Annotated in this window: 63 protein-coding genes, 3 pseudogenes, 2 riboswitches and 1 other annotated feature (1 of these 69 only partly in view); of the genes and pseudogenes, 6 read left to right on the top strand and 60 right to left on the bottom strand. The window is 55.3% G+C overall.

The genetic code is table 11. The features are described from left to right. The first annotated feature begins 28 nt into the window (after nucleotides 1-28). The gene (locus AC6RNO_RS08675) at nucleotides 29-871 is read left to right on the top strand and encodes a polysaccharide deacetylase family protein (protein ID WP_488437793.1); all 843 of its coding nucleotides are present in this window, start codon (nucleotides 29-31) and stop codon (nucleotides 869-871) included. 72 nt (nucleotides 872-943) lie between these two features. On the opposite strand, the gene AC6RNO_RS08670 is transcribed toward AC6RNO_RS08675, so the two are convergent. The 3 genes from AC6RNO_RS08670 to AC6RNO_RS08660 form a co-directional block, all read right to left on the bottom strand. Beyond that, on the bottom strand, nucleotides 944-2,593 hold the full coding sequence (locus AC6RNO_RS08670; protein WP_497105202.1) for a stalk domain-containing protein: 1,650 nt from the start codon (nucleotides 2,591-2,593) through the stop codon (nucleotides 944-946). 33 nt (nucleotides 2,594-2,626) lie between these two features. Next, nucleotides 2,627-2,773 carry a hypothetical protein gene (locus AC6RNO_RS08665; RefSeq protein WP_474681447.1) on the bottom strand — a complete coding sequence of 49 codons (147 nt, stop codon included), beginning with the start codon at nucleotides 2,771-2,773 and terminating at the stop codon, nucleotides 2,627-2,629. A 109-nt stretch (nucleotides 2,774-2,882) separates the two neighbouring features. Next, complete coding sequence (locus tag AC6RNO_RS08660; protein ID WP_497105201.1) at nucleotides 2,883-3,491, bottom strand: CPBP family glutamic-type intramembrane protease; 609 nt, start codon at nucleotides 3,489-3,491, stop codon at nucleotides 2,883-2,885. Nucleotides 3,492-3,580: 89 nt separating this feature from the next. Between AC6RNO_RS08660 and AC6RNO_RS08655 the strand changes: the two genes are divergently transcribed. Next, entirely contained in the window at nucleotides 3,581-4,498 is a 918-nt protein-coding gene (locus AC6RNO_RS08655; protein ID WP_497105200.1) for a hypothetical protein, read from the top strand. A 34-nt stretch (nucleotides 4,499-4,532) separates the two neighbouring features. Here AC6RNO_RS08655 and AC6RNO_RS08650 read toward each other — a convergent pair whose 3' ends face one another. Continuing rightward, nucleotides 4,533-4,856 carry a rhodanese-like domain-containing protein gene (locus AC6RNO_RS08650; protein ID WP_497105199.1) on the bottom strand — a complete coding sequence of 108 codons (324 nt, stop codon included), beginning with the start codon at nucleotides 4,854-4,856 and terminating at the stop codon, nucleotides 4,533-4,535. A gap of 241 nt (nucleotides 4,857-5,097) precedes the next feature. Further along, nucleotides 5,098-5,331 (top strand) — a binding site (T-box leader). Between the two features lie 74 nt (nucleotides 5,332-5,405). Between AC6RNO_RS08650 and serA the strand changes: the two genes are divergently transcribed. Next, on the top strand, nucleotides 5,406-6,986 hold the full coding sequence (gene serA, locus AC6RNO_RS08645; RefSeq protein ID WP_497105198.1) for a phosphoglycerate dehydrogenase: 1,581 nt from the start codon (nucleotides 5,406-5,408) through the stop codon (nucleotides 6,984-6,986). 431 nt (nucleotides 6,987-7,417) lie between these two features. On the opposite strand, the gene AC6RNO_RS08640 is transcribed toward serA, so the two are convergent. The 52 genes and pseudogenes from AC6RNO_RS08640 to AC6RNO_RS08385 all read right to left on the bottom strand — a co-directional run bounded on the left by AC6RNO_RS08640 (nucleotide 7,418) and on the right by AC6RNO_RS08385 (nucleotide 109,076). After that, nucleotides 7,418-9,262, bottom strand: coding sequence for an ATP-binding protein (locus AC6RNO_RS08640; protein ID WP_497105197.1), 1,845 nt, complete (start codon nucleotides 9,260-9,262; stop codon nucleotides 7,418-7,420). A 37-nt stretch (nucleotides 9,263-9,299) separates the two neighbouring features. Then, on the bottom strand, nucleotides 9,300-10,013 hold the full coding sequence (locus AC6RNO_RS08635; protein WP_474681453.1) for a response regulator transcription factor: 714 nt from the start codon (nucleotides 10,011-10,013) through the stop codon (nucleotides 9,300-9,302). Between the two features lie 33 nt (nucleotides 10,014-10,046). Beyond that, the gene (gene ccsA / locus AC6RNO_RS08630; RefSeq protein ID WP_474681454.1) at nucleotides 10,047-11,306 is read right to left on the bottom strand and encodes a cytochrome c biogenesis protein CcsA; all 1,260 of its coding nucleotides are present in this window, start codon (nucleotides 11,304-11,306) and stop codon (nucleotides 10,047-10,049) included. Continuing rightward, the gene (gene resB / locus AC6RNO_RS08625) at nucleotides 11,303-12,973 is read right to left on the bottom strand and encodes a cytochrome c biogenesis protein ResB (protein WP_474681455.1); all 1,671 of its coding nucleotides are present in this window, start codon (nucleotides 12,971-12,973) and stop codon (nucleotides 11,303-11,305) included. The genes ccsA and resB overlap by 4 nt, the downstream gene beginning before the upstream one ends. Before the next feature lie 66 nt (nucleotides 12,974-13,039). Next, nucleotides 13,040-13,576, bottom strand: coding sequence for a redoxin domain-containing protein (locus tag AC6RNO_RS08620; RefSeq protein ID WP_474681456.1), 537 nt, complete (start codon nucleotides 13,574-13,576; stop codon nucleotides 13,040-13,042). A gap of 81 nt (nucleotides 13,577-13,657) precedes the next feature. After that, nucleotides 13,658-14,404 (bottom strand): pseudouridine synthase, encoded by a 747-nt coding sequence (locus AC6RNO_RS08615; protein WP_474681457.1) that lies wholly within the window; start codon nucleotides 14,402-14,404, stop codon nucleotides 13,658-13,660. 62 nt (nucleotides 14,405-14,466) lie between these two features. Continuing rightward, entirely contained in the window at nucleotides 14,467-15,000 is a 534-nt protein-coding gene (locus tag AC6RNO_RS08610; RefSeq protein ID WP_474681458.1) for a spore maturation protein, read from the bottom strand. A gap of 21 nt (nucleotides 15,001-15,021) precedes the next feature. After that, nucleotides 15,022-15,618, bottom strand: coding sequence for a nucleoside recognition domain-containing protein (locus AC6RNO_RS08605; protein ID WP_474681459.1), 597 nt, complete (start codon nucleotides 15,616-15,618; stop codon nucleotides 15,022-15,024). A 12-nt stretch (nucleotides 15,619-15,630) separates the two neighbouring features. After that, the gene (locus AC6RNO_RS08600) at nucleotides 15,631-16,827 is read right to left on the bottom strand and encodes a serine hydrolase (RefSeq protein ID WP_497105196.1); all 1,197 of its coding nucleotides are present in this window, start codon (nucleotides 16,825-16,827) and stop codon (nucleotides 15,631-15,633) included. Between the two features lie 620 nt (nucleotides 16,828-17,447). Next, nucleotides 17,448-17,696 carry a hypothetical protein gene (locus AC6RNO_RS08595; protein WP_497105195.1) on the bottom strand — a complete coding sequence of 83 codons (249 nt, stop codon included), beginning with the start codon at nucleotides 17,694-17,696 and terminating at the stop codon, nucleotides 17,448-17,450. A gap of 229 nt (nucleotides 17,697-17,925) precedes the next feature. After that, a complete protein-coding gene (gene ytfJ, locus AC6RNO_RS08590; RefSeq protein ID WP_474681462.1) occupies nucleotides 17,926-18,423 on the bottom strand; it encodes a GerW family sporulation protein in 498 nt (165 codons plus the stop codon). Nucleotides 18,424-18,573: 150 nt separating this feature from the next. Next, complete coding sequence (locus AC6RNO_RS08585; protein WP_474681463.1) at nucleotides 18,574-19,275, bottom strand: DUF2953 domain-containing protein; 702 nt, start codon at nucleotides 19,273-19,275, stop codon at nucleotides 18,574-18,576. A gap of 177 nt (nucleotides 19,276-19,452) precedes the next feature. Beyond that, nucleotides 19,453-20,049, bottom strand: coding sequence for an SMC-Scp complex subunit ScpB (gene scpB / locus AC6RNO_RS08580; RefSeq protein WP_474681678.1), 597 nt, complete (start codon nucleotides 20,047-20,049; stop codon nucleotides 19,453-19,455). Continuing rightward, nucleotides 20,033-20,824: a segregation and condensation protein A gene (locus AC6RNO_RS08575; RefSeq protein ID WP_474681464.1), complete on the bottom strand. Its 792-nt coding sequence runs from the start codon at nucleotides 20,822-20,824 to the stop codon at nucleotides 20,033-20,035. Before AC6RNO_RS08575 ends, scpB begins: the two co-directional genes overlap by 17 nt. Nucleotides 20,825-20,842: 18 nt before the next feature. Next, entirely contained in the window at nucleotides 20,843-21,484 is a 642-nt protein-coding gene (locus AC6RNO_RS08570; protein WP_488437802.1) for a site-2 protease family protein, read from the bottom strand. Further along, nucleotides 21,484-21,954, bottom strand: coding sequence for a 6,7-dimethyl-8-ribityllumazine synthase (gene ribH / locus AC6RNO_RS08565; protein WP_474681466.1), 471 nt, complete (start codon nucleotides 21,952-21,954; stop codon nucleotides 21,484-21,486). The genes AC6RNO_RS08570 and ribH overlap by 1 nt, the downstream gene beginning before the upstream one ends. Before the next feature lie 45 nt (nucleotides 21,955-21,999). Continuing rightward, the gene (locus AC6RNO_RS08560) at nucleotides 22,000-23,226 is read right to left on the bottom strand and encodes a bifunctional 3,4-dihydroxy-2-butanone-4-phosphate synthase/GTP cyclohydrolase II (RefSeq protein ID WP_474681467.1); all 1,227 of its coding nucleotides are present in this window, start codon (nucleotides 23,224-23,226) and stop codon (nucleotides 22,000-22,002) included. 91 nt (nucleotides 23,227-23,317) lie between these two features. Next, nucleotides 23,318-23,983 (bottom strand): riboflavin synthase, encoded by a 666-nt coding sequence (gene ribE / locus AC6RNO_RS08555; protein WP_497105194.1) that lies wholly within the window; start codon nucleotides 23,981-23,983, stop codon nucleotides 23,318-23,320. 2 nt (nucleotides 23,984-23,985) lie between these two features. Beyond that, nucleotides 23,986-25,101 (bottom strand): bifunctional diaminohydroxyphosphoribosylaminopyrimidine deaminase/5-amino-6-(5-phosphoribosylamino)uracil reductase RibD, encoded by a 1,116-nt coding sequence (gene ribD, locus AC6RNO_RS08550; RefSeq protein WP_497105193.1) that lies wholly within the window; start codon nucleotides 25,099-25,101, stop codon nucleotides 23,986-23,988. A 226-nt stretch (nucleotides 25,102-25,327) separates the two neighbouring features. Beyond that, nucleotides 25,328-25,506, bottom strand: a riboswitch (FMN riboswitch). A 201-nt stretch (nucleotides 25,507-25,707) separates the two neighbouring features. Next, the gene (locus AC6RNO_RS08545; protein WP_474681470.1) at nucleotides 25,708-26,139 is read right to left on the bottom strand and encodes a peptidylprolyl isomerase; all 432 of its coding nucleotides are present in this window, start codon (nucleotides 26,137-26,139) and stop codon (nucleotides 25,708-25,710) included. A 293-nt stretch (nucleotides 26,140-26,432) separates the two neighbouring features. Further along, a riboswitch (cyclic di-GMP riboswitch) is annotated at nucleotides 26,433-26,517 on the top strand. A gap of 311 nt (nucleotides 26,518-26,828) precedes the next feature. Then, nucleotides 26,829-27,623 (bottom strand): GH12 family glycosyl hydrolase domain-containing protein, encoded by a 795-nt coding sequence (locus AC6RNO_RS08540; RefSeq protein WP_474681471.1) that lies wholly within the window; start codon nucleotides 27,621-27,623, stop codon nucleotides 26,829-26,831. Nucleotides 27,624-28,396: 773 nt separating this feature from the next. Beyond that, nucleotides 28,397-29,731, bottom strand: a complete 1,335-nt coding sequence (gene lysA, locus AC6RNO_RS08535; protein WP_497105192.1) for a diaminopimelate decarboxylase — start codon at nucleotides 29,729-29,731, stop codon at nucleotides 28,397-28,399. A gap of 82 nt (nucleotides 29,732-29,813) precedes the next feature. After that, nucleotides 29,814-31,406: a spore germination protein gene (locus AC6RNO_RS08530; RefSeq protein WP_497105191.1), complete on the bottom strand. Its 1,593-nt coding sequence runs from the start codon at nucleotides 31,404-31,406 to the stop codon at nucleotides 29,814-29,816. Nucleotides 31,407-31,436: 30 nt separating this feature from the next. Next, nucleotides 31,437-31,853: a stage V sporulation protein AB gene (locus AC6RNO_RS08525; RefSeq protein WP_497105257.1), complete on the bottom strand. Its 417-nt coding sequence runs from the start codon at nucleotides 31,851-31,853 to the stop codon at nucleotides 31,437-31,439. 2 nt (nucleotides 31,854-31,855) lie between these two features. Continuing rightward, the gene (locus tag AC6RNO_RS08520; protein WP_497105190.1) at nucleotides 31,856-32,491 is read right to left on the bottom strand and encodes a stage V sporulation protein AA; all 636 of its coding nucleotides are present in this window, start codon (nucleotides 32,489-32,491) and stop codon (nucleotides 31,856-31,858) included. A 166-nt stretch (nucleotides 32,492-32,657) separates the two neighbouring features. Continuing rightward, nucleotides 32,658-32,831: pseudogene (locus AC6RNO_RS08515) on the bottom strand (peptide deformylase); the annotation flags it as partial. Between the two features lie 482 nt (nucleotides 32,832-33,313). Then, on the bottom strand, nucleotides 33,314-44,242 hold the full coding sequence (locus AC6RNO_RS08510; protein WP_497105189.1) for an amino acid adenylation domain-containing protein: 10,929 nt from the start codon (nucleotides 44,240-44,242) through the stop codon (nucleotides 33,314-33,316). Nucleotides 44,243-44,390: 148 nt separating this feature from the next. After that, complete coding sequence (locus tag AC6RNO_RS08505) at nucleotides 44,391-59,147, bottom strand: amino acid adenylation domain-containing protein (protein WP_497105188.1); 14,757 nt, start codon at nucleotides 59,145-59,147, stop codon at nucleotides 44,391-44,393. A gap of 95 nt (nucleotides 59,148-59,242) precedes the next feature. Further along, on the bottom strand, nucleotides 59,243-86,608 hold the full coding sequence (locus AC6RNO_RS08500; protein ID WP_497105187.1) for a non-ribosomal peptide synthase/polyketide synthase: 27,366 nt from the start codon (nucleotides 86,606-86,608) through the stop codon (nucleotides 59,243-59,245). Nucleotides 86,609-86,734: 126 nt separating this feature from the next. Then, nucleotides 86,735-88,531: an ABC transporter transmembrane domain-containing protein gene (locus AC6RNO_RS08495; RefSeq protein ID WP_497105186.1), complete on the bottom strand. Its 1,797-nt coding sequence runs from the start codon at nucleotides 88,529-88,531 to the stop codon at nucleotides 86,735-86,737. Next, entirely contained in the window at nucleotides 88,506-90,299 is a 1,794-nt protein-coding gene (locus AC6RNO_RS08490) for an ABC transporter transmembrane domain-containing protein (protein WP_497105185.1), read from the bottom strand. The genes AC6RNO_RS08495 and AC6RNO_RS08490 overlap by 26 nt, the downstream gene beginning before the upstream one ends. 42 nt (nucleotides 90,300-90,341) lie before the next feature. After that, nucleotides 90,342-91,616 carry a diaminobutyrate--2-oxoglutarate transaminase gene (ectB, locus tag AC6RNO_RS08485; protein WP_474681483.1) on the bottom strand — a complete coding sequence of 425 codons (1,275 nt, stop codon included), beginning with the start codon at nucleotides 91,614-91,616 and terminating at the stop codon, nucleotides 90,342-90,344. A gap of 129 nt (nucleotides 91,617-91,745) precedes the next feature. Continuing rightward, on the bottom strand, nucleotides 91,746-92,549 hold the full coding sequence (locus AC6RNO_RS08480; protein ID WP_474681484.1) for a thioesterase II family protein: 804 nt from the start codon (nucleotides 92,547-92,549) through the stop codon (nucleotides 91,746-91,748). A gap of 741 nt (nucleotides 92,550-93,290) precedes the next feature. Beyond that, nucleotides 93,291-93,785 carry a methyl-accepting chemotaxis protein gene (locus AC6RNO_RS08475; RefSeq protein ID WP_474681680.1) on the bottom strand — a complete coding sequence of 165 codons (495 nt, stop codon included), beginning with the start codon at nucleotides 93,783-93,785 and terminating at the stop codon, nucleotides 93,291-93,293. A 39-nt stretch (nucleotides 93,786-93,824) separates the two neighbouring features. Further along, a pseudogene (locus tag AC6RNO_RS08470) lies at nucleotides 93,825-94,151 on the bottom strand (PAS domain-containing protein); the annotation flags it as partial. A gap of 300 nt (nucleotides 94,152-94,451) precedes the next feature. Next, a complete protein-coding gene (gene sigF, locus AC6RNO_RS08465) occupies nucleotides 94,452-95,207 on the bottom strand; it encodes an RNA polymerase sporulation sigma factor SigF (protein WP_474681485.1) in 756 nt (251 codons plus the stop codon). An 11-nt stretch (nucleotides 95,208-95,218) separates the two neighbouring features. Continuing rightward, entirely contained in the window at nucleotides 95,219-95,665 is a 447-nt protein-coding gene (gene spoIIAB, locus AC6RNO_RS08460; RefSeq protein ID WP_474681486.1) for an anti-sigma F factor, read from the bottom strand. Continuing rightward, a complete protein-coding gene (gene spoIIAA, locus AC6RNO_RS08455; RefSeq protein WP_474681487.1) occupies nucleotides 95,662-96,015 on the bottom strand; it encodes an anti-sigma F factor antagonist in 354 nt (117 codons plus the stop codon). Before spoIIAA ends, spoIIAB begins: the two co-directional genes overlap by 4 nt. Nucleotides 96,016-96,145: 130 nt before the next feature. Then, nucleotides 96,146-97,321, bottom strand: a complete 1,176-nt coding sequence (locus AC6RNO_RS08450) for a serine hydrolase (protein ID WP_497105256.1) — start codon at nucleotides 97,319-97,321, stop codon at nucleotides 96,146-96,148. Between the two features lie 623 nt (nucleotides 97,322-97,944). After that, nucleotides 97,945-99,246: a pyrimidine-nucleoside phosphorylase gene (locus tag AC6RNO_RS08445; RefSeq protein ID WP_497105184.1), complete on the bottom strand. Its 1,302-nt coding sequence runs from the start codon at nucleotides 99,244-99,246 to the stop codon at nucleotides 97,945-97,947. A 65-nt stretch (nucleotides 99,247-99,311) separates the two neighbouring features. After that, a complete protein-coding gene (locus tag AC6RNO_RS08440; RefSeq protein ID WP_474681490.1) occupies nucleotides 99,312-99,701 on the bottom strand; it encodes a cupredoxin domain-containing protein in 390 nt (129 codons plus the stop codon). A 177-nt stretch (nucleotides 99,702-99,878) separates the two neighbouring features. Further along, the gene (locus AC6RNO_RS08435) at nucleotides 99,879-100,310 is read right to left on the bottom strand and encodes a flagellar protein (protein ID WP_474681491.1); all 432 of its coding nucleotides are present in this window, start codon (nucleotides 100,308-100,310) and stop codon (nucleotides 99,879-99,881) included. Nucleotides 100,311-100,512: 202 nt separating this feature from the next. Beyond that, nucleotides 100,513-101,367: a purine-nucleoside phosphorylase gene (locus tag AC6RNO_RS08430; RefSeq protein ID WP_497105183.1), complete on the bottom strand. Its 855-nt coding sequence runs from the start codon at nucleotides 101,365-101,367 to the stop codon at nucleotides 100,513-100,515. Nucleotides 101,368-101,388: 21 nt separating this feature from the next. After that, a complete protein-coding gene (locus AC6RNO_RS08425; RefSeq protein WP_474681682.1) occupies nucleotides 101,389-102,207 on the bottom strand; it encodes a purine-nucleoside phosphorylase in 819 nt (272 codons plus the stop codon). 31 nt (nucleotides 102,208-102,238) lie between these two features. Then, a complete protein-coding gene (gene deoB / locus AC6RNO_RS08420) occupies nucleotides 102,239-103,414 on the bottom strand; it encodes a phosphopentomutase (RefSeq protein WP_497105182.1) in 1,176 nt (391 codons plus the stop codon). A 106-nt stretch (nucleotides 103,415-103,520) separates the two neighbouring features. Further along, nucleotides 103,521-104,414 carry a site-specific tyrosine recombinase XerD gene (gene xerD, locus AC6RNO_RS08415; protein WP_474681683.1) on the bottom strand — a complete coding sequence of 298 codons (894 nt, stop codon included), beginning with the start codon at nucleotides 104,412-104,414 and terminating at the stop codon, nucleotides 103,521-103,523. Nucleotides 104,415-104,499: 85 nt separating this feature from the next. Next, nucleotides 104,500-104,739, bottom strand: coding sequence for a DUF4227 family protein (locus AC6RNO_RS08410; RefSeq protein ID WP_474681494.1), 240 nt, complete (start codon nucleotides 104,737-104,739; stop codon nucleotides 104,500-104,502). Between the two features lie 58 nt (nucleotides 104,740-104,797). Then, a complete protein-coding gene (gene ald / locus AC6RNO_RS08405; RefSeq protein ID WP_497105181.1) occupies nucleotides 104,798-105,928 on the bottom strand; it encodes an alanine dehydrogenase in 1,131 nt (376 codons plus the stop codon). 126 nt (nucleotides 105,929-106,054) lie between these two features. Continuing rightward, nucleotides 106,055-106,525, bottom strand: a complete 471-nt coding sequence (fur, locus tag AC6RNO_RS08400; RefSeq protein ID WP_474681496.1) for a ferric iron uptake transcriptional regulator — start codon at nucleotides 106,523-106,525, stop codon at nucleotides 106,055-106,057. A gap of 106 nt (nucleotides 106,526-106,631) precedes the next feature. Beyond that, nucleotides 106,632-107,270 (bottom strand): stage II sporulation protein M, encoded by a 639-nt coding sequence (gene spoIIM, locus AC6RNO_RS08395; protein ID WP_497105180.1) that lies wholly within the window; start codon nucleotides 107,268-107,270, stop codon nucleotides 106,632-106,634. Nucleotides 107,271-107,334: 64 nt separating this feature from the next. Next, nucleotides 107,335-108,516, bottom strand: coding sequence for a PHP-associated domain-containing protein (locus tag AC6RNO_RS08390; protein WP_497105179.1), 1,182 nt, complete (start codon nucleotides 108,514-108,516; stop codon nucleotides 107,335-107,337). Between the two features lie 2 nt (nucleotides 108,517-108,518). Continuing rightward, a complete protein-coding gene (locus tag AC6RNO_RS08385) occupies nucleotides 108,519-109,076 on the bottom strand; it encodes an NUDIX hydrolase (protein ID WP_474681499.1) in 558 nt (185 codons plus the stop codon). A 114-nt stretch (nucleotides 109,077-109,190) separates the two neighbouring features. Here AC6RNO_RS08385 and mciZ point away from each other — a divergent pair. Continuing rightward, nucleotides 109,191-109,262 (top strand): annotated as a pseudogene (gene mciZ, locus AC6RNO_RS08380) (Z-ring formation inhibitor MciZ); the annotation flags it as partial. Nucleotides 109,263-109,290: 28 nt separating this feature from the next. Here mciZ and AC6RNO_RS08375 read toward each other — a convergent pair. Continuing rightward, a complete protein-coding gene (locus AC6RNO_RS08375; protein ID WP_497105178.1) occupies nucleotides 109,291-110,403 on the bottom strand; it encodes a DUF3866 family protein in 1,113 nt (370 codons plus the stop codon). Between the two features lie 136 nt (nucleotides 110,404-110,539). Between AC6RNO_RS08375 and AC6RNO_RS08370 the strand changes: the two genes are divergently transcribed. Continuing rightward, entirely contained in the window at nucleotides 110,540-112,606 is a 2,067-nt protein-coding gene (locus AC6RNO_RS08370) for a methyl-accepting chemotaxis protein (protein WP_474681501.1), read from the top strand. Here the strand turns inward: AC6RNO_RS08370 and AC6RNO_RS08365 are convergent. Next, nucleotides 112,522-113,127 carry a hypothetical protein gene (locus tag AC6RNO_RS08365; protein WP_497105177.1) on the bottom strand — a complete coding sequence of 202 codons (606 nt, stop codon included), beginning with the start codon at nucleotides 113,125-113,127 and terminating at the stop codon, nucleotides 112,522-112,524. The two genes, AC6RNO_RS08370 and AC6RNO_RS08365, sit on opposite strands and share 85 nt — an antisense overlap. 357 nt (nucleotides 113,128-113,484) lie before the next feature. Further along, the gene (locus AC6RNO_RS08360; protein WP_488436661.1) at nucleotides 113,485-114,615 is read right to left on the bottom strand and encodes a M20/M25/M40 family metallo-hydrolase; all 1,131 of its coding nucleotides are present in this window, start codon (nucleotides 114,613-114,615) and stop codon (nucleotides 113,485-113,487) included. 90 nt (nucleotides 114,616-114,705) lie between these two features. Here AC6RNO_RS08360 and prli42 point away from each other — a divergent pair, with 90 nt between their 5' ends. Further along, complete coding sequence (prli42, locus tag AC6RNO_RS08355; protein WP_474681503.1) at nucleotides 114,706-114,804, top strand: stressosome-associated protein Prli42; 99 nt, start codon at nucleotides 114,706-114,708, stop codon at nucleotides 114,802-114,804. Between the two features lie 29 nt (nucleotides 114,805-114,833). On the opposite strand, the gene AC6RNO_RS08350 is transcribed toward prli42, so the two are convergent. Next, a protein-coding gene (locus tag AC6RNO_RS08350; RefSeq protein WP_474681504.1) for a dihydrolipoamide acetyltransferase family protein crosses the window boundary here: on the bottom strand, nucleotides 114,834-115,343 show its 3' end. It continues 882 nt past the right edge of the window; only the last 510 of its 1,392 coding nucleotides appear in the window; its start codon lies beyond the right edge, outside the window — the gene reads right to left on this strand; its stop codon occupies nucleotides 114,834-114,836.

Raw genomic sequence — 115,343 nt, 5'->3', positions numbered from 1 at the left:
TCAATCAGGATCGAGGGAGATTATAAGCATGAAACCATTAAGTCTAGTTTGCATCAGCGCCTGCCTGCTGCTTGGCGGATGCGGTCCGCAAAATGCCGGGCCGGCCCCTGCCAGCAGCAGCAACGTTGCCGCGGCGACGGCCGCACCGACAGCTTCGCCGAGCGCGACGCCGTCACCGACTCCGAGCCCCACGCCTGCGGCAGCGACAGAGCCTCCCGATCAGCAGGTAAAAAAAGAGTATCATATGAACAAAAACTATGATATCGTCCCCAACGATCCGAACGGCAACAAAAAAGTTGTGCTTTTAACGTTCGACGACGGCCCGAAAGAGAAAGAAATGAACGAAGGTCTCATTAATACGCTAAAGAAGCATAACGCCAAAGCGATCTTCTTCATGAACGGCTACCGCATCAAGCAAAAACCGGAGCTTGTGAAGCTGGTGCATGACAGCGGGCAGATTATCGGCAATCATTCCTGGGATCACATCGAATTGAACAAACAAACGGATGCCAAAATCGATCAGCAGATCGATGACGTTCAAAATATCGTCAAGGAGCTTACCGGCGAGGCCCCGCACTTTTTCAGACCTCCCTTCGGCCTTGGCAACGATTATCTCAAAAACAAAATCAAAAATGCCGGCATCCTCTACATGACTTGGTCCAACGGCTCGCTGGACTGGGAAATGACGACGAAGAAAAACGATCCGGACAAAGTGGTCGACAATGTTTTGAAACAGCTGCATCCCGGCAGCAACATTTTGATGCATGAGCTTCCCTGGACCGTCTCGGTTCTCGATTCGCTCCTGACGAAACTGGAGGAAAAAGGGTATTCTTTCGTAGACCCTCGGGCCATCGAGCTCGAGATGAGATAGACCGCCGTGCGCATAGCGAAGGGGCCGGCCCGCAGTCATGATCGATGACTAGCGGGCCAGCCCCTTCGGCGTTTAATAATTGATAACTACGGTGCGTGTGCTGTCGACGTAGCTGACTTTGGCCCCGAGCGTCTCGGACAGCAGCCTGACGGGAATCATTGTCGTATTCTGAACAAGCTGCGCCGGCGAATCGGTCTCGTGCTCCGTTCCGTTCAGCGAATAGGCGCCGCGCGTCGTATAAAAAACGATCGTCTTATCTTTCTTTTTGTAAATCGCCGCTTTCTGCTGATCGTCCCACGTTACTTCCGCTCCCAGCGCCGCGGCAAGATCCCTGATATACAAGTAAGATGTTCCGTCCTCGATATAAGGCCGCTGCTTCATCGGGAATGAAACCATGTCAAGCTTATAGGCGCTGTCGTTAAGCCCGAAAGTGACCGTATGCGTGCGGTTCAGGCCGAAATTGGCCATTTGCGACGTATAGGCGACGGCATCCTGATGAAGCTTGAGCACTCCCAGGCCGTCAAGCGGCTCGGTTCTAAACGTCCATTCCTTCTCGAACGTCTTGGTCGTGCCGTCATCCAGCTCGGCATTCAGCTTGATCTTGGCCGTGTAGCTCGTATCGAGCTGCAGCGGCTTGGACGGAAGCAAAATAACTCCCGTGTCCAAATGATCGTCATTATCCGGGGTATTCACCAGCAGATTGACGGTTTTGCCGTTCTCATCCTTAAGCTGGGAATCGACCAGGCTTACTTTTTTAACGTTCGATCCGTTGACCGTCGCCATGATCGGATATCCGACCGGATAATCAGTCTGCGGATGACCTCGAAGCGGGTCCGGCACCTCGTGGCCGCCGAACGAAGTCGGGACGTATACGTCGTTACCCGCCGGCGATACGGCCAGTTCGGGCAGTCCGCCGTCGGTGTAGCCGAATTCGATGACCTGGTAGTCCCCCTTCTTGTATATCCCGATCTCTTTGAGGCCGGGAACCATGAACGGCGATCGGTGGTAAGGCGCATCGAATAAGCTGTCGACCGCTTGCACCAACGTCACCCGGTTGTAGGATACATCCTCGCCGCCGGAGGTCGCATATCCGACATACTGCAGCCGGTCCGCCAGCTTTTGCCCGAAATAGCCGGGAAGCGACGGGTCCTCGTCATGCAGTGAAACGGACGTGCGTACGGCATCGACTTTGTTTTGATCCAAATATTCCGCATGCTTTTGGGCGGCCATATTGAGCGCACTGCTGAATTTGACCGCAGTCAGGCCGAGCTTGGCCCGATAATCGTTGATCGCTTTCAAGCCTTGCTGCTGCTCCGCGGTCGTTGTGCTTGAAAGAACCGTCGCATTAGGCATGATCGTAAAACTCCAATCAAGGGTGGCCGGTTGATAGCCGGACAATGAAAATACGAATCTCGCGGAATAATTCCCCGGCGCCAGATCCGCATCCGGATGATACGTATACGTGTCAGCGTCCGGATCGAAGGTAACGCTTTTTTCCTGACCGTTCAAGTAAAAATGATAGCTGTCCGCTTTCTTGCTTTCGCCCAGCTTGACTTCCGCTCCGATATCAGGGCGCGCCAGCCCGACATTTCCCTTGGGAAAAGTCCCATATTCGTAAGACAAGGCGTATGAAGTTTTGGCGGTGGCTAACAGGCCCGAAACTGCCAGACAGATGATCAGACTCATTTTTACGAGCCAGCCGATGCTCCTTGCTTTCCTCATTGGACTGCTCCTTTCTGGTAACAAAAAAAGAAACTATGAATCTATCATAGCTTCTTCCGTATCATCATACAAACTTTGCGGGTTTGGAAGTTTCAGGAATAACGAATTCCCCAGACGGTCAAACCGATAACCAGCATAACGAACAGCCACAACAAAGTGAGATAAAAGATTCGCGTCCATTTCCCCCTCTCCGAGGGGTGGACCGCTTTTCTAGGCGGTAAGTATGTATCATCGTCTTCCTGTGCGCGGTCAGCGTCAGCTGCCGGCATCGGGGTTCGATTGCGGGCGTTCATTCGCTCTCGTCATCCTCCTTGCTGTATCGCAGTATGCAGCCCATCACGAAATCAATGACGAAATGTGCGATAATCGGCGTCCATAAGCTGCCCGTCTGCTCATAAATCCAGCCCAGCCCGTAGCTGATGCTGAACACCATCCCCGTCATCAGCCAGTGCTGCAAGTAACGGATATGGATGGCGGCGAACAAAATGCTTGTCCAATATGGTCCCCAGGCGTATTGAATCGCTCCGCGGAACAATATTTCCTCGCAAATTGCGACAATGATCGAAATGAGTGCGATATGCCAAAGCGGCCGATTGCCGAAAAGCATCTGGTTAATTCCGCCGTCGTCGGTCACTTCCTTGGGAACCCATCTGGATATGAGCAGGTCGCCGCCGAGCACCGCCAGAGCGAACAAAACGCCCCAAAGCGGAATGGCCCAGCCGGATTGTAAATGAAACATGGAAAAGAATTGATGATTGCTCTGAAAAAATATAATGATCAATCCGATAATAATAGTTAGAAGCTGGGTTATGTACAGATTGAGCAGCAGCGTCCGGTCATTTAACTCGTGTAAATCAACTTTGCCGAAGCGGATATTTTTAAAATCGAATTTTTTCATGAAGCTGCCTCTTTCCCTCGCATATTCCCTTTTCCACATATTTCTCCTATACTGAGTTAAAAGAAAAAGAGAGAATAAGGAGCCTGATTATGGATAAGCGCCTGACCCGCACAGATTATTTATTTGCACTGATGTTCATCTTTATGCTCGTATGCATTATGGGCGCTTTTTTTTACGGCCTCAAGGTCGGCCAGCAAAAATCAGACCAAAAGTATGAAAAAATATTGCACGGCAATGAAGCGGTCCAGGAACCCGGAGCGTACGACCAGCAAGTACTGGTTTCCTATTACCATACCATCTTTTTGCCGTTTAGGGAATTTCAGAACAAATGGTTCGAACAGCTCAATCAAATCGAGCTCGGCAGCTCGACGGTCGATTCCTCCGCAGTCATGAAAGAGCTGTCCAAGCTAGCCGACGAAAAATACAACGCCCTGCAAAGCAAAAGCATGCCGGCTTCCTCACCGCTGCTGCAGCAGTCGCACGAGGGATATTTGAAAAGCTTGAAGCTGTTCTCGGATACGCTCAAAAACTATCAATCCAAAGCCAACGGAATGCACGGCGCAGAGCTGATCGACGCCATTAAAAAAGATCCCTACTACCTGGAGGCGATCACACAGGCGCTCACCGCCCAAAAAAATTATTTCGCTTCCATCGTGGCTTGGAACGAGACGATCAATTCGGAGCTGGAGCCTTTCGATTCGAACAAAAATGCCAATCTCGATCAATGGCGGCAAATGAACGTCAACGTGAAAAACCTTTACATCACGGCCAAGCTGCTGAACAACAAATCGTTCACGCCGTTCTATCCGCAGGATTTGACGATTCGCATCGACGATTTCATCGCTTCCGGACAAGCTAAAAAATTGAACGCCGCCGATGTGAACCAGACGATGGATCTGCTGCTCAGCACGAACGCCGTGCGTTCCGGGGATTTCGTAAAAGGAAAGACCAAATGGTACAACAACGAGCCGCTCCCTCAGCTCCCCTTCTTTTTCGACGCGAATTGACCGATTCCGAACCGGGCCAGCAGGCCCGGTTTTTTTAGTCGTATTGAAAGCCGCGAAGCTCGCCGACGGCCGCCATGCCGCCTTCAACGTTGATGACGCGGCCGTATCCGTTTTCGGCCAAAAATCCGCATACATGATAGCTTCGCACGCCATGCGCGCATACGACGTAAACGTCCTGATCGCCGGGCAGCTCGCCCAGACGCCCGGGAATATCCCGCATAGGAATAAGAACCGCGTCATCCAAATGGTAATACTCCCATTCGTGAGGTTCTCTCACATCGACGACCAAGCTTGCCTTCAGCTTGCCGTTGTCAAGCAGCTCAAGAAACTTCGCCGGATGAATGCTTGCAATCTCCACGTGTATCCTTCCTTTCAGCGTGCATATCGGTAATATTTGTTTCTTTATGAAGAATAGCGAAATTTGTACGCAAGATCAAGCAAAATACCTTGCTTTTTGTCCTGTTTTTAATATAGAATGAGATCGAAAGCGATAGTTTTTGAAACAAACGAGCATTATATGGCGTACATGTGAAATTTGAATCGACACCTATTGACACTCCCTTGAGCCGCATGTTACTCTAATGAAAATTTTATATCGCAGTGAAGCGTTGACGGAGCCAAGCAAACAGTAGTAGCTTTCAGAGAGCCGATGGCAGGTGCGAATCGGCAGTGAACATGTTGCGGAGCACTCCAGAGTTGTTGCATTGAAAACCCAGTAGATGCAATCGGAATGGGAACCCGTTACAGTTCCAGGTCGCAAGACCAGTGAGGCTGTCCGTGCAAGCGGCCAGCGAATTAGGGTGGTACCACGAAAGCTAGCTCTCGTCCCTTCTGGATACAGATATATTTGTCTGTACCGAAGGGCTGGGAGTTTTTTTATGCGAAAAATTTGGAGGAGGAAACAATTATGTTCAAAGTGTTAGTATCAGATCCGATCAGCGACATGGGTATTCAGATGCTTTATGATGCAAGCGACGTTGAGGTTGTCAAACAACCGGGACTGTCCGAGGACGAGCTCGTCGCCATTATCGGCGAGTACGATGCACTGCTTGTACGCAGCCAGACGAAAGTTACCGAAAAAATTATGAACGCGGCTCCCAAGCTGAAAGTAATCGGCCGCGCCGGCGTCGGTGTCGACAACATTGACCTGGAAGCCGCCACCAAACGCGGGATCGTCGTCATTAACGCTCCAGACGGCAACACGATTGCTACTTGCGAGCTGACTTTCGCCATGATGATGTCGGTTGCCCGCTCCATTCCGCAAGCGTACAAAAAAACCGTCGGCGGCGAGTGGGACCGCAAATTTATCGGCGTCGAGCTGCGCGGCAAAACGCTCGGTATTCTTGGCATGGGCCGCATCGGCAGTGAGGTAGCCAAACGTGCAAAAGTATTCGGCATGGAAGTCATCGGCTACGATCCGTTCCTGACCGAAGAGCGCGCCGAGAAACTGGGAGTCAAGCTGGGCACTGTCAATGAAATTGCCGCTCAGGCCGATTTCATTACCGTTCATACGCCATTGACGCCCGAGACCCGCCACTTGATCGGCAAACCGCAATTCGAGCTGATGAAAAAAGGCGTTCGCATCATCAACTGCGCGCGCGGCGGTATCATTGACGAATTGGCACTCGTCGAAGCGATCGATCAAGGCATCGTAGCCGGAGCCGCTTTCGACGTATTCGAAGTGGAACCTCCGCAAAAGGATCATCCGTTCCTGAACAATCCTAAAATTATCGTAACGCCGCATCTCGGCGCTTCCACTGTTGAAGCTCAAGAGAATGTAGCGATCGACGTATCCGAAGAAGTGCTGCACATTTTGCGCGACGAGCCGTTTAAAAACGCGGTGAACATGCCTCCCGTTCCTGCCAACGTGCTCAACAAGCTGCAGCCGTACTTTAATCTCGGCGAAAAAATCGGCAGCATTCTCGGACAAGTTACTCATGGCGCGGTAAACGAAATTATCGTGAACTACGCAGGCGATTTGACCGATGTCGATACGAGCCCGCTTACCCGTTATATCGTGAAAGGCTTGTTTGAAAAACAGCTCGAATCGATCAACATCGTCAACGCCATGCATATGGCCAAAACGCGCGGCGTCAACATTATCGTCCAGCAATCGAACGCTACGAGCAGCTTTACGAACCTCGTTACCGTAACCGTAAAAACGAAGCAGGAAGAAAAAACGTTGGCAGGCACGCTGCTGGCGGGCTTCGGGGAACGGATCGTCCGCATCGATCAGTATCCGGTCGACTTTTCCGCGGAAGGCAACCTGCTGCTCATTTCGCACAACGATAAGCCGGGCATTATCGGCCGCGTCGGTACGCTTCTCGGCAGCAACGACGTGAACATTGCGACCATGCAAGTTGGCCGTAAAGTGATCGGCGGCTCCGCGATCATGGTGTTGACCATCGACAAGCCGGCTCCAGCCGAAGTATTGGAGGAGCTCGGCAAGCAAGCCGAAATCGTAAACGTCCGCGCGCTTGCGATCTAGGAGTCTGTCCGATGAACCACGTAGAAGGTATATATATAAAATGACAGTAATTATGGAGCGTGAGCGGCAAGATATGCAGTCATTATTCGGTGGGTATGCACAAAAGTAACTCCGTCGGACAGACTCCTAATTGAAAATAACCGCATTGTTTCACGAACAACAAGATTAATTTTGAATATTCTACAAAAAAAGAGGCGTTTGCTGGAAGAACTTCAGCAAACGCCTTTTTAGTGTCGAATAGTCGCTTAGGTGTGGCACGAAGCATGAGAGCTTTCGTATCCGGTATCGGGACAGGCTCTTAGGAGTCTGTCCGATGAACCACGTTGAAGGTATATGAATGCAAAATGACAGTAATTATGCTGCGTAAGCGGCAATGTATGCAGTCATATTCCCCGGCATGCACAAAAGTAACTCCGTCGGACAGGCTCTCTTTACCTCGGGTTGCACGGCAGCAAAATGGTGAACGTCGTGCCCTGCCCTAACGTGCTTTGCACGGATACGCTGCCGTGGTGCGCGTCGACGATGTTTTTCACGATGGCGAGTCCGAGGCCTGTGCCGCCGGAGGAGCCGCGCGTACGCGCTTTGTCGGCCTTGTAAAAGCGCTCGAAAATGTACGGCAGGTCGTCGGCCGGGATGCCCTTCCCCGCATCGCTGACTTCGATGCGGATCGCCGGCTGGTCCTTATAGACCGCCGGCTCAGCCTTCACGGCAATACGCGCCCCGCCGGCGGTATGCCGGAACGCATTGTCGAGCAGGTTCGTCAGCACCTGCTCGAGCCTGTCCTCATCTGCGCTGGCGAGGATGAGGGGCTGCTCCGGCAGCTCGGCGCTCAGCGCGATGCCGCGCTCTTTGGCCAGCACCGCGAATTTGCGGTGCATGCGGCGCACCAGGGAGTCGACTTCGACCTCCCTGAAGTAAAGCTCGAGATGGCCGGCCTCCATCCTCGCCAGATCGAGCAGGTCGCGCACGAGACGCCCCATGCGGAGCGACTCGTCGTGGATGACCTGCGCCAGCTCTTTGCGCTCCTCGGGCGTGCCCGCGATGTCGTCGAGCAGCGCCTCGCTGTAGCCCTGCAGCATCGACAGCGGCGTGCGCAGCTCGTGCGACACGTTCGCGACGAAGTCTTTGCGCAGCTTGTCGAGGCGCTCCTCCTCCGTGACGTCGCGCAGCACGGCTACCGCGCCGCGCACCTGGTCGCGCGAATACAGCGGCGTCATCGCCACCGACCATACGCCGCTTTGCACGTAAAGCTTGGACGACGCTTCCGACGACTCGGCGACGACGGCTTCAAAGAGCGGAATGAGCGGGACAGGTATCGGCTCTTCGGAAGGAAAGCTGAAGCTGGTCAGCCCCCAATCGCCCAGCGCGGTGTCCTGCTTCGGCGGACGCTTCCTGTCCTCCTCGGACCACTCGATCAAGTTCCATTCCTGAACGATCTTCCCGCCCTTCGGATTCGTCAAAATGACCGAACCGTCCGCATCGAGCGTAATGACGGCATCGGTCATACTTCTCAAGACGCTGGACAAATGTTCTTTTTCCTCGCTGAGCGCCTCGATGCTCTCCCGCAGCTTCGTGCCCATATGGTTGAACGTCTTGGCGAGCTCTCCGATCTCGTCCTTGCTCATAATTGGAACGCGCGTGCCGTATTCGCCCAACGTAATTAAATCGGCCGCTTTTTTCAGCTGCTGCAGGGGACGCGTAATTCGCGAAAACAGGAAAAAGGCGAAAAACGTCGTCATCAGAAACCCTACGATCGACACGTAGATGAACAGCTTCAGCATGTACTGCTGCGTAGCTTCAAACGACTGCAAAGATTGATACAGCACCGTGGCCCCGACGATACTGGACTGCGTGTTGCGCAGCGGGACGGCTACCGCCAAATATTCGGCCCCGGAAAATAATTTCCCGCCGCCGTCCTTGCCGATCTGCTTGTTCAGTACTTGGCCCGCCAGCACTTGTTCGAGCTCGCTCACGGAGAAAAAATCCGCGGCGTGAAAGTCGGCAAGCTTGCTTCCTTCCACTTCCGGCATAGGGGTTTCTTTCAACTCCCTGGAAACGACGAGCATCCTCGCATCCTGAAAACTGAGCAATTCATTGCTCAGCTTATAAAACTGCTCGTCATACAAATGCCGCGAAGCTTCATTGGAAAACTGCTCGGCCAGCTTTTCCATATTGGCTCTCTGGTCGTTCGCCTGCGCAAAATAATTTTGCATATAATTGACAAGAAAAAAGCCCAGTATGAGCAGTACAACCGCAACCAGGCCAATAATCGTCAACCATAATTTTCCTACGACACTTCTGAAAATAAACACGTTATTTAGGCACCTCTAACTTATACCCTACTCCCCATACGGTCGTAATCATCGCCGCCGCATCAGGGGAAACTTTGTTCAGTTTTTCGCGCAGACGTTTGACGTGAGTGTCCACTGTGCGCAAATCGCCAAAAAATTCGTAATTCCAAACGTCCTTGAGCAGCTCTTCGCGCGAAAACACTTTATCCGGCGATACCGCCAAATAATGCAGCAGCTCGTATTCTTTCGGCGTCAGAGCGACTTCCTGCCCGCCTGCCGACACGCGATGCGCATCGTGTTCGATGACCAGATTCGGGAATACGATGTTATTGCTGGAACCGGCATCTTTGGACAAATAAGCGGTCGCCGACGAACGGCGCAAAATCGCTTTGACCCGGTAGATGACCTCGCGCGGACTGAACGGCTTGACCACGTAATCGTCGGCACCCACCTCAAAGCCGCTTACGCGGTTCGTCTCTTCGCCTTTGGCCGTCAGCATAATGACCGGTGTGGATTTCACCTGGCGCAGTCTGGCGCAAACTTCAATGCCGTCGATTCCAGGCAGCATGACATCGAGCAATATCAAGTCGAAATCGGAGTCGACCGCCATGCGCAGCGCCGTCTCGCCGTCTTCGGCTTCTTCGATCAAGTAGCCTTCCTTCTCCAAATACATCCGCAGCAGTCTGCGAATGCGTTCTTCATCGTCAACAACCAATATGCTAGCTTTTATTTCCACCAGTCTCACATCCATTTCCAATTAAGTTGTCTTTTAAACCCCGGCGTACGAGTGGAGACCGGCAATGACCAGATTCACTCCGACCAAAGTAAACATCACGACCAAAAAACCGATGACGCACAGCCACGCCGACCGTTTGCCCTGCCAGCCGCGCGACAGCCGCAGGTGCAAAACAACGGCATAGAACAGCCATGTGATTAAAGCCCATACTTCTTTCGGGTCCCAGCCCCAAAATCGGCCCCATGCTTCCTGCGCCCAGATCATCGCAAAAATAAGCGCTCCGAGCGTGAACACCGGGTACCCGATCGCGATGGCCCTGTAGCTGATTTCATCGAGGTCCTCGGGATCCATGCTGTTAAGAATCGGACTTATTGCCGCTCCGAGCGGCTTCCGCGTCACAAGACGGGCCAGACCGTAAAGCACCAATCCGAGCAAAACCGACCAAATGACCGTGTTCAATTTCCGTCCCGCACTGGCCCCCTCCATCCATGAAGGAGCTTCGAAAAGCGGCTGCTGCATGCCGAGGAACGGCGTCATTTCGGCTACCGCCGTGCCGTGCGGCTTAACGATAGGCGGCAGCACGTACGTTTCGCTCTGGGCGTTCGTCACGGAAGCGCCGGAAACGTCCGTTGCCGTAACTTCTTTGGTGAACACCGCTTTATATCCTGCTGCATTGAAAGAAAATATGGAACCGATAAAAGCAATGAGTATAAGGATAAAAAACAAGGTGAATTCAACGCCGCGCTGCTCCCGCTTTTCACCCGCCGAAGTTCCCTTGTAGTTGACCGTGCGGAGCAAATACATCAAGCCGCCGGCAAAGCCTACCGCGAAGAAAGCTTCGCCTGCCGCCGCAGTCGTCACGTGTATTTTCAGCCAATAGCTTTGCAGCGCCGGAATGAGCGGCTGCACTTCGCTGGGAAATACGGATGCATAAGCGATCATGATAAAGCCGATCGGCAGCGCAAACACGCCAAGCACCGGCGTGCGGTATATCAAATATACGATCAGGAAGGCCAACATGATCATCATGCCCAAAAAAGTCATGAATTCGTACATGTTGGAGGTCGGAATATGGCCTCCCTCATACCATCTCGTAAAGAAGAAAGTCGCCTGACAGACGAATCCGGCAACGGAAACGACGAATGCGGCGAAGCCCCACCGCTTCGTATGCTCTTCCGGGTTCCTGTTGCTCCACGTTTTTCCGGTGATCGAAAGGACAAAAAGCAGAAAAGCCGCTATATATACGAAAAAAGCGATGAATAAAAACGTGCTGCTGACCGAGCTTACATTCACTCTTGCTTCTCTCCCCTTTCCAATGTTTTAGGCAAGACAGGAATGTTGTTTTTGCTGAGTGCGGCAGCCACTTCGTTGCGCAAGCCGAACCAGTTTTTGTTCGTGTGCGCGCCCAGCGTAAGCCGGCCGTTATCGATGCGCAGCCATACCCGCCGATGCTGCCAGTAAAAGCCCATAATGACGCCGATCATAAAAATCGCCGCCCCGACCCAAATGTAGGGCATCGCTTTATCGACCCGGATATTCAAATACGAGGTGTATTCCGCGAATTGCACGCCATCCATGGATTTGACGGACAAATTCAGCTTCTTGCTGATTGCGCCGTTAATCGCATCCTGGCTGAACGCTTCTTTATCAACCTGCCGCGGGAAGTACATGTAGGGCTCTCCCCCTTCGGCAAGGCCGGGCCCCGTGATGCTGAATATGAACGCAGGCGCTTTCGGTTCGTTCGATTTGCTGATCGGCTGGCCTTTTTCATCGATGCCGAATTCCGGGAAATAGCCTTTCAGCTTCAGCTTGTAAGGTCCGGCCTGGTATTCGTCCTTCGGATTGTTCATCGGAAGATCGATCGTCCCGTACACTTCGCCGGTCTGCGGATTACTCAGGTTCGGTTTGACGGAAATCAGCATAAGCGTCTGCTTGTAATCGAACTGGTACGCCTTAAGCCCTTTATAATCCATAGGCTCGTTCACCAAAATGTTCGACCTTTGGACTTCTTCGAGCACAGGCTCTTTCGCCGGATTGCCGCAATCGGCCGTGCAGTGATAAAGCACCGCCTGCGTTTCGTACGTTTTGGGCACGACCTGCCCCTTGTCCTTAATGCTTTTCGGCAGAGCGCTTTCATCATAAAATGCAAGCGTAAACTTTTCATTTTTCAAGTAAAAAGAAGTGTTCGGGATGCGCTTGGTTTCGCCTTCCATAATCCCCATATACTGATCCATATGCCAGCCCGGAATGCTTCTCATCAAGACGCCGAGCAAAAAAATGATCAGGCCGATATGGTTAATATAAGGCCCCCACCGGCTGAACCGGTACTTCTCGGCAAGCAGCGCGGACCCGTCCGCTTCCTTATGTATGCGGTAATTGCGTTTGCGAAGCAGAGCGCCGATTTGGCTTGTCCATTCGGCCGGATCGGTTCCGGGCGGCAGCTCTGCCGTATAGGTCACCTTTTGCCTCGTCAAAAAGCTGATGTGCTTGCGGATTTGCTGCTTTGATAACGCTTTGTAGAGCGGGAGCACGCGATCCAGGCTGCACACGACCAGCGAGGTGCCGATCATAAACAGCAGGGTGATGAACCACCACGAGTTGAATGTGTGCGACAGCCCTAGCTTGTAATAGATCGTGCCTAGCGTCCCGTAATTTTGCGCGTAATATTGCGCCGGATCCATATCGAGAAACGTATTTTCCTGCGGATAGATCGTGCCGACGGCGGAAGCGAGCAAGGTGGCGATAATGATGTACACCGCAATTTTAACCGAGGAAAAAAAGTTCCAAACCCGGTCGAGCGCGGAAGGGTTTGCTTTTTGCGAGCGGCGGGCCATCCCGTCGTAACGCATTTCCAGAACGCCGCTGCCGTCATCGTCTTCCAGAGGCTTGCCGCAGGATTCGCAAAGCGTCGTGCCGATATGGTTCTGATGGCCGCACTCGCATTTGGTGTTGGTAAACATGATGAACCTCCTCGAAGTTTTCTGCGAGGAAAACTTGCTTAGTTAACTCAGCCTGAGCTTCGGCCTCTATTCTTTTTTGCCGGCAATCGAGGCTATCGTCTGGTCAATGTACGATTCGTTCATTTGACCGATTCTTTTCACGGCGACTTTGCCGTCCGCACCTATGAAAAAGGTAGTCGGGTAGTCCATAACCCCGTACATTTTGCGGACTTCTTCCTGCGCGTCGAGCAGGACAGGCAGGCTCAGCTTGTACTGATCCATAAAGCTTTGTACCGTCACCTTGTTTTTGTCCACGTTAACTTCCAGGAATACGACGCCCTGCTGGCTCCATTTTTCATACTGCTTCTGCAGCGCCGGCATCTCCTCTTTACATGGCGGGCAGAAGGTGCCCCAGAAGTTGATCAGCACCGGTTTCCCTTTGTAGTCCGACAATTTGTGCGTGATGCCGTCCAGCCCGACCAGCGAGAAATCGAGCGCTTTGTCTCCTTCCTGCGGGTATTTCTTGTTTTCCGTAGCTGACAAATTCGTAATAATGGTAAACACGCCAATAATAAGCACGACAGCGAATATCGCGATCTGTACCCATTTTTTATTTGCTCCCACGCCATCATCACCTTTTGTTCACATTTTTAGCCATTTTACAGACGTACCTATGTTCAATTATAACGAAAAGAAGACCAAATCCTATTGGCCTTTTTGAATATTATGTGTCTGGTTTGCGGCATCCACGAGTTCCTTGATCTCGTTCGGCGTCAAATGGCGGTACTTGCCGCGGGGCACTCCCGTTAAAAAGAGCGGGCCGAATTTGATGCGTCTCAGCTTGATCACCGGAAACGAAATGGAATCGAACATCCGGCGCACCTGACGGTTTCTGCCTTCGTAAATCGTAATTTCGACGACCGTCTCATTTCTCTCGGGATTGACGTCGGCATATTCGACTTCGGCCGGAGACGTCATGCCGTCTTCAAGCTGCACGCCGTTTCTCAGCTTGTCCAGCAGCGAGCCGTGTGGCACTCCTTTGACCGTTGCCTGGTACGTTCTCGGCACGTGATGCTTCGGGTGCGTCAGCAAATGCGCAAACTCCCCGTCGTTCGTCAGCAGCAGCAGCCCTTCCGTATCGTAATCGAGCCGACCGACCGGGTATACGCGCTCTTTGATGCCGGGCAGGAAGTCCGTAACGACTTTGCGGCCGCCGGGATCGGTAGCGCTTGTGATGACACCCTTCGGTTTATTTAAAAGCAGATACAGTTTTTTCTGTTGGTTAATCGTCCGCCCGTCCACTTTAATCTCGTCCTGCTTGGGGTCCACCTTCACGCCGAGCGTCGTGACCACCTCTCCATTCACTTGCACTCTTCCCGCCGTGATGATGTCCTCACACTTTCTGCGGGAAGCGATACCCGCTTCTGCCAATACTTTTTGCAGTCGTTCCATTGTCCGCTTTCACCTCAAGCTAATGATAACGATTTATGAAGCAAATCACAAGAGCGCAGCGGTCAAGCGAACACAAGATAGCAAATAAAAATGGAGGCGGCGAAGCCGACCAGGTCGGAAATAAGCCCGACTTTGAGCGCGTAGCCGGCTTTGCGGATACCGATCGCGCCGAAGTAGACGGTGATGACGTACAGTGTCGTATCGGTGCTGCCCTGGACCGTCGAGGCGATCCGCCCGATCATCGAATCCGGTCCGAACTGCTCGATCAAGTCCGTTGTAAAAGCAAGCGATCCTGCCCCCGTTATCGGACGCAGGATGGCCAGCGGCAAAACTTCGGTCGGGATGCCGATGCTTTCGAAAAACGGCCGCGTCCAGGAAATAAGCATATCCATCGCGCCGGACGCCCGAAATACGGAGATGGCTACCATCATGCCCACGAGGTGCGGAATAATTTTGATCGCGGTGTCGAAGCCGTCCTTGGCTCCATCGACAAACGATTCGTAGACCGGAACTTTGCGGTACGCCGCGTACAGCGGAATAAATACAATCATGACGGGGATGGCCCATGCGGAAATAACGGATACGATGGCGTACATGGCAAATCATCCTTTCGGCGCTTATTTGGACGGAGGCAGAGGCGTAGCCGATCTGCGGTACCAGCGGTCGACAAGGATAGCGGCCGCCGTGGAAATCGCCGTGGCGATCAACGTCGTTCCGACGATTTCAGCGGGATTCACCGAATTGTAATTCATGCGAATGGCAATTAAAGTCGTCGGAATTAACGTAATGCTCGACGTGTTGAGCGCGAGCAGCGTGCACATGGCCGGGCTCGCCGTATCTTTATGCGGGTTCAGCTTCTGCAGCTCCTGCATCGCCTTGATGCCCATCGGTGTCGCCGCATTGCCGAGCCCCAAAATGTTCGCGCTCATATTGGACATAATATAGCCGATCGCCGGGTGATTTTTCGGTACGCCGGGAAACAGGAAGCGGACGAGCGGACGCAGCAGCACGGCCAGCTTGCCGAGAATGCCGGCGTCTTCGGCGATCCGCATCATGCCGAGCCAGAAGACGAGAATGCTGATCAGCCCGAAGCATACGGTGACCCCGCTTTTGGCCCCGTCGAACGCAGCCTGCGTGACGGCTTCCACATTGCCGTTCACAGCGGCGACCACAAATCCGACAACGATAAAAAACAACCAGATCCAGTTCACCACGGCGCTTTCCCCCTAATCGTCCGAAGCGGATTCGGAAATTGAGAACAGCTTTTGAATCAGCAATTTGCAAATAAATTCATAGCGCGAAATGAGCGTTTCTTTGTAGACGGGCCCCTGCTTGAAGCTGAAGGCCGACTGGTCCTGTTCCTTCAGACGCGGACTTCCCTTGTCGTACAGCGGGATCGCGGTGATCGGCCGCTCGTTCAAATACAGTTTGAGCACGCCTCTATCACCAAGACGGTATGCCGTGCTGGCCGGATCGACCAGCTCCAGTTTTTTGCTGATCGTCCCGCTTTCGCCGTCCGCCAAAGGATAAGACGTCGTCCTGCCGACGACCCAAGGCGTCCCCTCGATGCCTTCGCCTTTCAAAGCCAACTGCTGCAGCGGATAATATTGAAATCCGTACTGCAGCAGCCTTGCATGATCCGCCCAATCGTTCGGATCGTTAAGCGTGACGACGGCAAGCTGCTGGCCGCCGCGGGACGCCGAACTTACGAGACAGCGTTTGGCGAGCTTGGTATAGCCGGTTTTTACGCCGTCGGCGCCTTCGAACATGCTCAGCATTTTGTTTTTGTTGAGCCAGGTGTAATCCCAGCTCTCGCTCGGGTTCGGAACTTTTTTCATCTTGGTGCTTACGATTTCCTGGAAAATCGGATTTTTCAGCGCATAAGCCGTCAGCTTGGCCATATCGTTGGCGGTGGAGCGGTGTCCTTCCCCCTCATCCAGACCGGAAGGATTCGTGAAATTCGAGTGATCCATCCCGAGCATTCTCGCTTTTTCATTCATCATGTAGACGAAGCCTTCGACGCTGCCCCCTATATGCTCGGCGATCGCCGTGGCCGCATCGTTGCCGGACCGCAGCATCAGTCCGTAGAGCATATTGTGCAGGCTCATTTCTTCGCCCAGCTTCAAGTAGATCGACGAACCTTCCTTGCCGAAAGCGTTTTTGCTGACTTTGACCTTATCGGACAGCTTGCCGTTTTCAATGGCTACAATGGCGGTCATAATTTTCGTCAGGCTGGCTATGCGCATCGGAACGTCTCCCTTTTCGCTGTACAAAATCCGTCCGGATTCCACATCGATAAGGGATGCGCCGACCGCATTCGTATCGATTTGGGGCGGCGGAGCGGCCTGAGCGGTGCCCACCGGCAGCAGAAGCATCGCCACAATCGCCGGCCACAGCACGGTTTTTATCCAATTCGTTTTCATCCTTATCCTCCTACCCTGGAAGAGCTTGTAGCTTGTACATACAATCAAAGCGGACGGCTGCAAGTTGTCCGTGCCAAAACTTTGTACAAGTATATGCGGCAGGCGAAAGGATATGCAAAAGCCGGTTTCGCTCTGCCGAAAAGAATGCGAAAACCGGGTCCGCGGCGCATCGATTCGCCTCGCGCAGACGATATGCTCCCGGCCGGGTGCCCCCAATGGGAAGACGGCGATACCGGTTAGATGCGCCTCAATGGGAAGATGGCGATACCGGTTAGATGCGCCCAATGGGAAGATGGCGATACCGGTTAGGTGTGCCTATTAGGAAAGGGCGGTTACCGGTTAAGTGCTCCAATTAGTGATGCGGCATATAGCGGTTAGATGCGTTAAATGGGAAGACGGCGATTACCGACTAGGTGCGACTCAATGGAGAGTGACGAATACTTGCTTGGTGTGCCCGTTGGGGTGATGGTGATCCCGGTTACATGTGCTCGATGGGAGATTGCGAATACCTCTTTGATACACCCAATGGGGAAACAGCGAATACTCGTTTGGTGTGTCAATTGGGAGACGACGAATACCTGCTTTGGTGCGCCTACCGAGAGACATCCTCCCTCACTTGGCTACACAGCCCAAAAACCTGCAAAAGTGCAGGCTTTTTCCTTGAAAGTACCTCGTTTTGGCGAAAAGCCTGCGATTGTGCAGGAATTTTCCCCGAAAATGAGTCTGAGCCCATATTCGCGGCAAAAAGCCTGCACAATTGCAGGAATTTGTCGTGGCCAGCGCATCCATTGAGCAAAAACTGCACTTTTGCAGGTTTTCTTCGCGCAACCAGGCAGATTGTACGGCCGGCGACCAACCGCCGTCGTCATACAGCGCAGCACCGCACGCCGGGAGCTGCGCGCGGTACGAAATTCTGGCGCGTGGTTGCCCCCGGCAGCAGCTCCAGCTCTTGCCTCCCCACCCTGCGCAGCAGATTCAGCGCTTGCCTCACCCTCCCTCCTGCGCAACGACCCCGGCGCCGCCAGCAAAAAAAGAGACCGTCCCAAGCAGCAAATTTGCTTGCCCCGGGCGGTCTCTTCGGCTTTTATATCGCTTGCTCTACACGATAAAATTTTGATGATCTTCGTTCGCAGCGTTTTTTGCTTCCGCCGTTCCGGTCGTGGAATAAGTGCTTCGCGTGCCCATTCCTTTGAGCATCGCCTGGATTTTGTCCACCACTTGCGGGGCGGAATCGATCAGGCGCTCCAAAATATGCGTCTGATTGTCGAGCGGTACGATCTTCACGCCGGTTTTGCCGACGACGAGGAACGCGATCGGAGTGATCGAGACGCCGCCGCCGCTGCCGCCGCCGAAAGGAAGAGCGACTTTAGCGCTCAGCGCCTCAGTTCTGCCCATGCCGCCTTCGATTTCGATTTCGGAATCGGTCATGAACTCGCTGCCGCCCGCGGCAAAGCCGAAGCCTACTTTGGAAATCGGCATGATGACACTACCGTCAGGCGTCTCTACCGGATCGCCGACTATAGTATTGACATCTACCATTTCCTTAATATTTTCCATCGCCACTTTCATCAGACCTTGTATCGGATGCTCAGTCATTACATGTTCCTCCCTGTCTTTAAGCCTTTAGTAATAAGCATTTTTAGCTTAACCAACGTCATGAGGAAATATGTAATCCCAATCCGCCGCTTTCTATATTCCTATTAATTCCATCATAATTAAAAAATAGAAAATCAGCCATTCACGCATTCAAGAGGCTGTTTTGACGCGGGGTTTTCGCAAAACTTCATACCATGTCCGGAAACCGCCTTTTACTTTGGCGATCCGCACCAGCAGGCTAACCCCCGCCCACACTGCATGCCACATGCGAATGCGGCCTTTGCACACCAATTCCGTCGTGAATTGCGGCTCGTTGTATTGGGGAATGACCGAAATTTCCGGTTTCGCAATCAAGTTGACGTATTTAAAACCGAAACCAAGCAAAGAAGATTTAATCCCCCAAATAGCCCCGGTCGTGACAGCCGTTTGGGAAGCATCGCCAATGCCTACCCGCGTTATCCACGTCAACTTGCTGCAAGCCACCCGCGACATCGTTTGCTTGAACCAGTCGTAAAAGTCCCGCGTGCTTTCAAGAGCCAGATTGGCGCGCTTAAAAAAATCGACCACTTTATCCTTTGTAATGTGCGCCTTGTCTTCCCCCTGCATGAAAGCTACAGCTTGATTGAGCGTTTCTCTTTTAATAAAAATCCCTGCGGCGAATCCTTTGAATTGGATGACCGGAATGGCGTATCGAAATTTGACGAGCCCGTACAACGCCCGGATTTCAACGGCAAGCTGATCGTTGTCCCTGACGCGCGAAAAGTAAAACTCCCCTTCGATAAAACTTATGAAAAATGCGATCGCGGCTATAATCAACAGGATGCATATCGTTCCAAACCACCACAAAGCCATCGGCCCTCCTTATCCACACATGCCGTACGAAGTCTCTTCCATCACGGCGCCTCTGGTTAGTATGGCCTTGTGCTGGTAATGAAATGCACACCACAGCCTTCGAATCGTTCATAACGCAAAAAAACCACCATTCCGGCCTGCAAAACGATGCCGAAAATGATGGATTTCCCTGTACTTTTACAAGCCTTCCTTTTTCATATCCTCAAAAGTAATCTGCTCCCCGCCCAGCTTGTCGAACAGCATGCGCGTCTCTTCCTCCAAATCGAAGCTCGCCTGGAACTTGGACGAATCCGGCAGCTCCTGAATGGAGCTCAATCCGAAATATTCAAGAAATTGCTTGGACGTCCCGTACAAAATCGGTCTCCCCACCGCGTCCGCGCGCCCGACCTCTTCGATCAAGTCTTTGGCTGTCAGCGTTTGCAGCGCCCGGTCGCATTTGACTCCGCGAATTTCCTCGATTTCGACTCTCGTAATCGGCTGCTTGTATGCAACGATGGAAAGCGTCTCCAGCGCCGCTTGCGAAAGCGAGGAGCGCGACGGCGTATACGCCAGCTTCTCAAAATAAGGAGCATGCTCGGCAAGCGTCGTCAGCTGAAAAGAACCGGCCACTTCAACGATTTGAATGCCGCGGCCTTTGCGTTTAAAATCAGCCTTCATATCATGAACCATATCTTTAACCAGGTGCAAGTCAAGCTCCATCACTTCGGCGAGCTGCTTGGCGTCCAGACCTTCGTCGCCTGCGGCGAAGAGCAGTCCTTCAATAATTGATTTCATCTGCTGAAAATTGAGCGTCAAATTCAGCCTCCTCCTCTTTCGCATGGATGACAATATCTTCAAACAACCGGTGCTGGAAGCACGTAACCTTTTTCATTTTCATCAGCTCCAGCAGAGCCAAAAAAGTGACGACCACTTCTTCGCGGGTCATATCGTAATCGAACAGCTTTGAAAACAGCAGTTTCCCGCCCTTAAGGCTAAGCAAATCGATGACTTCGCGCATCCGGTCTTTTACAGATATTTCATCTCTGCGAATTTTTGCGACTACATTACGGTTGGTCAATTTGCGCAGCGTTCGTTGAAAGGCGATCAGCAGGTCGGTAACATCGAGACCTTCTACCGGATTCTCCTGCACTTCAGGCAGGAAAGGGGTCAAATCCTCCGGTTCGCGCGTATACACCAAGCTCCGCTCCACTTCCTTATCGCGCAGCATATCGGCAATCGACTTGTATTTCCGGTACTCAATCAGCTTCTGCACCAGTTCCGCCCGCGGATCCAGCTCATCGTCAAATTCGTCGTAATAGTCCTCGATTTCGATTTCCGGCGGTTTGGGCAGCAGCATTTTGCTTTTGATGGCCAGCAGCGTTGCGGCCATGACAAGAAATTCGCTCGTTACTTCAAGTTCAAGCTCCTGCATGGCATTTACGTAATCCAAGTATTGATCGGTTATTTCCTTAATCGGAATATTGTAAATATCCAGCTCGTTCTTATCGATGAGATGCAGCAATAGATCAAGAGGGCCTTCAAAGGCTTCCAGCTTATAAGTCACTTTCATCCGTATCGTCCCCCTTGTCTAAAGTGAAAATATATTCATGACAAGCTGCGCGGCGATGGGATACAAATGAGCGAGCGCCCATTGGCCGATTGGCGTTATCAATAAAAGAAGGACCAGCAGCAGTCCGTAACGTTCGTTAGTCAAAAACCAGCGCTGCCGGCCGGCGGGAAACAGCCCCCGCACAATGTGCCACCCGTCAAGCGGGTACAGCGGCAGCAAATGAATAATAAAAAGCATGACATTCACAATCACACAGTACTGCGCATAAACTCTCCACGTTTCCACCGCTATTGTCTCGGTGTTGCCGTCAAACCAGGCAGGTAAAAAGAAGTACAGCCACCAAAAGAAAAACACAAGCACCAGATTGGCGCACGGTCCGGCTAAATAAACGAGCGTATGGGAAAGCCGCGGCCGCCGTTTCATTCGAGTCATGTCAACCGGCATTTTTTTCGACCAGCCATACGGTCCGAACACAACCATCGCAAGCCCCAAGGCGTCTATATGCACCAAGGGGTTTAGCGACAATCGTTTCTGCTCCCTGGCCGTCCGGTCTCCGAGCAACATCGCCGCGCAAGCGTGAGCGGCATCATGAATGGTCATTGCTATGAGAAAGGCGAACAGCCGGGGCAGCAGCGTTTCCAGGTGAAAATAAGAAAGCATTAGGAGCTGAATTGTTTGGTCAAATTCGCCATTTCGATTGCGGTTACCGCCGCTTCCCAGCCTTTATTGCCCGCTTTTGTGCCGGCCCGCTCAACGGCTTGTTCGATCGAATCCGTCGTCAGAACGCCAAATACGGTCGGCACGCCTGTTTTCAAATTGATGGCGGATACGCCCTTGGCCACTTCATTGCATACGTAGTCAAAATGAGGCGTCGAACCGCGGATTACCGTTCCGAGCGTAATGACTGCATCATATTTGCCGCTTTCCGCCATTTTTTGCGCGATCAGCGGAATTTCAAATGCGCCGGGCACCCATGCGATCTCCACTTCGTCGTCCTGAACGCCGTGGCGCTTCAGAGCGTCCTGTGCGCCGCCAAGCAGCCGGGAAGTAATGAATTCATTGAATCGTCCTACGACGATACCGTATTTTAAATTTTGCGAGACCAAATGTCCTTCGTAAATTTTTGCCATGTCCGTTTCGCCCTTTCTTATTGTAAAATTCCTGCAAGCCGCACGTTAAATGCCGCTGCCGGAGTCGTGAAATTCCAGCAAATGACCGAGTTTTTGCTTTTTGGTGTGCAAATAGTTCACATTGTGCTCCTTGCTTTCCATCTGAATCGGCACGCGCTCCACCACTTCCAGGCCGTAGCCTTCAAGCCCGCGGATTTTGCGCGGATTGTTGGTCAGCAAACGGAGCTTGCGGATGCCCAGGTCCTTCAAAATTTGCGCGCCAATGCCGTAATCGCGAAGATCCGGAGCAAATCCAAGCTTAATATTCGCTTCGACAGTGTCCAATCCCTGCTCCTGCAGCGCATAAGCTTTTAATTTGTTGATCAGTCCGATGCCGCGGCCTTCCTGTCGCATATATAATAATACACCGGAGCCCTCTTCTTCAATCTGTTTTAGCGCCGCTTCGAGCTGAGGGCCACAATCGCACCTGTGGGAGTGAAACACGTCCCCGGTCAGGCACTCCGAATGAACGCGCACAAGCGTAGGCTGCGACGGGTCGATCGTCCCTTTGACAAGGGCCACATGCTCTTTGTTGTCCAACTGATTCGTATAGGCGATCGCTTTGAATGAGCCGAAATCCGTCGGGAGCTTGATCTCCACCTCCCGCTCCACCAGCTTTTCCTCCCGGTTGCGGTAGCGGATCAAATCCTGAATCGTAATGAGGCGGATCTCATGCTTAGCCGCAAATTCCATCAAATCGGGAACCCGCGCCATCGTTCCGTCCTCTTTGATGACCTCGCAAATGACGGCGGCCGGATACGAACCGCACATCCTGGCCAGGTCGACGGCCGCTTCCGTATGCCCCGCTCTGCGCAGGACGCCGCCTTTTTTGGCGATCAGCGGGAAAATGTGACCGGGCCTGCGGAACTCGTGGGCTCTCGTATTCGGATCGATCAGCGCTTCTACCGTTCTGGCGCGCTCGTGCGCGGAAATGCCCGTGCTCGTCTCGACGTGGTCTACCGAAACCGTAAACGCCGTGCCGTGGTAGTCCGTATTTCTGGAAACCATGGGAGGCAAATCCAGCTCCTCGGCCCGCTCCTCGGTAATCGGCACGCAGACAAGACCGCGTCCTTCCTTGATCATAAAATTAATTACGTCAGGCGTCGCCTTATCGGCCAGCGCGATAAAATCCCCTTCATTCTCACGGTCTTCGTCGTCCACCACGATGATGACTTTGCCAAGCTTCAAATCTTCGATCGCATCTTCAATCTTGTCAAACCGTATGTCTGTCATCTTCACCCCTCCTAAGAGCAATCCGCCGCTGCCGGACGGGAAGCTTCTTCTATATCCGAAAGCCGCAGCAAGCTTGCATGTGCGTCCCCTGTCACATAAAACCGTGTTCCGCCAAAAAACTTTCCGTTAAAGCGCCCCGTTTGCCGCCGCTGCCGGATTCCTGCTGTCCGAAACGAAGCAGACGCTCCATATATTTGCCCAAAACGTCGCATTCGATGTTGACCGTATCGCCCGGCTTCTTGTCTTGAAGCACCGTCTGGGCCAGCGTATGCGGGATAATGGAGACGGAGGCGTCGCGTTCCGTCACTTGCACGACAGTCAGGCTGATTCCGTCAACGGTAATCGAACCGCTGGGAATGATGTATTTGAAAATGTCTTTGTTCTCCGGTTCGAACCGGTAAACGACCGCATTTTCTTCAGGCGTGCGAGAAACGATAACCGCCGTCGAATCGACATGCCCCTGCACAATATGTCCGCCAAACCGGCCGTTCGCCGCCATGGCGCGCTCCAGATTGACCGGTGTGCCCGTCTGCAGCTTGCGCAGGTTCGACTTGCGGTACGTTTCCGGCATCACGTCAACCGAGAAGGAGTCTGTGTCAAATGCGATCACCGTCAGACAAACGCCGTTCACCGCGATGCTGTCGCCAAGCCGCACATCTTCCAGCACCTTCGATGCGCCGATCGTCAGCACCATCGCCTGTCCTTGGCTGCGGACGCGGCGCATGCGGCCGATTTCTTCAATAATACCGGTAAACATGCCTAGTTCCCACCTTCATAAACCGGGTACCCGGTCAAGCATACATCTTGACCGAACCGCTCGACCTGCAAGCGGTCGAGCGTAATGCTGTCCGCCATCTTCGCGAAGCCGCCGAAGATGAAGTTCGCTGGTGCCTCGGCCCCGCCGCCGATAATTTTCGGCGCGTAGAACAGCACCAGCTTGTCGATGAGGCGCCGCTCCAGCATGGCGCCGTTGAGTCTGCCTCCACCCTCAAGGAGGATGGAGCCGATCTCGCGCTCGCCGAGCTGCCGCATGGCGAGCGTCAAATCCACCTGCGGGCCGTCGCCGCAGGTCACGATCTCGATGCCGCGCGCTTCCAGCGCGGCACGCCGCTCCGCGGGCGCCTGTGCGCTCGCGAGCAGGATCGTCGGCTGACGATCCTGCTCCTGCAGCACGCGGGCGTCCGGAGGGATGCGCAGCAGCGAGTCGGCGACGATCCGTACCGGCTGGATAGCCGGTACGTCGGCGCGCGCGCTGAGCAGCGGGTCGTCGGCGATGACCGTGCCGACGCCGACCATGATGCCCTGGTGCCGGTGGCGCAGGGCATGGACCAGAGCGCGCGACGCCTCGCCGGTGATCCACTTGCTGTCGCCGGTCTTCGAGGCGATCTTCCCGTCGAGCGTGCTCGCCGTCTTGAGCGTCACGAACGGCATGCGCGTGACGATGTACTTGTTGAAAGCCTCGTTAAGCGCCGAGGCTTCCTCCCCGAGCAGCCCGACGGATACGTCGATCCCGGCTGCTCGCAGCTTGGCGATGCCCGAACCGGCAACCTGCGGGTTCGGGTCGAGACCGGCGACGACGACGCGCGCGACGCCGGCTTCGATCAGCCGGTCGCTGCAGGGCGGCGTCCGTCCGTAGTGGCTGCACGGCTCCAGCGTCACGTAGGCCGTGCTGCCCCGGGCTTCCTCGCCCGCCATTTGCAGCGCGAGGACTTCGGCGTGCCCCTGGCCGCGCTTCAGATGCGCGCCCATCCCGACAATGCGTCCGTCTTTGACCAGGACGCACCCGACGACGGGATTGATCCCCGTCTGGCCTGACGCGCTTTCGGCCATTTGCAGCGCAAGCCTCATGTAGGCCTCGTCATTGATAAGCTGCATGCGCTCACCACCAATCTCTTGAACTTGAATGCAAAAAAGCCCCGATCCGGCACAGGATAGGGGCTCAAGGATTTGAAGTTGACACGAAAATGCTTCATCTATACGCGTTTGTCCATGTTTTCGGGTAATTCAAACAAACCCGGCACGGTGCCTGAAAGAAGACAGACCTGCCGAATTTTTGTTCAATTGAAAAGAGGCCAAACGTGCATAGCGAACCTGTTGTTCGCGTTTCCTTCTCCCATCCAGACTATACTGTCGGTCCCGGATTTGCACCGGGTCAGCCGTAGCGAAGCTGTTGTCAGGTACCGCTTAGCTTCAAAACGGGTCACGGACTTTACGGCCGGAGCAGCAGCTTCCGAACGTATCACCGCCGGTGGGGAATTTCGCCCCGCCCCGAAGGTATGCACACACAATGAAAGAAGAACTAATCTCACTAACGGGAGAATTAGTTTTCTTTGGTTATGAATTTATCACTCGAGCATGGAAAAAGCAACATTTTTTTCTTTTCTCCGCTGAAACATTGTTCACAAATCGGATTAAAAAAAGACCATCCCTAGCCGGTTTTACGGCTTAAGGAAGGTCTTTTTAAGCTTTACAGCTTTATTTTTACACTTCGACAATTTCGACCTTTTCCATTTGGTCTCTGCCTTTGAATGCGTCCACATACTCCATGCCTTTGGTTACTTTGCCGAAAACGGTGTGCTGTCCGTCCAGGTGAGGCTGCGGTTGGTAGCAGATGTAGAATTGGCTGCCGCCTGTGTTTCTGCCGGCATGGGCCATGGCAAGCGTTCCGCGCTCGTGTTTGTTCGGGTTGATTTCGCAGTTGATTTGGTAGCCTGGGCCTCCTGTGCCCGTTCCAGTAGGGCAGCCGCCTTGAGCTACGAACCCGGGGATGACGCGATGGAATACAAGACCGTTATAAAAACCGGAGTTTGCGAGTTTTTCAAAGTTGGCGACGGTGTTCGGAGCGTCTTTTTCGAACAGGTCGATCAGTACTTCTCCGCCGCCGGCGAGTGTGATTTTTGCTTGTTTGGCCATGTTAGGTCCACTCCTTTAGACAATAATACTTTATTTTACTATGAAAGCTTTCAATTCACAAACCCGCTGTGAAAATTTGCTGCCGCTGCGGAATCGTTGCTGTCGCGGATTTATTTTTTGCGGTATTTTTGCATATATCACAGAAAAATTGTCACTTCAATCGTTTACGTTCCGCTGGAACCCCCTTGATTTTGCCCTTTGTGAAATTTCTTTCTTTGACGATGAACTTTTGTGAAATACGACACAGAATGTTTCCACCTGTTCTGTTATTATTATCCAAGTAAACAATTGTAAATATTTGTGGAAAGCGAAGAAAACGTTCCTGTATCTGGGCACTTGGGGGCGTTTGAGCTACTAGTGCAACCGGCCGTCTATTTTTGATGGCCTTTTTCTATTTTCAAGTAAATGGAGGATGTCCGAAATGCAAACTATCCCGTGCGAAAAAGTCTTAGAGCAGCTAGGCATTTCCTCAGATCAGTATGATTCGTGGAAAAAGCAGCCCTCCTGCTTGCCTGGCGAACATTCAAATTATCCTTGCTATTTTGCTTCCAAGTCGCAAGAATCATATCCTTTGGCAACTTCCTCAAGCAAGTGACTCCTCAAAAAAATGTTGGCGCGGCCGCAGGGCGGGAATCCCGTTCTGCGACCGCGCTCTTTTTTCCGCCGCGCCGGCGGAACTCCGCTATTGATTATTGGACATTGCAATACCAGTTGGAAAAGTTGATTTGTCCGCTGCCTTTTGTAATTTCGGTGCCGTATTCCACGCTGCTCACATAGCGGCTGTTCGTGAAGTAATTTTTGGAAATGAGATAATCGGTAAAGTTTTTGACGTTAATGCTGAAGCTGTTTGTCTGGGACTTTTTCAGGAACGAATACACCCACCATTGATGCACGCCCTGGCTGTTCTTATTTTCGCCCCTGTACACGTCGTAAGTTTGCCCGCCGATCGAAACGTTGGAAAATACGAGAGAACCGAGCGGGCCGACGTCGGAGGTCCATTTGTTCCAAATCATAATTTCCTCGGTCGGAGTGCTGCTGGACGTTGCGTTCCCGGTGCTGTGCAGCCAAATATCGTAAGCGTTATTATAGGAGCCGTTCGTCGAGGAAGCGATCGAATACGTGACGCCTGTGTTAATGTTTTTGTTGGCGGACAGCTGTGTAGGGAATCCGCTGCCGCTTGTATATCCGTTCGTCCAGTGCCATCCGCTTACGATGGACGGGTACGCTTTGACCCCGCCGGCCGTAGTCGGCCAATTCCATAAGTATCCCAGATCGGTGCCGCTGTTATAGTACACGGTTTCCGACCAACCGCTAACGCTGCCGCTGCCCCAGGTGTTGTTAAACAGGTAGTATTTGTTATTGTTGAAATAAAGTTTATCGTACGCAGTGGAGGAAGAAGCAGCGGAAGCGCTCAATGGAAGCGCCAACAAAATTGCGGATAAAAAAAGGGAAGCCAGTCTCTTCTTGCCTAACCGAGTTTTCATTATCATGAACCTCCATTCAAAATAAATTGCTGTTTACCGTTCGCTCTCCCCGGGAATGTAAAGCGTTTACAAAAGACCGAATCACCCTCCGATACGATGGATTAAGCGCTTAATGAAATCTTACACATCCCGATGAATTAAAACTACCCCCAAAATCGAAAGGAAAATCATGCCAAAATTCATTCATGAACAATTCATTCACGAACAGCGGGAGGAGATTTTCGGAGGAAACTTTCTAAAAACTTGCCCGTTGTCAGCACGTCAGTACGCGGAAAATCTGCGAAAGTCAGGCAGTTGAGAAACTCGCACGCAGAGTGGGAGCGCCCTGCTGCCTAACTGCTTGGCTTCTTAACTGCTTGGCTCCGCGGAGAAAGCCTGCAAAAGTGCAGTTTTTTGCCCGGTAGATGCGCTGGCCACGAAAATTCCTGCAAATGTGCAGGCTTTTCGCCACGAACAGGGGCTCAGGGTCGTTTTCACCGAAAATTCCTGCACAATCGCAGGCTTTTCGTCCAAATGGGCCTTTTTGCGGAAAAAGCCTGCACTTTCGCAGGTTTTTTCCCTGACCGGCCTGCCAAGCCGCCTCATGTCCACCTGCCGGGCCGCCGATGTTCATCTGAAAAAAGGGCTGTTGAATTCCACCTAAAGAAAGGACTTCACCCTCCACTTGGCAGTGGAATTTGAAGTCCTTTTGCTTGAATCTTGGGCTTTGGGAACAGCCCTTTCTTTTCTGCAGCGCAGCGCGACCGCGGCATATTGCTTGGGCCGGCCCGGTTTTATTGAACCGCTTTGCTCACTTGCTTCAATCTTGCCGGGATCATATCGTTCTCTACGATGTTTTCGAAGGTTTCTCTTTTGACGACGAGATCGCTTTGCTCGTCCTTGACGAAAACGACAGCCGGACGGCGGATCCGGTTGTAGTTGCTTGCCATCGCGTAATTGTAAGCTCCCGTGCAGGCCACGGCCAGAATGTCGCCCGAGTTGACTCGCGGCAGGTTCAGATCCCAGATCAGCATGTCGCCGCTCTCGCAGCATTTGCCGGCGATCGATACGACTTCTTCCGCCTGCTCGGTTGCGCGGTTGGCAAGCATCGCTTCATACTCGGACTCGTATAAAGCCGGACGCGGGTTATCCGTCATTCCGCCGTCTACGGCGACGTACTTGCGGACTCCCGGGATGTCTTTCGTCGATCCCACGGTATACAGCGTTGTACCTGCATCGCCTACGATGCTGCGGCCCGGCTCCGCCCAAATCTCGGGCAGCGGGTAGTTGTTCGCGCCAAAGTTCTCTTTGATCGCGTCTGTGATCGCTTTGACGTAGACGGCTACGGGAAGCGGCGTATCGCCTTCCACATAGCGGATGCCAAAACCGCCGCCAAGGTTGATCACCTTGAACGTTACATCCAGACGGCTGCGCACTTCGACGGCAAATCCAGCGATTTTATCGGCGGCCAGGCGGAAGCCGTCCACTTCGAAAATTTGCGAGCCGATATGGGAATGAACGCCCAAAATTTCCAGATGGCTCAGCTCGGAAGCTTCTTTGACGGCGCGCAGCGCCGAACCGTTGCCAAGATCAAAGCCGAATTTGGAATCGATTTGGCCCGTAGAAATATATTCGTGCGTATGCGCTTCGACGCCAGGCGTAATGCGCAGCAAAATTTTCACCTTTTGGCGCTTCTCGGCGGCGATGGCATTCAGCAGCTGCAGCTCGATGAAATTGTCCACCACGAAGCAGCCGATTTTGGCGTCGATCGCCATTTCGATTTCTTCCGGCGTTTTGTTGTTGCCGTGAAAATGGATGCGCTCAGCCGGGAATCCCGCTTGCAGAGCCGTATACAGCTCGCCGTCGGACACGACGTCCAAGGACATGCCTTCTTCTTCGACAAGGCGGCACATGGCCATAACCATGAAAGCTTTGCTTGCATATGCGACCTGAAATTTCAGGCCGGACGCCTTGTACGCTTCCACGAATTCGCGGCAGCGCTGACGGATCAGCGCTTCGTCAAATACATATAAAGGCGTGCCGTATTCCGCAGCCAGTTTCGTTGCGTCGACTCCGCCGATTTCGAGGTGGCCTTGATCATTTATTTTGCTCGTACCGTGTAAATACATAGCTTTGGTTTCCCTCTTCCTTGTGTACATTACAATTAAAAGTATCACACTGGAAGCGCTTTTGACAATACATGCCGTGCTGTTATTTGGGCTGGCGTGTCCCGTCGACAGGCTTTGTCAGGCTCATCCGGGTTTTGTCCGAAAGCACGGGCTGGCGCACCAATACCGCAAAAAATCCTTTGGCGTTAAACGGAATAAACGGCCACATGTACGGCGAGTTGTACGATCTCCGGGTCGCCAGGAGCAGCAGCCACAGCGTTCCGCCGATGATCAGGCCCGGCACCTTGAAAATCGCCACGGCCACGAGCAGCGCCAGCCGCGTTATCCGGTTTGCCAGCCCCAATTCATAGCTCGGCGTTGCGAACATGCCTATGGACGCCACCGCCAAGTATAAAATCACTTCATTAATAAACAGCCCGGTTTTGACCGCGATATCGCCGATGAGAATGGCGGCTACCAGCCCCATTGCGGTCGCAAGCGGTGTCGGCGTGTGCACGGCGGCCATCCGCATCAGGTCAATGCCGATGTCAGCCAGCAAAAACTGCAAAAACACCGGCAAATGGCTCGCTTTTTGCGGTCCGATAAATTCAAGGCCGGCCGGCTTGAGCGACGAATCCTGGACGATCAGGACCCACAGCGGGAGCAGAAACAAAGAAGCCACAATGCCGGCAAAGCGCACCCACCTAAGATAGGTCCCGATAAACGGGGTTTGCCTGTATTCCTCCGCGTGCTGGACATGGTGGAAAAACGTCGTAGGCAAAATCATCGCGCTCGGCGAAGTATCGACCAAAATCGTTACATGGCCTTCGAGCAGATGGGCAGACACTACGTCCGGCCGCTCCGAATAGCGGGCCATCGGATACGGGTTCCAGCCTTTGTTCAGCACGGCTTCCTCCAGCTGCTTTTCGGCAAGCGGAAGTCCGTCGATTTCGACGTTTTTAATTTTATCTTTGATGGATTCCACAAGGTTGGGATCGGCGATATCGTTGATGTAACAAACGCATATGTCGGTCTTGGTCCGTTTGCCGACCTGGACAATTTCCAGCTTCAATCTTTCGTCGCGCAGCCTGCGTCTGATCAGCGTCACGTTGGTCAGCAGCGTTTCGACGAACCCGTCCCGCGAGCCGCGGACGACCCGTTCCAAATCCGGCTCTTCGACCGAGCGGACGGGAAACGTTTTGACATCGATCGTGATGGCCGCCGTCTGTCCTTCCATGAACAGCGCCGTTCCGCCCATCAGCACTTGTCCGATAACCTCGGACATTTTTTCATACGTTTTGACCTGGATGTGCGGGACGAGATAGTCCGCAAACGACTCGACCGTATGAGGCGTGACGCTTTCCCGGGACGCGTAGGACAAACGGGTAATAATATCGGTCAGCACGGAATCTTTGGCAAACCCGTTGCAAAAAAAGAGGCCGGCTCTGACGGACCCGAACACCATCTCCCTGAACACTAGATCGAAGCTTTTGTTGAACCCGACGCGTTCTTCAAGGACCCTCTTGACTATTTCAAGACGGTCCGGAATGCTTTCCTGCGTTTTTAACTCTTTTTCCTCTGCCGTCATATCGATTTCCGGCTCATACGGATGCAAGTTGCCTTCCTCGTCTATCGCCAGCTTGGAATTGTCCGAACCATCGCCGTTCTTTCCGCCTTTTTTCAGGATCACTTTCATGCCTCATACCTCCCCGCGTATTTTCCTGCTTCAATAAAACAGCCATTCGAAAAGCGAGCCGACCACTTTGCCGAAAATCATCGCCATCAAAAATAAAATCATATAAGAGCCCATGCCCACCCGTTTCGCCAAAATCGGCAGCACATTGACAATTTCCGTCAGGGCTCCGGCCAGCATGCCTACGAAGCACCCGGCAAAAAGACCGACAAACGAGGCGCCGAGCGGAAATAACTGAAGCCGCAGCTCGCAGAAATCGACCCAGGTGAACACCAGCGATCCCGCTACGATCGCCGCTTCATAGGCATGTATCTGTTTGAACGACCGGGTGATCTGCACAAGCCGCGGAATGATGTCCAGCACGATCAGAAAAGCGACCATCCCGCTGCCGACGATAATTCCCCCGGACAGCCCGACAAAAGCCGCCGCTGCCGCTTCAACGACCGCCATGATCACTTGGCGTCATTCCTTTCGTGTATTTTGCAGTACTCCTCCGTGATGACGTAATGGTTCACATTTTCCTGATACATAAACATTTCGACCTCAAGCGGGCTCGGCTCTTCATTGAATTTTTTCTTGAACAAATGGTTGAAAAAAATAACCATCCCCACGCCGATGCCGAGCGAATAAGGAATTTGCAAAATAAGCGGATGCTCCACCGTTTTCCCGGTCATCAATTGGTAAATTCTCCGGTGCACTTCGAGCATGCTGACGTCGGCATGAAAGTTCATAATCGCGAGGCCCGAGCCGATAAACAGCAGCAGCCAGACGATGCCGATCAGCAGCGGATTGGGCCGCTTGTCGCAGGCAGAAACCTCCAATAGAACGTGCGGCTCTCCGAAATGCTCGATCTGCAGCTCCGGGAAGCGCCCCTTGATCGCGCGGACGATCTGCATCATGTCGATCAGAACACGGTTGCCGTCTTCGTGCCGCGATTTATAAATGACGATTCGGCTGAGCCGGTCTTCATATTCGGGTTCGACGATCATTTGAGCGATATCGCCTAATTGTACGCTGTTTCCTTTGCGGACCCGTGCTCTCCGGCGCAGCCGGATGTAAAGGTACGGTGAGACTGCAGGCCGTTCCATATGCTCACTCCTTTTACCATCCATGTATAGGAGTAGTATGCAAATTGTTGATTGGCAATAATCGCTTCAAAAGATGGTAAATGCTCCTACTGCGGTGTTCGTGCATAATATGAAAAACCGCTGAATCACCGCAGAGCAATCCGGCGGGTCAACGGTTTTTTGTTTGCTATTGCGGCCGCGACAGGCGAATGACGTCAAGCAGCCGGACTTTATGCTGTGTATGCTCATGAACGAGAAACGGGTCGCGGACGTGGTCGACGAAAAGCACGCCGTTCAGGTGATCGATTTCATGCTGCATGCACCGGGCGAGAAATCCTTCCCCTTCCAGCATGATAGTTTCCCATCTTTCGGAAAAAATCCACTTTTTCGGGATAAGTTCGATGTCGATTGCGAAAAAGAACCCTAATTGGGAGGGGAGACGCTTTTCCAATGCGCACCTCTCCCGGCATAGGTCGCGGAACTGCGAAACTGGGAATGAGGCAGTTTGGCAGGGAGAAAAACTGCGAAAGTGCAGGTTTTCTCCCTAGAAATGGTCCATATTGGTGAAAAACCTGCAATTGTGCAGGAATTTTCACTTACATCGGGTCTGAGCGCATGTTCGCGGCGAAAAGCCTGCACAATTGCAGGAATTCATCGTAGCCAGCATACCAGGGACGCAAATTTATGTACTTTTGCAGTTTTTTCGCGCAGCCGGGCAGTTGTGCGACCAGCCCTGGCGTGTGGGGGTTCCGGCCGGCCCGCCGAAACAAGAAACAGGGGCAGCCTCACGGCTGCCCCAAAGCTTTGAAGAGGGCATCCCTGTACGGATGCCCTCTCTCATTTTTAACGAACGCCGCCAGGTATTTGGGCGATTTCGCTTAAGATCTGCCGAATTTTGACGGCGTTGTCCTCCACGTTGCCCGCTTCAAGAAGTTCATCGTGCAAGCCGGTGAGCCGCCCTTCGGTGTAACCGCCGTTCGTCGATTGCCGCCACGATCTTGCCGGGTCGGCGGCTTCTTTCATCGACGCTGTTTGCGGCGACAAAAGCGTATGAATATTCGCCTGCACAACGCCCGTGTTGACGATTGTGCTGCCGTAGATCGCGTAGGCATACACTTTTTGTCTGTATGTGCCCTTCAGCGCTTCCTTGTACGCAGCCGGCGCTTGTTCCAGCGCGCGGTCGACCTGCTCGATCATTTTCTCGCGGCTTAATGAACCTGATTCCATACTTCGCAAAGAGTCGACCATAATGATGTCGGAAACCGTGAACCCTTTGGCTTCCATCGCCTTCGCCAGTTCGAACGCCAGATTGCCGCCCATGGAATAGCCAAGCAGCACATAAGGGGATTCGTTTTGAATGCTTCCGATCAGCTGCATGTATGGTTCAAGCAAATCATGCTGCGCCCGGTCGTCATCGATGAAATCGAGCCCGTACACGACAGCGTGCCCGTTCAGCTGTTTGGCCAGCTCGGCGAAGCCCATTCCGTATCCAAGCATAGGCGGGAAGCAGAACAAGTTGATATGCCCCTTGTCGTTCAGCTTGGTTGCATACTGCTGCAAAGACTGCCCGGCATTAGGCGCCGCCAGCTTCAGCGCCAAACCTTCAATCGTCGGCGAATCAAACACGGCGCGCGGAGGGAGCTCCTGGCCGAGCTGCTTGTCGATTTTGCCGACGAGCTCAAGCACTTTGAGCGAATGTCCGCCGAGGTCAAAGAAATTGTCCTGGACGCCGATTCCCGTCAGACCGAGCACATCCTCCCAAATCCGGGCAAGCTGCTGCTCCGTGTCATTGCGCGGAGCTGCGAAGCTTTCTCCGGCAATGCCGCTTCCGTCCGGCTCGGGCAGCGCCTTGCGGTCCAGCGTACCATCCGGCGTCAGCGGCAGCCGCTCGAGATGCATGATCCGTGCCGGCACCATATGCGCAGGCAGCGTTTGCCGCAGGCGCGCCAGCAGCGCTTCCGGATCGACAGACTCTTCTCCAGCCGTATACCCGCACAAATACGTCTGCCCCCGCTCGTCTTTTCGATCGGTAACGATCGCTTGACGAACGCCTTCAAACTGCAGCATCGCCGACACAATCTCGCCGAGCTCGACCCGTAAGCCGCGAATTTTTACCTGGCCGTCGATCCGGCCGATAAAATCAACGTTGCCGTTCTCCGTCCAGCGTACCCAATCTCCGGTGCGGTAAAGCCGCTCTCCGGGAACGAACGGATTGGGGATGAATTTCTCGGCGCTGAGCTCGGGCCGGTTCAGATAGCCCCGCGCCACGCCCGCTCCGCCTATGCATAGCTCGCCGGCCACTCCCACCGGAACAAGCTTCAACTGGGCGTCGAGAATATAGAAGCTGGCGTTCATACGCGGTTTGCCGATCGGCGCATGGCCGGCCGGAGGCAGCAGCGGCAGCGGCTCGTCGTAAAAGCTCGAATCGATCGCCGCTTCGGTGACCCCGTAGCTGTTAACGATCCGCATGTGCGAGCCGAAGCGTTCCAACAATCGCCGATAGTCGGTTACACTAATGCTGTCGGAGCCGGAAATAAGCAGCCGGAGCGAGCTGATATCCAGATTTTCAGCGTACAGGTAGTCCATCAGCGGAAGAATGAGCGCCGGCGTCGATTCGAGCACCGTAATCTCATAATCCCGGATCCACCGGTACAATTGAGCGGGATCGATCCGGTCTTCGGCCGGGCAGACGACCATCGTTCCGCCGTTCATAAACGTCCGGACGATGTCGAGAACGAACACGTCGAACGAAAAGTTGGCGAGCTGCAGCAATCGGACATCGAACTCGTTCAACCGATATTCCCTGCGATTGGCCAGTGCCGTGTTCATCAGGCTGACATGCTCCACCATAACGCCTTTGGGAAAGTCTGTCATCCCCGAGGTGTAGATCACGCAGGCCAAATCGTGCGGCTCGTTGACATACGGCTCGGATGCCGGGAACCCTTCGTAAAGCGAATCGTCATCGAGATGGAACGCCGCCTCGAGCTCGCTTTCCGCATGAAAAGCGTCGGCGGCAAGCTGCTTCAGGCCGCTTTGCGTCAAGAGCACCTTGGCGCCGCTGTCCTTCAGCATATATTGGATGCGTTCGGCGGGATAATCCGGATCGATCGGCACATAAGCGCCCCCCGCTTTCCACACGGCAAGCACGCCGATGACCAATTCCACGCCGCGGTCCGCAAGGATGCAAACGATAGATTCGCGGCCGACGCCTTGCTCCCGCAGCAGGCTCGCCAGGCGGCCCGCTTTTTCGTTCAGCTCGCGGTAAGTGACGGTGTGCTGTTTGAATACAACCGCCGACTTTTCCGGCGTTCGCAGAACCTGCTCCTCGAATATCGAATGGAAGGCATACTCCGGCGCTGGCTCCCGATTCAAGCTTCCAAAAGATTCCAGAAGGAGCCGTTTCTCGTCTTGGGCAACCACGTCCAGATCGCCTACACGTACATGCGGGTTAGCGACAATCTGCTCAAGCATGTGTATAAAATGTCCGCGAATTTTCTCCATGTCCGCTTCTTTGAACGAGCCCGTATCGTACTCGAAGCTGAACAACATCGTATCGCCCGGAAATACGCACAAACTGAATTCATAATTCGTCTGTTCCAACATCTCCACATTGGAAATGCGGAAATGTTCCCGGCGTTCGGCGTCGACCTTGCCAACCTGCTGATCGACGGGGTAATTTTCGAAGATGACAAGATGGTTGACCACATCATGCCGCGTGTCTGCCAGCGCTTGCGCTTCAAACAGCGGGAACGTATCGTGAGGCCGCGAGGCAACCGATTGAGCCTGCGTTCTACGCATAACCTGGGCAAAGGTTTCGGCCTCCGAGCAGCGGATGCGCACCGGAATCGCATTAATGAAAAGCCCGACCATCGTTTCGATCCCCGGAATGTGCGACGGCCTGCCCGATACGATGCTTCCGAACACGGCGTCCCCGGAATTGTTGTACCTGTGCAGCAGGATACCCCATGCGGTCTGGATCAACGTGTTGATCGTAACTTGATTTTCCTTCGCGGTCCGGTTCAGCAGCTCTGTCAGCTCCGCGCTTATTTCTCTGTTCATCCTCTTGGTGATTCCGGTGGAACCGGCCTGTTTTTGTGAAGGCAGGCGGGTTTCCTGCTCATAGCCGTCCAGATACTGTTTCCAATACCAGGCCGATTCCTCCCGGTTCTGGTCCTCCAGCCATTCGATATAAGCACTGTACGGAGGTGGCGGCGCAAGTTCGATTTCCTTATTTTCAAGCAACCCGAAATAATGCTCGAACACTTCTTCGTTCAGCAGCGACAGGCACCAGCCGTCTATGAGGATGTGATGGAAGCTCCAAATGAAGCGGTACACATCGTCGCCAAGCTGCAGGACGGATACCCGGAAAAGAGGGTCGCGGCTCAGATCGAAGCCTCTAACCCGATCTTCATTTTTGAACGCATCCGCAGCGCCCGCCAGTTCCGGCTCGGGCAATCCGCGCAGGTCTTCATAGTAAAACCCCGGACTCCGCTCTTTAAACACCACCTGCACCGGCTTATCGTTCATATCATAGTAAAAATTGGTGCGCAATATGGCGTGCCGCTGCACAAGCCGGTGCAAGGCTTCCCGGAAAGCCGATACCGCCAGACTGCCCTCAAGGTCGTAACTGACCTGCTCAAAATAGGCCGGAGACTGCGGAACGAGCCGGCTGTGAAACAACATGCCCTGCTGCATCGGCGTAAGCGCATAGGCATTTTCCAGCTCGCCGATCGGCGCTGTTTGCTCAAGCAGCCGCTGCAGACCCTCAATCGTCATTCCTTTGAGCGAGAGGTCGCTTGGCGTCAGCTCAGGCCGCTCTTTTTGCGAGCAGTGGTCGATAATCGAGCGCAGACTTGACGTCAGCAGCTCGGCCAGGCGTTCCATCGTTTCCCGCCGGTACTCTTTGCCGCTGTAGTTGATAGTAAGTCCCAACTGGCCTGCGGATATCATGCCGTTAATATCCAGCGAATAGGCGCGCTTCGTCTTCTCGCTGATCGGCATGCCGGAGGAGTAAGCGGACGGCTGAATCGCGTTCCTTTGCAAATCCTGATCGAACTGGCCGAGATAGTTGAAGCTGATTTGCGGCGATAACTCGTACACGGCCCGATCGGTGTCCGGGGTCAAATATTTGACAATGCCGTAGCCGATCCCTTTGTTCGGTATTTTGCGCAGGCTCTCCTTGACGGATTTGATCAGATAGGAAATGTCCGTATCCGCATGCGCGTCCAGAACAGCCGGGTACTGGCTCGTAAACCAACCGACGGTGCGGGTGACATCGAGATTCGGTACAATCGGTTCTCTGCCATGCCCTTCCAGGTTTACCAGGATGCGATCGATGCCGCTCCAGGAATGGATGGCCGACGCCAATGCCACCAGCAGCAGATCGTTGACTTCTGTATGATAGGCGCGGTGCGCCACTTTAAGCAGCAGCTCCGTTTCCTGCTCCGTCCAATGAGCCGTTACCGAGTCGCTGTCCATAATCCGCGAATCGCCGGACTCGCCGTCCTTCGGCAGAGCCGGGAAATCCAGCGCGGCAATCTGCGCCCAATAAGCCCGCTCCTTCTCCAGCGCAGGACTTGCGGCATATTGCGTCAGCGCCTCCGACCACATTTGGAACGAGTCGGTTTTGAGCGGCAGCTGAATCGCCATCCCTTTCAGCGCCTGCTCATAGCCGGAGAAAATGTCTTCAAACAGGATGCGCCAGGACACTCCGTCGACGACTGCATGGTGAATCGCAATTAGCAGATGTTCCCCGTCCGGACAGCGGAACAGCCCCAGCTTCATCAACGGGCCGGCCCCAAGATCGATGCTCTTTTGCAGCTCGCCGGCTTTGGCCTCGACAGCTTCGCCGCAATCGGCCTCCGCGCGGAAATCGAAAACGTCGAGGCTGTACAGCTCGCCCTCGCCTTCCGCGGCGCGGTTCCAGGCCGCAAATCCGTCCGCTTCATGCCGGATTACCATCCGCAAGGCGTCATGATGCCCGGCGATTGCGCGCAAAGCCAGATGCAGCGCATCCGTATCGAAGCCCTCTTCTTTAAACAGCATGACCGACTGGTTAAAGTAATGGGGCTCATCCTGCCCTTGTTCGAAGAACCAGCGCAGCACCGGCGTAAGCCCAACCTCTCCGGTTACCTCTCCCTGATCGGCTATCCTTGAAGCGGGCTGCAAGCAAGATCCCAATCCGGCTATGTTCGGATGCTCGAACAAATCCTTCATGTCAAGCTTGTAGCCGGCCTGCAGCAATCTGGAGGACACCTGAATGGATTTGATGGAATCGCCGCCAAGATCGAAGAAATTGTCATAAATGCCGACCTGCCTAACCCCGAGAACGGCTTGCCATACGGCTGCCAGGGCATGCTCTTCCTTGGTGCGGGGCGCAGCGTACTCGGAACCTGTTTGCAGTTGATCCGTCGGCGCAGGCAGCGCTCTGCGGTCGACTTTGCCGTTAACCGTAAGCGGCAGTTCCTCCAATTGGACAAAATAGGCAGGAATCATGTAAGCGGGAAGCTCCTGCGACAGCTTGCCGCGGAGCTCGCTTCCCGCATACTCCCTTTCGGCGGTGTAGTATGCGACAAGGTGCTTCTGGCCATTGTCGTCCTCTCTGACGATAATGACGGCTTCCTTGACCCCGTCCGCCTTCAGCAGCTGCGCTTCCACCTCACCCAGCTCGATCCGGTAGCCGCGGATTTTCACCTGATCGTCCATGCGGCCCAAATATTCGATGTTGCCGTCCGGCAGCCATCTGGCTAGGTCACCGGAACGGTAAACCCGCTCTCCCGCTGCGAAGGGGCTGTCCATGAATTTCGCCGCCGTCACATCCGGCCGGTTCAAATAGCCTTGAGCTACGCCGTCCCCGGCGATTAGCAGTTCTCCGGCTACGCCGATCGGCTGCAGCCTGTCTCCCGCATCGACGATATACATCTTCGTATTGCTGAGCGGACGGCCGATCGGCAGGTTTGTGGCAAGCTCGTCGATCGAATCGACCTGATAATACGTCGCAAATACCGTTGTTTCCGTCGGTCCGTAGCCGTTGATCAGCCTGCCGGGTCCCAGGGCGCGAAACGCTTTTCTTACATGCGATACGGAAGCCCGTTCCCCGCCGAACATAATTTTGCGCAGCGAGACGAGAGCGCCGATATTTTCATCGACCAGCACATTAAATAAAGAGGTTGTGATGAACATGACCGAAATGCGTTCTTTTTCGATCAGCCGGGAAAGCTTCTCCATCTCCAAAAAGCTGTTCTTGGAAACGAGCACAAGCTTCGAACCGTTCAGCAGCGCTCCGTAAATATCGAAGGTCGAACCGTCGAACGAGTAGCTGGAAAGCTGCAGCACAATATCTTGCTCGTTAAATTCGATATAGTTCGTGTTAACCACCGTTCTGACGATATTGCGGTGCGTCGTCAAATTGCCCTTGGGCTTGCCCGTCGTGCCGGACGTATAGATGACATAGGCCAGATCGTCGGCGCCCGCCCCGCCGTCCAGGTTCGAACCGTCCGCATCGAGGGATGACGGGTCATCCAACATGACGAGCTTGCCGTCAAACGCCGCGCGCTCCGCCAACCGCTGCTGAGTCACCAGCAGCTTGGCCCCAGAATCTTCCATCAGGAACCGGATGCGTTCCTCCGGATACTCGGGATCGATCGGAATGTACACCGCGCCGGCTTTGAGAATCCCGAAAATGCCCGCGATCATATCGAAGGAGCGGTCGGCCATCAGACCGACAAAATGCCCCGTTTCCACGCCTGCCGCCCGCAGCGTCCGCGCCAGACGGTTTGCCCGCTCGTTCAGCTCGCGATACGTGAGGCTTTCCCCCTCGTAGACAAGAGCGACGCTGTCCGGCCTGCGCGCAGCCTGCTCCTCGAACAGCGCGTGAAGCGTCTTGTCTCTCGGGTATTCGGTTGCCGTATCGTTGAATTGACGGTAAATTAGCGTTTTTTCCGCTTCCGTGGCAATGTCCAGTTCCGCCAGCTTCACTTGCGGGTTGTCCGCGATACCTTGAACAAGCTGCGTAAAATGCGCCGCCATTCGTTCCACGGTCTCCCGCCGGAACAAAGCGGTCGCGAATTCAAAGCTGCAAGCCAGCGACTCGCCCCGCTCGGAGACGAACAGCGTCAGGTCGAACTTGGACACGGTATGTTCCTTCGGATAGGCGCTGACCCGGAGCCCTTCGACTTCCGCTTCCACCGCTTCCTCATGCTGCAAAACAAAAGCCGTATCGAACAGCGGATTGCGGCTTATATCCCGCTTCAATTCGAGCCTCGCGATCAAGTCATCCAGCGGATATGCCTGATTGTCGAAAGCTTGCAGAGCGTGTTCCTTGACTTCCCGCACATAACCGGCAAACGTTTTGCCGGCTGCCGGATAATTGCGGATCGGCAGCGTATTGACGAACATGCCGATCAACGGCTCCAGGTCGGGATGCTGCCTGCCGGCGACAGGAGTTCCGACGATGATGTCTTCTTGTCCGGTATATTTGTGCAGCAAAGCCGTGTAAGCGGCGAGAAGAACCATAAATAGCGTAGAGCCCGTCTGGGCGGCGATTTGCTTTAACGCATCGCTCGAAGTTTTGTCCAAAGCAAATTCATAGGTGTTTCCAAGGAAGCTTTTTACCGCAGGTCTGGGGAAATCCGATGGCAAATCAAGCACAGGCAATTCGCCGGAAAAAGCTTGCAGCCACTGCGTCTCTTGCGCTTTATACGGCTCGGTTTGGATCTGGTGGAGCTGCCATGCGGCGTAATCTTTGTACTGAATACGCAGCGGAGCCGGCTCCGCCTCTTGGTATAACGCGATAAACTCGCGAATGAGCACGTTCATGGACGCCCCGTCCGACACGATATGGTGCATGTCGAACAGCAGAATGTGGCGCTGCTCGCTCACGGCAATGAGTCCGACGCGCATAAGCGGAGCTTGCCGAAGATCGAACGGCCGCACGAATGCCTGCACCAGCGCCGGAGATTCCGCTTCGCCCGCTTGCATATATTCGACGGCAAAAGAAACTTCCGGATGAATGCGCTGCACCGGTTCGCCGTCCAAAGATTCGAAGCTCGTACGCAGCGTTTCGTGACGCGCGATCAGCTTGCGGAAAGCTTCCTCCAGCCGTTCCCGCTGCAGCTTCCCGTCCAGGATGATCGCGCCGGGCATGTTGTAGCTGAGATCGGCACCGGACAATTGGCTGACCGCGTACATCCGCTTTTGGGCGGATGAGACGGGATACGTATCGCTTGCGTCTGCGACAGGAATCGCTTCGTGCCGGACATATTCCCGTTCCTCAATCAAAAGAGCCAATTGCTCGATAGTCGGACGCTGAAAAACGTCGCGCAGTTGGATGCTGCGGTTCATCTCTTTATGAACGGCGGATACGAGCGTAGTCGCCCGCAAGGAATGCCCGCCGATTTCAAAAAAATTGTCCGTGACCCCGACCTTCGGCAATCCGAGAATGTTTTTCCAGATCGTTTCCAGCTGCATTTCCGCCGGTGTCCGGGGAGCCACGTAGTTCTGCCCTGCCGACAGGGCGGATTCCGGTTCGGGCAGCGCCCGCCGGTCGACTTTGCCGTTCGGGTTCAATGGAATGGCATCGACTTGAACGAAATAGGTCGGCACCATGTAGCCCGGCAGCTCCTGCAGCAGAACGTTTCTCAACTCCTGAGCGGACAGTGCCGCATGAGCCGTAAAATAGGCGCACAAATATTTTTGAGCCTGCTCGTCCTCGCGGACGATAACTACGGCATCCTGAACTTTTTCCGCCTTTAACAGCTCGGCTTCGATTTCGGCAAGCTCGATCCGGTAGCCCCTGATTTTCACCTGCTCGTCCATTCTGCCTTTATACTCCAGCGTGCCGTCGGCGCGCCAGCGAGCCAAATCTCCGGTTCTGTAGCAGCGCTGTCCGGGTTTAAAAGGATGCTCGATAAACTTCTCCGCCGTAAGTTCCGGGCGGTTCAAATAGCCCCTGGCTACGCCGTCTCCGCCGACGAGCAGCTCGCCCCAAGCTCCGATAGGAACGAGCTTCTGATATCGGTCCACGACATAAGCGGTGGAATGCGCGATCGGCTGCCCGATCGGTACGGCTTCCGACTGTTCGCTTTCGATCGAGTATGTGGTCGAGAACGTCGTATTTTCTGTCGGTCCATACCCGTTCACGATGCGGAGCGACGGATGCTCGAGCATCACCCGGTTAATATGAGGCACGGACAGCACGTCCCCTCCGACGATCAGCGTGCTTACGCCTGCGAACATTCCGCTTTCCTGCTGCGAGATTTGGTTAAATAGCGGGGACGTCAGCCACATCGTTGTGATGCCGTATGTTTGAATCGCCTGCTTCAGCTTCGTACCGTTCAATATGGTGTCCGACGGCGCCAAATACAGCCGCCCGCCGTTCAGCAGCGCACCCCAGATTTCAAACGTCGTAGCGTCGAAAACGACCGCGCCCGTTTGCAAAATCCGCGTGTGCTCGTCAAGCTGCGCATAGTTCGTATTTTTGACCAACCGAACGACGTTGCGGTGCTCGACCATGACGCCTTTCGGTTTACCTGTCGATCCCGAAGTATAGATGACGTAAGCGAGGCTTTGCGGATCGCCGGCTGCCCCAAGGCCGGAATCATCACCGGAACCCCCTTCCAAATCATGGGAATCATGAAGAGAAATCGTCGTGCCGGCGAATATCGACGCTTGCCCGCGGTGCCTTTCCTGTACGAGCAAATGAGCGGCGCCCGAATCCTCAAGCAAATAGCGGATCCGCTCTTCCGGGTATTCCGGATCAATCGGCACATAAGCGCCGCCGGTTTTTAACACGGCGATTATGCCGACGATCATGTCGATCGAACGTTCCGCCATAATGCCGACAAACGCTTCCTGCCGCACGCCTGCCGCCGCCAAGCGGGCTGCCAGCCGGTTCGCCCGCTCGTTCAGCTCGCGATAAGTCAACTGCTCCTCGTCGAAAATAACCGCCGGATAATCCGGGGTGCGCGCCGCCTGCTCTTCGAACAAGCCGTGAATCGTGTGATCTCGGGGATAATCCAGCCATGCGGGATTAAACCCCGTCAGAAGCTGTTCTTTTTCCGCATCCGTCAGGAATTCGGCTTGCGCCAGCGGAAGCTCCGGCTGAAACAAGACGACGGATAAAAGCTGCTGCAAATGCGCGCTCAACCGCGCGATGCTGTCTTCGTCGTAACGGCCCGCATCGTACTCAATAGCCAGCGTGACGGAGCCCCCGGCCATATCGAAGTGAAAAGCAAGTTCATGCGCGATTTGCTCCGCATATCTGACGGAGTGCAGCTGGCGCATCGTCACAAGTGTATGTATCAAGGGAATGCCGTCCGCAAGACGGGGAATGTCCATTTGCTCCGTATAATTCCAAAAGGGGAGCTGCTGATGCTCGAAAGCTTCAGTGGCTGCCGTTTTGACGCTTTGCAGCAGCGAGCGGTAGCTCATGTTCGGTTCGACCCGGTTTTTGATCAGCAGCAGCGGATTGATTCCCGAGCCCGATGATTCGATAGTCGGGACCCCTATGATCAGTTGGTCTTCGTTCGTATAGGTATACAACAAAGCTTCAACGCCGGCCAGCAGCAGCATGAAAGCCGTCAGCGGGGCTCCGCCGGAAATCCCGGCGATTCGTTCGGATAAATTCGCGGGGAATTGGGCGGCTTTCGTCTGCAGCCTGCGATCGCCGTTTTTCGTCCGGGCCGCGCTCGTATAGGAAAGGCAAACAATCCGATCGTCGCTGTCAAACTTGTTCTGCCAATAGGTTTGATCGTTCTCAAAAACCGATTGCACTTGCTTCACTCCCATTCATGTTCAAGTTCATGGATTGCCGCATTGCTTTTGAAGACGGAAAACGGTAGACCGCCCTTTGCTGGGTGCGCCGCCGGGCCGGTAAGCCTGCGGCGGCAGCGCACCCGCCAGAGGCGGACACGGGCTCTCATCAGAATGCAAAATCGATGGAATTTTGTAAAAGCGCACGGTTGTCCGGGCTGGCACCATGCCCCAAATCTCGGATAATCCGCGACGGATCTCCGGCGATTTCGGCAAGCAGCGCAAGGAAATCGTCCCGTAAATTTTCAACTGCATATTTGCCGAAAAGCTTTGTGCAATATTCAAGCGAACCTCGAAGCTCTTCCTCATCCCAGCTCATCGACAAGGTCAAATCGAATTTGGCGACGCTATGCTCCTGTTCGTAAGCGCGGAAAGCAAGGGATTCGATCGAAGCGTCCGCCCGTTCGGTATTTTCCATGACGAACACGGTATCGAACAACGGATTCCGGCTCGGATCGCGCTCGATCGGCAGCCTGTCCAGCAGCTCTTCAAGCGGATAGCTCTGGTTATCGAAAGCTTGCAGCGTCCGTTCCTTCACTTCCAGCAGGAAATCGATAAACCGCTTATCTCCGCCCGGGAAATTGCGCAGCGCCAGCGTATTGACGAACATGCCGACGATCGGATCGAGATCCGCATGCGAACGCCCTGCGACCGGAGTTCCGACGATGACATCCGCCTGTCCCCCGTATTTGGCGAGCAGAACGTTGAAGGCCGAAAGAAACAGCATGAAAGGCGTGCTTCCCGAATCGGCGGCCAACTTCCGCAGCTGCTCAGCCAGTTCCGGTTCGACCGTAAACTGCAGCAGCGCGCCTTCGAAGCTGCGGATTTGCGGTCTCGCATAGGCGATCGGCAAGTTCAGAACCGGCAGTTGTCCGGTAAATTGGTTCAGCCAATAAGCTTCCTGCTTCAAATAGCTTTCGGACGCAGCGGCTTTCTGCTGCCAAACGGCGAAATCTTTATATTGAATGTCCAGTTCCGGCAGCTCAAGCCCTGCATACGACTGCGCAATCTCGCGGACGATAATTTCGGATGAAGCGCCGTCGGAAATAATATGATGCATGTCGACCATCAAAATGTGGCGCTCTGGCCCAAGCTCGATAAGGCCGGCGCGGAACAGCGGCGCTTCCCGCAAGTCAAAGGGACGCACGAATGACTGAATGTATATTTCCGCAGCGTCCGGAGCCGCTTGAATAAACTCCAGCGTGAAATCGGCTTCCGGTTGAATCCGCTGCGAAATTTCTCCGTTCACGGTTTCAAAGCTTGTCCGCAGCGATTCATGACGCCCGATCAGACTGCGGAACGAGTTTTCCAGCCGTTCGCGGTCCAGCGGTCCCTCCACGCTTAGGACGGTCGGCATATTATAGCTGACCTCTCCGCCTTCGACATGACTCAGTATATACAGCCGCTTCTGGGCGGAGGATACCGGGTAATAAGGCATCTTCTCGGCCTGAGGTATGCGGAAATACTCACTTTTTTCCACATTCCCCAAATGGCGGGCCAACTTCTCGATCGTCGGCGCCTGGAAAATGTCCTTGAGCGGAACTTGAATGTTCATTTCTTTATACATTCGGGTCGCCAAAGCCGTAGCCCGCAGGGAATGGCCGCCGATCTCGAAAAAGTTGTCGGTGATGCCGACTTTCGGCAGACGGAGCACTTCCTGCCACAAGCGCGTCAAGTGGATCTCCGTCAGCGTTCGCGGAGCCACATAGACGGCTTCCGCCTGTACGCTCGCTTCCGGTGCGGGCAGCGCCTTGCGGTCGATTTTGCCATTCGGGCTGAGCGGCATCCGCTCCAGCTGGATCAAATAAGTCGGCACCATGTAGGCCGGCAGCGTCTCCGCCAGCCTGCTGCGCAGCTCGCTGGCAGGCAGCTCCGTCTCCGCTACGTAGTACGCGCACAGCAGCTTTTGGCCGCTCTCGTCCGCGCGGGCGACGACGACCGCTTCATCCACGTGCTCCACGTTCAGCAGCTGCGACTCCACTTCGCCCAACTCGATCCGGTAGCCGCGGATTTTCACCTGGTGGTCGATTCGGCCCAGGTATTCGATGTTGCCGTCCGGCAGCCAGCGCGCCAAGTCCCCGGTCCGGTACATCCGGCCCCCGTCCGCGAACGGATCGGACACGAACTTCTCCGCCGTCAGCTCCGCACGGTTCAGGTAGCCCCGCGCCACGCCGACGCCGCCGATGCACAGCTCCCCGGCCACGCCCACAGGCTGCAATTGCAGCTTGCCTTCCTTCATGATGTACAGCCGCGTATTGTGGATCGGCTTCCCGATCGGGATGACCGGATAATGTACATCCGGCTCGCAGTCGAAGTACGACACGTCCACCGTCGCTTCCGTCGGTCCGTACAGGTTGATCAGCCGCGCGCGGTTCACCCATGCTACCGCCTGCTGGAACCGGGCCACGTGCTGCGGCGGCAAAGCTTCGCCGCTGGCGAATACTTGGCGCAGCGTCCCCAGTTGCCCGGCCAGCTTCGCTCCCGGCTGCTGCTCCGCGTAATCGAGGAACGCGTGCAGCATCGCAGGCACGAAGTGCATCGTCGTCACGCCGCTGCGCTCGATCGTTTCCAAAATCCGCTCGGGGCTCTTCTCGCCCCCGACGGATAGCAAGCACATGCTGGAGCCGACCATCGCCCACCAGAACAGCTCCCACATCGACACGTCGAACGTGAACGCCGTTTTTTGCAAAATGACGTCGCTTTCGCCGATCGGATACCGCTCGTGCATCCACAAAATCCGGTTGATGACCGAGTGGTGCTCGATCATAACGCCCTTCGGCTTGCCCGTCGAACCCGACGTGTAGATTACATAAGCAACGTCGCGAGGCCCGGCGAGCGGCTCCAGAGGCGAGCCGTCGTGCGTGTACGCGCCGCTGTCGTTCAGATCGATCAGCCCGGCCGCTTCCGCAGCGATGGCCGGCAGACGATCGAGCACATGCCGCTGGCTGAGCAGCACCTGTGCGCCGGAATCCTCGAGGATGTAGCGAATCCGCTCCTCGGGATACTCGGGGTCGATCGGCACGTAGGCGCCTCCGGCTTTCAGAATCGCGTAGATGCCGACGATCATCTCCATCGAGCGCTCGGCCAGGATACCGACCTTGCCGTCCGGCCCAACGCCTGCGGCGCGCAGCGTGCGGGCCAACCGGTTCGCCCGCTCGTCCAGCTCGCCGTAAGTCATCACGGCGTCTTCGAAACGCACCGCCGGCTTATCCGGCGTGCGCGCAGCGTGCTCTTCGAACAGCGCGTGAATCGTCGTATCGCTCGGATACGCCGCCGCCGTGTCGTTGAACTGCTGCAAAATTTGCTCCCGCTCCCGGGCCGTCATCACTTCAAGCTCGCCGAGCTTCAAGCAAGGATCGCTCAGAACGCCGTCGATCAACTGCCGGAAATGCAGCGCCATCCGCTCTATAGTCTCCCTGTCGAACAAGGCGTCCGTATATTGCAAGCTGCAAGCTACGATATCAGCGTCCTCGACAGCTTCGAACGTCAAATCGAACTGTACGGCTTTGTGGCCGTTCGGATAAGGCTCGACCTGCAAATCTTTGAAGCTCTTCTCTTCCCGCTGTCTGCTCTGCATGACGAACATCGTGTCAAACAGCGGATTGCGGCTGAAATCCCGCGGAATATCCAAACGCTCAATCAGCTCTTCAAAAGGGTATTCCTGATGCTCGAACGCTTGCAGCACCCGGTTTTTGACCTCTTTTACATAATCCGCAAACGTTTGGTCTCCCGACGGATTCATGCGGAGCGCCAGCGTGTTGACGAACATCCCGATCAGCGGCTCCAGGTCCGGATGCGGCCTGCCGACGATCGGCGTGCCGACCACGAGGTCGTCCTGCCCCGTGTAAGCGTGCAGCAGCGCGGTATATGCGGCAAACAGCACCATGTACATGGTCGAACCGGTTTGCGCCGCCAATCGCTTGAGCGCATCGGTGCGCTGCTCGTCAAGGATGAACGGAACCGTATCGCCCCGGAAGCTGCGGGCGGCCGGCCGCGGATAATCCGTCGGCAGGTTGAGCGCGGGAATTTCCCCGCGGAAGGCATCGAGCCAGTACGCTTCCTGCGCTTCGATCCGCTGCTGCTGATCCGCCCCCGCTCTCCACACCGCGTAATCCTTATACTGAATCCGCAGCGGAGGCAGCTCTTCGCCTTCATACAAGCGAATCCATTCGTCGACGAATATTTCCATCGAAACGCCGTCCGTAATGATGTGATGCATATCAAAAAGCAGCAGATGCCGCTGCGGCTCAAGCGCGACAAGCTGGACTCTCCACAGCGGAGATTCCGATAGACGGAAGGGCCGTATAAAGCTGCGAATGACCGCCTCCGGATCGTCTTCGCCGATATGTCTTTCCTGCAGGCTGAACGCCGCTGCCGGATGGATGCGCTGCAGAGGCTCCCCGCCGCTCAGCTCGAACCCGGTGCGAAGCGTACCGTGACGGGCGATCAATTGCCCGAAAGCTTGCTCCAGGCGCTTCGCGTCAACATTGCCGATGAGCGTCACGACGCCCGGCATATTGTAAGCAAGCGCCCCCTCTTCAAGCTGGTGCAAAATATACAACCGCTTTTGCGAGGAAGTTAACGGATAATATTCGCTTGCCGGCGCAAGAGGTATGGACGTATAGTCGGCCTGCTCCATACCGGATATCGCAGCCGCCAACTGCTCGACGGTCGGATGCTGGAATACGTCTTTCAGCGGAACGATCCGGCCCAATTCTTTTTGCAGTTGGGCGACTAACGCAGCCGCCCGCAGCGAGTGCCCGCCGAGCTCGAAGAAATTGTCCGTTATGCCGATTTCGGAAATGCCGAGCACGTGCTGCCAAATATGAACCAGCTTCGTTTCCATCTGCGTGCGCGGAGCTATGCGGGAGTCGCCTGTCTGATTCCCGCTCTCGGCCGGCAGCGCTTTGCGGTCGATTTTGCCGTTCGGCGTCAGCGGCATTTCGCCAAGCTGGATGAAGTACGAAGGCACCATGTAGCCGGGAAGCTCGGCGCCCAGCGCAGTGCGCAGCTCCTGGGCCGATACGTCCCTGTCCGCAACGTAGTACGCGTACAGTTGGTTTTGTCCGGCGGCGTCTTCCCGCGCGATAACGATCGTCTCCCGCACAGCCTCGGCCTGCAAAATTTTGGCTTCCACTTCGCCAAGCTCGATGCGGTAGCCGCGTATTTTCACCTGATGGTCGATCCGGCCCAAATATTCGATCCTGCCGTCGGAGAGCCATCTTGCAAGGTCCCCCGTCCGGTACATGCGTTCCCCGCTGAACCGGCTGACGACGAACTTGTCCGCCGTCAATTCCGGCCGGTCGTGGTAGCCTCTGGCCAGTCCTGCGCCTGCCACGCACAGCTCGCCCGGCACGCCCGCCGGCAGCAGATGACCCTCCGGGTCTACCATATAAACGTGGTGGTTCGGCATCGGACGCCCGATTGAAATCAAACGGTCCGCGTCCGGATCGGACGAAACCGGCCAAATCGAGGTTGCCACGGAATTTTCGGTCGGCCCGTACCCGTTATAGTAAGCGAGCTTGTCTTTCCACTTCTGCACCAGCTCTGCGGACGAAGCCGAACCGGCGGTAAACAAAATGCGCAAGCTCGGCATCGCATCCGGCTCCAGATACACCGCATAAGTTGGCGGCAGCGATGCGACGGTAATGGCATGTTCGCGCATATAGCTCTCGAACAGCTGGTAATTCAAAATCGTTTCGGACGTCGGCACGTACAACGTCGCGCCGCAGAACAGCGCCTGGAACATATCCCAGCAAGCGGCATCGAAGGACAGGCTGGCGAACAGCAGCGTACGGTCCGACGGGTTGATACGAAGCGTTTCATCGTAATAAGCTTTCAGATTCGTCAGCCCGTGATGCTCGACCATAACCCCTTTGGGCTTGCCGGTCGTGCCCGACGTGTAGATCACATAAGCAAGGTCGCCTGGGCCCGCTCCATATTCCGGATTCGTTCCGCCCTCGCTATAAACGCCCGGGTCGTCCAGCAGGAGCACGGAGCTCGCCGTATCGCCGATCCGCGCCGCAAGCCGCTCTTGCGTGAGCAGCAGCTCCGCGCCCGAATCTTCCAGCATGTAGCGGATGCGGTCTTCCGGATATTCCGGGTCAATCGGCACATAGGCGCCTCCCGCCTTCATAATGCCGAATACGCCGACGATCATGTCAAGCGACCGCTCCGCCATCAGCCCGACCAGACGATCCGCCCCGACGCCTCTCTCCCGCAGCGCACGGGCAAGCCTGTTCGCCCGCTCGTTCAGCTCCCGGTACGTAAGCTGCTCGCCTTCGAAGTAAACGGCAATTTGCTCCGGCGTCCTTGCCGCTTGCTCTTCCAGCAGCCCGTGAATCGTCTTGTGTTGCGGCGACGGCATCGCCGTATCGTTGAAAATCTCAAAAATTTGCGCCCGCTCGTCAGCCGTAACGATTTCCAGCTCGCTGACCGCAGCGCCCGGATTGCCGACGGCCTGCTCCGTCATATAAAGCAAATGCTGGCCGATCCGCTCCACCGCTGCCGGGTCATAGATGCGTTCGTTGTACTCGAAACGAATCTGCAAATTATCGCCCGGCGTGACGATCAGATTGAAGTCGTAATTCGTCTGCTCCATCATTTCCACATGGGAAATCTCGAAGCCGTTTTCCCCGCCGTCGCTGAGCTGCTCCATTTGCGCTTCCATCGGGAAGTTTTCGAACACCATAATATGGTTGACGAGATCCTGCTTCTGCTCGGTCAAAGCTTGAATTTCATAAAGCGGATGCGAATCATGCACATGCGATGCCAACGCCTGCTTTTGAATGCGTATGGCCAATTCGTCGAACGTATCCCCTGCCTCGCGCAAAATCCGTACAGGAATCGTATTGATAAACAATCCGATCATGTTCTCGATGCCCGGAATTTCCGCCGGACGCCCGGACACGACGCTGCCGAAAACGACGTCTTTGCTGCTGTTGTATTTTTGCAGCAGAAGCCCCCAGACGGTTTGCAGCAGCGTGTGGATCGTCACCTGATGCCCTTTCGCAAAACGGTTCATCCTGGCTGTCAAATCCGTGCCGAAATCGCAGTAATGGCTTGCGAAGCTTTGCCCTTCGGCCTTGCCTTGCAGCCTGCCTGTCGGCAGCACGGTCTGATTCTCGTAACCCGCCAAATACTCGTTCCAGTACGCGGTGGCTTCGTCTTTATCGCGCGCTTCCAACCATTCGATATAACGGCTGTACGGCGTCACCGGCGCAAGCTGCGGCGTCCGCTGCCCGATCATGGCATGATACAGCTCGAACACCTCTTCCGAAACGAGCGACAAACACCAGCCGTCCATCAAAATATGATGGGAGCTCCAGATGAAGCGGTAGTCGTTCTCCCCGGTGCGCAGCAGGGCGACCCTCATCAAAGCGTCCTGCGTCAAGTCAAAGCCTTGCCGCTTGTCTTCGCTCATCCGGCGCTCGACATAAGCTTTCCGCTCCGCTTCGGGCATCGCCCGCAAATCTTCGTAATGAAAACCGCCGCGCTTGCTGCGGAATACAAGCTGCAAAGGACGGTCTCTCCAGCCGACGTATACGTTCGTGCGGAAAATCTCGTGCCGGTTCATCAGTTCGGCGAAGCTTTTTTCGAACGTCTCCGCATCGAAGCGGCCGTGCAGGTCAAACGTCGTCTGCTCAAAATAGGCTGACGAGCCGGCGTCCAGCATGCTGTGGAACAGCATGCCCTGCTGCATAGGCGTGAGCGCGTATATATTTTCGATTTCGCCTATATGCCGCGTCGCCGCCACGATCCGCTCCAGTTCTTCGGACGTCATCCCTTTGATCGAGAGGTCGCTAGGCGTCGCTTCCGATGTTTCCCGCGCCGAGCAGTGAAGCACGACCTCTTGCAGGCTGTCATGCAGAAGCGCAGCCAAACGCTCCATCGTTTCCTTGCGGTATTGTTTGCGGCTGTAGCTGATCGTCAGCGACAGCTCGCCGCCCGAAATCATCCCGTTGATGTCCAGCGAATACGTTCTGGCCGCTTTCGCGCTGATGGGGTCCCCGCCGGAATAAGGCGATATGTCCAACGTGCCGCCGGCAAGGTCCTGATCGAACTGGCCCAGATAGTTAAAGCTGATTTCCGGCTCAGCGCCAAAAGCTGCCGAGTTGGCGGCTTCGGACAAGTACCGCCAAATGCCATACCCGACGCCTTTGCCGGGCACGGCGCGCAAGTTTTCTTTCACCGTCTTGATGCGCCCGGATACATCCGTGTTTGCGCCCATGTCGAGCACGACCGGGTATTGGCTCGTAAACCAGCCGACCGTACGGGAAATATCGATATCCGGCATGATCGCTTCGCGGCCGTGTCCTTCCAGAGTGACGGCTACGCGTTCGATGCCTGACCAGGCGTGAACCGCCATGCCCAGCGAGGTCAGCAGAAGATCGTTCATTTCGGTGCGATAGGCGCGGTGCGCCTGCTTCAGCAGCAGCTCCGTCGTTTCCTCCGTCCATGTGACGGTCACGACTTCGCTGTCGCCGATCAGGGAGTTCGGACCTTCGCTATCTTTCGGCAGAGCCGAATAGCCGGCCCGTTCGATCCGCTCCCAATACGCGTGCTCGCCGGCGAGTTCCGGACGATTCGCATATTTGTGAAGCCGGCTTGCCCACAACTGGAAGGAATCCGTCTTTTGCGGCAGCCGGATCGCCTGCTTGCCTAGCGCCTGCTCATACGCGGTTGCCAGATCCTCGAACAAAATCCGCCAGGAGACGCCGTCCACGACCAAATGGTGAATGGCGACGAGCAGATGGTCTCCGTCTTTGCAGCGGAACAGCCCCAGGCGCAGCAGCGGCCCTTCGCTCAAGCTGATGCCGCCTTGAATGAGGCTTGCTTTCGCCTCGATCGCCGCTGCAGGCTCAGCCTCGTCTTGCAGATCGACGATTTCCAAACTGAATGGCTCGCCCTCGTCAAGCCCCCGGTACCAGACCCCCTCGCCGCGAATGACAAGGCGCAGCGCGTCATGATGCTCGGCCAGCTTGCTGACCGCTTTGCGAAGCGCTTCTTCGTCAAAGCCCGATTTGCGGTAAAGCAGGACGGCCTGATTGTGGTGATGCTCCTCTTCATAGGCTTGCTCAAAAAACCAGCGCTGCACGGGCGTCAACAACGCCGCGCCGGTTGCGGCGCCCTGATCGGCGATGCGGCTGACCCGCTGCACATACGGACTCAAGGCTGCGACGGTCGGATTTTGAAACAGATCCTTCATTTCCATCCGGTAACCGGCTTGATACAGTCTGGAGGAAACCTGCAGCGACCGAATCGAATCGCCGCCAAGCTCAAAGAAATTGTCGCGGATGCCGACAGTCCTGACGCCGAGTACCGCCTGCCACACTTCGCAGAGCGTCTGCTCCACGGCCGTGCGGGGCGCCGCATATTCGGCTCCTCCCGCGAAGCCGTCATTTTCCGGCACCGGCAGCGCTTTGCGGTCGATTTTGCCGTTTGGCGTAAGCGGAAGCCGCTGCAATGTCATCAGCCGCGCAGGCACCATGTGGGCAGGCAGCGATTGCTGCAAGTGCGCTTGCAGCGCCGCCAGATCAAGCGTCTCTCCTCCGGAGGCCGCATACCCGCATAAATATTTGCCGCCGCCGTCGTCGGTGCGATCGATAACGACCGCCTGCTTGACGCCCGGAAAACCGAGCATAGCCGATTCGATCTCGCCCAGCTCGATGCGGTAACCGCGAATTTTCACCTGATGGTCCATGCGTCCGATAAAATCCACGTTGCCGTCGTCCATCCACCGGGCCAGGTCGCCGGTCCGATACAGCCGTTCTCCCGGCACAAACGGGTTCGCGACGAACTTTTCAGCGGACAGCTCGGGACGGTTCAAGTAGCCTCGGGCGACGCCGGGACCGCCGATGCACAGCTCCCCGGATACGCCGACAGGCACAGGGTTCAAACCTGAATCAAGAATATAAAATCTGGCATTGAGCGACGCTTTGCCGATCGGCACGCTGCCCGCCGAAGGAAGCTTGCTCAAAGGCTCGTCATAGAGGCTGGAATCGATCGCCGCTTCCGTGACGCCATAGCTGTTGATGATGCGGATTTGCGAGCCGTAGCGCTCCTGCAGCCTGCGGTAGTCTGCAACGCTGCAGCTGTCCGAGCTGGTGATGAGCAGGCGCAGGGAGCCGATATCCAGCTGCTCGGCTGCGACGTGCTCCATGAACGGAACGATCAGCGCAGGCGTCGATTCAAACGCCGTGATTTGGTATTCGTGCAAATAACCGTACAGCTTTACAGGATCGATCCGGTCTTCTTTCCGGCAAATGAACATGGAGCCGCCGTTCAACAGCGTCCTTGCGATATCACCGGTGAATACGTCGAACGAGAAGCTGGCAAGCTGCAGCAGCCGAAGCGGGAACTCCAGCAAGCGGTACTCCCGGCGGTAGGCAAACGCCGTGTTGACCAGACTCCGGTGTTCGATCATGACGCCCTTCGGGCGCCCCGTCGTTCCCGACGTATAGATCACATATGCCAAATCGTCCGGCGCATTGACATTCGGACAATCGGCGGCCGAGCCCGCATAGACGGACTCGTCGTCGAGGCACAGTACGGCCCGCCGCTGCTGAGCCGGTTCAGTCTCGGCCTGCTCCGCAAGATGCAGCAGATGAGACTGCGTCAGCAGCACGGCAGCGCCGCTGTCTTCCAGCATGAACCGGATGCGTTCAGGCGGATAATCGGGGTCAAGCGGCACGTAGGCGCCGCCCGCTTTCCATACGGCGAGCACCGCCACGATCAGCAGAGTGCTGCGCTCGGCGAGAATGCCGATCCTGTTTTCCCGGCCGATGCCTGCTTCGCGCAGCGTTTGCGCCAGCCTGTTGGCCCGCTCGTTCAGCTCGCGGTACGTCAACCGGTTTTCCGTATCGCTGACAGCCAGACGTTCGGGGGTCCAAAGCACTTGCTCTTCGACGTAGACATGAAACGGCTTTTCAAGCAGCGGCTCCAAACCTTCGGCGCCTTTGCCGCTAAATGCATGCAGAAGCTGCGCTTTTTCTTCAGCCGCAATGAAATCGAGCGCGGACAAAGGAAGCTGCGGATTGCGTGCAATGGACGCCAAAATTTGGATGTAATGATTGGCGAGCCGCTCTGCCGTCGCTCTTTTGTAAATCGCTGTCGCATACTCCAGATGGAACGCGATGCCGTCTTCCTCTACAGCGCCTTCCAGAGAAAGATCGAATTTCGCGACGGAGTCTTCACGCGGATAAGCGGAAAAGCGAACATCCTCAAAGCTCGCGTCTGTCAGCTCCGCATTTTTCAGCTCGAACATCGTATCGAATAAAGGGTTGCGGCTCATATCCCGTTTGAGCTGCAGCCTGCTGACCAGCTCTTCGAACGGATACGCCTGATGCTCGAACGCGCTCAGCGTTTTTTCCTTTATGTCCTGCAAAAAGCCGTAAAACGTTTTGTCCCCAGCCGGGTAGCTGCGAATCGCAAGCGTATTGACAAACATGCCGATAAGCGGCTCCAGGTCGGCATGGATGCGTCCGGCAACAGGCGTGCCGACGACGATATCTTCTTGCCCCGTATATTTATGCAAAAGGGCTGCATAAGCGGCGAGCAAAACCATATAAAGCGTGCTGCCGCTCCGCGCCGCCAATTGACGCAATGCGTCGCTCGTTGTCCGGTCAACGGCAAACCGAACGCTGTCCCCTTCAAAGCTCTGCACGGCGGGACGCGCAAAATCGGCTTTGAGATCGAGCGTCGGCAGCTCGCCCTGAAACGTGTCCAGCCAGTACGCCTGCTGCTTTTGCCATTCTTCGTTTTGCATGTTCGCCTGCTGCCACACCGCATAATCCTTGTATTGATTGCGCAGCGGCGGAAGCTGCCCGCCGTTGTAAAGCAGCGCAAGCTCATGGATGAAAATGTTTAGCGAACCGCCGTCCGACACGGTATGGTGCATATCGATCAGCAGCAAGTAACGCTCTGCCCCCTGCTCGATCAGTCCCGCCCGCAGCAAAGGAGCCCGGGTAAGGTCAAACGGTCGCACAAAGTTTTGAACCGCCGCCTCCGTCTGGTCTTCGTGCGCGCGGATATCCTCTATAGCGAATTCGGCATGCTCATGAATGCGCTGCACGGGCTCTCCGCTTACAAGCTCAAAGCTCGTTCTCAGCGTTTCATGCCTTGCAATCAGCTTGCGGAACGCCTCCTCCAGACGATTGCGGTCCAGCGGCCCTTCCGCCAGGACGACCCCCGGCATGTTATACCCCAGCGCTCCGCCTTCCAGATTGCTTAAAATGTACAGCCGTTTCTGCGCCGAGGAAACAGGATAATACGCGCTCTCCGGCGCATTCGGAATCGCGGCGAGCATGCGGGTTTCCTTGCTTTCGATCCTTTGCGCCATCTGTTCGACCGTCAGTGTCTGGAACACGTCGCGAATTTCCAGCTGCTTGTTCATTTCTTTATGAATGCGGGCGACAAGCGTTGCGGCCCGCAAGGAATGGCCGCCGATCTCAAAGAAGTTATCTTTTACGCCGACGCGTTCAAGGCCCAGAACATCCCGCCAAATGTGCGCGAGCTTCATCTCCGTCTGCGTGCGCGGAGCCGTATACTCCGCTTCCGAGCGAACGCTCGTTTCCGGTGCAGGCAGCGCCTTTCGGTCGATTTTGCCGTTCGGGCTGAGCGGCATCCGCTCCAGTTGGATCAAATACGTCGGCACCATGTAGGCCGGCAGCGTCTCCGCCAGCCTGCTGCGCAGCTCGCTGGCCGGCAGCTCCGTCTCCGCCACGTAGTACGCGCACAGCAGCTTCTGGCCGCTCTCGTCCGCGCGGGCGACGACGACCGCTTCATCCACGCGCTCCACGTCCAGCAGCTGCGACTCCACTTCGCCCAGCTCGATCCGGTAGCCGCGGATTTTCACCTGGTGGTCGATCCGGCCCAGGTATTCGATGTTGCCGTCAGGCAGCCAGCGCGCCAGGTCCCCGGTGCGGTACATCCGCCCGCCGTCCGCGAACGGATCGGCTACGAACTTCTCCGCCGTCAGTTCCGCGCGGTTCAGGTACCCCCGCGCCACGCCGACGCCGCCGATGCACAGCTCCCCGGCCACGCCTACAGGCTGCAATTGCAGTGTGCCTTCCTTCACGATGTACAGCCGCGTATTGTGGATCGGCTTGCCGATCGGGATGACCGGATAATGCACATCCGGCTCGCAATCGAAGTACGACACGTCCACCGTCGCTTCCGTCGGTCCGTACAGGTTGATCAGCCGCGCGCGGTTTACCCACGCGACTGTCTGCTGGAACCGGGCCACGTGCTGCGGCGGCAATGCTTCGCCGCTGGCGAACACCTGGCGCAGCGTTCCCAGCTGCCCGGCCAGCTGCGCTCCCGGCTGCTGTTCTGCGTAATCGAGGAACGCGTGCAGCATCGCAGGCACGAAGTGCATCGTCGTCACGCCGCTGCGCTCGATCGTCTCCAAAATCCGCTCGGGGCTCTTCTCGCCCCCGACGGACAATAGGCACATGCTGGAGCCGACCATCGCCCACCAGAACAGCTCCCACACCGACACGTCGAACGTGAACGCCGTTTTTTGCAAAATGACGTCGCTCTCGCCGATTGGATACCGCTCGTGCATCCACAAAATCCGGTTGATGACCGAGTGGTGCTCGATCATGACGCCTTTCGGCTTGCCCGTCGAACCCGACGTGTAGATCACATAAGCGACGTCGCGAGGCCCGGCGAGCGGCTCCAGAGGCGAGCCGTCGGAATCGTACGCGCCGCTGTCGTTCAGATCCATCACCCCGGCCGCTTCCGCAGCGATGGCCGGCAGTCGATCGAGCACATGCCGCTGGCTCAGCAGCGCCTGTGCGCCGGAATCCTCGAGGATGTAGCGAATCCGCTCCTCGGGATACTCGGGGTCGATCGGCACGTAGGCGCCTCCGGCTTTCAGAATCGCGTAGATGCCGACGATCATCTCCATTGAGCGCTCGGCCAGGATGCCGACCTTGCCGTCCGGCCCCACGCCTGCGGCGCGCAGCTTGCGGGCCAGCCGGTTCGCCCGCTCGTCCAGCTCGCCGTACGTCATCACGGCGTCTTCGAAACGCACCGCGATCTTATCCGGCGTGCGCACAGCGTGCTCCTCGAACAGCGCGTGGATCGTCGTATCGCTCGGATACGCAGCCTCCGTGTCGTTGAAATCCTGCAAAATTTGCTCCCGCTCCCGGGCCGTCATAATTTCGATTTCATCGATAGGAGCACCCGGATTCGCCAGCGCTCCGGCGAGCAATTGCTGAATATGAACGGCCAACTGCTCGACAGCTTCCCGCCCGTAAAGACCTTCGTTGTAGATCAGGTTCAACTGCACGCCGGCTTCGTCCATGCCAAACGCAAACTCAAGATCGGAAACGACCGATCCCGGTTCGTAAAACGTATGTAAATGGCGGAAAGAAAACATCGTATGAATAATCGGAGCTCCGCCGGGCTCGTATTGCATATTCAAATCGCCGGCCATTTTTTGCAGCGTCATACTTTGATGGGCGATCGATTCGCTGACCGTCGCGCTCAGTTGGGACAATAGCGATTTATATGACTCCTGCCCGTTCACTTCAGCTTTCAGCAAAATGAAATCGTTCAAAAGCGGCGCATCGGACGTTTTGACCGGAGGCATAGCAAGAATGACATTCGCTTCATTCGTATATTTGTAAAGCAGACAACTTACGCCCGCAAGCAGCAGGTTGGATAATGCGATCGTAGAACCGCCGGCAATCGCGCTCAGCCTTTCGGTCATTCGGGCAGGCAGCGCGCAAGGCACAATGCCGGTTGATTGGGCTTGGCGCTTCAAGTCTCTGCTGCTGGTCGCCGCGCTGTAAGGAACCATGGAGATCGTATCTTCGGCGGCAAATCTATTCGTCCAAAATGCCCGTTGCTTTTTCATCAAAAGAATCCCCCCGGTTCATTTCAAAAAGGATGTTGCAGAGTGCATGCCTCCACGCACGCACTCTGCAATGGGCTGCTCATAACCGGCAGCTGTTAAAAAGAGTACTCAACCGGCTCCATGCTCGGGCCGTCTGTCAGCTCAATGTCGCCTAAACGGATATGCGGCGTTTGCGTGACGATGTTCAGCATCGCGGTAAAGTCGCCGGCAAATTTCCCGATCGTCGACGCCTTAAACAGCTTCGTGCAAAATTCCAGGCTGCAGACGATGTTGTCCGCTTCCTCCATCACGTATAGCGTCAAGTCGAACTTCGCAATGTTGTAATCCATTTGCTGCGAAGCAAAGCGGAGCGATGCGACGTCCAATTCCTGCTGCTCGTTGTTCTGCATGACCAGCATCGTGTCGAACAGCGGATTGCGGCCGGCATTCCTGCTCGCGCCCAGCTGCTCTACGAGCTCTTCAAACGGATACTGCTGGTGCTCGTACGCGTTTAGCGCCTGGTCCTTGACTTCCTGCAAGAAGTCTGCAAACGTTTTGTGTTCCGCCGGATAGTTCCTGATCGCCAGTGTATTAACGAACATCCCGATCACCGGCTCCAGCTCGGGCAGCGGTCTTCCTGCGACCGGCGTGCCGACGATCACGTCCTCCTGACCGCTGTAGTAAGCCAGCAGAACGTTGTAAGCCGCAAGCAGAACCATGAACAAGGTGGCGCCGCTCGCTTCGGCCAACTGATTCAACGCTTTGGACAGCTCCGCATCCAGTTCAAAGTCGACGCGGTCGCCTTCGAAGCTGCGTACCGCCGGACGCGGATAATCGGTCGGAAGATCCAGCTCGGGCAGCTCGCCGGACAGCGCTTCTAGCCAGTAGGAAGCGAGCTGTTCGTGCTGCTGTCCTTCCGTTTTGTGCTGCCAGACCGCATAGTCCTTATATTGGATGCGCAGCTCGGGCAGTTCCTCGCCGCCGTACAATTTCACGAATTCTTGCGTCAAAATGCCCATCGACGCTCCGTCCGAAACGATGTGATGCATATCGAACTGCAGGATGTGACGGTTCGCTTCCAGTTCAATCAGCTCTACGCGCATAAGCGGCGGCTTGCTCAGATCGAAGGCGCGGACGAAGTGATGCATGATGGATTCGGCTTCCGCCTCGCTAGCCCGGACAACCTCCACCGCAAAATTCACCTCATCGTGAATGCGCTGCATCGGTTCCCCGTTCACCATTTCAAATCCGGTGCGCAGCGACTCATGACGGCGGATTAACCGGCGGAACGCCTCTTCCACCCGCTGCTTGTCAAGCGGGCCTTCAACCGTAAGGACATTCGGCATATTGTAGCTGATGTCGGCGCCATCCAGTTGGCTTAAAATGTACAGGCGCTTCTGGGCCGACGTCAGCGGATAATACTCGCTGATGTCCGCAGGGACGATAGCCGCTTGAACAGCCGGTGCCGCTTCTTCAAACAGAACGGCCAGTTGCTCAATCGTCGGGCGTTCGAATACGCCACGCAAAGGCACATGCGCCCCGAGTTCTTTTTGCGCGCGGGCCATCATCGTCGTCGCCCGCAAGGAATGGCCGCCGATCTCAAAGAAGTTGTCTTTCACGCCGACGCGTTCAAGGCCCAAAACTTCCCGCCAAATGTGCGCGAGCTTTATTTCCGTCTGCGTGCGCGGTGCCGCGTAATCCGACTCCGACCGTACGCTCGCTTCCGGAGCAGGCAGCGCCTTGCGGTCGATTTTGCCGTTCGGGCTGAGCGGCATCCGCTCCAACTGGATCAAATAAGTCGGCACCATGTAGGCCGGCAGCGTCTCCGCCAGCCTGCTGCGCAGCTCGCTGGCAGGCAGCTCCGTCTCCGCCACGTAGTACGCGCACAGCAGCTTTTGGCCGCTCTCGTCCGCGCGGGCGACGACGACCGCTTCATTCACGCGCTCCACGTTCAGCAGCTGCGATTCCACTTCGCCCAGCTCGATCCGGTAGCCGCGGATTTTTACCTGGTGGTCGATCCGTCCCAGGTATTCAATGTTGCCGTCCGGCAGCCAGCGCGCCAAGTCCCCGGTCCGGTACATCCGCCCCCCGTCCGCGAACGGATCGGCCACGAACTTCTCCGCCGTCAGCTCCACACGGTTCAGGTACCCCCGCGCCACGCCGACGCCGCCGATGCACAGCTCCCCGGCCACGCCGACAGGCTGCAATTGCAGCGTGCCTTCCTTCATGATGTACAGCCGCGTATTGTGGATCGGCTTCCCGATCGGAATGACCGGATAATGTACATCCGGCTCGCAGTCGAAGTACGACACGTCCACCGTCGCTTCCGTCGGACCGTACAGGTTGATCAGCCGCGCGCGGTTCACCCACGCTACCGCCTGCTGGAACCGGGCCACGTGCTGCGGCGGCAAAGCTTCGCCGCTGGCGAACACCTGGCGCAGCGTCCCCAGTTGCCCGGCCAGCTTCGCTCCCGGCTGCTGCTCCGCGTAATCGAGGAACGCGTGCAGCATCGCAGGCACGAAGTGCATCGTCGTCACGCCGCTGCGCTCGATCGTTTCCAAAATCCGCTCGGGGCTCTTCTCGCCCCCGACGGACAGCAAGCACATGCTGGAGCCGACCATCGCCCACCAGAACAGCTCCCACACCGACACGTCGAACGTGAACGCCGTTTTTTGCAAAATGACGTCGCTCTCGCCGATCGGATACCGCTCGTGCATCCACAAAATCCGGTTGATGACCGAATGGTGCTCGATCATAACGCCCTTCGGCTTGCCCGTCGAACCCGACGTGTAGATCACATAAGCGACATCGCGTGGTCCGGCGAGCGGCTCCAGAGGCGATCCGTCATGCGCGTACGCGCCGCTGTCGTTCAGATCGATCAGCCCGGCCGCTTCCGCAGCGATGGCCGGCAGACGATCGAGCACATGCCGCTGGCTGAGCAGCACCTGTGCGCCGGAATCTTCGAGGATGTAGCGAATCCGCTCCTCGGGATACTCGGGGTCGATCGGCACGTAGGCGCCTCCGGCTTTCAGAATCGCGTAGATGCCGACGATCATCTCCATCGAGCGCTCGGCCAGGATGCCGACCTTGCCGTCCGGCCCCACGCCTGCGGCGCGCAGCTTGCGGGCCAGCCGGTTCGCCCGCTCGTCCAGCTCGCCGTAAGTCATCACGGCGTCTTCGAAACGCACCGCCGTTTTATCCGGCGTACGCGCAGCGTGCTCCTCGAACAGCGCGTGGATCGTCGCAAAGCTCGGATACGCCGCCGCCGTGTCGTTGAACTGCTGCATGATCAGCGTTTTTTCCGCCGGAGTGATCAGCTCCAGTTCGTTCACTTTTGCGTACGGATTATCTGCAATTTGTTCCATGAGCTGGAGCAAGTGATGCTGGATCTGCTCCACCCCGTCGCGATCGTAGACAAGCGCATTGAAACCGAAGTCGATGATCGTTTCGTCGCCCGGCATAACCGTCAGCGTAAAGTCGTAGTTCGTCTGCTCGGACATTTCCGCGTTCAAGATTTCGAACGAATTGCCGTCTTTCTCGCCAAGCTGCTCGATTTGCCGCTCAAGCGGATAATTTTCAAAGATCAGAATGTGGCTGATCAAATCTTGCTTTTGCACGGTTTGCGCCTGAATCTCATAAAGCGGATGCGTATCGAAAGCTTGGGAAGCGATCGCCTGCTCCTGATTCCGTTCCAGCAGCTGCGCGAACCGCTCTTCTCCGGTACATGCGATACGCACCGGAATCGTATTGATGAACAGCCCGATCATGCTTTCGATGCCCGGTATTTCCGCAGGTCTTCCCGAGACGACGCTTCCGTAAACGACATCCGTGCAGTTGTTGTACCTTTGCAGTGCGATGCCCCAAATCGTTTGCATCAGCGTGCTGAACGTAACATGATGCTGCTTCGCGATACGATTCAGCTTGCCGCTCAATTGTTTGCCGAGCACGCTGGTAAGCTTCTCGCCCGCATAGCCCGCCGGTTTCCCGGCGCCAAGACGGTAAGGAATTTCCGTTTGCTGCTCGAACCCGGATAAATACTGCTTCCAGTAATCCGCCGCAAGAACGCTGTCCTGTTTGTCCAGCCATTCGATATAACGGCTGTACGGCGTAACCGCGGCAAGCTCCGGCTGACGGTTTTCAAGGATTGCAAGGTACGTGCCGAACACCTCGTTGTTGATCAGGGACAAGCACCAGCCGTCCATAATGATGTGATGGAAACTCCAGATGAACGAGTATCCTTTCTCGCCCGTCTGCACAACCGCTACGCGCATGAGCGAATCCGCCGCGAGGTCAAACCCGCGAAGCTTATCCTTCGCCGTAAATTCCGCGATATAAGCGTTCTGCTCCGACTCGCTCAGACCGCGCAAATCTTCATAGCGGTACTCGCCGCGTTTATTCCGGTACACCATTTGCATCGGCTCTTCATCCCACGCCTGGCTAATGCCCGTGCGCAGAACGGCGTGCCGCTGCGTCAGCAGCTCCAGGCTTTGGCCGAAGGCTGCGATGTCAAAGCTTCCCGCCAGATCGAACGTCGCTTGCTCGAAATAGGCGCCGGACTGCGGGTCCATCACGCTGTGGAAGTACATCCCTTTCTGCATCGGGGTGAGCGGGTACACATTTTCCAGCTCGCCGATGTGCGAAGTCCGCTCGCGCAGCCGGTCCAGTTCGCCAATGCTCAGCCCTTTCAGCATAATGTCGCTTGGCGTCAATTCCGGCGACTGCTTGGCGGCGCAGTGTTCAATAATTTCCTGCAAGCTTGCGCGCAGCAGCCCGGCCAGTCGTTCTATCGTCGCCCGCAAAAATGTTTTGCCGCTGTACAGAAGCGTAAGCGTCAGCCTGCCGTCCGCGACGATGCCGTTGATGCTCAGCGCGTGGTTCATCACGTTGCTGCCGCTGACGGAAAGTCCTGTCGCAAGCGCAGAAGGCGTAATCCCGCCATCCTGCAGCTCTTGGTCGAATTGGCCCAAATAGTTGAAGCTGATTTCCGGCTCGGCGCGGAGCTGTTCGCTTTCGGACAATCCGGACAAATACCTCAGCATCCCGTATCCGATCCCTTTGCGCGGAATGCTGCGGAAGTCTTCTTTGACCCGCTTGATCCGCTGCGCCAAATCGCCGCCGGGCTCCGTACGGAGAAGCACCGGGTACTGCGTCGTAAACCAGCCCACCGTACGGCTGATATCGATATCCGGACGGACGGCTTCGCGGCCGTGACCTTCCAGACTGACCAGCGCCTGCCCGCAGCCTGTCCATGCATGCAAAGCCATGCCGAGCGCGGTCAGAAGCAGATCGTTCATTTCCGTGTTATAGGCCCGATGAGCCTGTTTCAAAAGAAGTTCGGTTTCCGCATCCGTCCATTCCACGCTGACCGTATCGCTATCGTCGATCGCCACCCTGCTTGTTTGCGCCAAATCTTTGGGCAGCGGCTTGACTTCCGCCCGATCGACCTGCTGCCAGAACGCCAGCTCGCTCTCCGCCGCGGTACTGCCGGCTTCCTGCTTGAGCGTTTGCGCCCAGGTGCGGAACGAATCCGTTTTGCGCGGCAGACGAATGGACTCGCCTCTCGCCGCCTGCTCGTATGCGGCCTCAAGATCTTCGAACAGGATGCGCCAGGACACGCCGTCTACGGCCAGGTGATGAATCGCGATCAAAAGATGATCGCCGTCCGCGCACCGGAACAAGCCCAGCTTCATCAGCGGTCCTGCTCCAAGATCAATCGAGCTTTGCAGTCTGTTCGCAATCGCTTCGACAGCTTCCGCCGCCTGCGGCTGATCTCTGAGATCGTGCGTTTCCAGATGGTACAAGTCGCCATCGTGGGCAGCCCGGCTCCATGCTTCGCTTCCCTGATCGTCCAAGCGGTAGATCATCCGCAGCGCGTCATGATGCTCTGCGATTTTGGAAACCGCGCGGCGCAGCGCCGGTTCGTCGAATCCTTGCGGCCTATGGAGCATCACGGCCTGATTAAAGTGGTGCGGAGCCGCAAATTGCTGCTCCATGAACCACATCTGGATCGGCGTCAACCCCACCGCTCCGGTCACTTCGCCCTGATCCGCCGCATAGCCGGCCGCTTGCAGATAAGGGCCGACTTCCGCAATCGTCGGGTAGGCGAACAGATCTTTCATGTCCAGCTTGTAGCCTTCCTGCAGCAGCCTGGAGGCGACTTGAATGGACTTGATGGAATCGCCGCCGAGCTCGAAGAAGTTATCGTGAATGCCGACGCTTCTCGCGCCCAGAACGCTCTGCCAAATGGCTGCGAGCACCTGCTCGGCCGCTGTACGCGGCGCCGCATAAGCCGACTCCGCCTGATTGCCGCCGTCCGGCGCAGGCAGCGCTTTGCGGTCGATTTTATCGTTCGGCGTCAGCGGCATCTGCTCCAGCTGCGTGAAATAGGACGGCACCATGTAGCCCGGAAGCGCCGCGCCGAGCACGCTGCGCAGCTCGCTGACGGCGAGCTTGCGGCTCGCTACGTAATAGGCGCACAGCTGATTGACTCCGGCAGCGTCTTCCCGCGCAATGACGATGACTTCCTGCACATCGTCAATCCGCAAAATTTGCGCTTCGATTTCGCCGAGTTCGATGCGGTAGCCGCGGATCTTCACTTGATGGTCGATCCGGCCCATGTATTCGATGCGGCCGTCCGGCATCCAGCGGGCAAGATCGCCTGTGCGGTACATCCGCTCGCCGCTGAACCGGCTGATCACGAATTTTTCGTCCGTCAGCTCAGGACGGCCCAGATAGCCGCGGGCAAGGCCCGGTCCGGCTGCGCACAGCTCGCCCGGCACGCCGACCGGCAGCAGCTGCCCGTACGGATCGACGATGTAGACATGATGGTTCGGCATCGGACGGCCGATCGAAATCAGGCTTCCCGCATCGGGGTCGGACGAAACCGGCCAGATGGAGGTCGCCACCGAGTTTTCGGTAGGTCCGTAGCCGTTATAATAATCCAGCTTGTCTTTCCATTTCTGGATCAGCTCACCTGACGTCGCCGAACCCGCCGTGAACAGGATGCGGAGATCCGGCATGCTGTCCGGCTCCAGATAAACCGCGTAAGTCGGCGGCAATGCGGCTATCGTGATGGCATTTTCGACCATATAACGCTCGAACAGTTGATAGTTCAAAATCGTCTCGGACGTCGGCACATACAAGACCGCTCCGCATAAGAGCGCCTGGAACATATCCCAGCATGCGGCGTCAAAGGAAAGACTCGCAAACAGCAGGGCGCGGTCGTTCGTGCCGATACGCAGCGTTCGGTCATAGTAAGCTTTCAGGTTAGCCAGTCCGCGATGCTCGACCAGAACCCCCTTCGGCTTGCCCGTCGTGCCTGACGTGTAAATGACATAAGCGAGATCGTCCGCAGTGACGACCGGAGCCAGATTCGTTGCGTCGTCGCTGTACGCCAGACGGTCGTCCAGCTCGACAACGGCGGCTTGGCTAACGGCAGCCTGCCCGCTCAGACGGCCCTGTGTCAGCAGCAATTGGGCCCCTGAATCTTCCAGCATGTAGCGGATGCGGTCTTTCGGATACTCCGGATCGATCGGAACGTACGCGCCGCCTGCCTTCAGGATAGCGAACACGCCGACGATCATCTCCAGCGAACGCTCGGCCATCAGCCCGACCAGCACATTCGGTCCGACCCCCATGCTGCGCAGCGTCCGCGCCAGCCGGTTGGCCCGCTCGTTTAATTGCATGTAGGTCAGCTTGCTGCCCTCGAAGAACACCGCGGTTTGATCCGGCGTCCGTTCCGCCTGCTCTTCCAGCAGTTGATGGATCGTCTTGTCGAGCGGCGAAGGGACGGCTGTAGCGTTGAAATCGCCGAAAATTTGCGCCTTCTCTTCGGCGGTGACGACTTCCAGCTCTTGGACGCAGATATCGGGATTCGCCGCCACCTGTTTGAGCAGGTTGATCAAATGGCCCTGAATCCGCGCAACGGCTTCCTTATCGAACACCAACGTGTTATATCCGACGTATATTTTCATCGAATCTCCGGGCAGCACGACAAGGTTGAACGGATAGTTCGTTTGCTCGACCGTCTGCACGCCTTTCATGGCGATTTCGCTGCGGCCGCCGCCGTCAAGCTGTTCGATTTGCTCTTCCACCGGGTAGTTTTCAAAGATCAGAATATGCTGGATAAGCTCCTGCTTTTGCTCCGTGCGCCCCTGAATCTCATAGAGCGGGTACGTATCGAATTCATGGGAGGCGATGGATTGCTCCTGCGTCTTCCGCATGACTTCGGCAAAAGTTTCTTCCGCCCCGCAGCGGACGCGGACCGGAATCGTATTGATAAACAATCCGATCATGCGCTCGACTCCCGGCAGTTCTTCGGGACGGCCCGACACGACGCTGCCGAATACAGCGTCATCGCTGCCGTTATAGCGCTGAAGCAAAATGCCCCAGACCGCTTGAACGAGCGTATTGACGGTTACTTGATGCGTTTTCGCAGCCCGATGGATGCTTTCCGTCAGCTCTGCGCCCAGCTCGACATCCATTCGCTCCGATACGTAGCCTGCGCTTTTCAGCTGCGGCTTGCCGCTCGGCACGACAGTCTGCTGCTCGTAGCCGGCCAAATACCGCTCCCAATAAGCTGCCGCCGCCCCTTGATCCTGCCGCTCCAGCCATTCGATATATTGACTGTACGGCTGTACTTCGGACAGCTTCGGTTCCTGACCGCCGACAATCGCGAAATACGCTTCGAACACTTCTTCGGCGACCAAAGAGAGGCACCAGCCGTCCATCACGATATGATGGAAGCTCCAAATGAAGCGGTATTTCTGTTCTTCCGTGCGCAGTATGGACACACGGAGCAAAGAATCGTTATAGAGATCAAACCCTTGCGCTTTGTCCGCAGCCGTGAATTGATCAATATGCGCCTCGCGCTCCGCCGGACTCATGTCCGTAATATCCGCATAGAAAAGCTTGCCCGGTTTGTTGCGGAGCACGATTTGCACCGGCTCTGCCTTCCAGCCCGTCACGAAACTTGTCCGCAGCGCCTCATGGCGCGTTACGAGCAGATCAAAGCTTCTCGCAAAAGCTTCGACATCGAAGCGGCCTTCCAGGTCGAACGACGACTGCTCGAAGTAAGCGCCCGAGTTCGGGTCCATCATGCTGTGGAACAAAATGCCTTTTTGCATCGGCGTGAGCGCGTATACGTTCTCGAGCCGGCCGATGGACGCGGTTTGCGCCACGAGCTTATCCAGCTCTTCGATGGAAAGCCCTTTGTACGACACATCGCTTGGCGTCAGCTCCGGCTCTGTTTGGGCGGCGCAGTGTTCAATCACATCGTGCAGATTGCTTTGCAGCGCCGCTGCCAGCCGTTCCATCGTCTCTTTGCGGTATTGCTTGCCGCTGTAACGAATCGTAAGCTGCAGCTCGCCATCCGCAATCATGCCGTTCAAATCGAGCGTATAGCGCAGCTCCGCGTTCGCGCTCGACGATTCTCCGCCGGCATACGGCGACAGGCGGATGTCCTGCTCCTGCATGTCCTGATCCAGCTGCCCCAAATAGTTGAAGCTGATCTCCGGGTTCAGCGCGAAGCCGCTTCTTTCGCCGCTTGCGGCAGCTTCCGGCATATACCGAAGAATGCCATAGCCGATCCCTTTTTGCGGAATGCCGCGCAGCTGTTCTTTCATCTGCTTGATCCGGCCGGACAAGCTGCCGTCCGTCAAAGACGTCAACACAACCGGATATATGCTCGTAAACCACCCGACCGTACGGGTAACGTCGATATCCGGAACGATCGCTTCCCGGCCGTGTCCTTCCAGATTGATGACGGCCTGCTCTACGCCCGCCCAGTCGTAAAGGGCGCCGCCGACTGCGGTCAGCAGCAGCTCGTTCACTTCCGTGCCGTAAGCGCGGTGGGCTTTTTTGAGCAGCAGCTCGGTTTCCCGCTTCGTCCATGCGACCGTAATCAGTTCGCTGTCGAGCTGAAGCGGCCGCTCGTGCGCGAAATCTTTGGGCAGCGGACTATAAACCGTCTGTTCGACCCGCTCCCAGTACGCCCGCTCACGCTCCAGCGCCTCGCTTGCCGCATAGCAGGAAAGCCGCTGCACCCAAGCTTGGAACGAATCCGTTTTAAGAGGCAGACGAATCGTTTCGCCTTGCAGGAACTGCCCGTAAGCCGCAGCGAGATCTTCGAACAAAATGCGCCAGGATACGGCGTCTATGGCCAAATGGTGCACAGCGATCAGCAAGTGGTCGCCATCCGTGCAGCGGAACAATCCGAGTTTCAAAAGCGGTCCTTCGCCAAGCTTCATCGAACCTTGAATGTCGGTCGACTTGGACTCGACGATTGCTGCGCAGTCGGGTTCGTGCTGCAGATCGGCGACAACGAGTTCGAACAGCTCTCCCTCGTTTGCGCTCCGGTATCGCGCCTCATGAACGCCGCCGTCCATCGGGAACACCATCCGCAGCGCGTCGTGATGCTCGGCAATTTTCTTCATGGCGGCGCGCAGCGCGCCTTCATGGAACCGCTCCGGCCGGTACAGCATGACCGATTGGTTAAAATGGTGCGCATCCGTCTGATTATGCTCAAAGAACCAGCGCTGCACCGGCGTCAGCTCGGCCGCGCCCGTAACTTCCCCTTGGTCGGCAATGCGCGTCAGCGTCTTGATATAAGGGCCCAGAGCCGCTATGGTCGGGTACTTGAACAAGTCCTTCATGTCCAGCTTGTAGCCCGCCTGCAGCAATCGGGACGATACTTGAATGGATTTAATCGAATCTCCGCCCAGATCGAAGAAATTGTCTAAAATGCCTACCGCACCGACGCCCAAAACGGTTTGCCAAATCGCGCAAAGCGTCCGCTCCACGTGCGTGCGCGGTGCGGCGTATTCCGCTCCGCTGCGGATGCCGGCATGCGGCTCCGGCAGCTGTTTGCGGTCGATTTTGCCGTTCGGGCTGAGCGGCATCTTGGCAAGCTGCACGAAGAACGACGGCACCATGTAGCCCGGCAGCTCCTGCGACAATGCTGCGCGAAGCCGGTCGGCGGACAGCTCTTGGTCCGCGACAAAGTAAGCGCAAAGCTGTTTTTGCCCTTGACCGTCCGTACGGGCGACGACGACCGCTTCATCCACGTGCTCCACGTTCAGCAGCTGCGACTCCACTTCGCCCAACTCGATCCGGTAGCCGCGGATTTTTACCTGGTGGTCGATCCGGCCCAGGTATTCGATATTGCCGTCCGGCAGCCAGCGCGCCAAGTCCCCGGTCCGGTACATCCGGCCCCCGTCCGCGAACGGATCGGCCACGAATTTCTCCGCCGTCAGTTCCGCACGGTTCAGGTAGCCCCGCGCCACACCGACGCCGCCGATGCACAGCTCCCCGGCCACGCCCACAGGCTGCAATTGCACCGTGCCTTCTTTCACGATGTACAGCCGCGTATTGTGGATCGGCTTGCCGATCGGGATGACCGGATAATGCACATCCGGCTCGCAGTCGAAGTACGACACGTCCACCGTCGCTTCCGTCGGGCCGTACAGGTTGATCAGCCGCGCGCGGTTCACCCACGCTACCGCCTGCTGGAACCGGGCCACATGCTGCGGCGGCAATGCTTCGCCGCTGGCGAACACTTGGCGCAGCGTTCCCAGCTGCCCGGCCAGCTTCGCTCCCGGCTGCTGCTCCGCGTAATCGAGGAACGCGTGCAGCATCGCAGGCACGAAGTGCATCGTCGTCACGCCGCTGCGCTCGATCGTTTCCAAAATCCGCTCGGGGCTCTTCTCGCCCCCGACGGACAGCAAGCACATGCTGGAGCCGACCATCGCCCACCAGAACAGCTCCCACACCGACACATCGAACGTGAACGCCGTTTTTTGCAAAATGACGTCGCTCTCGCCGATCGGATACCGCTCGTGCATCCACAAAATCCGGTTGATGACCGAGTGGTGCTCGATCATAACGCCCTTCGGCTTGCCCGTCGAACCCGACGTGTAGATTACATAAGCAACGTCGCGAGGCCCGGCGAGCGGCTCCAAAGGCGAGCCGTCATGCGCGTACGCGCCGCTGTCGTTCAGATCGATCACCCCGGCCGCTTCCGCAGCGATGGCCGGCAGACGATCGAGCACATGCCGCTGGCTCAGCAGCACCTGTGCGCCGGAATCTTCGAGGATGTAGCGAATCCGCTCCTCGGGATACTCGGGGTCGATCGGCACGTAGGCGCCTCCGGCTTTCAGAATCGCGTAGATGCCGACGATCATCTCCATCGAGCGCTCGGCCAGGATGCCGACCTTGCCATCCGGCCCCACGCCTGCGGCGCGCAGCTTGCGGGCCAGCCGGTTCGCCCGCTCGTCCAGCTCGCCGTAAGTCATCACGGCGTCTTCGAAACGCACCGCGATCTTCTCCGGCGTACGCACAGCGTGCTCCTCGAACATCGCGTGGATCGTCGTATCGTTCGGATACGCCGCCGCCGTGTCGTTGAACTGCTGCATGATCAGCGTTTTTTCCGCCGGAGCGATCAGCTCCAGTTCGTTCACTTTTGCGTACGGGTTCGCTGCAAGCTGCTCCAGAAGATGAACATAGTGCGATCGTATCCGCTCGATGACGTGCGCATCGTACACGCTCGCGTTATATTCGAAATCGACGCGAATCTCCCGTCCCGGCATGACGATCAGGTTGAAATCGTAAGTCGTTTGCTCGGACAAAGCTGCGTTCCTAATGGCAAAGCCGCCGTCCTTGCTTCCGCCTCCAAGCTGTTCCACCTGCTGCTCCACCGGATAATTTTCAAAGATCATCAAATGACTGATCAAATCCTGCTTTTGGCTCGTCAAGCCTTGAATCTCAAACAACGGATGCGTATCGAACGCGCTTGATTCCAGCGCCTGCTTCTGCATGCGCTGCATGACGCCTGCGGCCGTTTCGCCGGGCTCGCTCTGCATGCGGACCGGAATCGTATTGATGAACAGGCCGATCATGTTCTCTACGCCTTGAATCTCGGCCGGGCGTCCCGATACGACGCTGCCGAACACAACGTCATTGCTGTTGTTGTAATTTTGCAGTGCAATCGCCCAAGCCGTCTGCATCAGCGTATTGATGGTGACCTGCTGCTGTTTCGCCGTCTCGTTCAGGCTGTCGGTCAGCTCCGCGCCGAGCATGCAAACCAGTTTCTCGGCGGCGTAAGGCCGTTCCTCGCCAGACACATTCGATTTCGGCAGCAGCGTTTGCTGCTCGTAGCCGGACAAATAGGCGGACCAATAGTGGGAAGCCTCTTCGGCGTTCCGGCTCTCCAGCCACTGCACATAAGTGCTGAATGGCGTTACCGGAGGCAGCGAAGGCTGCTTTTGAGCGGCAAATTTAAAATAGCTGCCGAATACTTCCCCTGTCATCAGCGACAAGCACCAGCCGTCCATCAAAATATGATGGAAGCTCCATATGAACCGGTACGCCCGATCGTCGATTTGCAAAATCGCAACGCGCATCAGCGCTTCTCCGCCCAAATCGAAGCCGCGTTCCTTATCCCTGGCGGCAAAAGCTTCCGCATAAGCGAACCGCTCGGACCGCTCCATGGCGCGCAAATCCTCATACGCGAAGCCGGCCGCCCGATCGCGGAATACAACCTGGAACGGCTGCTCTCCAAGACCTGCGTAGAAATTGGAGCGCAAAATCGCGTGTCTTTGCACGAGCAGATCCAGACTTTTCCTGAACGCTTCCACTTGGAAGACGCCTTCCAGAACAAAGGTCGCCTGCTCAAAATAGGCGCCGGACAGCGGCTCCATCATGCTGTGGAACAGCATCCCTTTTTGCAGCGGCGTGAGCGCGTACACGGTTTCGATCTCGCCGATCGCCCGCGTCTGGTCTTCAATCTGCTCCAGTTGGTGCTGTCCGATGCCTTTGAGCAGCACATCGCTCGGCGTCAGGCTCGGATATTCCTTTGATACGCAATGCGTCAATACTTGGCGCAAGCTTTCCTGCAGCAGACCTGCGAACCGCTCCATGGTTTGCCTGTGATAGGCAAGGCCGTTATATCTGATCTCAAGCTCCAGAACGCCGCCGCTGATCATGCCGCTGACGTCGAGCTGATGCTGTACTTTGGTCCGCTCGCTGACGACGGAACCGATGGAATACGGCGAAAATTTCATGCCGCTGTGCTGCAAATCCTGATCGAACTGGCCCAGATAGTTGAAGCTGATTTCCGGTTCCTGCAGGAGGGCCGGCTTGTCTTCGGAAGCGGACAAATAGCGGATGATGCCGTAGCCGATGCCTTTGTTCGGAATGCGGCGCAGGCTCTCTTTGACCGTTTTGATATGCTGCGCTTCGCTTCTGCCTTCGCCCATATCCAGCACGATCGGGAATTGGCTCGTAAACCATCCGACCGTCCGCGAAATATCGGTGACGCCGGTCACATCTTCGCGGCCATGGCCCTCCAGATTCACATAGATGCGTTCCATTCCCGTCCATTCGCGAATCGCCATGCCGAGCGCGGTCAGCAGCAAATCGTTGATTTCCGTCTTGTAGGCGCGATTCGCTTGTTGCAGCAGTTGTCTCGTTTCCTCTTCCGTCCACTGAACGGCCAGGAGTCCGGTGTCGAGAACCTCGAGAGCGCCGGGGTTAGCCGTGTCTTTCGGCAGCGTATCGTGCGGCGCAGCGGCGCCTGTTTGCCGCCAATAGGCGAACTCTTCTTCTATAGCCTGACTGCCCGCATATTCGTTCAACCGCTTCGCCCATGTTTGGAACGATTCCGTCTTGGCCGGCAGGCGTATCTCCTGCCCTTGCTCGGCTTGCTCGTAGCCTGCGGCCAAATCCTCGAACAAGATCCGCCAGGACACGCCGTCCACGGCCAGATGGTGAACGGCTATGAGCAGATGATCGCCGTCCGCGCATTGGAACAGTCCGAGCCTCACGAGCGGCCCCGAAGCAAGGTTCATGCCCCTCTGGATCTCGCTCGCCCGAGCTTCTATAAAGGAAGCGCAATCTGCGACCGTTCTGCAGTCGAATACGTCCAGCGTGTACAGCTCGCCGTCCGCCGAGCTGCGGTTCCAAGCCTCGATGCCTTGATCCGCGCTGCGGAAAACGAGCCTCAGCGCATCGTGGTGCTCCACGATCTTCGCGATCGACCGGCGCAGCGCCGTTTCTTCAAAGCCCGCTTCCCGGTAAAGCATGACGGCCTGGTTGAAATGGTGCGGCTCCGCCTGGTCTTGCTCGAAGAACCAGCGCAGGATCGGCGTCAGCTCGACATGGCCTGCCGCATCCCCCTGGAAGACGTCGCTTCCGGCGCGGGCAACCAGGTGGCCGAGCTCCGCAATGGTCGGATGCTGGAACAGGTCTTTGATTTGCAGCTTGTAGCCGGCCTGCAGCAAGCGCGAGGATACTTGGATCGATTTGATCGAATCCCCGCCGAGATGGAAGAAATTATCATGAATGCCAATCTGTTTGAGTCCGAGAACGGATTGCCATACAGCGGCCAGCGTTTGCTCCTCAGCCGTACGCGGTCCCGCGTAGTCCGCTCCGCCTTCCAGCCCTTCTTCGGGGGCCGGCAGCGCTTTGCGGTCTACTTTGCCGTTAACGGTGAGCGGGAATTCGTCCATCCGCACGAAATGCGCCGGTACCATGTAAGCCGGCAAATCTTTGGCCATTTCATTGCGCAGCTCGCCGGCACCCAGCTCGCTATTGGCCACGAAGTAAGCGCAGATGTATTTTTGTCCGCTTGCATCTTCCCTCGCGAGAACAATGGCGTCTTGAACTGCCGCTATATTTAACAGCCGCGCTTCTATTTCGCCGAGTTCGATCCTGTAGCCGCGAATTTTCACCTGAGCGTCAATCCGTCCCACAAAATCGATACTGCCGTCAGGCAGCCATTTTGCAAGGTCGCCCGTCCGGTACATCCGCTCGCCGGGAACGAACGGGTTGTCTATGAACTTGTCGGCCGTCACGTCAGGCCGGTTCAAATACCCTCTGGCCACGCCGTCGCCGGCAATGAGCAGCTCGCCCGCTGCCCCGACAGGGCACAGTGTGCCGCCCGGGCTGACGATATAAGCGGAAGTGTGGCTGATCGGTTTGCCGATCGGCAGGCTCAATGCATGCTCGTGAACATGGTCTACCGGATAAAACGTTGCGAATACGGTCGTTTCGGTCGGTCCGTACACGTGGAGCAATTTGCCTGCGCCGAGGAAGTCCAGCGCTTTGCGCACGTGATTGACGGATGCCCGTTCGCCGCCGAACAGCACCTTGCGAACCGTCCGCAGCGCTTGAATATTCACGTCTACCAAGACGTTAAACAGCGCCGTCGTGATGAACATGACCGATATTTGCTCGTGTTCGATCAAATCCGAAAGCTTTTCCATTTCCAGGAAATGTTCTTTGGAAACGAGCACAAGCTTCGCGCCGTTAAGCAACGCGCCGAAGATGTCAAAGGTCGAACCGTCAAACGCGTAGCTGGACAGCTGCAGCACGATATCCTCTTCGGAGATTTCGATATAGTTGGTCTGCTTGACGACGCGAACAATGTTGCGGTGCGTGGTCAAGTTTCCTTTTGGCTTGCCCGTCGTACCCGACGTGTAGATGACATAGGCCAGACTGCCGGCGTCATCGGCCGCATTCAGATTCGTGCCGTCCTCCTCATAGGACGATGCGTCGTCGAGCAGAACGAGCTTGCCTTCAAACGCCGCTTGTTCCAGCAAGCGGGATTGCAGCAGCAGCACTTTGGCGCCGGAATCCTCCAGCAAGAAGCGGATCCGCTCTTCCGGGTATTCGGGATCGATCGGGACGTATGCCGCTCCGGCCTTCAGAATGGCGAGGATGCCGACAATCATCTCCAAAGACCGTTCGGTCATTAAACCGACGAAGTCTTCCGTCTGCACGCCCGACGCCCGCAGCGTTCTGGCCAGGCGGTTCGCTCTTGCGTTCAGCTCGGCGTAAGTAAGCTGTTCCGCGCCGAAAACGACGGCTGTACGGTCCGGATGCCTGAGCGCCTGCTCCTCGAACAACGAATGAAGCGTCCGTTCGCGCGGATATGCCGATGGCGCAGGGTTAAACCCGCCCACGAGTTGCGCTTTCTCCTGCGGAGTGACGACTTCCAGCTCATCCACCCGGACATTCGGATTGATAACGATCTGCTCCATCGCCTGCGCGATATGGCCGCGAATCCGCTGAATATCCGCCTCGTCAAAGCGCAAAGCGTTATAGGATATCCGCATAAGAATGTCTTCGCCAGGCATAACGATCAGATTGAAGTCATAATTCGTTTGCTCGGTCGACTGCACGTTCGCGATGAAGAAGCGGTGTGCGCTATCTTTTCCGACTTGTTCGACTTCCTGCTCGACAGGATAGTTTTCGAACGCGACGATATGGCCGATCAGCTCCTGTTTCAGCTCGGACAAATGCTGGATCTCATACAAAGGCGTCGTTTCATACCGGTTGGACGCAATCGCCTGCTCCTGAACGCGTCTGAGCAGCGCCGGCAGCTCTTCGCCCGCCTCCGAGCGAATCCGCACCGGAATCGTATTGATGAACAAGCCGATCATGCTTTCCACGCCCGGAATCTCCGCAGGTCTTCCGGCAACGACGCTGCCGAACACGACATCCCGGTGATGATTGTAGCGCTGCAAAATAATACCCCAGACGGTTTGAATCAGCGTATTGACCGTTACCTGCTGCCCTCTCGCCAGCCGTTCGATCCGGCCCGTCAATTCGCGTCCGAGACTGAAATCGAGTCTCGCCGCTTCGTAGCCTTCCGCTGAAGCCGATACAGGCAGTGAGGCAGGCAGCGCCGTGCGGCTTTCGCACTCCCGCAAATATTCGCTCCAATACGCGGCCGCCTGGTCGCGGTCTTGTTCGGCAAGCCACTCGATATACCGGCTGTAAGAAACCGCAGGCGGAAGCTGCAGCTTCGCGCCGCCGCAAATGGCAAAGTAGCTGTCAAACACTTCCTTCGTCATCAAGGACATGCACCAGCCGTCCATCAGCATATGATGGAAGCTCCAGACGAATTTGTAGCGCTCTTCGCCCGTGCGCAATATCGCTACCCGCATCAGCGTGTCCTGCTCCAAATTAAAGCCCAGCTCGCGGTCTTTCTTGGCAAACGCCTCCAAATAAGCGGGAAGCTCCGCTTCCTCCAGCCCGCGCAGGTCCTCCACATGAAGGGCTCCTTTACGGCTGCGGAAAACGACCTGCACCGGCTCTTCGGCGAAATCTCTATAAACGTTCGTGCGCAGCGCTTCATGCCTTTGCACCAGCATATCCAGGCTTTGCCGGAATGCTTCGGCATCAAAACTTCCGGACAAATCAAAGGTTGCCTGTTCGAAATACGCGCCAAGCTGCGGGTCCATCAAGCTGTGGAACAGCATGCCTTTTTGCATTGGCGTCAGCGCATATACATTTTCGACCTCGCCGAGGCGGGACGTTTGCTTTTGCAGCTTGTCCAGCTCTTGGATCGTCAGACCTTTGAACGACACGTCGCTAGGGGTCAGCTCTGCCGACGTTTTGGACAAGCAGTGTTCGATCAGCTGCCGGACGCTCGCTTTTAACGATTGCGCAAAACGTTCCATCGTCCCGGCTTCGTATTGTCCTTTGCTGTAACGAATGATGATTTGCAGGACGCCGCCCGTCACAATGCCGTTAATATCCAGGTTATGCTCCAAAAACGCATTGCCGCTGACGTGATCGCCCTCGGCGAACGGCGACTTCATCAGGCCGCTGTGCGCGAAATCCTGATCGAACTGCCCCATGTAGTTGAAGCTGATTTCCGGTTTCGCGGACAGTCCGGCTTCGCGCGTGGAACCTTGGCCGCTCAAATATTTCAAAATGCCGTAGCCGATTCCCTTATGCGGAATTTGACGCAGCCCTTCCTTGACTTGCTTGATCGATTCCGAAAGCTGCCCGGTGCCTGCGACATCGATGACAACCGGGAACATGCTTGTAAACCATCCGACCGTGCGGGCGATATCGATGTCAGGTATAATCGATTCTCTGCCGTGTCCTTCCAGATTTACCAGAAGGCGACCGATTCCGCTCCAATCCTTAACAGCCATACCGAGCGCCGTAAGCAGCAGATCGTTCATATCCGTGTTGTACGCGCGATGAACAGGCTTCAAGAGCTGCTCCGTCTCCAGCTCGCTCCACTCGACAATCAGCAGTTCGCTGTCCTTGAGCAGCGTAACGGGACATTCCTTGTCTTTAGGCAGCGGAGCAGCCTCGGTTTGGCTGACCCCTTCCCAGTATGCCCGCTCGCTCTCGATGGCTGCGCTGTTGGCATAGTCGAGCAATTTTGCCGACCAAAGTTGGAAGGAATCCGTCTTTTGCGGCAGGCGGATCGCCTCTCCGTTAACGGCTTGATCGTAGCCCGCTGCGAGATCTTCGATAATAATCCGCCACGAAACGCCGTCGACAACCGCGTGATGGATGACCATCAGCAAATGATCCCCGTCCGTACAGCGGAAAAGCCCCAGCTTGACAAGAGGTCCCGCTTCCAGCTGAATGCCGGATTGAATTCGGTTAGCCAAAGCTTCTACTTTTGCGGAGGTATCCGCTCCCGTTTCATGCTTCAGATCAAACGTATCTAAAGTGAACAATTCCCCTTCGCGAACGCTGCGGTTCCAAAGCTCATGGCCTTGTTCATTTACCCGCACTACCATCCGCAGGGCGTCGTGATGTCGGGTAATGCTTGCCATTGCCCGGCGCAAAGCCTTTTCGTCAAAGCCTTCCCGGCGGTAAAACATCATGGCCTGATTGTAATGGTACGCATCGCCATGCTGCTGTTCGAAAAACGCCCGCAAAATCGGCGTAGCGGCTACGCTTCCGGTTACTTCGCCTTGATCGGCGATGCGGCCGGCCGGACGAATGCGCGGGCTCAGCTCCGCCACCGCCGGATATTGGAACAAATCCTTCATCTCCAGCTTGTAGCCGGCTTGCAGCAGCCTGGAAGAAACTTGCAGCGCTTTGATGGAGTCGCCGCCAAGCTCAAAGAAATTGTCGCGGATGCCTACAGCCCGCACGCCCAGCACGTCTTGCCAAATCGCGGCAAGCGTCTGTTCCACGGCCGTACGCGGAGCCTCGTAGCTGCCGCCGGCATGAACCGGCTCCTCCGGAACCGGCAGCGCCTTGCGGTTCACTTTGCCGTTCGGCGTCAAAGGAATTTGCTCCAGCAGCATCAGGCGCGCCGGCACCATATGAGGCGGAAGCACCTGCTGGAGATGCGCTTGCAGCGAAGCGAGATCGCCATCTTGCTCAGGCACGGCGTAGCCGCACAAATATTTGTTTCCGCGTTCATCCGTCAGATCGGTCACTACGGCTTGACGGACGCCGGGACAGCGGAGCATCGCCGACTCAATTTCGCCGAGCTCAATGCGGTATCCGCGAATTTTCACCTGATGGTCGATCCGGCCGATGAAGTCCACGTTGCCGTCCGCCATCCAACGCGCCAAATCCCCCGTGCGGTACAGCTTTTCTCCAGGCTTGTACGGATTGGCGACAAACTTGTCGGCCGAAAGCTCCGGACGGTTCAAATAACCGCGGGCGACGCCAGGACCGCCGATGCACAGCTCGCCGTCCACGCCGACCGGCACCGGATTCAGATGCGCGTCGAGAATGTAAAAGCGGGCATTCAGCAGCGCCTTGCCGATCGGCACGCTGCCGGATGCAGGCAGCTTCGCCAATGGCTCGTCGTAGAAGCTGGAATCGATGGCCGCTTCGGTTACACCATAGCTGTTAATAATGCGCATGTGCCCGCCGAAACGCTCCTGAAGCTTCCGGTAATCCAGCACGCTGCAGCTGTCCGAGCTTGTAATCAGCAACTTCATGGAAGAAATATCCAGATTGTTATTTGCCATATATTCCATAAACGGCACGATCAGTGCAGGCGTCGATTCGAAAACCGTAATCTGGTGATCGCGCAAATACCCGTATAAACGTTCCGGATCGATTCTGTCCTCCTTCGGACAGATAACCATCGTCCCGCCGTTCAAAAGCGTCCGGGCGATATCGCCGGTAAATACGTCAAAGGAGAAGCTGGCGAGCTGCAAAAGACGGACCGGGAACTCGGTTAACCGGTAGTCCCTGCGGTAGGCAACCGCCGTATTCACGAAGCTGCGGTGCTCGATCATCACTCCTTTCGGACGCCCCGTCGTACCCGAAGTGTAGATCACATAAGCCAAATCGTGCGGCTCATTGACGGAAGGCCGGTCAGCCGGGTCGCCGGTATAACTCGCTTCATCGTCGAGGCAAAGAATCGCGCGCGAAGCCTGCTGCTCGCCGGACTGCCCGGACTGCGCCACATGCAGCAAATGCGTTTGCGTCAAAAGCACAGCCGCAGCGCTGTCTTCCAGCATAAATTGAATGCGATCGGCAGGATAATCCGGATCCAGCGGAACGTAAGCCCCGCCCGCTTTCCAGACAGCCAGACAGGCAACGACCAACTCCGCACAGCGGTCTGCAAGAATCCCTACCACGGTCTCGCGCCCGACGCCCAGATCGCGCAATTTGCCGGCCAGACGGTTCGCCCGCTCGTTCAATTCGCGGTAAGTCAGCTGCTTGTCGGCATAGATGACAGCGATCTGCCCGGGAGCTTTTTGCGCCTGCTCTTCGACGTAGGCGCAGAACGGTTTTTCAAGCAGCAGCTCATCTCCCTCGACGCCCTTACCGCTGAACGCGTCTACGACCACCGCCATCTCCTGCGCGTTCACAAGCTTCAGCTCGCACACAGGGAGTGCCGGATTGTCGACAATTTGCTCCAGCATGTAAAGCAAATGCCCATGAATGCGCGCAATGCTCGCTTCATCAAAAGCCAATGCATTGAATTCATAGTCAATTCGGATATCTTCACCCGGGGTAACGCAAAGATTGAAATCGTAATTCGTTTGCTCGCTCATTGTGGCGTTGGCAATCGTAAAGCCGGCTTCACCGCTGCTGCCGGACTGTTCCATATTCAGCTCGACCGGATAATTCTCGAACACCATGATATGGTTGATGAGGTCCTGCCTGAGCTCCGTTAAAGCTTGAATCTCATAAAGCGGGAACGTTTCGAATTCGCGCGCATCCAGCGTTTGTTCATTGTTCCATTTCAGCAGGTCGGCGAATAATGTCTCCGCTTCGCAGCGTATGCGCACCGGCACCGTATTGATAAACAACCCGATCATCGTTTCGATGCCGGCGATATCCGCCGATCTGCCCGACACGACGCTGCCGAAGACGACATCCCGGCTGTTGCTGTATTTTTGCAGCATAACGCCCCAAACGGTTTGCAGCAAAGTATTGATCGTCACCTGCTGCCCTCTCGCCGTCCGGTTCATTCGTCCGGTAAGCTCACGGCCTATCGTGTATGTGCGTTTAACGGCAGCATAACCTTCTTCGCGATGGACCAAATCGGACTTGGGCAGCACAGCCTGCTGCTCATATCCTTCCAGGTAGGCGCGCCAGTAGTCGGCCGCTTCGGAGCTATCCTGCGTTTGCAGCCACGAAATGTAGGTGCTGTAAGGCGCGACCTCCGGAAGTACAGGCTGCCTGCGCTCCAATATGGCGAAGTACGTATCGAACACTTCCTTCACCATTAAAGGCAAGCACCAGCCGTCCATAATAATGTGATGGAAGCTCCAGAGCACATAGTAATTTTCGTCGCCTGTTCTGAGCACGGTGACGCGCATGAGCGTATCTTTCGTCAGATCGAAGCCTTGATGCTTGTCCTGCTCGATAGCTGCCGCTTTGAGCGCCTGGCGCTGTTCTTCCTCATGCTCGCGCAAATCTTCGACGCGGAATTGCACCTTTTTATGTTTAAATACGACCTGTACAGGCTGATCTTTCCAACTGTTGTTAAAATTCGTCCGCAGAATCGAATGCCGCCCGATCAACGAATCCAGGCTTTGCTCGAATATTTCCGTATGGAAAGCGCCGTGCAAATCGAAAGAAGCTTGTTCGAAATAAGATCCCGATTGCGGGTTCATCAGCGAATGGAACAGCATCCCTTTCTGCATCGGGGAAAGCGGATAAAGATCTTCCACTTCTCCGGCAGGACGGCTCGCTTCGGTAAACCGTTCCAGCTCTTCGATCGTCAAGCCTTGCAGCGTGATATCGCTTGGCGTCAGCTCCGTGCGCTCTTGCGACAGGCAATGGGCGATGATAACACGAAGACTTTCGCGGAACAGTCCGGCCAAACGCTCGACCGTTGCGCGCTCATACTGCTTTACGCTATAGCTGACGGTAAAAGTCAGCACGCTTTTGGAAATAATGCCGTTCCAATCGAGCGCAGCATGCCGTCTGGCTTGCCCGCCGACGGAAGCTCCTACGGAATAAGGCGAATAAGGCGAAAATTCCAGGCCGCTGCCGGCTAAATCCTGATCAAACTGGCCCAGGTAGTTGAATCCGATCTCCGGCTGACGCTGGTCTGCCGAAAGCGAAAGTTCGCCATTCCCCCTCAAGTAACGCAGCATGCCGTAGCCGATGCCTTTGCGGGGAATGCGGCGCAGCTCTTCCTTGACGTTCTTGATCCGCTTCGTCACATCCTGGCCCGGATCCATGTCAATCACGACCGGATATTGGCTCGTAAACCAGCCAACGGTCCGCGATACGTCGAGATCCGCAAAAAGATCCTCTCTGCCGTGCCCTTCCAGATTGACGGCGATTCGCTCCAAGCCCGACCAGGCTTGTACCGCCGAGGCGAGAGCCGTCAGCAGCAAATCGTTCACATCCGTGCGGTAGGCGCGATGGACGTGCTTCAGCAGCTGCTCCGTTTCCTGCTCCGTCCATTCCACGGTCACGGTAGCGCTGTCGCTGACAGCGTTGTGTTCCTCGTCCCTGTCCTTCGGAATCGACGGCATGCCCGTTTGAAGCTTGCCGTTCCAGTAGGCCAGTTCGGATTCCATGTCCGGACCGTGCGCATACTCGGCCAGGCGCTTGCTCCACAATTGGAACGAATCCGACTTAAGCGGAAGCCGCAGCTCCTCTCCTTTGGCCGCCTGTTCATAGCCGTTGGCCAGATCTTCCATCAAGATGCGCCACGATACGCCGTCAACCGCCGTATGGTGAATAACGACCAGCAGATGGTCTCCGTCTGCGCAGTGGAACAAGCCCAGTTTCATTAACGGACCTTCGCTCAAATCGAAGCTGCCTTGCAGCTCGTTTGCTAAGGCTTCAATCTGCGAACCGCAGTCCGCTGCGTCGCGAAAATCGTACTCGTCCAGGCTGAACAGCACGCCTTCGTTCAAGCTGCGGTTCCGCGCTTCGTATTCGCCGCCAGCCCCTTGGCGGAAAACGAGGCGCAGCGCGTCGTGGTGCTCGGCGATCTTTTGCACCGTTTTACGCAGGACGGCTGCATCAAAACCTTGCTTGCGCAGCAGCATCAGCGCTTGATTAAAATGATGCGTATCGCTCGTTTGATGCTCAAAGAACCACCGCTGGATCGGACTCAGCCTGACTGCGCCTGTGACTTCGCTCTGGTCGGACGTCCGGTGCACGGATTGCACCCTCGGGCTCAGTTCCGCAATCGTCGGATGCTGGAAGAAATCTCTTGTCTCCAGCTTGTATCCTTCCTGGAACAAGCGGGAAGACACTTGTATCGACTTGATCGAGTCGCCGCCAAGCTCAAAGAAGTTATCGTAAATGCCCACCGATGCCGCACCCAGTACCTTTTGCCACATCGAAACGAGCATTTCCTCGATCGGCGTGCGGGGCGCAGCGTACTCGGTACCGGTTTGCGCGCTTTCCTGCGGCGACGGCAGCGCTTTGCGGTCGATTTTTCCGTTTGGCGTAAGCGGCATTTGTTCCAACTGCACGAAGTAAGACGGAATCATGTAAGCGGGAAGTTCCTGCGCCAGCAGCGCGCGCAATTCGCCGGACGGCACCTGAGTGCCCGCGACAAAATAAGCCGCCAGCTGCTTCTGGCCGTGTTCGTCGTCTGAAGCGACAACAACAGCCTCCTGCATGGAGCTTCCTTTCATCAATTGCGCTTCGATCTCGCTCAGTTCGATGCGGTATCCGCGAATTTTGACCTGATGGTCGATCCGTCCCAAATATTCGATATTGCCGTCAGGCAGCCATCTGGCCAAATCTCCGGTTTTGTACATGCGCCCGCCTTGCACAAACGGGTTCCGCACAAACTTCTCTTCGGTCAGCTCCGGACGGTGGAGATACCCTCTGGCGAGCCCTTCGCCACCGATGCACAGCTCGCCCGCCACGCCGACAGGCAGCAGATGATGGTTCGCATCGACGATGTAAACCTGGTGATTGCATATCGGCCGGCCGATCGAAACGAACTTCTGGCTGCTCAGCTCCTCCTGATAAGCCCAAACGGTTGAACAAATCGAATCTTCCGTCGGACCGTAGGCGTTGAAATACTCTACATGATCTTTCCATGCTTGAACAAGTTCTGCGGAAGGAGCCGAACCGGCCGTAATGAGCTTCTTCAAGCTTGGCAAACGCTCAGGCTCCAAATAAACCGCATAGGTCGGCGGCAATGTCGCAACGGTAATTCCATGCTCGGTCATATAATTTTCAAACAAGCGGTAGTTAAAGATGACCGAAGACGAAGGCAGGTATAACGTAGCGCCGAAAAATAAAGCCATATAAGTTTCCCAGCTCGCAGCATCGAATGAAAAGCTGGCGAATTGGATAATCCGGTCGCTCGCATCGATACGCAGGTCCTGTTCGAAAAAAGTTCTCAAATTGCCGAGCCCGTGATGCTCGACCATAACCCCTTTCGGCCTACCGGTCGTTCCGGATGTATAGATGACATAGGCTAAATGGTCCGATTGTACAATGTGCTGCAAATTCGAACCGTCATGATGGTACACGCCGGCGTCGTCCAGGGAAAGAATCTTCCCGCCGAAAGCCGCCTGATTCCGCAAATGCTCCTTGATAAGCAGCAGCCCGGCTCCCGAATCTTCCAGCATGTAGCGGATCCGTTCTTCCGGATATTCGGGATCGATCGGGATATAGGCGCCTCCCGCTTTCAAAATCCCCAAAATACCGACGATCATTTCCAGGGACCGGTCCGTCATAAGTCCGACCAACCGGTCCGGTCCGACGCCTTCGGCCCGCAGCGTCCTGGCCAGCCTGTTGGCCCGTGCGTTCAATTCCCGGTAAGTCAAACGCTCGTTCTCGAAGACGACGGCCGCATGATCCGGCGTGCGTTCCGCTTGTTCTTCGAACCATTGGTGAATCGTTTTGTCTTTGGCGTACGGCACGTCGGCCCGGTTGAACACAGTAAGTACCGTGTCCGCTTCCTCTTTGCCGATCAGGGACAACTGCTCGATTGCGCTCTCCGGCTGCTGCGTGATTTGTTCGACAATCGTCAAATACTGTTTGAAAATTTGTGCGATTTCTTCCTCGTCAAACAACTGCGTTCTATAGTCGATATGCAAAAGAAACTGCTGATCGTCGAGCATTTCCACGATATGGACATCGAAGTCATTGCCGGTATGCCCGGCGAACGGGGTGTCCACTTGATAGCTGATCTCTTCGTTCTCCAACCAGCTGAGTGTCCGGTATTGAACGCTGACGCCAAAAAGACGCTGAATATCTTGATAGTTGTGAATTTCCCGCAAGTCCTGAATCAGCTTGTTGTACGGATAGCGCTGATGGCGAAGAATCGCCGCCTGTTCCTTGCTTAAGGTTTGCAGGAAAGCCATCAGCTTGGCTGCCGGCTCGACATATGCGCGTGTGGCGACCGTACTGACGTACATACCCAGCGTTTCTTTTTCTTTCTTCGTTGTCCGGTTGGCGTATGCGGTTCCGATCGCAATATCCTGCAGATTGGTTGCTTTGTGCATGTAGATATAAAACGCGCCAAGGAAAAACGTAAACAAGCTCACATTGTTGTTTGCGCAAAAGTCTTTGACATTTTGAAACATGTCATCGGACATTTGCACTGTCGCTCTGACCGCTTCCGTGCTCATAGCAACGGGATTGTACAGCTTTAATCCGAGCGCCTCCGGCAAAGTCCGAAATTTTTCGAACCAGTAATCTTTATCTTTTTGATAACGCTCCGATGCTTCGTAGTCCTGTTCCGTTTGTAAAAAGTCTATATACGCCGGACGCTTGTCACCGCTAGGCTCTACCCCTTTTAAATATTCCAAATAAAACTGCGTGATCCAATTGACCGCCGCATTCGTCGAGACGCCGTCTGTTGCGATATGGTGCGTTTTGATGTTATACCAGTGCTCATCATCGCTGATTTTCAAAATGACGAACTCGTACAAATCCGCTTCCATCATTTCCATCGGCTGCCGAATGTGCCGGGATACCCACGCTAAGGCAGACTGAGCGCTATCGTCCTCGCCGGAGAAATCGACCCAGGGAATCTCCTTGGGCGAAAACGGCTCCATATACTGCTGCGGATTGTCGTTAACGGTAGTAATCCGGATGCGGAATGCATCGTTTTGCCGGATCACTTCATGAATGGCGCGAGTCAACGCATCGGCGTCGAAGCGGCCTCGAATGCGGACCGTCACCGTCACCGTCGAGATGCTTGTGCCGGGATTCATAATATCCATGTACCAGATGCGCTGCTGCGGTTGTGTTAATGCAAATGTTTGACGCGATTTGGGACTGACACGCTTTTTGCTAGTTAATTCACGACTCATGATACGCACGCACACTCCTGTCAAATTATAAAGATGGAATCCAGGGACAGCCCCTTCTATGTGTGAGGAGTCTGTCCGAGGAACTCCGTAGAAGGTTTGCACAAAAGCAACCCGTCGGACAGACTCCTAGGCCGGCTCTTTCTCTGAATGCGAATGAAATTGCAGGTTGTAAAGTTCGGCGTACAAGCCGTCCTTATCCAGCAGTTCTTGATGTGTGCCCTGTTCTTCCAATTGGCCGCCGGCAATTACGCAAATTGAATCCGCCTTTTCGATCGTCTTCAGCCGATGAGCGATCACAAGCGTCGTTCGGTTCGCCATGAGCGTCTCCAGCGCGAGTTGGACTTCGTGCTCCGACACCGGATCCAAAGCAGCGGTCGCTTCGTCCAGCAATAAAATCGGCGAATCTTTCAGCAGCGCCCTGGCGATGGCGATCCGCTGACGCTGGCCGCCGGACAGATTGGCTCCCCGCTCGCCGACGACAGCGTTATAGCCGTCCGGGAGCTCGGCAATAAACGAATGCGCGTTGGCCGCCCTGGCCGCCCGCTCCACTTCATCGTCGCCGGCATCCAACCGGCCGATGCGTATGTTTTCGGCGATCGTGCTGTGAAACAGGAACGCCTCCTGAGGCACATAGGCGATCCGCCCTCTGATCTCTTCGAGCGAATACTGCACCGCCGGCTTCCCGTTTATTTTCAGCATGCCTCCACTCGGCGGATACAGCCCTAGCAATACTTTCATAATGGTGCTTTTGCCGCCTCCGCTAGGACCGACGAGCGCTGTTACGGAGCCTTCATGCACGCTCAAAGTCAAATCGCGAAGCACGGGCCGCTCGGCCTCATAGCCGAACGAAATGCCGCTCAGCTCAATAGCCGCCGGCTCTCCGCCCGTCACATCGGCAATCGAACCTTTATCCGGATCGGCAGGCAGAACCTGCCTCCTCGCATGCTCCCCTTCTGTCGGCTCCTGCAAAATTTCCGTGACTCGCGCAGCGCCGGCAAAAGAGTTCTGTATCAACGCTACAGCCGCTCCGAGCTGAAAAAACGTACGCGAAATGTTGCTTTGCAAATGAACGATTTGACCAAGCACACCCAGCTCCAACTGCTGTTTGGATACGAGGAACAATCCGATGAACAGCATGCCGCCCATGCTCAGAAACTGGATTAGGAAGTTGCCCGCCTCAAGCAGCCCGGACTGGTGCCCCTGCTTGATGCCTGACTCGCAGATGTCTTCGCTCATCTCTTCGCAGCGCCGTCCCACCCTGTTTGACAAACCGAACAGTTTGACGACCTGCAATCCGGCGATCAAGTCGCCCATCCGCTCCGTAAATGCGCTCATTTGAAGCTGCAGCTTATCGCTGATTTTGCGCATCGGCTTTGCATACTGCGTATTGAAAAGCACGGTGAACAGGCTGAGCACGATCAGCACCGAAGCGAAGCGCCAATCGACAACGATCAGCACCATGATTGAGCCTGCAAAAGTAATGATTTGGGATACGATCGATTTCAAATGCTCGTTGTAGGTCTGCTCGATCGTCTGCACGTCATTGGTTAAACGGGAAAGCAGGTCCCCTGAATGACGGCGCTCCGCAGCCGGGTAGGAAAGCTCTCCAATGTGTCCGAACAGCCTCGTGCGGATTTGACCAAGCGTTATTTTGATACTGCGGAGAAATAAATAGCTGAACAGGGGCGACAAAAGACTTAGCGCCGCCACGGACACGCTAACGAGCAGCACCGCCCGCGTAAGCTCGTCCGTTCGGCCGGATTGCGCATAATTAAGCAAATGCTGGATGACGAAGGACATCACAATCGTCAGACTCGCATTCACGAAACTGTCCCCGACAAGCCCTGTAACATACATGTTTCGTTGAGGTTTCATAAATGACATCAGTTGGCGAAAATCAGCGAAGGCCTGACGGAACGGCATAAGCAGCCCCCCTTTCTCGAGACTTATCTTCGCCTTCCGGCTCCGTTTCCGTAAGGGAAAGCTGATGCAAATAGAGCTTTTTATACACGCCGTTAAACTCAAGCAGTTGGTCGTGCGTTCCGCTCTCCGCAATCGTCCCTTGATCGAGAACCACAATGCGGTCAGCCTGCTTCACCGTCGAAAGGCGGTGCGCGATGACGATAACCGACGTGTTCGTCATCAACTGCTTCAAAGCTTGCTGGACTAATGCTTCGGACATCGTATCGAGCGCGGATGTGGGCTCGTCCAGCAGCAGCAGCTGCGCTTTTTTCAAAAACGCTCTCGCGATGGCGACGCGCTGCCTTTGCCCTCCCGACAAGCCGCCGCCCCGCTCGCCAAGAAGCGTGTCATAGCCGTTTGGCAGCTGCATAATGAACTCATGCGCGTTCGCCGCTTTCGCTGCGGCAATGATATCCTCCCGCGTGGCGTCCGGCCGACCGTAACCGATGTTCTCGGCCACCGTGACCGGGAACAAATACGTGTCCTGTGCGACAACCGACAGGCAGGAACGGAGTTCGGACAGCTTCCAGTCGGAAAGCGGGCGTCCAAACAATTTCACACTGCCGGCTTGTTCCGGTTCGTAAAAACGGCAAAGGAGCTTGAAAATCGTACTCTTGCCGCCTCCGCTCGCACCGACGACCGCCAATGTTTCCCCCTGCCGCAGCCGGAAGCTCACCTCGTTCAGCACGTTCGTCTGCCCGTCATAGCTAAAGGATACGTTGTCGAAAACGACCGGATCGCCCGTAAGATCGGCTTCCTGCACAGGCGTCCCATCCGCCTCCACGGGCCAGTCCAAAGCTTCGAACAAACGGCGGGCGGCACCCAAGGCCTCCTGAATTTGCCCGAGCATGGTCGGAGCCATACTGACCGGCTGCAAAATAAAACCGAGCAGGTACAGGAACAAAATGATGCCGCCGGCATCCAGCTCGCCCTGCGCGATCAAACGGCCGCCGTATACGATAACAAATACGAAAGGCGCAGCAAGAAAGAAGATCGCTATCGGGCCGAGAGCGGCATACCTTTTTTCCAGACGCAAGCTCATTTGGACGGTGTCCCTCATCAGGTTGCTGTATTTTTGAAAAAAATACGCTTGCGCCTGAAACGCCTTGATGACGGCAAGGCCTGAGACCGCATCTTGGGCCAGCGCATTGAGCTGACCCATATTTTGCTGCACTTTCTCGGAAAAAGAGCGCATGGAATTCGTCAACAAGGCGGCGATCGCCATGCCGACCGGAAGCAGGATGAGCGTGGAAAGCACCAGCTTCCAGCTTGTGAGCAGCAGCATGACCAACGCCCCGGCGAAAACGATCGGCAAGTAAAACAAATTCGCAAAATGCTGAATAAAAAAGTTTTGCAGCACTCCCGTATCGTTCGTCAATCTGGAGACCAGATCGCCGGATAAATTGCGTTCAACGGTTTCAACCGGCAGGCGGCTGATTCTGCCCACCAATTCACTCCGCAAGTCGCGCAGCGCCTTCACGCTGAATCTGGCCGAAGCGTATTTGATGAGATACCTGAAAGGCAGACCGATCACAATCATTCCTGAGATCAAGAATACAATTTCAGTTAGTGAACCGACCGTCCCGTCAACCATTCGTTCGATATACTTGCCCAGCACAATGTCTAATGCAGCCAAAATAAGCGATGCAACTACCGTAACTGCGACCCAGAAAGAATACGGTTTGACATAACGTATTAATCTGCGAAATACCGGTATGCGTTTGGTCAAAGTGGTACTCCCCCGATCACTGAAAATACCTTATTCACACAATTAACTGTTTACGAACTCAAGTTTGCCGACTGCCCGCTGCATGGCGTGTTTAATAATTTCGCAGCCGGTTTTCAAATTTTCCATCGAAATGGTTAGCGGTGGAAGGAGCTTGATTACGGTATCCTGTCTACCGGCGCGCTCGATAATAAGACCGTCCTCGAAGCACAAGTTGGTCATAAGCTTCGCCGTCGCTTCGTCCGCAAAGCCGGAAACGTCAATGCCCCAAATTAACCCCTGTCCTCTAATGGAAATAGTTTGATTTAAAGGTTTGATTTCATTCTCAAGAAACGATTTTACGAACATTTCCTTCTTCTTCACTTGCTCGTCCAGTTGAACCAGGTCCCGGAATTCCAGCGCTGCCTGGGCGGCGACAAACGCAAGCTGGTTCCCGCGAAATGTTCCGTTATGCTCGCCGGGCCCCCACTCGTCCAATTCCGGTTTAAGCAGCAGCAGCGACATCGGAAGCCCGTAACCGCTAATCGATTTGGACAATGTAACCATGTCCGGAACGATTCCTGCATGTTCAAAAGAGAAGAACGAGCCCGTTCGGCCGCAGCCCACTTGGATATCATCGATGATCAGCAATATATCGTGTCTGCTGCACAGCTCCCGAAGGCTTCTCAACCAGTCCGGGCTTACCGGGTTGACACCGCCCTCCGCCTGGATCGTTTCGATGATAACGGCTGCCGGCTTATCAATGCCGGAATGCGAATCGAGCAAAATTTCCTCCATATACGCCAGGGAATCCACGCTTCCGTATGGGTTGCCGGGATGCGGGATGAACGTGACCTGATCGAGCGGCATACCCGCACCGGCCCGCAGCGATTTATTGCTCGTGGCCGACAAGCTGCCGAGAGACATGCCGTGGAAAGCTCCCATGAATGCGAAAATTCCCGTTCTTTTCGTCACCTTCCGCGCCAGCTTCAGCGCCGCCTCCACCGCGTTCGTACCGGTCGGGCCGCAAAATTGAAGCTTGTAGTTCAAATGCTGTGGCTGGAGTACGCGCTCGGAGAAAGATAGGATAAATTCCTCCTTCGCTTTCGTGTACATATCCAAACCGTGCATGATGCGGTCTTTTTGCAAATAGTCAATCATTTTGTCTTTTATAAAATCGTTATTATGCCCATAGTTTAAAGCGCCCGCGCCAGCGAAAAAATCAATATAGGCGCGCCCGTTATCCGAATATAACAAATCCCCCTTTGCCCGGTCGAATGTCACTGGAAAAGTTCTGCAATACGATCTTACATTGGACTCCAATTGTTCAAAAATACTCATTTCACCGCACCCTCCGCTGGTTTCAATTGTTTTTTGACGCATTCATCCATGCCGCATCTTAGAAGTAATATTTTTGATATTATGGGATTTAATACAAATAGATACTATCATATCGTGAAGCAAGCGTGTCTAAATTTTGTGTAAAACAGCTTCCCGCCCGGTTGCGGGAACCAAAACCCGGGTTTCCGCCAGGTCCCTCAGCATGTAAGCTTTGAGAGATTCGAGTTCTTCGTGAATAAAGAAATGGTCTCCCTCGAACATATGCAGAGCAAACGGACCGCTTACCCGCTCTTTCCATCCTTCCAAACCCGTCCGGCTAACGCCGGTATCCTTCAAACCGCCGAACACGGTTACCGGACAAGAAACCGGCAGCTCGGCCTTGTAACGGTAAGTTTCGCAGATGGCAAAGTCGGCCCGCAGTCGTGGCAGCAAAATTTCCATCAGCTCGTCGTTTTGCAGCAGTTCGTCGGGCGTCCCGTTCAAGACGCGAAGCTCTTCCTTGAACTCCTTTTCCGGCAGCAGATGCACCTCTTTCTCCTCTACACGAAGTTGCGGAGCCGTGCAGGCCGAAACGAATAGCCGCTCAGGGCTTACGCCGTAACGCTTGTTCACCTCCTGTGCAAGTTCATAGCAGAGTAAAGCGCCCATGCTGTGCCCGAACAGCGCAAACGGCTTGTTCAGCAGCGGCTGAAGCACTCCGGCTAACGTTTGCACGACATGTTTGAGATCCGCCAAAGGCTCCTCCAACCCGCGATTCTCGCGGCCCGGGAGCTGAATCGGGCAAACATCAATGTTCCGGGGCCATGTTCTGCCCCAAGCTCTGTACAGCGATGCGCCTCCGCCGGCATAAGGCAGACAAAACAATCGCATATCTGCATTCGACTGCGGATTGGCATGAAAAACCCAGGAATTCAGTTGTGAAAACAAATTCATGGAACACTCCCCTATTCTTTTTTTTCAGGATGATGCTGTCCGGTTAAATAGACAGACTCATCCCAGTACTAACGCACAATAAATATGTTCCATATCCGCTTTTACCCGAAACCGCAACGATAAGTGTATAAATTCCCTCCAGTGCTATGATAGTGCTATGATTTCGCTTGCGCCTGCATTCTATATTTCATATTCGGCCGCATGAATTCCAGAACCGCCAATGAAAATCGGTATCCTCCTTTTCCATGTGAATCGTTGTTCGAACCGTTCTTCCGAAAATATTTTAAAAACCTGCGCCCTGAGGCCGGCTTTGCTCACACAATCGCCAATTCCACACCCATTGCAAATGACAAACGATAATTCATAAATAATTCCATTGCAACTAATATGATGCTATTACGTCCAATATGTTGTAAGATTTCTTGCTCATTTGCTCTCTCCTTTATTATTGGGTATTAGGTATTTTCTGACATTTCCATGTTATCCCAGAGAATTGTTTTCGGTCAAGTCATTTATTTGTTAACAAAATTAGTCTAAAGTTGTTACTATTTACCTATTGTTTTGTCAAATGTTGGACAAGCTCGTAATTTGTCATTTTTTGTCTAGTTCGTTATTCATGTCTTATTTAAATAAAAATGTCCCCTTTTTGTATTCGGGGACATTTTCTTTACGTGCATTTTAAATTTTATTTACGGAACTCCCATAACATTCAGGCGTGGTGATAGTTCAGCTTGCTTCGTGTCATTGCAGCATATCCGCCAACGCCTTCGCTTGATGGTCAAGCTGGCGCGCGGCTTGCCCGATGCCGGTAAATTCGCCGACGGCCTGCTCGATGCGCTGACGGCTGTCGGCGATGACCGTTTGCGAACGTTTCGTCCCCTTGGCGATTTCGCCAACCTGGGCGGCGATGCCTTCCAGATTGGCATTCACTTCCTTCACCGCATCTTCCGTCTGCTTGGCCAACTTCCGAACTTCATCGGCTACCACGTTAAAGCCGCGCCCGTGCTCTCCGGCGTGGGCGGCTTCGATCGCAGCGTTCAAGGCAAGCAAATTAGTCTGCGATGCGATATCGCGGATCGTCTTCAAAATGCCGCGAACCTCATCGGCTCTCTTTTCCAGCACTTGCAGCGCCTGCGTATTTTCAATGGATTCCTTAACGACCCGTTCAATGGCCGCTGCAATTTCATGGCTTCGGGAAATCCCCGCTTCCGCGCGGTTCAAGAGATCTTCGGCCATTTGCCGCAGGTCGCTTGTCACTTGGGTGGCGGCATTTTCCCGGGCCGTAATATCCGTAGCCACTTTTATGACGGCCTGCACCTTGCCTTCCGTATCAAAAACCGGAGTATACGTAGCCTCAAACCAGAGAAGACGCCCCTCTTTGTCGACCCTCAAAATTTTTTCCTGAACGGGATGCCCGCTGTTCAAACTTCTCCAAAACGCCGTGTATTCCGAGCTGTTTGCAAACGCCGGTGTGCAAAATTGCCGATGCATCAATCCGGGCATTTCGGCTGCATCATATCCCATTGCCCGAGCAAAATTATCATTGGCCCACAGCACTTTTCCTTGAGTGTCGAATTCGATCATGGCCAGTGACCTCTCCATTGCTGCTAAAACCGCGCTTTCGTCCAATACTTGGGTGCTCGGATACATACTCATTTTTACGTCACTCATTCGGCACCTACTTTACTTTTTTTGGATTATGCAAGTTAAATTATACGGAAACGGCACTATGTAAGCAAGATCTTACTTGATTTCTAATGAGCAAGGCAATTGACCTAAAAATCAGGAATCCATACCCAAACAAACCCAAACAATTGACGAATTGTGGCGGATTGTGCCGCAGGTAAACTACGCATCCGCGTACAAAAAAAACGCCCTCGCAAAGGAGAACGTTTTCGGCGGTTATTGAGCAATCTGATCTTTGATCGATTGTAAAATTTTCTTTTCGAGCCGCGACACCTGCACTTGGGAAATGCCCAGCCTGCTTGCCACTTCCGATTGCGTCTGGTCGCGGTAATACCGCAGGTAGACGATGAGTCGCTCCCGCTCTGAAAGCGTGCCTATCGCTTCATTGAGCGCCAGCTTCTCGAACCACTTTTCCCCGGAATCGTCGGAAATCTGATCCATCAGCGTGATCGGGTCCCCGTCGTTCTCGAATACCGTCTCATGAATCGACGACAGCGGCTTGTTCGCTTCCTGGGCGAAGACGACTTCCTCCGCCGTAATCATCAGCTCTTCGGCCACTTCCTTGATCGTCGGAAGCCTGCCGAGCCGTTTGGACAGCTCATCCTTCGTCTTCCTGATTTTATTCGCCAGCTCCTTCAGCGAACGGCTCACTTTCAGCGTTCCGTCATCGCGAAGAAACCGTTGAATTTCCCCGATAATCATCGGCACGGCATAGGTGGAAAATTTAACGTCATACGATAAATCGAATTTATCGACCGACTTCAGCAGTCCGATACAACCGATTTGAAACAAATCCTCGGCTTCGTATCCTCTGTTCAAAAACCGTTGAACTACAGACCAAACCAGTCGGATGTTACAGCTAACAAGTGTCTCTCGGGCAAGCCCGTCTCCGGATTGGCTGAGCGCGATTAACCGTTTGACTTCACTGTCGTCCAAATAACTGTGAGAGGCATGTTTCAAATCGACGTCCATATATCAAACCCCTAATTGTATAAAGCTTTTTTAGATTCAATTCGCTTCATCATTTTAATTTTGGTTCCGATTCCGACAGCCGTCACAACTTCCACTTCGTCCATGAAATTTTCCATAATCGTAAAGCCCATTCCGGACCGCTCCAGCTCCGGCTTGGAGGTGTACAACGGCTGCTTCGCCTGCTCCAGATCCTCGATGCCCGAACCGCTGTCCTCGACGGTAATATGCACGATATCGTCCTCGATCTGGGTCGTAATCGTGATGACCCCGTCGCGCCGGTTGTCATAGCCGTGAATGATCGAATTCGTCACCGCCTCGGAGACGACCGTCTTAATGTCGGTCAGCTCGTTGAGCGTCGGGTCCAGCTGCGAGACGAACGCAGCCACCGCTACCCGAGCGAAAGCCTCATTCTCGGAACGGCTGGAAAATTGCAGCGTCATAAAGTTTTTATCGCTCATAGCGCAACCTCCAGACTGGAGATCGCAGATCTTTCGTTGTCCTGTATCGATACGATCTTGAATAAACCGGACAGTTCGAACAGGCGATATACAGCGGGGGTTACGTCGCATACGACCATTTTGCCGCCCTTGCCCGTTATTTGCTTATAACGGCCGAGAATGACGCCCAGACCCGAGCTGTCCATAAAGGAGAGCTCCTTCAGGCTCAGAATGACATGGCGCGTATCTTCCTTGGCGATCGCTTCCTCCATCCTCGCTTTCACGCCGTCTGCCGTATGATGATCCAGCTCGCCTTTCAATCTGACAATCAGCGCTCTTCGGCCTTGCTCGAATTCAATTTGCAGGCTCAACCTTGCTCACTCCTTCCCAGTCATGAAGACTAGATTTCTACAAAGGAAGTGGAAGTTCCTGCCACCCGACAAAACTAGAAGAAAAGCGCTAAAACTAGTAAAAAAGCGAGTTTATTCGTGATTCCGGCCGTTAATTCGTATGGAACAGGTTGGAAGTCGTCCGTTTGAACAGCTTCCACCAGGACGCTTTATTGACGGCAAGCGGCGATTCCAGCGGATACTCGGCCATCACGGTTTCGCCGTTGTATACGACGATTTTGCCGATAGACTGCCCCGCCCGGATCGGCGCCTTCAGATTAGGGTTGATCTGCAGCTCGTGCCGGATGTTTTGCGAAGGCTCTCCTTTTTTCATCAAAATGCTGTAGTTTTGCTTCGCTACGAGAGGCACGGATGTGACTTCGCCTTTGCTGATTCTAAAGCTTCCCAGGTCGTCGCCGGATTTGAACAGCGGATAATTGGTGTACTGGGCAAAAGCGAAATCGAACAGCTTCGTAACCTCGGCATTGCGCGTCTTCGTGTTCGGTTCGCCCATCACGACCGCAATGACGCGAAGATTGTCCCGCTTGGCCGTCGCCGACAGGCAAAACTTGGCTTCGCTCGTATAGCCGGTTTTCAGGCCGTCCGCGCCCGTATAGAACCGAACCAGCTTGTTCGTATTCACCAGCCAAAAAGGATGGGCCGTATCCTTGCGCAAATAGTCCTGATATACCCCGGTAAATTTCGTTATCTCATCGTGCTTGAGCAGTTCCCTCGACATCGTCGCGATGTCTTGGGCGCTTGTATAGTGGTTATCCACAGGCAGCCCGTTGCAATTTGAAAAATGCGTATTTTTCATGCCAAGCTGCTGTGCGCGTTCATTCATCATTTGTACAAAATTTGGCTCCGAGCCGGCGATTTTCTCGGCCATTGCAACGGAAGCGTCATTGCCGGAAGCCATCGCAATGCCTTTGAGCATTTCCTGGACCGTCATTTCCTCACCCGGCTCCAAAAAAATTTGCGATCCGCCCATGGAAGCCGCATATTCGGAAGCCCGGACTTTTTCATCGATTTTGATTTTGCCTTGATCGAGCGCCTCCATGATCAGCAGCATGGTCATAATTTTCGTAATGCTCGCCGGAGGCAGCTTGGCATCCTTATTTTTATCGACGATGACCGTACCCGTGTCTGCGTCCATCAGTACGGCGGATTGCGCGTTCGGCGCCAAATCGACCGGCTCCGCCTTCTTTTCTTCGGCAAAAGCCGCCGGCATCAGCAGCAGCGCGAGCAGCTGCCAACACATCAAACTCACAAGCCCTTTTTTAAGCATAGTCATTCTACCCCTCCTGGAAATGTATGAAGCAAAGACCGCAAATTGCAGCTTGAAGTACTGCTAAACAGTGTTGACGTTTTGCCCACAAAATATTCCAGATCGAGGAAAAATGCCGAAAAAGAAACCGCCTATACGGCAGCCGCCGGTATGGCGAAAACTTGACAGCCGCAATGCGGCAGCGGCAGCCCCACGACCCACGCCTCTCCAGCACGGGTTGCGTCGCTGAAGCGGGATGGCGCAAGGACGGCCTGGCACTGGAAAAACCTGCAAAAATGCAGGTTTTTTCCATAAAAACGGTTCATTTTCGCGGAAAGCCTGCAATTGTGCAGGAATTTTCGATGCAAATGAACTAGAGCCCATGTTCGCGGCGAAATACCTGTACAATTGCAGGAATTTGTCACAGTTAACGCATCCATCGAGCAAAAACTGTATGTTTGCAGGTTTTTTTCGCGCAACAAGGCAAGATGGTGCGACCGGCTCTGGCAAGTGGACACCTGTAGGCTTCTGGGCACCTAATATTTCCCAAGCAATAAAAAAAACACCTTCAACCTCAACGGTTTTGAAGGTGCTTTTTGTTCGTACTCGGCAATTGTCCTCTCTCTGCGAGAACAACAGTTCGCTTAAACAATCACATCGTAAATCAACCGGGTGGCGGGAGGCTGCCGGTCTTCGATGGTGTAAGCTTGCAAAATCATCGTTTCGACCTCCCGCACGTCTTGACGATTCGCATGGATCGTCACGATCGATTCGCCGGCCGATACGGCGTCGCCGATTTTTTTGTTCAGCGTCAAGCCGACGGAATAATCGATCTGATCCTCTTTTTTCGCGCGGCCGGCGCCTAGCAGCATCGCGGCGATGCCGATTTGCTCCGCCTCGATCCGGTTCACATAACCGGACGCAGGTGCAAGCACCTCCAGCCGGTACGCTGCTGCCGGCAGCAATTCCGGCCGGTCAACGATGTCGGCATTGCCGCCCTGGCTCGCTATAAAACGTTTCAGCGTGTCGATGGCTTTGCCGTTCGCGATAATATCGCGCACCGCGGCCTGCGCCTCCTCGAACGTGCCGAACGCTTTGCCGAGCACGACCATGTAAGCGGCGACCGAGACAGCCACCTCGGTCAAATCGTGCTCGCCCGCTCCGCGCAGCACTTCGATGGATTCGCGGATTTCGTTGGCGTTGCCGATTTGCCGGCCGAGCGGCTGCTCCATATCCGTAATCATCGCAATCGTGTTGCGGTTCAAGCTTTGGCCGATGTCGACCATCGTGCGGGCCAGCACTCCCGCTTCCTCGGCGGTTTTCATAAACGCACCGGAACCGATTTTTACATCCAGCACGATGGCGTCCGCCCCGGAAGCGATCTTTTTGCTCATGATCGAGCTGGCGATCAGCGGAATCGAGTCGACGGTAGACGTCACATCGCGCAGCGCGTACAGCTTTTTATCCGCAGGGGCAAGGTTGCCGCTCTGTCCGACGATCGCGATTTTGTTGCGGTTGACCGCCTCAATGAACGCCTCGTTCGTCAATTCGATTTGAAATCCCGGGATCGCTTCCAGCTTATCCACCGTTCCGCCGGTGTGGCCGAGTCCGCGCCCGGACATTTTGGCCACCGGAACTCCGAGGGAAGCGACGATCGGCCCGACGATCAGACTGATTTTATCGCCCACTCCCCCAGTGGAATGCTTATCGACTTTTACGCCCGCGATCGCCGACAAATCGATCATATCTCCGGACCCGGCCATCGCCATCGTCAACGCCGACGTCTCTTCGCTGGTCATGCCGTTAAAAAATATCGCCATCAGCAGCGCGGATATTTGATAATCTGGAATATCGCCTTTCGTATAGCCGCTGACGATATGCTCTATTTCAGGTTGGCTCAGCTCGCCGCCCGCCCGTTTTTTATGGATCAAATCTACCATTCTCATGGACATATTCCTCCTGTCAGATGAAAAAAGGGAGGCGCTCGGCGCTCCCTCTGTCGTGTCATTTTTTATTGAACGATTAATTTCGATTTCATTTTTGCATGGCCTTCTCCGCAAGGAAGCACGCACTCAATGTCATATGTACCCGGTTTGTCAAACGTGAACTGCTGGGAAGGATTTTCTTTAGTCAGCTTGATTTCGAAGCCGTCCCCTTTAATATCGACCGCATGAATGCCCTCTTTCAAAGACATGGACACTTTCGTCGGCTCGCCTTTCTTGACTGTGTAGTCGGCCGCGTCAAACTGCCAGTTCGATGCTACGATTTTCAATTGCTGTCCTTTGCTGGCTGCAGCGTCCGCTTCCCGTTCCTGCTGGCGTGCGGAAATATCTTGAAAAAGGACTCCCAGCCCCAGTGCCCCCGCAGCAATAAATAACACAAAGAAAATCCATTTTTGCATGCAATATCCCCCCATAATGTGATCGCTTCATCTATTTTACCTAACAACTCCAAACAATCCCATACGGATATGGTGGCAAAATATTGACGGTTTTGTGACAAAAATGTGAAAACGCCGTTCGAAAAAATATCCTCCTTGCGGAGGAAGTACTTTTACTATTGCCCAATATACAAAATATTAGACGCGGCCGATTCTGCCGCTGATCTGAAAAGCGCCCGCCGTTCCAAGCGCTGCGCCCCTGTGCGGGCCGGGACGTTCCTTCAATTGCAGAGCCTGAATATCTCGGTTCAGCCGCACCAGGCAATCCGGGCACATTTTGTGCTTGCGGATCGGCGCAGCGCAAGTTTCGCACGGATACGACAGGTTCGGATAGTCGGCGAGCAGCAGCTTGCCTTCTTTCATCCAGGCGTACAGCTGATGGGTGGAAACACCCGTCTTCAGGCTAACCTCATGGCAAGTCGATTTATAATGTTTGCGCAAATAATCCAGACAGCCGTTAAGCGCCGTATCCATGCTCCGGGAACAATCGGAACATTGATTTCTCAAGTTTTTCTGAAATACTTTGCCGCAGCGCGGGCAGTTGGCGACCATTAATTGCGGGGTTGACATGCTCCATCACATCCTTGTATCGGAGATGGGCCTAACCGGGATCAGGCCAATTCACATAGGAGTCTGTCCGACGGAGTTACTTTTGTGTATACATTCCACGGACCTCATCGGACAGACACCTAGTTCCAAGTAACCATATTGTAGCATGATTCCCCCGCATTTAATAGGTCTAAAGCAGTTGGTCCGAAAAAATATATGCCTCTCAGCCCAGCTTGACTTCCCGTACGAATCCTTTTACGAGCGCGATGAACTTGGGCTTGGTCCGATTCGCCACAGCTACAACCTGCTCGTGCGTCAAAGGTTCAAGCTCCTCCCCGATCGCCATGTCGGTAATGCAGGAAATGCCCAGCACCTTGAGCCCTGCATGGCGGGCGGCGATTACTTCGCCGACGGTAGACATGCCGATAGCGTCCCCGCCTACCCTAGCCAGCATCGTCAGCTCGGACGGCGTCATGTAAGTCGGTCCGGTAATACCGGCGTATACGCCTTCCTGCAGCTTCAGCGCTGCGCCGTTCTCGTCGACGATGGATGCCGCCAGCCGGTGAGCAAGCGCGCGGTACTCGCGGTTATAGGCTTCTGACATATCCGGAAAACGGACGCCAAGCTCGGCGTGATTCGGCCCGATCAGCGGGTTGTCGCCGGTCATATTCAGGTGGTCGCTGATGACCATCAAATCCCCGGCCCGGAAGCCACGGTTCATGCCGCCGGCCGCATTGGTCATCACGACGGCCTCGACGCCCAGCGCTTTCATCACGTAGACGGGGAACACGACCTTTTTCATCGAATAGCCTTCGTAATAATGAAAGCGGCCCTGCATCACGATGACCTGCTTGCCTTCCAGCGTGCCGGCGACAAAACGGCCCTCATGGCCTTCTACGGTCGATACCGGAAAATGCGGAATGTCGCTGTAGTCGATGACGACCGGATTCTCTACCTGATGAGCCATATCTCCCAGGCCGGAACCGAGCACAAGCCCGATAGCGGGCTTCACGCCGCCCAGACGGCCCGCAATGTATGCGGCGGCTTCCTGAATTTGCTGTATGTAGGTCAATTCCACAAGTAAGTCCTCCTAGTCCTATTAAAGAGCTGCAATGATGCCAAGAACGAGCTTAAGGAATCTCGGTTTCACTTTTTCCGTCGTCTCCATAACTTCATGGTGCGAGAGCGGTTGATCCAGAATGCCGGCGGCCATGTTCGAAATGCAGGAGAAGCCGAGCACTTCAATGCCCGCATGACGGGCAACGATAACTTCAGGCACCGTCGACATCCCTACCGCATCCCCGCCGAGCGTGCGGAACATGCGGATTTCCGCAGGCGTTTCGTAGTTGGGGCCGAGCAAGCCCACATATACGCCTTCCTGCAAGGAGAAGTCCTGCGACGCAGCGACATCGTGCGCCAGCTTGCGCAAACGCTTGCTGTAGGCTTCGGACATATCCGGAAAGCGGACGCCCAGGGCGTTGTCGTTCGGACCGATCAGCGGGTTGCGGTACGTCAGATTCAGGTGATCGCTGATGACCATCAGATCGCCAACCTGGTACGAAGTGTTGATCCCTCCGGCCGCGTTCGTAACGATCAGGGTTTGCACGCCAAGCTCCTTCATCACTCTGACGGGAAACGATACGGTTTGCGCGCCGTAGCCTTCATAAGCATGAAAACGGCCTTTCATGACGAGCACCTGCTTGCCTTGAATCGAGCCTACGACCAATTCGCCCGCATGGCCTTCCACCGTCGATACGGGAAAATGCGGAATGTTGGCGTAATCCACAACGATCGGCTGCTCGATCAAGTCGGCCAGCACGCCGAGCCCTGACCCGAGAATCAGGCCGATTTGCGGCTTGATCCCCGTTTCCTTGCTAATGTAAGCTGCCGCTTCCTGAATTTGTTGCATCATCGACATTTCTGACATGCGAATCCCTCCCAATGAATGATTATTTCAGCAGCGACAAAAAGCTTTCGCCGTTTCCGGCGGTCGGAACGCCAAAATTGTCGGCGATCGTCGCTCCCAGGTCGGCAAACGTAGCGCGGACGCCGATTGAGGCGGGCGACTGCAAGCTGGGGCTATAGATCAAAACGGGAACGTACTCCCGCGTATGATCCGTTCCTGCGTGAATCGGGTCATTTCCGTGGTCGGCCGTAATGATCAGCAGATCGTTCGGGCCTATTCCCGCTTTCAATTCCGGCAAATGGGCGTCGAACTCCTCCAGCGCCCGCGCATATCCGACGGGATCGCGCCGATGGCCGTAAAGCGAATCGAAATCGACCAAATTAGTGAAGGCTAGCCCTTTAAAAGGAGTGCGGATGGCCTCGATCGTTTTTTGAATGCCGTCCAGATTGCTCTTCGTCGAAGTCGTCTGCGTCACGCCCTCGCCGTCGAAAATATCGTTGATTTTGCCGATTGCGATGACATCGAAACCCGCATCCTTGAGGTGGTTCATCACGGTCGGCGCAGGCGGCTTCACCGCATAATCATGGCGGTTAGGGGTTCTTTTGAAAGCACCCGGCTGCCCGACATACGGTCTGGCAATGACCCGTCCGACTACAAATTCCTCCTGAAGCGTAAGCTTTCTGGCGATTTTGCATGCCCGGTAGAGCTCTTCCAGCGGGATGACTTCCTCGTGCGCGGCTAGCTGAAATACGCTGTCTGCGGACGTATAGACGATCCACGCGCCCGTTTTCATCTGCTCTTCGCCGAGCTCGTCCAATATTTCCGTACCGGACGCCGGCTTGTTGCCAATGACTTTGCGTCCGGTTTCCTCTTCAAATTGACGGATCAGCTTCTCCGGAAATCCGTCCGGATACACGTTGAAAGGAATCGTCACGCGGAGTCCCATCAGCTCCCAGTGACCGGTCATCGTATCTTTGCCGACGGATACTTCGGCCATTTTGCCATAATAGCCTTCGGGCGCGTCTGCTGCAGGTATGCCTTTCAGTTCGGCGATGCTGCCAAGACCCATTTTCTGCAAATTCGGCAGTGCGAAGCCTTCCACTCGCTGCGCAATGTGGCCCAGCGTGTGCGAACCCAAGTCGCCGAAGCGCTGCGCATCCGGCAATTCGCCGATGCCGACGCTGTCAAGGACGATTACACTAATCCGTTCAAAACGCATATGCTTCCCTCCAAATAAAGCTTCAATAACCACCCTATATTATCTCATTTCCCGGGAATGAATGCAAAAAAACGGCCCTCCTGCTCCGAGACAGCCGCTCCTGCGTTTACATATGGGCCCGGGGATGGGCACGGTCGTACACTTCTTTCATTTTCAGCTTGGTGACTTGCGTATACATATGCGTTGTGGAAATATCGGCATGTCCCAGCATTTCTTGAACGGACCGCAAATCCGCTCCGTTTTCAATCAGGTGGGCGGCGAAAGAATGGCGCAGCGTATGCGGAGTAATATCGCGGGTAATGTTCACTTCTTCGGCATATCGCTTCAAAATTTTCCAAAAGCCCTGGCGCGTCATGCGCGTGCCTAAATGTCCGACGAACAGCGCCCCTTGGTCCGTCTGCTTGGCCAGCTTCGTCCGGTGCTTGGTCAAGTAAGCTTGCAGACAGCGGATCGCAAGTGTGCCGATCGGAATGTTGCGCTCCTTGTTCGCCTTGCCGACGCAGCGGATAAAACCCATATAGATGTTGACGTCGTCAACGTTCAGCGAGATCAATTCGGAAACGCGAATGCCCGTCGCATACAGCAGCTCCAGCATCGCCTTGTCCCGCGAGCCGTTCGCCGTATCTTCGCGGGGAGCCTCCAGCAGCGTGCTTACTTCTTTGACCGAAAGCACTTTGGGCAGCTTTTTCTCCGGCTTGGGCGCTTCTATATAAATAGTAGGATCCGAATCCGCCAGACGTTCGCGAACCAAATACTGATACAGCGCCCGAATGGAAACGATGCTGCGGGACAGCGTAGCGGAAGCTCTTCCAAGCTGCTTGAGCTTGGCCAAATAACCGGCAACGTGCGTCTTGCCCGAATCCCTCCAGGCTGTAAGGCCTTGCTCTTGCAGATAAGCTGCAAACTGCTGCAAATCCCTCTCATAGGATTCGAGCGTATTCCGGGATAATCCCCGTTCCGCCGACAAAAAGCGGATGAAGGCCTGAAGGTCATTGATCATCATGCCGGTATGCCCCCCTCGCCAAATTTCCTTGAAGCTAAAGTAAGCATTCCACGATTCGCTCCCATTTTCCTCTTTTTTACGGTTATTCGCCGTACCAATAAAACAAACGCAGCCTGTCGCTCATCGTTCCCGACTCCGGAAGTGACGCATGCTGGTGCGGCTGAAATACTTTCTCCGCTCTGCCGGCAGGCGGCTTGTATTTGTTCGCCGGCTGTATCCAGCCGGAAACCATGGCCATAACCTGGTAAAGAGCGAGCGTCAGCACGATAAAAAGCACCGCGAACCGCAACCGGGCTAGCAGCTTCCGATACGAAAAGATCATAGTCCTGTCCCCTTTTCCCGCTTCCTTTTAGGGACAGGATATGATCGTTCCCGCGCATTTATGCCATTTCGGACCACTTCACCCACGGCTGTCCGAGCGCCTGCGCAACGGCAGGATGCGTAATTTTCCCGCGGTATGTGTTCACGCCCGCCAGCAGGGACGAGTTGTCCGTGACCGCTTGCGCAAACCCTTTGGCGGCGAGCTCAAGCGCGTAGGCGATCGTCACATTCGTCAGCGCAAGGGTGGACGTGCGCGGCACGGCCCCGGGCATGTTCGCCACGGCGTAGTGGATGACCCCGTGCTTCTCGTACGTCGGGTCGCTGTGAGTCGTTACGCGGTCAATCGTCTCGATGGAGCCGCCCTGATCGACCGCGACGTCGACGATGACCGCGCCCGGCTTCATCTGCCGGACCATCGCTTCGGAGACGAGCCTCGGCGCCCGCGCCCCGGGGATGAGGACGGCGCCGATCAGCAGATCGGCCTTTTGCACCGCATTGGCGATATTGTAGGGATTGGACATCAGCGTGCGGATGCGGCCGCCGAAAATGTCATCCAGCGCGCGCATCCGGTCGGCGCTCCGCTCGATAATGACGACGTTGGCCCCGAGCCCAAGCGCCATCTTGGCCGCGTTCGTGCCGACGATGCCGCCGCCGAGAATGATCACGTCCGCCGGCGGCACCCCTGGAACGCCGCCAAGCAGAATGCCCCTGCCGCCGTAATATTTCTCCAAAAAATGCGCGCCGATTTGCACGGACATTCTGCCGGCGACTTCGCTCATCGGTGTCAGGAGCGGAAGCCCTCCGCCCGGCAGTTGAATCGTTTCGTAGGCGATGCCGGTCACTCCACTGTTCGCAAGCTGCTCCGCCAATTGTCCCGCCGCGGCCAAATGCAAGTACGTAAACAGAATAAGCCCCTCGCGAAAAAAAACGTACTCCGATGGAAGCGGTTCCTTCACCTTCATGACCATGTCGCTCTGCGCCCAAACTTCCGCGGCTTCCGGCAAAATGGCCGCTCCTTCCTTGACGTAATCTTCGTCCGGAAATCCGCTGCCCGCTCCCGCACCGCTCTCCACCAGCACCCGATGCCCGGCCGCGTGCAGCATTCCCGCTCCGGCCGGCGTAAGCGCAACCCGGTTTTCGTTATTTTTAATTTCCTTGGGCACTCCAATGACAAATGGGCTGGACGCCATATTCCCTACCTTCTTCCATTCCGAAGTATACCTCATAATGTACCCATGCCTGCAGCAAGTTTATGTGAGGCGGCCGCTGATCATGCAAAAAAATGCCTGCGCTCGCCGCAGCGAACACAAGCATTCTTATTTCGGTTTATCTGGTGAGTCCTGATTTACTGTATCGATGCAGCGATGGCAAATGCCTTGAAAATCAAGCCGATGATCGAGCACATGAAATTGAAATTCCTTCTCCAGACGCTCCTCGAGAGGTCCCAGCCAATCTTCCATAATTTCATCGACCGCGCCGCACTGCACGCAAATTAAATGATGGTGATGATGACGGGTGTTGTCGTTTCTCAAGTCATACCGGGCCACGCCGTCGCCGAAGTTCATTTTCTCCAGCACATGAAGCTCGCTTAACAGTTCAAGCGTTCTATATACGGTCGCCAAACCGATCTCAGGCGCTTTATCCTTAACGAGCATGAATACTTCTTCAGCGCTCAGATGATCTTCTTCGTTCTCGAGCAATACCCGCACTGTCGCTTCCCGTTGAGGGGTCAGCTTGTACCCTTGGGATTGCAGCTGCTGCTTGATCTTCTCGATTCTTGCTTCCATACTCCTCCCCCTCGGTCCGGTGGGCAAAGACGCCCGTATTCAGCCACTTTCTTCATTATAGGGGGAGCATACTGGCAAAGTCAAACATAAGATGTCAGGGAGCAAATCAATACAACCCTTCCAGCATCGGGGTTACCCATTTCATCATGCTCTGGGACATATAACCTTCCCACAGCGCCGCGCCGATCATGAATATGCCCATCAGCAGCGTAATGGACGTATACCTCATGAACGGCTGGTAGATCGTTCCTTTACGCCCGATAAACCGGTTGCGGATCATAAAAATGGAAAAAGATGAGGCGGCAACGCTGCAAAACAGGATGGCCGGAACGACGATCAGGTTTTGCGGCGCTACGGAAACGAGCGCGAACAGCATCCCTTTCCACGACATTTGCCCGACCAAATACCCGACCGTGAAACCGATCAGCATGCCTTTCAGAAAATCGAGCACCCATATTAGCGGCAGTCCGATCACGGACAAACCGAACAGCCAAATGAGCAATATCCATTTCATATGCATGCCGAATGATTGCACGAACGATTGCCTGCCGTCAATCTCGGCCCCGCCCGTCATTTCGTGAAAAAAACTGCCGAGATACCGGGACATCTCCTGCTTCTGCTCAAGCGACAGCGCGCCCACCATCACCGACCCGAATACGACGCCAATCATAAACAGCACGGAAACAAATACAAAGAGAGGCACGTTGTCTCTCAAATACTGCTTCATCGACAGGTTTCTGTTCATCCCGCTGCCCCTTCCTTCATCAAACAACCTTTACAAAGACAAGCTTATGAAGGGGAGCGGGAATCTATGAATGATTTTTGCTTACTTTGCCGTACTTGCCTCCCCCGCCCACTTCCAGCTCAAGCCGGCCTTCCCGGGCCTGGACGATGCAGGCGGCGATTTCTTCGCCGACGACGGCGGCAAGCTTGTCGCTGCTCGTCCGGTGCAGGACGTTCATTTCCGTGCCGAAAGCGTGCAGCAGTTGATCCAGCTTCTTGGGGCCGAGCCCCGGGATGAACTCCAGCGGGACCTGGTAGCGGTACGGCGGCCGGCTGGCCGGCACATACGGCTGCTCCCGGTCGGCCAAGGCGAGTATCCGGTCCATGACGCCGCGCACAATTTTGCCGCTTCCGCAGTACAGGCAGCGTTCCACAGTTGTGACGCTCTCGTCAAGAATCGATTCGCAATCGCCGCAGTAAGTGCGGTGATATTTCCCGAGCCTCGGATTTAAGCCGTAGTTCGCGGCAATACCACGTCCTTCCTCCCCGCGCAAAGCTTTTACCAGTTCTTGAAAATTCGGCGCGGCGAGCTTGATCTCGTTGTACTCGCGCCCGATTTTGCCTAGGGAATGCGCGTCCGAGTTCGTCACGAACGCAAACCGGTCCAGTTCCGAGAGCAGGCCCGCCATCTCCGTATCCGCGCTAAGCCCCAGCTCGACGGCCGCAATGCCGTCCAGATCAAGCAGATGCTCCATGCGGGTCGAGCTGCTGCCGTACACGCTTTTGTGCGGCGTGAAAATGTGTGCGGGAATGAGAATCCCGCCCCGCCCGAGCACTTCCTCTTGCAGCGTTTTGGCCGGCACGTAGATGCGCTGGGAGCTGAGCTCCGGATTTTTCATATGCTTTTGCATAAACCGGGTGAAATCTTGCATCGTGGCCAAATCCGGCATATACGCGAGCAGATGCGCCGGGCCCATGCCCGGGTCGCGCACTTCGATTTCGCTGCCCAGCATGATGACCGATTCCTGGTAACGGATTCCGCCGCCGTCCTGCTCCAGCATGTCTCCGCGGTCCAAATACATCATGATCTCCTCTTGCACAGTCGGGGAGTGGCAGTCGATGATGCCGATCATCTGCATCCCTTTGCGCCCGGAAGCTTCGCGCGCGATATTGAAAAATGTCAGATCGCCCGCGGCGCTGATTTTGACCGCGCTCCCATTTTCCGTACGCCCGATATGAATATGAAGATCAGCGTAATAGAAATTCATTGTTAAATGCTCCCGGTCAGCTTATACAGCTGCCAGGCGTATACGGCCATGATCGTTTTGGCATCGCTGATGCGCTGTTCGCGGATATACTGCTGAGCCTCTTCCAACGTGATCGCTTCGCACTCCAGGAACTCGTCCTCGTCCGGACGCGCTTCGCCTTTGACCAAGTTTTCCGCTACGTATAAATGAAGAATTTCGTCGGCAAACCCCGGCGATGTATAAAAGGAACTGACGTGCCGGATATGCTCGCTGCGGTACCCGGTTTCCTCTTCCAGCTCGCGCAGCGCCGCCTTGGCCGGATCTTCGCCGGCGTCGAGCTTGCCCGCGGGTATTTCCACCTGGCTTTTCTCAAGCGGCTTCCGGTACTGTTCGACGACGATCATTTTATCGTCGACAAGCGCCAGAACGGCAACCGCGCCGGGATGCTTCACGATTTCCCGCGTAGCCGTCTCCCCGTTCGGCAGCTGCACGTGGTCGACCTGCAGCGAAATGATCTTCCCCGTAAAGATAGGCTCGGTCCGCAGTGTAATTTCCTCAAACTTCTTATGTGGATTGGTCATAATTGCTTTTCCTCCTAATTGAATATCTCATCCGGCAAAAGGCTGACATAGCTTGTCCGGCCTCCGCATAAAGATCATTATATCAAATCTTTCGAAGAAGATGGGGGACTCGCGATGAAAAGCTATATCGATGACCGGCAAATCCGCCTTGTAGGCAAAGCTTGGGAAATCCGCCACTGCTTGCAGCGGATGGCGCAAACCGCCGGTAAAGACGTCAAATTGATCGACTACATAAATCGAACGCCCAATCCGCAGCCGCGCAAACGGCCAAAAAAAACGCAGGATCTTCGGATAGTCCCCTTCCCATCGAAGTAATCGGAACCGGGTACGCACCCAGCGCCTCCTCCGCGGCTAGCAGCGTCGGACCGGCCGCCCGGACAAGCCGGTGCCTCTGCAAAGAGGCGCTGTTCCACTGCGCCTCGATCAACTGCCGCTGTTCCTCCGCCAATGCGGGAACAGGGACGTATGCGCCGCTCGCGGCCACCTGCAAAGCCGTGAGCGTATGATGGCTCATCCCGCGGTGGCGCTCCCGCGGATCGGCAAAGCTTAGGCGCGGCATCACGACGGCCGTCCCGCCGAGGACGGCAACCGCGCTGCACAGCTCGCCGACTTCCAGCCCCGAGTGGCCGTAGCGGGTGCCTGTGCCGACGATGCCCGGCCCCATCGCGGCAATGCACAGATCCGCTCCGGCCGCGTGCCTGGCCGCTAGCAGTGCGCTGAACTTGTTGACCGCCTCCAAGTTCCCCCCATAAGCGTGACCGTACGTAACGGTCGCATCCAGCCAGCCGAGGCTCTCCAGCCTCGGCACATGCTCGCTCCACGCCAGCGGCAGCGCTGCCCCGTCGGTCATTACATAAGCGATGCGCAGCTTTCTCCACAGCGGAGCGCATCGTTCCCGGTAGCGAATCCAGCTAACGGCGGCAGGCAGCATGCTGTGCAGATCGCCAAGCAGCACAGGCATTCCCTCCAGCGTCTTTTCCCCGTCAAACAGATCGTGAAAAGGACTTCCCGCCTCCTCCACGGACCGGACAACCCGCTGCAGCGGCGTATATCTAAGCTTGACGATATGGCCCTCAGATGACTGCGCAGCCGGATACGACGCATCGCCGAGCGGCGCCGCTACGAAATGGACCCCTCCCGTTCCCAGCCCAAGCTCGACCGCCGTTGCGTTGAGCAGCACTTCATCCCCTTCTTCCAGCAGCCGAAATACGGATGTGTCATGAACCGCCCGCTGCCTGCTCCCGTCCGCCGCCGCCACGATGACGGTTTGCATCCCGCTCCGAGCGGACAAACATTCCGCAACAACCCCTTTTTTCCAAAAAATCATGCGTTATCCCCTATCCGGTTCGAATCAAAAATAAATGAGCAATCTGGGCGATATGCGGTTCAAAGTTCAAAAGCATTCGCCGATATATATGAATGAGCAATCAAGTTGCATTTTTAAAACAGAAAGAGGAGCCAAAATGACGACATCAACAGCCAACAAACAGCGAAAGACATTTTCTCAAGTATCCCTGCGGGTGAAACTGCCCATATGGATCAGCATTTTGGTCATTCTTGTTCTTGCAGGTACGAGCATCTTTTCCTACATGTTTGCATCAAAATTGCTGCTGGCCAAAAGCAGCGGCGAGATCGATATGAACGCAGAGCGGATCGGGGAAAATCTGTATTCGATCATGAAGCTGGAGGAGCAAAGCTCCTACCTTACCTCCGTTCAGGACACATCCAAGGATCTGCTTAAGCTCAGAAACCAAAAGAAGCTGTCCGACACGGATTTCTTTTCCGCAAAAAACGACCTTCAGGCAAAAACGAACGCCATTCTCGCTCAAAGCCTTAAAGGATCTCCCGGCATGCAAACACTGTCGCTGGTTGATACTCAAGGGCTTACCGTAGCCAGCAGCAATCCGGGCAGTGTGAAAGTGGATCTTTCGGATCGGGAATATTTAAAAGAAGCTCTCCAGGGAAAATTCACCATAAGCGATGCGCTCTATTCGAAAACGCAAAATATCTTAGTAACGGTGTTCGCCCAGCCCGTAAAAGATGAGGACGGCAAAGTTCTAGGCGTATATATAGGCACAATCAACACATCTTTATTCGTCGAAAACTTAAAAAATGTTAAAATCAACCGGGACGGAAGAGTGTTCGTCGCCAGCCGTCAAGGAACGATCATCTATCATTCCGCAGTTCCGGACATGGTCGGACAAAAGCTTGATGCCGATATGTATGCGGAAGTGCTGAAACCAAATCCAACGGACGGAATGCTGCAAGGCAACATCGCCAGCAAAGATACTTATTTCCGCTACGTCAAAATTCCGAAGTCCGACTGGACGGTAGTCGTTGCCGACGAATATGCGGATATTAACAAACCTTTGGACGATCTGTTCAAAGATATCGTGATCGCGGCACTCATCGCCTTCGTCATCGCGATAGCGGCCGGCCTGCTTTTATCGAGAACCATCACATCGCCGATCGTCAAATTGACGGACTTGTTCAAAAAACTGTCCGAAGGGGACTTAACGGTACAGGCCGAGGGCAAGTTTACGAGCGAATTCGGACAACTGGCGGCTAACTTTAATGTTATGGCGGAAAAAAATAAACTGTTGATCGCCGGTATGAACAGCTCCATCGAAGTGCTGAACGAAAGCACGAACGAATTGGAACAAACGTCGAAAAATGCGTCCCAATCGATTAATGAAACATCCGTCACAACGACGGAAATCGCCACAGCCATGGAGTCTCAATCTCGGGAGACCGAACAAATCGCTTCCAAATTTTATGATCTTGGTGAAAAAATCGCGCATTTGAACAGCAGGACACAATTCATCAAGGAACGATCCGAAGCGATCATCGTGGTATTCCATGAGAACAGGGAAATTATAGAAAGCCTGATCGAAGTCAACGGCAAAAACGAGCAGGAAGTGCAAAAAATTTCTTCGAGTACGGCGCAGCTTGTGGAAAGCTCCAACCATATCCGCAATATAACCGGGGCGATCGGCAATATCGCCAAACAGACCAACCTGCTGGCGTTGAACGCTTCCATCGAGGCAGCCAGAGCGGGCGAGCACGGAAAAGGCTTTGCCGTCGTAGCCGAGGAAATCCGCAAATTGGCCGAGCAATCCTCGCAGCAATCCGGCGTTATCAACGAGATCATTCAGCAGACGCTAGAACAAGTGGATGAAAACAACCAAAGCGTGAGCGAAATCCACGCGATCGCAGTCCAAGCGAACGAATTCGTCGAAAAAACGCGGCAATCGTTCGAAACGATTATCGAGCACGTTACGGACATCATCGGGCAAATTAAATCCATGGCCGACGAAGTGGATCTGATGGAAGTCGTTAAAGACGAAGTCGTCGGATCATCCCAAAACTTGTCCGCTTCGGGAGAACAAGTATCGGCTTCAGTGGAAGAAGTGAGCGCCACAATCCAGGAACAGTCGGCACTGATTCAAAAGCTCGCGGCTATGGTGGAAAGCATCGACAGCTTGACCAATGAGCTAGCCAACTCGGCTTCGCAATTCAAGGTGAAATAAACAAGCGGAAAGCCTGCTATGGCGTGCAGTTGAAAAAACCGCCACGCCGGGAGATCCCGCTTCTGCTTGGCAGCGAGCGGAAAGCCTGCTATAGTGTAGTTTTCTCGCACCGCGCGCAGCTCCCAGCGCGCGGTGTTTCGCTGCATGACGGCGGTCGGTCGACTTTCCTCGTCGATGCGCTTTCCGCGAAACATTCCTGCAAATGTGGGAGGTTTTTTTGCGAATACATGAGCTCGGGCCCGTTTATCGAAAAAACCTGCACAATCCAGGCTGGCGAGGAACCCACACGCTAGAGCCGGTCCACATCTGCCGGGTTGCGCGAAGAAAACCTGCAAAAGTACAGTTTTTGCTCGATGGTTACGCCGGCTACGACAAATTCCTGCATATGTGCAGGCTTTTCGCCGCGAACAGGGGCTCAGATTCATTTTCATCGAAAATTCCTGTACTTTTGCAGGCTTTTCGCCAAAATAAGCCAATTTCAGAGGAAAAACCTGCACTATCGCAGGTTTTTCCCTCACCAAGCCGACTAGTGCCCCCGCTTTAGCTCCGCAACTCGTGCAGGAGAGACATATGTTGAGGGCGGCTGCCCCCTTTGGTTCCTCTCCCCCGTTGCTTTATCAACAATTTGACTATCTCTCAAAATGAACCGCTTGCGTCGCAAAACCTGCACTTGTGTGCTCTTGTGCAGGTTTTGCGGGTGTGCGGGCTGCTGGACGGCACAAAACAAAACCACCCTCTGCCAGCCATTCGGCTGAGCAAAGGGTGGTTTGTTATTGACGCCGAGCGGGTCCATCATGTTAGGAGTTACTTGCATATATACGCTAACGCTGCACAGCATCCGTCATTTCCCACGTCTACTGAGTTCGTCGGACAGACTTTTAGCTTTTTGCCGCTTCTTTCACAAGCGCGACGAGCAGTTCCGCCGTTTTTACGAGATCGCTGACGGCGATATGCTCTTTGGTCGTATGAATTTCTTCGTAGCCGACAGCCAGGTTGACCGTCGGGATGCCTATACCGTTAAAAATGTTGGCGTCGCTGCCCCCACCGGAGTGGAACGTATGAGCTTGCAAACCGAGCGTAGACAGAGCTCTTGCAGCGAGCTGCACGACCGGCGCGTCGTCGGCATGCATATAGGATGCGTACACGATTTCTGCATTGAATTCGCAGGTCGTCCCGGCATCTGCAGCGGCCGATTCGCAAGCTTCGCGCATGGAAGCGATTTGCGCTTCCAGCTTCGGCTGCACGATGCTCCGCGCTTCCGCTTCCATCTTGACGCGGTCGCATACGACGTTCAGCGGGCCGACGCCGGAAAAGCTGCCGATGTTCGCCGTCGTCTCGCTGTCGATGCGCCCGAGCTGCATGCGCGCAACCGCTTTGCTCGCCACTTGAATGGCGCTGATTCCGTCTTCGGGATTGACGCCGGCATGCGCCGATCTGCCGTGGAAAATAATTTCGATTTCCGCGCGGCCTGGAGCGGCTGTAGCGATATCGCCGATGCTGCCGTTAGAATCCAGGGCATAGCCGAATTTTGCTTCCATCCATTTGGCGTCCATCGCCCGGGCGCCTTTGAGCCCGCTCTCTTCCCCAGCGGTAATGACGAATTGAATGCGGCCATGCGGAATATTCTGTTCCTTCAAAACGCGGATTCCTTCGAGCATCGCCGCAATTCCCGCTTTATCGTCGCTGCCCAGAATCGTCGTTCCGTCGCTGCGGATATAGCCGTCTTCGCCGATTTGCGGCTTGATGCCTTTGCCGGGCGCGACCGTGTCCATATGCGAAGTGAAGAAGATGACCGGAATTGCCGGATTCGCGTCCGTCGCCTCCAGCGTGCAGATCAGATTGCCCGAGCCGTGCCCGCTTTTGGCCGCAGAATCGTCTTCGGCTACTTGAAGGCCGAGGCTGGCGAATTTTTCTTTGAGCACCTTGCTGATTTCTTGCTCGAATCTCGTTTCGCTGTCCACCTGCACGAGCGAGATAAACTCTTGGACCAAACGTTTCTCCTGGATCATGGACTTTCCTCCGATACATGCAATGAGTTACAATAAGTAGGTACAAGCTGTAAAATCTCCCGGCGATCCGGGATAAAAGGGGTGAACCGCATGTTCCAAAACAAGCTCGTTTTCAAAATCGTCATATACGTAATGTTGATTACGATGGTGTTGTCCAGCCTTTTGCTTTCTTTCAGCTACTTCCTGTAAGCAAGTTCGGCAGGGCGGTTGTAACAAGCTTAGTATATTTTCGTTTCGGAATTATATCCCTCAAGATTTTCCTTCACCCGCTGCAGGAACCTTCCGCAAATTACGCCATCCAGAATCCTGTGATCAAGCGACAGGCACAGATTGACCATGGAACGCACGGCAATCATATCCTGGATTACGACAGGCTTCTTCACAATCGATTCGAACGTCACGATCGCCGCCTGCGGGTAGTTAATGATCGGATACGACAAAATCGAGCCGAAGGAGCCTGTATTGTTGACCGTGAACGTGCCGCCCACCATGTCGTTCAGCGCCAGTTTCCCCGCTCTTGTCTTTTTCGTCAGCTCGTCGATTTCCCGGGCCAGTCCGGCGATGTTTTTCTGATCCGCTTTTTTGATGACCGGCGTCAATACCGAATCTTCCGTTCCGACGGACAGTGAGATGTTGATGTCGCGCTTGACGATAATTTTATCGACGGCCCATACGGAGTTGATGATCGGATAATCTTTAATGGCGTTGACGACCGCTTTAAGCATAAA

Source organism: Paenibacillus sp. sgz302190 (assembly GCF_059820445.1).
The sequence above is the reverse complement of the archived record's forward strand: the minus strand, read 5'-3'. Positions and strand labels throughout refer to the sequence as shown.

What these genes read in the sequence shown, in the direction of transcription:
- AC6RNO_RS08505 (WP_497105188.1), bottom strand. Translation starts at nt 59,147, where the DNA reads ATGAAAAAGCAACGGGCATTTTGGACGAATAGATTTGCCGCCGAAGAT.
- lysA (WP_497105192.1), bottom strand. Translation starts at nt 29,731, where the DNA reads ATGTATTTACACGGTACGAGCAAAATAAATGATCAAGGCCACCTCGAA.
- AC6RNO_RS08495 (WP_497105186.1), bottom strand. Translation starts at nt 88,531, where the DNA reads ATGCCGTTCCGTCAGGCCTTCGCTGATTTTCGCCAACTGATGTCATTT.
- AC6RNO_RS08560 (WP_474681467.1), bottom strand. Translation starts at nt 23,226, where the DNA reads ATGACAGACATACGGTTTGACAAGATTGAAGATGCGATCGAAGATTTG.
- AC6RNO_RS08655 (WP_497105200.1), top strand. Translation starts at nt 3,581, where the DNA reads ATGGATAAGCGCCTGACCCGCACAGATTATTTATTTGCACTGATGTTC.
- sigF (WP_474681485.1), bottom strand. Translation starts at nt 95,207, where the DNA reads ATGGACGTCGATTTGAAACATGCCTCTCACAGTTATTTGGACGACAGT.
- AC6RNO_RS08665 (WP_474681447.1), bottom strand. Translation starts at nt 2,773, where the DNA reads ATGGACGCGAATCTTTTATCTCACTTTGTTGTGGCTGTTCGTTATGCT.
- AC6RNO_RS08670 (WP_497105202.1), bottom strand. Translation starts at nt 2,593, where the DNA reads ATGAGGAAAGCAAGGAGCATCGGCTGGCTCGTAAAAATGAGTCTGATC.
- resB (WP_474681455.1), bottom strand. Translation starts at nt 12,973, where the DNA reads ATGTTTACCAACACCAAATGCGAGTGCGGCCATCAGAACCATATCGGC.
- AC6RNO_RS08375 (WP_497105178.1), bottom strand. Translation starts at nt 110,403, where the DNA reads ATGATTTTTTGGAAAAAAGGGGTTGTTGCGGAATGTTTGTCCGCTCGG.
- AC6RNO_RS08615 (WP_474681457.1), bottom strand. Translation starts at nt 14,404, where the DNA reads ATGGAACGACTGCAAAAAGTATTGGCAGAAGCGGGTATCGCTTCCCGC.
- AC6RNO_RS08585 (WP_474681463.1), bottom strand. Translation starts at nt 19,275, where the DNA reads ATGGCTTTGTGGTGGTTTGGAACGATATGCATCCTGTTGATTATAGCC.
- AC6RNO_RS08390 (WP_497105179.1), bottom strand. Translation starts at nt 108,516, where the DNA reads ATGAATTTCTATTACGCTGATCTTCATATTCATATCGGGCGTACGGAA.
- spoIIM (WP_497105180.1), bottom strand. Translation starts at nt 107,270, where the DNA reads ATGAACAGAAACCTGTCGATGAAGCAGTATTTGAGAGACAACGTGCCT.
- serA (WP_497105198.1), top strand. Translation starts at nt 5,406, where the DNA reads ATGTTCAAAGTGTTAGTATCAGATCCGATCAGCGACATGGGTATTCAG.
- AC6RNO_RS08530 (WP_497105191.1), bottom strand. Translation starts at nt 31,406, where the DNA reads ATGAAAGTGATCCTGAAAAAAGGCGGAAAGAACGGCGATGGTTCGGAC.
- AC6RNO_RS08480 (WP_474681484.1), bottom strand. Translation starts at nt 92,549, where the DNA reads ATGAATTTGTTTTCACAACTGAATTCCTGGGTTTTTCATGCCAATCCG.
- AC6RNO_RS08435 (WP_474681491.1), bottom strand. Translation starts at nt 100,310, where the DNA reads ATGTCAACCCCGCAATTAATGGTCGCCAACTGCCCGCGCTGCGGCAAA.
- ribD (WP_497105193.1), bottom strand. Translation starts at nt 25,101, where the DNA reads ATGCAGCTTATCAATGACGAGGCCTACATGAGGCTTGCGCTGCAAATG.
- ribH (WP_474681466.1), bottom strand. Translation starts at nt 21,954, where the DNA reads ATGGCAAAAATTTACGAAGGACATTTGGTCTCGCAAAATTTAAAATAC.
- spoIIAB (WP_474681486.1), bottom strand. Translation starts at nt 95,665, where the DNA reads ATGAGCGATAAAAACTTTATGACGCTGCAATTTTCCAGCCGTTCCGAG.
- ytfJ (WP_474681462.1), bottom strand. Translation starts at nt 18,423, where the DNA reads ATGACTGAGCATCCGATACAAGGTCTGATGAAAGTGGCGATGGAAAAT.
- deoB (WP_497105182.1), bottom strand. Translation starts at nt 103,414, where the DNA reads ATGCGTTTTGAACGGATTAGTGTAATCGTCCTTGACAGCGTCGGCATC.
- ectB (WP_474681483.1), bottom strand. Translation starts at nt 91,616, where the DNA reads ATGAGTATTTTTGAACAATTGGAGTCCAATGTAAGATCGTATTGCAGA.
- AC6RNO_RS08525 (WP_497105257.1), bottom strand. Translation starts at nt 31,853, where the DNA reads ATGGCGGTCGTTGAAGCGGCAGCGGCGGCTTTTGTCGGGCTGTCCGGG.
- ribE (WP_497105194.1), bottom strand. Translation starts at nt 23,983, where the DNA reads ATGTTTACCGGTATTATTGAAGAAATCGGCCGCATGCGCCGCGTCCGC.
- AC6RNO_RS08575 (WP_474681464.1), bottom strand. Translation starts at nt 20,824, where the DNA reads ATGAAAGTGACTTATAAGCTGGAAGCCTTTGAAGGCCCTCTTGATCTA.
- AC6RNO_RS08475 (WP_474681680.1), bottom strand. Translation starts at nt 93,785, where the DNA reads ATGGCCGAAGATCTCTTGAACCGCGCGGAAGCGGGGATTTCCCGAAGC.
- AC6RNO_RS08370 (WP_474681501.1), top strand. Translation starts at nt 110,540, where the DNA reads ATGACGACATCAACAGCCAACAAACAGCGAAAGACATTTTCTCAAGTA.
- AC6RNO_RS08425 (WP_474681682.1), bottom strand. Translation starts at nt 102,207, where the DNA reads ATGTCGATGATGCAACAAATTCAGGAAGCGGCAGCTTACATTAGCAAG.
- scpB (WP_474681678.1), bottom strand. Translation starts at nt 20,049, where the DNA reads ATGAAATCAATTATTGAAGGACTGCTCTTCGCCGCAGGCGACGAAGGT.
- AC6RNO_RS08545 (WP_474681470.1), bottom strand. Translation starts at nt 26,139, where the DNA reads ATGGCCAAACAAGCAAAAATCACACTCGCCGGCGGCGGAGAAGTACTG.
- AC6RNO_RS08445 (WP_497105184.1), bottom strand. Translation starts at nt 99,246, where the DNA reads ATGAGAATGGTAGATTTGATCCATAAAAAACGGGCGGGCGGCGAGCTG.
- fur (WP_474681496.1), bottom strand. Translation starts at nt 106,525, where the DNA reads ATGGAAGCAAGAATCGAGAAGATCAAGCAGCAGCTGCAATCCCAAGGG.
- ald (WP_497105181.1), bottom strand. Translation starts at nt 105,928, where the DNA reads ATGGCGTCCAGCCCATTTGTCATTGGAGTGCCCAAGGAAATTAAAAAT.
- AC6RNO_RS08360 (WP_488436661.1), bottom strand. Translation starts at nt 114,615, where the DNA reads ATGATCCAGGAGAAACGTTTGGTCCAAGAGTTTATCTCGCTCGTGCAG.
- AC6RNO_RS08600 (WP_497105196.1), bottom strand. Translation starts at nt 16,827, where the DNA reads ATGAAAACGAATTGGATAAAAACCGTGCTGTGGCCGGCGATTGTGGCG.
- xerD (WP_474681683.1), bottom strand. Translation starts at nt 104,414, where the DNA reads ATGATCAATGACCTTCAGGCCTTCATCCGCTTTTTGTCGGCGGAACGG.
- AC6RNO_RS08570 (WP_488437802.1), bottom strand. Translation starts at nt 21,484, where the DNA reads ATGCTTTCTTATTTTCACCTGGAAACGCTGCTGCCCCGGCTGTTCGCC.
- AC6RNO_RS08450 (WP_497105256.1), bottom strand. Translation starts at nt 97,321, where the DNA reads ATGCTTAAAAAAGGGCTTGTGAGTTTGATGTGTTGGCAGCTGCTCGCG.
- AC6RNO_RS08410 (WP_474681494.1), bottom strand. Translation starts at nt 104,739, where the DNA reads ATGATCTTTTCGTATCGGAAGCTGCTAGCCCGGTTGCGGTTCGCGGTG.
- AC6RNO_RS08610 (WP_474681458.1), bottom strand. Translation starts at nt 15,000, where the DNA reads ATGTACGCCATCGTATCCGTTATTTCCGCATGGGCCATCCCCGTCATG.
- AC6RNO_RS08385 (WP_474681499.1), bottom strand. Translation starts at nt 109,076, where the DNA reads ATGACCAATCCACATAAGAAGTTTGAGGAAATTACACTGCGGACCGAG.
- AC6RNO_RS08660 (WP_497105201.1), bottom strand. Translation starts at nt 3,491, where the DNA reads ATGAAAAAATTCGATTTTAAAAATATCCGCTTCGGCAAAGTTGATTTA.
- AC6RNO_RS08675 (WP_488437793.1), top strand. Translation starts at nt 29, where the DNA reads ATGAAACCATTAAGTCTAGTTTGCATCAGCGCCTGCCTGCTGCTTGGC.
- AC6RNO_RS08520 (WP_497105190.1), bottom strand. Translation starts at nt 32,491, where the DNA reads ATGGAACGGCCTGCAGTCTCACCGTACCTTTACATCCGGCTGCGCCGG.
- prli42 (WP_474681503.1), top strand. Translation starts at nt 114,706, where the DNA reads ATGTTCCAAAACAAGCTCGTTTTCAAAATCGTCATATACGTAATGTTG.
- AC6RNO_RS08440 (WP_474681490.1), bottom strand. Translation starts at nt 99,701, where the DNA reads ATGCAAAAATGGATTTTCTTTGTGTTATTTATTGCTGCGGGGGCACTG.
- AC6RNO_RS08500 (WP_497105187.1), bottom strand. Translation starts at nt 86,608, where the DNA reads ATGAGTCGTGAATTAACTAGCAAAAAGCGTGTCAGTCCCAAATCGCGT.
- AC6RNO_RS08540 (WP_474681471.1), bottom strand. Translation starts at nt 27,623, where the DNA reads ATGAAAACTCGGTTAGGCAAGAAGAGACTGGCTTCCCTTTTTTTATCC.
- AC6RNO_RS08595 (WP_497105195.1), bottom strand. Translation starts at nt 17,696, where the DNA reads ATGACGACGGCGGTTGGTCGCCGGCCGTACAATCTGCCTGGTTGCGCG.